This is a genomic window from Methylobacterium sp. D54C (assembly GCF_053345595.1).
The window spans coordinates 111,202-220,760 of the sequence record NZ_JBKFAK010000003.1 but is presented as its reverse complement, the minus strand read 5'-3'; the positions used below and the strand labels follow the sequence as shown (position 1 = coordinate 220,760).

The 109,559-nt window shown below is 71.5% G+C and carries 116 protein-coding genes and 1 pseudogene (2 of these 117 only partly in view); 71 read left to right on the top strand and 46 right to left on the bottom strand.

All coding sequences use genetic code 11. From position 1 onward, the window contains the following. Positions 1-1,169, top strand: the 3' portion of a protein-coding gene (locus ACLBYB_RS10160; RefSeq protein WP_020092024.1) for an efflux RND transporter permease subunit. It extends 1,897 nt beyond the left edge of the window; only the last 1,169 of its 3,066 coding nucleotides appear in the window; the start codon falls outside the window, past its left edge; it ends in the stop codon at positions 1,167-1,169. Between the two features lie 178 nt (positions 1,170-1,347). Then, positions 1,348-1,569 (top strand): hypothetical protein, encoded by a 222-nt coding sequence (locus ACLBYB_RS10155; protein ID WP_012319732.1) that lies wholly within the window; start codon positions 1,348-1,350, stop codon positions 1,567-1,569. Between the two features lie 15 nt (positions 1,570-1,584). On the opposite strand, the gene ACLBYB_RS10150 is transcribed toward ACLBYB_RS10155, so the two are convergent. After that, positions 1,585-1,962, bottom strand: coding sequence for a 4a-hydroxytetrahydrobiopterin dehydratase (locus tag ACLBYB_RS10150; RefSeq protein ID WP_020092026.1), 378 nt, complete (start codon positions 1,960-1,962; stop codon positions 1,585-1,587). A 184-nt stretch (positions 1,963-2,146) separates the two neighbouring features. On the opposite strand from ACLBYB_RS10150, the gene ACLBYB_RS10145 reads away from it, so the two are divergent. From ACLBYB_RS10145 to ACLBYB_RS10120, 6 genes and pseudogenes are all read left to right on the top strand, one after another. Continuing rightward, the gene (locus ACLBYB_RS10145) at positions 2,147-3,127 is read left to right on the top strand and encodes an ABC transporter substrate-binding protein (RefSeq protein WP_447698686.1); all 981 of its coding nucleotides are present in this window, start codon (positions 2,147-2,149) and stop codon (positions 3,125-3,127) included. Positions 3,128-3,187: 60 nt separating this feature from the next. Beyond that, a complete protein-coding gene (locus tag ACLBYB_RS10140) occupies positions 3,188-3,925 on the top strand; it encodes an ABC transporter permease (protein ID WP_056528723.1) in 738 nt (245 codons plus the stop codon). After that, the gene (locus tag ACLBYB_RS10135; protein ID WP_447698685.1) at positions 3,906-4,640 is read left to right on the top strand and encodes an ABC transporter ATP-binding protein; all 735 of its coding nucleotides are present in this window, start codon (positions 3,906-3,908) and stop codon (positions 4,638-4,640) included. The genes ACLBYB_RS10140 and ACLBYB_RS10135 overlap by 20 nt, the downstream gene beginning before the upstream one ends. A gap of 174 nt (positions 4,641-4,814) precedes the next feature. Next, a pseudogene (locus ACLBYB_RS10130) lies at positions 4,815-4,911 on the top strand (isocitrate lyase/phosphoenolpyruvate mutase family protein); the annotation flags it as partial. A 302-nt stretch (positions 4,912-5,213) separates the two neighbouring features. After that, the gene (locus ACLBYB_RS10125; protein ID WP_447698684.1) at positions 5,214-6,431 is read left to right on the top strand and encodes an MFS transporter; all 1,218 of its coding nucleotides are present in this window, start codon (positions 5,214-5,216) and stop codon (positions 6,429-6,431) included. A 34-nt stretch (positions 6,432-6,465) separates the two neighbouring features. Beyond that, positions 6,466-7,353: a LysR substrate-binding domain-containing protein gene (locus ACLBYB_RS10120; RefSeq protein ID WP_447698683.1), complete on the top strand. Its 888-nt coding sequence runs from the start codon at positions 6,466-6,468 to the stop codon at positions 7,351-7,353. 9 nt (positions 7,354-7,362) lie between these two features. Here ACLBYB_RS10120 and ACLBYB_RS10115 read toward each other — a convergent pair whose 3' ends face one another. The 5 genes from ACLBYB_RS10115 to ACLBYB_RS10095 form a co-directional block, all read right to left on the bottom strand. Next, positions 7,363-7,695 (bottom strand): cytochrome c, encoded by a 333-nt coding sequence (locus ACLBYB_RS10115; RefSeq protein ID WP_447698682.1) that lies wholly within the window; start codon positions 7,693-7,695, stop codon positions 7,363-7,365. Positions 7,696-7,706: 11 nt separating this feature from the next. Then, positions 7,707-8,924 (bottom strand): molybdopterin-dependent oxidoreductase, encoded by a 1,218-nt coding sequence (locus ACLBYB_RS10110; protein ID WP_447698681.1) that lies wholly within the window; start codon positions 8,922-8,924, stop codon positions 7,707-7,709. 494 nt (positions 8,925-9,418) lie between these two features. Next, entirely contained in the window at positions 9,419-9,934 is a 516-nt protein-coding gene (locus ACLBYB_RS10105; RefSeq protein ID WP_447698680.1) for a DUF2165 family protein, read from the bottom strand. A 71-nt stretch (positions 9,935-10,005) separates the two neighbouring features. Further along, complete coding sequence (locus ACLBYB_RS10100; protein WP_447698679.1) at positions 10,006-11,922, bottom strand: hypothetical protein; 1,917 nt, start codon at positions 11,920-11,922, stop codon at positions 10,006-10,008. Positions 11,923-12,067: 145 nt separating this feature from the next. Next, positions 12,068-12,394 carry a HesB/IscA family protein gene (locus ACLBYB_RS10095; RefSeq protein ID WP_012319723.1) on the bottom strand — a complete coding sequence of 109 codons (327 nt, stop codon included), beginning with the start codon at positions 12,392-12,394 and terminating at the stop codon, positions 12,068-12,070. A 153-nt stretch (positions 12,395-12,547) separates the two neighbouring features. Here ACLBYB_RS10095 and ACLBYB_RS10090 point away from each other — a divergent pair, with 153 nt between their 5' ends. Further along, positions 12,548-13,795 carry a deoxyguanosinetriphosphate triphosphohydrolase gene (locus ACLBYB_RS10090; protein WP_091676856.1) on the top strand — a complete coding sequence of 416 codons (1,248 nt, stop codon included), beginning with the start codon at positions 12,548-12,550 and terminating at the stop codon, positions 13,793-13,795. A gap of 25 nt (positions 13,796-13,820) precedes the next feature. Here the strand turns inward: ACLBYB_RS10090 and ACLBYB_RS10085 are convergent, their stop codons facing one another. Beyond that, a complete protein-coding gene (locus ACLBYB_RS10085; protein ID WP_447698678.1) occupies positions 13,821-14,258 on the bottom strand; it encodes a hypothetical protein in 438 nt (145 codons plus the stop codon). A 279-nt stretch (positions 14,259-14,537) separates the two neighbouring features. Here ACLBYB_RS10085 and argS point away from each other — a divergent pair, with 279 nt between their 5' ends. The 6 genes from argS to tatC all read left to right on the top strand — a co-directional run bounded on the left by argS (position 14,538) and on the right by tatC (position 20,914). Continuing rightward, positions 14,538-16,289, top strand: coding sequence for an arginine--tRNA ligase (gene argS, locus ACLBYB_RS10080; RefSeq protein ID WP_447698677.1), 1,752 nt, complete (start codon positions 14,538-14,540; stop codon positions 16,287-16,289). A 48-nt stretch (positions 16,290-16,337) separates the two neighbouring features. Beyond that, positions 16,338-17,717 carry an SPOR domain-containing protein gene (locus ACLBYB_RS10075; RefSeq protein ID WP_447698676.1) on the top strand — a complete coding sequence of 460 codons (1,380 nt, stop codon included), beginning with the start codon at positions 16,338-16,340 and terminating at the stop codon, positions 17,715-17,717. 262 nt (positions 17,718-17,979) lie between these two features. Next, the gene (gene nagZ / locus ACLBYB_RS10070; protein ID WP_447698675.1) at positions 17,980-18,984 is read left to right on the top strand and encodes a beta-N-acetylhexosaminidase; all 1,005 of its coding nucleotides are present in this window, start codon (positions 17,980-17,982) and stop codon (positions 18,982-18,984) included. Positions 18,985-19,141: 157 nt separating this feature from the next. Further along, positions 19,142-19,414, top strand: a complete 273-nt coding sequence (locus tag ACLBYB_RS10065) for a twin-arginine translocase TatA/TatE family subunit (RefSeq protein WP_020092042.1) — start codon at positions 19,142-19,144, stop codon at positions 19,412-19,414. 103 nt (positions 19,415-19,517) lie between these two features. Then, positions 19,518-20,117, top strand: coding sequence for a Sec-independent protein translocase protein TatB (tatB, locus tag ACLBYB_RS10060; RefSeq protein ID WP_447698674.1), 600 nt, complete (start codon positions 19,518-19,520; stop codon positions 20,115-20,117). After that, on the top strand, positions 20,114-20,914 hold the full coding sequence (tatC, locus tag ACLBYB_RS10055; protein ID WP_020092044.1) for a twin-arginine translocase subunit TatC: 801 nt from the start codon (positions 20,114-20,116) through the stop codon (positions 20,912-20,914). Before tatB ends, tatC begins: the two co-directional genes overlap by 4 nt. Before the next feature lie 15 nt (positions 20,915-20,929). On the opposite strand, the gene ACLBYB_RS10050 is transcribed toward tatC, so the two are convergent. After that, complete coding sequence (locus ACLBYB_RS10050; RefSeq protein WP_447681375.1) at positions 20,930-21,613, bottom strand: response regulator; 684 nt, start codon at positions 21,611-21,613, stop codon at positions 20,930-20,932. A gap of 32 nt (positions 21,614-21,645) precedes the next feature. Beyond that, on the bottom strand, positions 21,646-22,917 hold the full coding sequence (gene tyrS / locus ACLBYB_RS10045; protein ID WP_447698806.1) for a tyrosine--tRNA ligase: 1,272 nt from the start codon (positions 22,915-22,917) through the stop codon (positions 21,646-21,648). Positions 22,918-23,040: 123 nt separating this feature from the next. Between tyrS and ACLBYB_RS10040 the strand changes: the two genes are divergently transcribed. From ACLBYB_RS10040 to ribB, 4 genes are all read left to right on the top strand, one after another. Next, on the top strand, positions 23,041-24,174 hold the full coding sequence (locus ACLBYB_RS10040) for an anhydro-N-acetylmuramic acid kinase (protein WP_020092047.1): 1,134 nt from the start codon (positions 23,041-23,043) through the stop codon (positions 24,172-24,174). After that, the gene (locus tag ACLBYB_RS10035) at positions 24,171-24,788 is read left to right on the top strand and encodes a DUF3578 domain-containing protein (RefSeq protein ID WP_447698673.1); all 618 of its coding nucleotides are present in this window, start codon (positions 24,171-24,173) and stop codon (positions 24,786-24,788) included. Before ACLBYB_RS10040 ends, ACLBYB_RS10035 begins: the two co-directional genes overlap by 4 nt. A 103-nt stretch (positions 24,789-24,891) precedes the next feature. Continuing rightward, the gene (gene aroC, locus ACLBYB_RS10030) at positions 24,892-25,992 is read left to right on the top strand and encodes a chorismate synthase (protein ID WP_447698672.1); all 1,101 of its coding nucleotides are present in this window, start codon (positions 24,892-24,894) and stop codon (positions 25,990-25,992) included. 32 nt (positions 25,993-26,024) lie between these two features. Then, positions 26,025-27,101: a 3,4-dihydroxy-2-butanone-4-phosphate synthase gene (gene ribB / locus ACLBYB_RS10025; RefSeq protein ID WP_447698805.1), complete on the top strand. Its 1,077-nt coding sequence runs from the start codon at positions 26,025-26,027 to the stop codon at positions 27,099-27,101. A gap of 20 nt (positions 27,102-27,121) precedes the next feature. Here ribB and ACLBYB_RS10020 read toward each other — a convergent pair whose 3' ends face one another. Next, positions 27,122-27,739, bottom strand: a complete 618-nt coding sequence (locus ACLBYB_RS10020; RefSeq protein WP_447698671.1) for a LysE family translocator — start codon at positions 27,737-27,739, stop codon at positions 27,122-27,124. A gap of 132 nt (positions 27,740-27,871) precedes the next feature. Further along, the gene (locus ACLBYB_RS10015) at positions 27,872-28,801 is read right to left on the bottom strand and encodes a histone deacetylase family protein (RefSeq protein ID WP_447681379.1); all 930 of its coding nucleotides are present in this window, start codon (positions 28,799-28,801) and stop codon (positions 27,872-27,874) included. A gap of 190 nt (positions 28,802-28,991) precedes the next feature. Between ACLBYB_RS10015 and ACLBYB_RS10010 the strand changes: the two genes are divergently transcribed. The 10 genes from ACLBYB_RS10010 (at position 28,992) to ACLBYB_RS09965 (ending at position 35,606) form a co-directional block, all read left to right on the top strand. Then, a complete protein-coding gene (locus ACLBYB_RS10010) occupies positions 28,992-29,570 on the top strand; it encodes a L,D-transpeptidase (RefSeq protein ID WP_020092053.1) in 579 nt (192 codons plus the stop codon). Positions 29,571-29,732: 162 nt separating this feature from the next. Further along, positions 29,733-30,173: a hypothetical protein gene (locus ACLBYB_RS10005; RefSeq protein WP_020092054.1), complete on the top strand. Its 441-nt coding sequence runs from the start codon at positions 29,733-29,735 to the stop codon at positions 30,171-30,173. 100 nt (positions 30,174-30,273) lie between these two features. Continuing rightward, on the top strand, positions 30,274-32,277 hold the full coding sequence (locus ACLBYB_RS10000; RefSeq protein WP_447698670.1) for an acetyl-CoA carboxylase biotin carboxylase subunit: 2,004 nt from the start codon (positions 30,274-30,276) through the stop codon (positions 32,275-32,277). 58 nt (positions 32,278-32,335) lie between these two features. After that, the gene (locus ACLBYB_RS09995; RefSeq protein WP_447698669.1) at positions 32,336-32,536 is read left to right on the top strand and encodes a hypothetical protein; all 201 of its coding nucleotides are present in this window, start codon (positions 32,336-32,338) and stop codon (positions 32,534-32,536) included. Further along, entirely contained in the window at positions 32,533-32,655 is a 123-nt protein-coding gene (locus ACLBYB_RS09990; RefSeq protein WP_273564484.1) for a hypothetical protein, read from the top strand. The genes ACLBYB_RS09995 and ACLBYB_RS09990 overlap by 4 nt, the downstream gene beginning before the upstream one ends. A 17-nt stretch (positions 32,656-32,672) precedes the next feature. Further along, positions 32,673-33,104: a gamma-glutamylcyclotransferase family protein gene (locus ACLBYB_RS09985; protein WP_091676826.1), complete on the top strand. Its 432-nt coding sequence runs from the start codon at positions 32,673-32,675 to the stop codon at positions 33,102-33,104. Between the two features lie 146 nt (positions 33,105-33,250). Further along, a complete protein-coding gene (locus tag ACLBYB_RS09980) occupies positions 33,251-34,099 on the top strand; it encodes a formate/nitrite transporter family protein (RefSeq protein WP_020092058.1) in 849 nt (282 codons plus the stop codon). 55 nt (positions 34,100-34,154) lie between these two features. Further along, complete coding sequence (locus ACLBYB_RS09975) at positions 34,155-34,439, top strand: acylphosphatase (protein WP_447698668.1); 285 nt, start codon at positions 34,155-34,157, stop codon at positions 34,437-34,439. Between the two features lie 79 nt (positions 34,440-34,518). Next, positions 34,519-35,292 carry a DUF599 domain-containing protein gene (locus tag ACLBYB_RS09970; protein WP_020092060.1) on the top strand — a complete coding sequence of 258 codons (774 nt, stop codon included), beginning with the start codon at positions 34,519-34,521 and terminating at the stop codon, positions 35,290-35,292. Beyond that, positions 35,289-35,606, top strand: coding sequence for a DUF3253 domain-containing protein (locus tag ACLBYB_RS09965; protein WP_427508807.1), 318 nt, complete (start codon positions 35,289-35,291; stop codon positions 35,604-35,606). The genes ACLBYB_RS09970 and ACLBYB_RS09965 overlap by 4 nt, the downstream gene beginning before the upstream one ends. On the opposite strand, the gene ACLBYB_RS09960 is transcribed toward ACLBYB_RS09965, so the two are convergent. From ACLBYB_RS09960 to epmA, 5 genes are all read right to left on the bottom strand, one after another. Next, positions 35,534-36,370 carry a YdcF family protein gene (locus tag ACLBYB_RS09960; RefSeq protein ID WP_447698667.1) on the bottom strand — a complete coding sequence of 279 codons (837 nt, stop codon included), beginning with the start codon at positions 36,368-36,370 and terminating at the stop codon, positions 35,534-35,536. The genes ACLBYB_RS09965 and ACLBYB_RS09960 overlap by 73 nt on opposite strands. Positions 36,371-36,375: 5 nt before the next feature. Next, positions 36,376-37,026: an RraA family protein gene (locus ACLBYB_RS09955; protein ID WP_447698666.1), complete on the bottom strand. Its 651-nt coding sequence runs from the start codon at positions 37,024-37,026 to the stop codon at positions 36,376-36,378. Positions 37,027-37,126: 100 nt separating this feature from the next. Then, positions 37,127-37,738, bottom strand: coding sequence for a glutathione S-transferase family protein (locus ACLBYB_RS09950; protein WP_447681386.1), 612 nt, complete (start codon positions 37,736-37,738; stop codon positions 37,127-37,129). A 16-nt stretch (positions 37,739-37,754) separates the two neighbouring features. Next, a complete protein-coding gene (locus ACLBYB_RS09945) occupies positions 37,755-38,798 on the bottom strand; it encodes a lysine-2,3-aminomutase-like protein (protein ID WP_447698665.1) in 1,044 nt (347 codons plus the stop codon). Beyond that, the gene (epmA, locus tag ACLBYB_RS09940) at positions 38,795-39,850 is read right to left on the bottom strand and encodes an EF-P lysine aminoacylase EpmA (protein WP_447698664.1); all 1,056 of its coding nucleotides are present in this window, start codon (positions 39,848-39,850) and stop codon (positions 38,795-38,797) included. Before epmA ends, ACLBYB_RS09945 begins: the two co-directional genes overlap by 4 nt. Positions 39,851-40,041: 191 nt before the next feature. On the opposite strand from epmA, the gene efp reads away from it, so the two are divergent. Next, entirely contained in the window at positions 40,042-40,665 is a 624-nt protein-coding gene (gene efp, locus ACLBYB_RS09935; protein ID WP_199778764.1) for an elongation factor P, read from the top strand. A 45-nt stretch (positions 40,666-40,710) separates the two neighbouring features. Here efp and ACLBYB_RS09930 read toward each other — a convergent pair whose 3' ends face one another. Then, positions 40,711-41,730: a heparan-alpha-glucosaminide N-acetyltransferase gene (locus ACLBYB_RS09930; protein WP_447698663.1), complete on the bottom strand. Its 1,020-nt coding sequence runs from the start codon at positions 41,728-41,730 to the stop codon at positions 40,711-40,713. A gap of 353 nt (positions 41,731-42,083) precedes the next feature. Here ACLBYB_RS09930 and ACLBYB_RS09925 point away from each other — a divergent pair, with 353 nt between their 5' ends. The 8 genes from ACLBYB_RS09925 (at position 42,084) to ACLBYB_RS09890 (ending at position 47,302) form a co-directional block, all read left to right on the top strand. After that, a complete protein-coding gene (locus tag ACLBYB_RS09925; protein ID WP_042675506.1) occupies positions 42,084-42,689 on the top strand; it encodes a cold-shock protein in 606 nt (201 codons plus the stop codon). A 150-nt stretch (positions 42,690-42,839) separates the two neighbouring features. Continuing rightward, entirely contained in the window at positions 42,840-43,334 is a 495-nt protein-coding gene (locus ACLBYB_RS09920; protein ID WP_447698662.1) for a DUF192 domain-containing protein, read from the top strand. Between the two features lie 121 nt (positions 43,335-43,455). Beyond that, on the top strand, positions 43,456-43,860 hold the full coding sequence (locus ACLBYB_RS09915; RefSeq protein ID WP_020092071.1) for a hypothetical protein: 405 nt from the start codon (positions 43,456-43,458) through the stop codon (positions 43,858-43,860). A gap of 80 nt (positions 43,861-43,940) precedes the next feature. Beyond that, positions 43,941-44,813, top strand: coding sequence for a dienelactone hydrolase family protein (locus ACLBYB_RS09910; protein WP_020092072.1), 873 nt, complete (start codon positions 43,941-43,943; stop codon positions 44,811-44,813). 190 nt (positions 44,814-45,003) lie between these two features. Next, the gene (locus ACLBYB_RS09905) at positions 45,004-45,459 is read left to right on the top strand and encodes a response regulator (protein ID WP_042675510.1); all 456 of its coding nucleotides are present in this window, start codon (positions 45,004-45,006) and stop codon (positions 45,457-45,459) included. Between the two features lie 78 nt (positions 45,460-45,537). Further along, positions 45,538-45,738, top strand: a complete 201-nt coding sequence (locus ACLBYB_RS09900) for a hypothetical protein (protein ID WP_020092074.1) — start codon at positions 45,538-45,540, stop codon at positions 45,736-45,738. Positions 45,739-45,853: 115 nt separating this feature from the next. Further along, positions 45,854-47,029 carry an alpha/beta hydrolase gene (locus ACLBYB_RS09895; RefSeq protein ID WP_447698661.1) on the top strand — a complete coding sequence of 392 codons (1,176 nt, stop codon included), beginning with the start codon at positions 45,854-45,856 and terminating at the stop codon, positions 47,027-47,029. Between the two features lie 72 nt (positions 47,030-47,101). Next, the gene (locus tag ACLBYB_RS09890; protein WP_020092076.1) at positions 47,102-47,302 is read left to right on the top strand and encodes a hypothetical protein; all 201 of its coding nucleotides are present in this window, start codon (positions 47,102-47,104) and stop codon (positions 47,300-47,302) included. 3 nt (positions 47,303-47,305) lie between these two features. Here the strand turns inward: ACLBYB_RS09890 and ACLBYB_RS09885 are convergent, their stop codons facing one another. Genes ACLBYB_RS09885 through ACLBYB_RS09855 form a run of 7 tightly spaced genes read right to left on the bottom strand, consistent with a single transcriptional unit; the run spans position 47,306 to position 52,793 of the window. Continuing rightward, positions 47,306-48,262 (bottom strand): YncE family protein, encoded by a 957-nt coding sequence (locus tag ACLBYB_RS09885; RefSeq protein ID WP_447698660.1) that lies wholly within the window; start codon positions 48,260-48,262, stop codon positions 47,306-47,308. Further along, positions 48,259-48,792 (bottom strand): SRPBCC family protein, encoded by a 534-nt coding sequence (locus ACLBYB_RS09880; RefSeq protein WP_056528820.1) that lies wholly within the window; start codon positions 48,790-48,792, stop codon positions 48,259-48,261. The genes ACLBYB_RS09885 and ACLBYB_RS09880 overlap by 4 nt, the downstream gene beginning before the upstream one ends. A gap of 21 nt (positions 48,793-48,813) precedes the next feature. Further along, the gene (locus ACLBYB_RS09875) at positions 48,814-49,404 is read right to left on the bottom strand and encodes a DUF447 domain-containing protein (RefSeq protein WP_447698659.1); all 591 of its coding nucleotides are present in this window, start codon (positions 49,402-49,404) and stop codon (positions 48,814-48,816) included. 4 nt (positions 49,405-49,408) lie between these two features. Then, the gene (locus ACLBYB_RS09870) at positions 49,409-50,971 is read right to left on the bottom strand and encodes a DUF6513 domain-containing protein (RefSeq protein ID WP_447698658.1); all 1,563 of its coding nucleotides are present in this window, start codon (positions 50,969-50,971) and stop codon (positions 49,409-49,411) included. Next, complete coding sequence (locus tag ACLBYB_RS09865; protein ID WP_447698657.1) at positions 50,968-51,543, bottom strand: amino acid kinase family protein; 576 nt, start codon at positions 51,541-51,543, stop codon at positions 50,968-50,970. The genes ACLBYB_RS09870 and ACLBYB_RS09865 overlap by 4 nt, the downstream gene beginning before the upstream one ends. After that, entirely contained in the window at positions 51,540-52,241 is a 702-nt protein-coding gene (locus tag ACLBYB_RS09860; RefSeq protein WP_447698656.1) for a (5-formylfuran-3-yl)methyl phosphate synthase, read from the bottom strand. The genes ACLBYB_RS09865 and ACLBYB_RS09860 overlap by 4 nt, the downstream gene beginning before the upstream one ends. 27 nt (positions 52,242-52,268) lie before the next feature. Next, positions 52,269-52,793 (bottom strand): DUF3280 domain-containing protein, encoded by a 525-nt coding sequence (locus tag ACLBYB_RS09855; protein ID WP_427508820.1) that lies wholly within the window; start codon positions 52,791-52,793, stop codon positions 52,269-52,271. Between the two features lie 186 nt (positions 52,794-52,979). Between ACLBYB_RS09855 and ACLBYB_RS09850 the strand changes: the two genes are divergently transcribed. The 9 genes from ACLBYB_RS09850 (at position 52,980) to ACLBYB_RS09810 (ending at position 61,776) form a co-directional block, all read left to right on the top strand. Next, positions 52,980-54,251, top strand: coding sequence for an ABC transporter substrate-binding protein (locus ACLBYB_RS09850; protein WP_447698655.1), 1,272 nt, complete (start codon positions 52,980-52,982; stop codon positions 54,249-54,251). Between the two features lie 121 nt (positions 54,252-54,372). Further along, positions 54,373-55,359: a YVTN family beta-propeller repeat protein gene (locus tag ACLBYB_RS09845; RefSeq protein WP_447698654.1), complete on the top strand. Its 987-nt coding sequence runs from the start codon at positions 54,373-54,375 to the stop codon at positions 55,357-55,359. Between the two features lie 67 nt (positions 55,360-55,426). Then, the gene (locus ACLBYB_RS09840; RefSeq protein ID WP_447698653.1) at positions 55,427-55,861 is read left to right on the top strand and encodes a hypothetical protein; all 435 of its coding nucleotides are present in this window, start codon (positions 55,427-55,429) and stop codon (positions 55,859-55,861) included. Continuing rightward, positions 55,861-56,103 (top strand): hypothetical protein, encoded by a 243-nt coding sequence (locus tag ACLBYB_RS09835; RefSeq protein ID WP_447698652.1) that lies wholly within the window; start codon positions 55,861-55,863, stop codon positions 56,101-56,103. Before ACLBYB_RS09840 ends, ACLBYB_RS09835 begins: the two co-directional genes overlap by 1 nt. Beyond that, on the top strand, positions 56,100-56,849 hold the full coding sequence (locus tag ACLBYB_RS09830; protein WP_091926704.1) for an ABC transporter ATP-binding protein: 750 nt from the start codon (positions 56,100-56,102) through the stop codon (positions 56,847-56,849). Before ACLBYB_RS09835 ends, ACLBYB_RS09830 begins: the two co-directional genes overlap by 4 nt. Then, entirely contained in the window at positions 56,846-57,739 is an 894-nt protein-coding gene (locus tag ACLBYB_RS09825; protein WP_020092089.1) for an ABC transporter permease, read from the top strand. The genes ACLBYB_RS09830 and ACLBYB_RS09825 overlap by 4 nt, the downstream gene beginning before the upstream one ends. A gap of 13 nt (positions 57,740-57,752) precedes the next feature. After that, positions 57,753-58,391: a hypothetical protein gene (locus ACLBYB_RS09820; protein WP_091676777.1), complete on the top strand. Its 639-nt coding sequence runs from the start codon at positions 57,753-57,755 to the stop codon at positions 58,389-58,391. Positions 58,392-58,638: 247 nt separating this feature from the next. Next, positions 58,639-61,209, top strand: a complete 2,571-nt coding sequence (locus tag ACLBYB_RS09815) for a TonB-dependent receptor (protein WP_447698651.1) — start codon at positions 58,639-58,641, stop codon at positions 61,207-61,209. A 213-nt stretch (positions 61,210-61,422) separates the two neighbouring features. Further along, positions 61,423-61,776: a hypothetical protein gene (locus tag ACLBYB_RS09810; protein ID WP_132366675.1), complete on the top strand. Its 354-nt coding sequence runs from the start codon at positions 61,423-61,425 to the stop codon at positions 61,774-61,776. 41 nt (positions 61,777-61,817) lie between these two features. On the opposite strand, the gene ACLBYB_RS09805 is transcribed toward ACLBYB_RS09810, so the two are convergent. The 4 genes from ACLBYB_RS09805 to ACLBYB_RS09790 all read right to left on the bottom strand — a co-directional run bounded on the left by ACLBYB_RS09805 (position 61,818) and on the right by ACLBYB_RS09790 (position 66,758). Next, positions 61,818-63,335 (bottom strand): undecaprenyl-phosphate glucose phosphotransferase, encoded by a 1,518-nt coding sequence (locus tag ACLBYB_RS09805; protein WP_447698650.1) that lies wholly within the window; start codon positions 63,333-63,335, stop codon positions 61,818-61,820. 144 nt (positions 63,336-63,479) lie between these two features. After that, the gene (locus tag ACLBYB_RS09800) at positions 63,480-64,679 is read right to left on the bottom strand and encodes a glycosyltransferase family 4 protein (protein WP_447698649.1); all 1,200 of its coding nucleotides are present in this window, start codon (positions 64,677-64,679) and stop codon (positions 63,480-63,482) included. Positions 64,680-64,820: 141 nt separating this feature from the next. Further along, positions 64,821-65,504, bottom strand: coding sequence for a PAQR family membrane homeostasis protein TrhA (trhA, locus tag ACLBYB_RS09795; protein ID WP_447698648.1), 684 nt, complete (start codon positions 65,502-65,504; stop codon positions 64,821-64,823). Between the two features lie 150 nt (positions 65,505-65,654). Then, a complete protein-coding gene (locus ACLBYB_RS09790; RefSeq protein WP_447698647.1) occupies positions 65,655-66,758 on the bottom strand; it encodes a COX15/CtaA family protein in 1,104 nt (367 codons plus the stop codon). A 210-nt stretch (positions 66,759-66,968) separates the two neighbouring features. Here ACLBYB_RS09790 and ACLBYB_RS09785 point away from each other — a divergent pair, with 210 nt between their 5' ends. Together ACLBYB_RS09785 and ACLBYB_RS09780 are read left to right on the top strand one after the other, a co-directional pair. Then, positions 66,969-67,175, top strand: a complete 207-nt coding sequence (locus ACLBYB_RS09785) for a DUF2842 domain-containing protein (RefSeq protein ID WP_012319661.1) — start codon at positions 66,969-66,971, stop codon at positions 67,173-67,175. Positions 67,176-67,241: 66 nt separating this feature from the next. Further along, a complete protein-coding gene (locus ACLBYB_RS09780; RefSeq protein ID WP_020092097.1) occupies positions 67,242-67,607 on the top strand; it encodes a hypothetical protein in 366 nt (121 codons plus the stop codon). Between the two features lie 24 nt (positions 67,608-67,631). Here the strand turns inward: ACLBYB_RS09780 and aat are convergent, their stop codons facing one another. The 4 genes from aat to ACLBYB_RS09760 all read right to left on the bottom strand — a co-directional run bounded on the left by aat (position 67,632) and on the right by ACLBYB_RS09760 (position 71,267). Continuing rightward, positions 67,632-68,315 carry a leucyl/phenylalanyl-tRNA--protein transferase gene (gene aat / locus ACLBYB_RS09775; protein WP_020092098.1) on the bottom strand — a complete coding sequence of 228 codons (684 nt, stop codon included), beginning with the start codon at positions 68,313-68,315 and terminating at the stop codon, positions 67,632-67,634. 79 nt (positions 68,316-68,394) lie between these two features. Beyond that, a complete protein-coding gene (gene accC, locus ACLBYB_RS09770; protein ID WP_447698646.1) occupies positions 68,395-69,747 on the bottom strand; it encodes an acetyl-CoA carboxylase biotin carboxylase subunit in 1,353 nt (450 codons plus the stop codon). A 104-nt stretch (positions 69,748-69,851) separates the two neighbouring features. Beyond that, complete coding sequence (gene accB, locus ACLBYB_RS09765) at positions 69,852-70,328, bottom strand: acetyl-CoA carboxylase biotin carboxyl carrier protein (protein ID WP_427508824.1); 477 nt, start codon at positions 70,326-70,328, stop codon at positions 69,852-69,854. A gap of 156 nt (positions 70,329-70,484) precedes the next feature. After that, positions 70,485-71,267: a DsbA family protein gene (locus tag ACLBYB_RS09760; RefSeq protein WP_447698645.1), complete on the bottom strand. Its 783-nt coding sequence runs from the start codon at positions 71,265-71,267 to the stop codon at positions 70,485-70,487. Between the two features lie 182 nt (positions 71,268-71,449). Here ACLBYB_RS09760 and ACLBYB_RS09755 point away from each other — a divergent pair, with 182 nt between their 5' ends. After that, positions 71,450-72,604, top strand: coding sequence for a pyridoxal phosphate-dependent aminotransferase (locus ACLBYB_RS09755; RefSeq protein ID WP_447698644.1), 1,155 nt, complete (start codon positions 71,450-71,452; stop codon positions 72,602-72,604). A gap of 4 nt (positions 72,605-72,608) precedes the next feature. Here the strand turns inward: ACLBYB_RS09755 and gph are convergent, their stop codons facing one another. Then, positions 72,609-73,301: a phosphoglycolate phosphatase gene (gene gph / locus ACLBYB_RS09750; protein ID WP_091976445.1), complete on the bottom strand. Its 693-nt coding sequence runs from the start codon at positions 73,299-73,301 to the stop codon at positions 72,609-72,611. A 172-nt stretch (positions 73,302-73,473) separates the two neighbouring features. Between gph and ACLBYB_RS09745 the strand changes: the two genes are divergently transcribed. The 7 genes from ACLBYB_RS09745 to ACLBYB_RS09715 all read left to right on the top strand — a co-directional run bounded on the left by ACLBYB_RS09745 (position 73,474) and on the right by ACLBYB_RS09715 (position 79,944). Further along, positions 73,474-73,938, top strand: a complete 465-nt coding sequence (locus ACLBYB_RS09745) for a hypothetical protein (RefSeq protein ID WP_020092104.1) — start codon at positions 73,474-73,476, stop codon at positions 73,936-73,938. A gap of 129 nt (positions 73,939-74,067) precedes the next feature. Continuing rightward, complete coding sequence (gene rpiA / locus ACLBYB_RS09740; RefSeq protein WP_020092105.1) at positions 74,068-74,781, top strand: ribose-5-phosphate isomerase RpiA; 714 nt, start codon at positions 74,068-74,070, stop codon at positions 74,779-74,781. A gap of 44 nt (positions 74,782-74,825) precedes the next feature. After that, on the top strand, positions 74,826-75,419 hold the full coding sequence (locus tag ACLBYB_RS09735; RefSeq protein ID WP_020092106.1) for a DUF2059 domain-containing protein: 594 nt from the start codon (positions 74,826-74,828) through the stop codon (positions 75,417-75,419). Between the two features lie 42 nt (positions 75,420-75,461). Further along, positions 75,462-76,682, top strand: a complete 1,221-nt coding sequence (locus ACLBYB_RS09730) for an O-antigen ligase family protein (RefSeq protein ID WP_447698643.1) — start codon at positions 75,462-75,464, stop codon at positions 76,680-76,682. Further along, positions 76,679-78,061, top strand: a complete 1,383-nt coding sequence (gene gor, locus ACLBYB_RS09725) for a glutathione-disulfide reductase (protein WP_447698642.1) — start codon at positions 76,679-76,681, stop codon at positions 78,059-78,061. Before ACLBYB_RS09730 ends, gor begins: the two co-directional genes overlap by 4 nt. Positions 78,062-78,116: 55 nt before the next feature. Then, positions 78,117-78,434, top strand: coding sequence for an RNA polymerase sigma factor region1.1 domain-containing protein (locus ACLBYB_RS09720; protein WP_020092109.1), 318 nt, complete (start codon positions 78,117-78,119; stop codon positions 78,432-78,434). Positions 78,435-78,561: 127 nt separating this feature from the next. Continuing rightward, positions 78,562-79,944: a class II 3-deoxy-7-phosphoheptulonate synthase gene (locus ACLBYB_RS09715; RefSeq protein WP_020092110.1), complete on the top strand. Its 1,383-nt coding sequence runs from the start codon at positions 78,562-78,564 to the stop codon at positions 79,942-79,944. An 87-nt stretch (positions 79,945-80,031) separates the two neighbouring features. Here ACLBYB_RS09715 and ACLBYB_RS09710 read toward each other — a convergent pair whose 3' ends face one another. From ACLBYB_RS09710 to ACLBYB_RS09700, 3 genes are all read right to left on the bottom strand, one after another. Continuing rightward, entirely contained in the window at positions 80,032-82,914 is a 2,883-nt protein-coding gene (locus ACLBYB_RS09710; RefSeq protein ID WP_447698641.1) for an EAL domain-containing protein, read from the bottom strand. Between the two features lie 395 nt (positions 82,915-83,309). After that, positions 83,310-84,584, bottom strand: a complete 1,275-nt coding sequence (locus ACLBYB_RS09705; protein WP_447698640.1) for an efflux RND transporter periplasmic adaptor subunit — start codon at positions 84,582-84,584, stop codon at positions 83,310-83,312. Positions 84,585-84,685: 101 nt separating this feature from the next. Further along, a complete protein-coding gene (locus ACLBYB_RS09700; RefSeq protein WP_091676735.1) occupies positions 84,686-85,387 on the bottom strand; it encodes a sulfate transporter family protein in 702 nt (233 codons plus the stop codon). A 134-nt stretch (positions 85,388-85,521) separates the two neighbouring features. Between ACLBYB_RS09700 and ACLBYB_RS09695 the strand changes: the two genes are divergently transcribed. Both ACLBYB_RS09695 and ACLBYB_RS09690 read left to right on the top strand, forming a co-directional pair. Then, positions 85,522-86,877, top strand: coding sequence for a flavin monoamine oxidase family protein (locus tag ACLBYB_RS09695; protein WP_447698804.1), 1,356 nt, complete (start codon positions 85,522-85,524; stop codon positions 86,875-86,877). Positions 86,878-86,964: 87 nt separating this feature from the next. Beyond that, entirely contained in the window at positions 86,965-87,591 is a 627-nt protein-coding gene (locus tag ACLBYB_RS09690) for a Crp/Fnr family transcriptional regulator (protein WP_447681413.1), read from the top strand. A gap of 46 nt (positions 87,592-87,637) precedes the next feature. Here ACLBYB_RS09690 and ACLBYB_RS09685 read toward each other — a convergent pair whose 3' ends face one another. Next, complete coding sequence (locus ACLBYB_RS09685; RefSeq protein ID WP_012319641.1) at positions 87,638-88,636, bottom strand: 2-hydroxyacid dehydrogenase; 999 nt, start codon at positions 88,634-88,636, stop codon at positions 87,638-87,640. Positions 88,637-88,905: 269 nt separating this feature from the next. On the opposite strand from ACLBYB_RS09685, the gene ACLBYB_RS09680 reads away from it, so the two are divergent. Then, on the top strand, positions 88,906-89,469 hold the full coding sequence (locus ACLBYB_RS09680; protein ID WP_020092117.1) for an SH3 domain-containing protein: 564 nt from the start codon (positions 88,906-88,908) through the stop codon (positions 89,467-89,469). 145 nt (positions 89,470-89,614) lie between these two features. Here the strand turns inward: ACLBYB_RS09680 and irr are convergent, their stop codons facing one another. Further along, complete coding sequence (gene irr, locus ACLBYB_RS09675; protein ID WP_012319639.1) at positions 89,615-90,130, bottom strand: Fur family transcriptional regulator Irr; 516 nt, start codon at positions 90,128-90,130, stop codon at positions 89,615-89,617. 215 nt (positions 90,131-90,345) lie between these two features. Between irr and fabA the strand changes: the two genes are divergently transcribed. From fabA to fabI, 3 genes are all read left to right on the top strand, one after another. Continuing rightward, positions 90,346-90,882, top strand: coding sequence for a 3-hydroxyacyl-[acyl-carrier-protein] dehydratase FabA (fabA, locus tag ACLBYB_RS09670; protein ID WP_020092118.1), 537 nt, complete (start codon positions 90,346-90,348; stop codon positions 90,880-90,882). Between the two features lie 140 nt (positions 90,883-91,022). Continuing rightward, the gene (fabB, locus tag ACLBYB_RS09665) at positions 91,023-92,249 is read left to right on the top strand and encodes a beta-ketoacyl-ACP synthase I (RefSeq protein ID WP_056528916.1); all 1,227 of its coding nucleotides are present in this window, start codon (positions 91,023-91,025) and stop codon (positions 92,247-92,249) included. Between the two features lie 368 nt (positions 92,250-92,617). Next, positions 92,618-93,448, top strand: coding sequence for an enoyl-ACP reductase FabI (gene fabI, locus ACLBYB_RS09660; protein ID WP_091926719.1), 831 nt, complete (start codon positions 92,618-92,620; stop codon positions 93,446-93,448). Positions 93,449-93,454: 6 nt separating this feature from the next. On the opposite strand, the gene ACLBYB_RS09655 is transcribed toward fabI, so the two are convergent. Further along, a complete protein-coding gene (locus tag ACLBYB_RS09655; protein ID WP_042672450.1) occupies positions 93,455-93,706 on the bottom strand; it encodes a hypothetical protein in 252 nt (83 codons plus the stop codon). A gap of 137 nt (positions 93,707-93,843) precedes the next feature. Between ACLBYB_RS09655 and ACLBYB_RS09650 the strand changes: the two genes are divergently transcribed. Together ACLBYB_RS09650 and ACLBYB_RS09645 are read left to right on the top strand one after the other, a co-directional pair. Beyond that, positions 93,844-94,083: a hypothetical protein gene (locus tag ACLBYB_RS09650; protein ID WP_020092122.1), complete on the top strand. Its 240-nt coding sequence runs from the start codon at positions 93,844-93,846 to the stop codon at positions 94,081-94,083. Between the two features lie 52 nt (positions 94,084-94,135). Continuing rightward, positions 94,136-95,647: a DUF6880 family protein gene (locus ACLBYB_RS09645; RefSeq protein ID WP_447698639.1), complete on the top strand. Its 1,512-nt coding sequence runs from the start codon at positions 94,136-94,138 to the stop codon at positions 95,645-95,647. An 18-nt stretch (positions 95,648-95,665) separates the two neighbouring features. On the opposite strand, the gene ACLBYB_RS09640 is transcribed toward ACLBYB_RS09645, so the two are convergent. Both ACLBYB_RS09640 and ACLBYB_RS09635 read right to left on the bottom strand, forming a co-directional pair. Continuing rightward, positions 95,666-96,028, bottom strand: a complete 363-nt coding sequence (locus tag ACLBYB_RS09640; RefSeq protein ID WP_020092124.1) for a DUF427 domain-containing protein — start codon at positions 96,026-96,028, stop codon at positions 95,666-95,668. Next, complete coding sequence (locus ACLBYB_RS09635; protein WP_056528928.1) at positions 96,025-96,915, bottom strand: methyltransferase domain-containing protein; 891 nt, start codon at positions 96,913-96,915, stop codon at positions 96,025-96,027. Before ACLBYB_RS09635 ends, ACLBYB_RS09640 begins: the two co-directional genes overlap by 4 nt. A gap of 149 nt (positions 96,916-97,064) precedes the next feature. On the opposite strand from ACLBYB_RS09635, the gene ACLBYB_RS09630 reads away from it, so the two are divergent. Both ACLBYB_RS09630 and ACLBYB_RS09625 read left to right on the top strand, forming a co-directional pair. Then, positions 97,065-97,310 (top strand): hypothetical protein, encoded by a 246-nt coding sequence (locus tag ACLBYB_RS09630; protein WP_020092126.1) that lies wholly within the window; start codon positions 97,065-97,067, stop codon positions 97,308-97,310. A 28-nt stretch (positions 97,311-97,338) separates the two neighbouring features. Continuing rightward, a complete protein-coding gene (locus tag ACLBYB_RS09625; protein ID WP_020092127.1) occupies positions 97,339-98,100 on the top strand; it encodes a ComF family protein in 762 nt (253 codons plus the stop codon). A gap of 9 nt (positions 98,101-98,109) precedes the next feature. Here ACLBYB_RS09625 and ACLBYB_RS09620 read toward each other — a convergent pair whose 3' ends face one another. After that, on the bottom strand, positions 98,110-98,703 hold the full coding sequence (locus ACLBYB_RS09620) for a GNAT family N-acetyltransferase (protein WP_020092128.1): 594 nt from the start codon (positions 98,701-98,703) through the stop codon (positions 98,110-98,112). Between the two features lie 374 nt (positions 98,704-99,077). Between ACLBYB_RS09620 and zapE the strand changes: the two genes are divergently transcribed. Next, complete coding sequence (zapE, locus tag ACLBYB_RS09615) at positions 99,078-100,310, top strand: cell division protein ZapE (RefSeq protein ID WP_447698638.1); 1,233 nt, start codon at positions 99,078-99,080, stop codon at positions 100,308-100,310. Continuing rightward, positions 100,307-103,282 (top strand): response regulator, encoded by a 2,976-nt coding sequence (locus ACLBYB_RS09610; protein ID WP_447698637.1) that lies wholly within the window; start codon positions 100,307-100,309, stop codon positions 103,280-103,282. Before zapE ends, ACLBYB_RS09610 begins: the two co-directional genes overlap by 4 nt. A gap of 51 nt (positions 103,283-103,333) precedes the next feature. Here ACLBYB_RS09610 and ubiB read toward each other — a convergent pair whose 3' ends face one another. From ubiB to ACLBYB_RS09590, 4 genes are all read right to left on the bottom strand, one after another. Then, positions 103,334-104,896: a 2-polyprenylphenol 6-hydroxylase gene (ubiB, locus tag ACLBYB_RS09605; RefSeq protein WP_132366688.1), complete on the bottom strand. Its 1,563-nt coding sequence runs from the start codon at positions 104,894-104,896 to the stop codon at positions 103,334-103,336. Positions 104,897-104,927: 31 nt separating this feature from the next. Further along, complete coding sequence (ubiE, locus tag ACLBYB_RS09600; protein ID WP_447698636.1) at positions 104,928-105,713, bottom strand: bifunctional demethylmenaquinone methyltransferase/2-methoxy-6-polyprenyl-1,4-benzoquinol methylase UbiE; 786 nt, start codon at positions 105,711-105,713, stop codon at positions 104,928-104,930. 113 nt (positions 105,714-105,826) lie between these two features. Next, on the bottom strand, positions 105,827-106,936 hold the full coding sequence (leuB, locus tag ACLBYB_RS09595) for a 3-isopropylmalate dehydrogenase (RefSeq protein WP_447698635.1): 1,110 nt from the start codon (positions 106,934-106,936) through the stop codon (positions 105,827-105,829). Positions 106,937-107,051: 115 nt separating this feature from the next. Beyond that, complete coding sequence (locus ACLBYB_RS09590) at positions 107,052-107,768, bottom strand: carbonic anhydrase (protein ID WP_447698634.1); 717 nt, start codon at positions 107,766-107,768, stop codon at positions 107,052-107,054. A gap of 194 nt (positions 107,769-107,962) precedes the next feature. Here ACLBYB_RS09590 and ACLBYB_RS09585 point away from each other — a divergent pair, with 194 nt between their 5' ends. After that, on the top strand, positions 107,963-108,904 hold the full coding sequence (locus ACLBYB_RS09585; protein WP_447698633.1) for a hypothetical protein: 942 nt from the start codon (positions 107,963-107,965) through the stop codon (positions 108,902-108,904). 269 nt (positions 108,905-109,173) lie between these two features. Further along, positions 109,174-109,559, top strand: partial view of a 2-isopropylmalate synthase gene (locus ACLBYB_RS09580; protein ID WP_447698632.1) — the 5' portion only. 1,180 nt of this gene lie beyond the right edge of the window; only the first 386 of its 1,566 coding nucleotides appear in the window; it begins with the start codon at positions 109,174-109,176; the stop codon falls past the right edge of the window.

Genomic DNA, 109,559 nt, shown 5'->3' with positions numbered 1-109,559 from the left:
GCCTGCAGACGATCGGCCTGCGCGACTTCGTCGGCACCGACGTGCTGGTGCAGCCCCTGAGCCTCGGGCCGCCCGTGGGCCGGCCGGTGCAGTACCGCCTCAGCGGCCCGAACATGGAGACGGTGCGCCGCCTGTCGCTCGACCTCGCCAACGTGGTGGCGGCCGACAAGCGCCTCGACGTGCCGACCTTCGACTGGAACGAGCCCGGCAAGGTGCTGCGCGTCGAGATTCTCCAGGACAAGGCGCGCCAGCTCGGCGTGACCAGCCAGGACGTCGCCGGCATCCTGAACGGGATCGAGGGCGGGCAGGCGATCACGCAGGTCCGGGACTCGATCTACCTCGTCAACGTCGTCGGCCGCGCCCGCGCCGCCGAGCGGTCGTCGCTGGACACCCTGCAGTCGCTGCAGGTCGGTCTCGCCAACGGCACGGTGGTGCCGGTGCTCGCCTTCGCGCGGATCGGCTACGATCTCGAGCAGCCGATCGTCTGGCGCCGGGACCGCCTCCCGACCGTGACGGTGCGCGCCACGATCCACGACGCGACCCAGCCGGCCACCATCGTGGCCGCCCTGCAGCCCGGTCTCGACGCCTTCATCAAGGCGCTCCCGGAGGGCTACACGGTCCAGACCGGCGGCGCCGTCGAGGAATCCGCCAAGGGCCAGGGCCCGATCGCGGCCGTGGTCCCGGTCATGCTGCTGGCCATGGCGTTCCTGCTGATGATGCAGCTCCAGAGCTTCGGCCGGATGCTCCTCGTCTTCACCGTGGCGCCGCTCGGCCTGATCGGCGTGGTGCCGGCGCTGCTCCTGTTCGACAAGCCGATGGGCTTCGTCGCCATCCTGGGCATCCTGGCGCTAATCGGGATCATCATCCGCAACGCGGTGATCCTGGTGAGCCAGATCGAGGAGTTCCGGGCCGAGGGGATGGCGCCCTGGCAGGCGGTCTTCGAGGCGACCCACCACCGCATGCGGCCGATCCTCCTGACCGCCGCCGCGGCGAGCCTGGGCCTGATCCCCATCGCCCGCGAGGTGTTCTGGGGGCCGATGGCCTTCGCGATGATCGGCGGGATCCTGGCGGCGACCTTCCTGACGCTCCTGTTCCTGCCCGCGCTCTACGTCGGCTGCTACCGTATCCGCCCGGAGACGGGCGGCGCGCCGGCGGCCCACGCCGGCTGATCGGCCGGCTCACGCGATCGCGGCGCCCGCGGGCGCTGCGAGAAACGGTCGGCCCGCCCCTCCGCCCCCTCAGGGCGGGCCGACCGTGACGATATTTCACGCGAGCGGGGCCACACCGCCGGAAACCCGACGGTGTTCCGGCGCGTAGGGTGCGACGGAAACGAGGACCGTCTTGCCCATGAACGCCTTCATCGCCGTCGTCCTGGTCTGTGCCAACGGGATCGCCCAGGATTCCTGCACGGACGCCCAGGCGCTCGAGGTCCGCAAGGTCCGGGTCGCCAACGAACTCGGCTGCGCCACCGGCTGGCAGGAGATCATCGCCCGCACCGAGCTGCGCGAGGAGATCGGCAAGACCGCCTACCTGAAGACGGAGTGCCGCCGGGTGAAGGAGCCGCGGTGACGCACGCGGCGACCGCTACTTCTCGTACTTGATGTAGGCGAAGCGCGGATCGGTCGGGGTGCCCTCGAGCCCCTGTCCCTCCAGGCCCGGCTGCCAGGAGACGACCTCCTCGATCTTCCGGGCGAGGGCGAAATCCTTGTCGGTGATGCCTTTGGCCGCGTGGTTCATCAGCCGGACCTCGACCCAGGCGTAGGAGGCCGTGATGTCCGGATGGTGCCACGCCGCCTCAGCGAGGTGGCCGACCGTGTTGATCACCATCAGGGTGCTCTTCCAGCCGGACGTCTTGTAGGTGCGCCGGATCCACCCGTCCTCCAGCCGCCAGGCGGGCAGCTCGGCCTTCAGCCGCGCCTCCACGGTCGCGTCGTCCAGTGCGCCCTCGCGTCGCTCGCTCATGATCCATCTCCGATGAAACCGTCGCGGCCGAGGGTGCCGCCGCGGCCGGTTGCGCGCAAGCGTGTTTGCCATGGTGGACGGAAACCGGTGTGAGCCCTATGACCTTTTGGCAATGGCGTCCGGCTCGATCGGCACTCCAGTCTGCCGCCGCTGAAGACTGCGCAATACGATGGGAGAAGGCGTGATGCTGTCACGGCGCGCGATGCTCGCCGGGGGCCTGCTCGGCGGCCTCGGCCTGCGGGCGGCGCGCGCCGACGTGCCGACGATCCGCCTCGGCAGCCTGCCCTTCGGCACGTCCACCTGGGAGGCGGCCGTGATCAAGGCCCGCGGCCTCGACACGGCCAACGGTTTCGAGCTGGACGCGGTCAAGCTCGCCGGCAACGACGCGGCCCGGATCAGCTTCATCGGCGGGCAGGTCGACACGATCATCGGCGACCTGCTCTGGGCTGCCCGCCTCGGCAACGACGGCCAGGCGGTCCGCTTCATCCCGTACTCGACCTCCGAGGGCGGCGTGATGGTGCCGGGCGGCAGCCCGGTGAAGAGCCTCAAGGATCTCGCGGGCAAGCGCCTCGGGGTGGCGGGCGGCCCCCTGGACAAGAACTGGCTCCTCCTCCGGGCACAGGCCAAGGACGCGGCCGGCATCGACCTCGAGCAGGCCGCCGAGATCGCCTACGGCGCCCCGCCTCTGATCACGCTGAAGCTGGAGCAGGGCGCCCTCGACGCGGCGCTGACCTACTGGACCTACTGCGCCCGCCTGAAGGCCAAGGGCTATCGGCAGCTGGTCGGGGCCGAGGACATCATGCACGCCCTCGGGGTCCCGGGCGACGTGGCGCTGATCGGCTACCTGTTCCAGGACGCCACCGTGAAGGAGAAGCCCGCGGCCGTGGCGGCCTTCGCCCGGGCCTCGCGGGCCGCAAAGGACATGCTCGCCTCCGACCCCAGCACGTGGGAGATCGTGCGCCCGCTGATGGCGGCGGAGGACGAGGCGACCTTCGAGGCCCTGAAGCACGATTTCCTGGCCGGCATTCCGCGCCGCTCCATCGCGGAGGAGCGCGCCGACGCCGAGAAGCTCTACGCGGTGATGGCGCGGCTCGGCGGCGCCCGCCTCGTCGGAAAGGGCAGCGCGCTCCCGCCGGACCTCTACTACACCGGCCGCAATGGTTGAGGCGGCCGCCCGGCGGGCGCGCGTGTCGACCGTCAAGACTATCAGGATCATCGGGACCGCATGGGCGCGCTGACCCGTATCGCGTCCCTGGCCGTGCTCCTCGCCGCCTGGCAGTTCGCCGCGATGGAGGCGGGCTCCCGCCTGCTGCCGGCGCCCCTCGCGGTGCTGCGCTTCATCGTTCAGGAGGCGGAGCGCGGCGACCTCGCGCACAACGTGGGCATGACGCTGCTCCGCGTGGCGATCTCCTTCACCGTGGCGATGGTCCTCGGCGTCCTCCTCGGCGTCGCGCTCGGACGGTCCAAGGCCGCCGACCTCACCCTCGACACGCCGCTGCTCGTCCTCCTGAACACGCCCGCCTTGGTGATCACGGTCCTGGCTTATGTCTGGGTCGGCCTCACCGAGACCGCCGCGATCCTGGCGGTGGTGCTCAACAAGCTGCCGAACGTCGCGGTGATCGTGCGCGAGGGCGCGCGGAATCTCGATCCCGGGCTCGACGAGATGGCCCGCGCCTACCGACTCGACCGGCGCAGCTGGGCCCGCGACATCCTGATCCCGCAGCTCCAGCCCTACATGGTCACGGCGGCGCGGTCGGGCCTCTCGCTCGCCTGGAAGATCGTGCTGGTCGTGGAGCTGCTCGGGCGCCCGGACGGGGTCGGCTTCGCGATCAACTACTACTTCGTCCAGAGCACCGACGTGGCGGCCATCATCGGCTACAGCCTCGTCTTCATGGCCGTGATGATCGGCATCGACGTCCTCCTCCTCCAGCGGCTCGAAGCCTATGTCCGTCGCTGGCGCTGAGCCCGTCCTCCAGGTCGCGATCGCGTCGAAATGGTACCGGCCCGCCCGGGCCGAGGCGGTCGAGGCCGTCCGGAACCTGACCTTCGGCGTCGGCGCCGGGGAGATCGTCTGCCTGATCGGGCCGTCGGGCGCCGGCAAGACCACCACCCTGCGGATCCTGCTCGGCCTCGACACCGCGTTCGAGGGCCGCGTCTCCGGCGCGGACCGGGCGGGCATCGTGTTCCAGGAGCCGCGGCTCCTGCCCTGGCGCAGCGTCGAGCACAACGTCCGCCTCGGCCTGCCCCGGGCACGGCGCGGGCGCGATCTCGACGATCTGTTCGCGCGGCTCGGCCTGACGGCGTGGCGGACGCGCTACCCGAAGGCGCTGTCGCTGGGCATGCAGCGGCGCGTGGCGCTGGCGCGCGCCCTGGCCGACGGCCCGCGCGTCCTCGTCCTCGACGAACCGTTCGTGTCCCTCGACGACGCCGCCGCCGCGGAGCTGCGCGGCCTCGTGGTGGACACGGTGGACCGGGCCGGCATGAGCGTGCTGATGGTGACGCACAACGTCGCCGAGGCGATCGGGATCGCAGACCGGCTGCTCCTCGTGTCGCGGCGCCCGGCCAGTCTCATCGCCGACGTCCGCCTCGACCGGCCGCGCCGGGAACGCGACCGCGCCTGGGCCGAGGCGACGCGGGCGAACCTCTCCGCGCAGCATCCGGAGATCATCGCGCAGTGACGCGTGTCGCGCCGGCCGTTCGGCCGATGCCATCGGTCCAGGTCGGCCACTGCGTTCAGCGCGCCTCCCGAACGGATCGTTGAACCTCCCTCCATCTCAACCTCGGACGATCCCCGGCCAGGCAGGCCATCCCCCCGCGGGACCCGATTGGCGTAGGGGCGCCCGAGGGAGGTGCGGATCAGTATCGGCGGGTGGTTCGCGCGGGCGGTCCTCGGCGGTCTCGCGCACGCGGCGCGGGAGGTGCTGGAACGCGGCACCTTCAGCGACGCGGCGGAGGCCGTGTCGGGCGGTGGGGCGAAAGCCTACAGGGCTGAAGAGCCGCGGCAGGCGCGACCGCTCGGGATCGCTGCCGCACGGCGGGCGATCCTGTGGAGAGCGGGCGCCGATCGACCCGGATGCGCGAATTGCGGCGAAGGACCGGGCGGCACGGTTTGTCATCGCGTCGCGATACGGACGAGAACGCCGCCGCTATACCGGTGCCCTCGTCGCACCGGCCCACCCGAAGTCGGCCCCGCGCCGCGATGAACGCCGGACCGGCCGGCCGCGGAGCCTTGTCGAATCCAGAGCGTCCCGATGTCCCGCACGTCCCCCTCGGCCATCGACCGCGCCCCCGTTGCCGACCTGTCGGGGACCGGCAATGTGGTCAGGCTGGCCGTCGCGCAGGCCCTCGCCGGCGCGAACTCGACCGTCGTGTTCGCGACAGGCGCGGTCGTCGGCAACATGCTCGCGCCGAGCAAGGTTCTGGCCACATTGCCGATCTCGATCTTCGTGGTCGGGATGGCCGCCTGCGCCCTTCCGACCGGCAGCATCGCCAGGCGCCACGGGCGCCGCACCGTCTTCATGGTCGGCACCGGGTGCGGCGTGCTCGTCGGCCTGCTCTCGGCCTGGGCGATCGTCGCGGCCAGTTTCTGGCTGTTCTGCGCGGCGATGTTCCTCGGGGGCGCCTACGCGGCCGTGGTCTTCTCGTTCCGCTTCGCCGCCGCGGACTGCGTTCCGGCCGACCGCCGCCCGCGGGCGCTGTCGGCCGTCATGGCCGGCGGCGTCTTCGGCGGGGTGATCGGGCCGCAGCTCGTCACCCACACCATGGACCTGTGGCCACCCTACCTGTTCGCCGCCACCTTCCTGGCCCAGGCCGCCGTCGCCGCCGCGGCCGCCCTGATCCTGGCGGGCGTTCGCCTGCCGCGGCCGTCCGCCGAGTCCGTCTCGGGCGGACGACCGCTGGCCGTCATTCTCGCGCAGCCGCGCTTCGTGATCGCGGTGATCTGCGGGGCCGTGTCCTACCTGCTGATGAACTTCGTCATGACGGCCGCCCCGCTGGCCATGCGCCTGTGCGGCCACGCGCAGGAGGATGCCAATCTGGGCCTGCAGTGGCACGTCATCGCCATGTACGGCCCGAGCTTCTTCACCGGGCGACTGATCACGCGCTTCGGCGCGTCCCGCGTGGTGGCGACCGGCCTCACCTTGACGGGGGCGGCCGCGCTCGTCGGACTCGCGGGCGCGGACGTCGGGCATTTCTGGCTGTCCCTCATCCTCCTCGGCGTCGGCTGGAATTTCGGCTTCGTCGGCGCCTCCGCGATGGTGCTGGACTGTCATCGCCCGGAGGAGCGGACGCGGGTGCAGTCGATCAACGACTTCATCGTGTTCGGAATGGTGGCGGTCGGTTCGTTCTCGTCGGGGGGCCTGCTGACGAGCTACGGCTGGGACACGGTTCTCTGGGTGTCCTTCGCGCCCTTGGCGCTGGCCGCGACGGCGCTCGCGCTCACGACAGGGCGCGGCGCGAAGGCGTGGTAGCCTGGATCGTCCCTCGCGGTCGCAGAGCCCGTCGATGACCCTCGATCAGTTGCGCATCTTCGTGGCGGTCGCAGAGCGTCAGCACGTCACCCGCGCGGCCGAGGCCTTGAACATCGTGCAGTCCGCGGTCAGCGCCGCGGTGTCCGGGCTGGAAGAGCGCCACGCGGTGAAGCTGTTCCACCGGGTCGGCCGCGGGATCGAGCTGACCGATGCCGGTCGCGTCTTCCTCGAAGAGGCCCGTGCGGTCCTCGCCCGCGCCGAGGCGGCCGAGCGGGTCTTGGCCGACCTGAGCGGCCTGCGGCGGGGAAGCCTGCGCGTTCACGCGAGCCAGACCATCGCCAGCCACTGGCTGCCCCGCCATCTCGTCGCGTTCCGGGCCGCCCATCCGGACATCACGATCCGGCTTGCCGTGGGCAACACCGCGGAGGTGGCGCGGGCGGTCGCCGATGGTTCGGCCGAACTCGGCTTCGTCGAGGGCGAGGTCGAGGATCCGGTTCTGGCGAGCGCGGCGGTCGCGCAGGATCGGCTCGTGCTCGTCGTGCCGGCCGGCCACCCCTTCTCGGCCCGGGAGACCCTGACGGCCGCCGATCTCGCGGGCCACCCGTGGGTGCTGCGCGAGGCGGGTTCCGGAACGCGCTCCGCCTTCGAGGCGGCGCTCGCGGCGGCGGGGCTGGCGCTCACGGATGTGACGGTGTCGCTCGAGCTGCCCTCCAACGAGGCCGTGCTCGCCGCGATCGAGGCCGGGGCCGGTGCCAGCGTCCTGTCGGAGGCGGTCGTGGCGGGCAAGCTGGCCGCCGGCGCGCTCGTCGCGCCGCCGTTCCCGTTGCCGGCACGGACCTTCTGGATGCTGCGCCACAGGGAGCGGTACCGGAGCCGCGCCGCGGACGCCCTGCTCGGCCTGATCCGGGACGGGGCGCCGTGAGCGGCGCAGTCAGGGCCGCGGCTTCAGCGCGGCGAGATAGTCGATGATGGCCTGCCGGTCGGCGGGATCCACGCTGGCCTTGTAGCTGTGAATCATCTTGTCGACGATCCCGCTCCACTGCGCCTTCGACAGGGGGGGCTGCGTGAGGATCATCCCGGCCGAGTGACAGGCGAGGCAGGTGTTGCTGATCGCCTCGGCGCCCGGTCCCGCCGGGAAGACCTGATCGGACGTGGGCCATTCGACCTGCTGCGACGTGAAGCGCATCGGTTCCGGCGCGGCGGCCGCGGAAACGGGGATCAGGGCGAGCGCGGCCAGGCAGCGCGCTGTTGGCGGCAGGGACATGAAACTCCTCCTCAGGCGACCTGGAGCGTCACGGTCTCGACGCCGGTCTGCATGAAGCCCGCGCCGTTCCAGACCGGGTCCATCGGCTGCGCGAGTCCGTTCGTGTTGGTGCAGCGGACCTTGACGGCGCGGGTGCCGGTCGCGAGGGCCGGCAAGCCGACGTCGAAGCGGCGGAAACTGTAGGCGCCCGCGTCGGCCCCGAGCCGCGTCGGCGCCCAAGACGCGCCGCCGTCGGTCGAGATCTCCACGGACCTGACCCCGCAATCGCCCCCGAAGGCGATGCCGCGAACGGCCACCGGCGCGCCGGCCGCGACCCGGGCGCCGTCCTGCAGGTTCGTCACGAAGGCGCGCGGCACCATGCGGTCGATCGGCACCGTCTTGAAGCCGGTCTGGCCGGGCCGGACGTTGGCTCCCGGCACGTCCGGGATGCGGTAGGCCGTCTCCATCCAGTACTGATCGTCGGGCCTGTCCAGAACCTCGATGTCCGACAGCATCTTGACCCAGTAGGTCGAGTACCGGCCCGGAACGACGAGGCGCAGCGGGAAGCCGTTCAGCAGCGGCAATTGCGCGCCATTCATCGCGTAGGCGATCATCACCTCGCCGTCGCGGGCATGGTCCAGGGCGAGGGATTTCCGGAAGTGCGGCGCGTCGCTCACGACCGGCTCGTCGAGGCCGGCGAAGCGCACCTGCACGGCGCCGGCCCTCACGCCCGCGCGGTCGAGCACGTCCTTCAGGCGCACGCCGGTCCAGAGGGCGTTCCCCATCGCGCCGTTGGCCCACTGCGCGCCGGGGACCCGCGGCACGAACAGGCCCCGCGAATTGCCCGAGCACTGGTTGACCGCCGCGATCTCGAATCGCGGCATGTCGGCGAGTGCGTCGAGGGACAGCGACAGGGCCGTCTCGACGTGACCGCGCACTGTCAGTCGGAAGGACGGCACGTCGATCGCGGTCGGGATCTCGGCCCAGTGCCAGCGAACGTAGAAGCGGTCGTTGGGGGTGAACACGCCCTCGTCGAACACCGCGAAGGGTGTCTCCAGCAGCGGCGGCCGGGTGCGCTGCAGGATCATCGCGCCCTTCCCGGGGAAGGCGGTCGTGACCGCGCGCTGCTCGGGACCGCCGGGCAGGGGGAGTCTGACCGTGCCGGCGGCCCAAGCCGGGGCGGCCGCAGCGAGGCCTCCGAGGCCGAGGCCGGCCAGCACGGCACGGCGGGGAAGGGCGGATTGGCTCACGGCGGTGTCTCCTCAACAGCGTGGGGTAACTCGATGACCGTTGCTCTGCGGTTTGCAGATCGCGGTTCCGCGGTCCGATTTCTGTCCTGACGCTCCTCGAACCGGGCTTGGGCATCGCGCGATGTCGGAAGGTGGATCAGGTGTAGGCTGATGGCGGTGAGCGCGGCGAGCGAGGGTGTGGGTCCGGGACTCGGCCGACGATCGCGGCCTCGACCGCCTCGGGCCAACGGCTCCGAGGCTGACCGCGAGGCGGGAGCCAAGCCTGGCTACCGAACCGCGGATGCGGCACGCGATCGAAAGAGGGTTGGTCCTGCGCGACACGGCTAGGCTCCGGAACAGGGAGCCACCATCCCTCTCACCGAGCGTTCAATCCAACAGAACTTATCGAATGAACTGATCGCGATTCCCGATCGCTCCGGGTAGCGGTGCGGCGAGCTCCGAGAACGCGGTCGGCACGACAGCCCCCGCGTCGGGACAGTGCCGGCCGCGCGATCTCAGCCTCTGCGGCCCGCCTCCGGATCCTCGGCCTCGGGCAGGGCGATGTAGATCATCACGCCGAGGACCGTCATGGCGAAGCGGAAGGCGGATTGCTGGCCGTTCCAGACCTTCGACATCCACATGCCGAACCACTCGGCGCCGATGCCCAGGAAGCCCGCCTGCCAGACCAGGAAGCCGACGCTCAGGCCGGCGATCGCCCAGGTCTTGGCCCGGTCGAAGTCGCCGCGCGGGGCCCGCAGCCGCGCCAGCATTAGCGCGACGCCGATCCAGAGCAGGAGCGCCGTGACAGCCTCCGCGGCGACGATCATCGCGAAGGCGCCGCGCTGCAGTGCCGGATCGGTGATCGCGCGGTCGGCGATGCCCGAATCCGGTAGGATCGTGTCCATCGACAGCACGTGCTGCACGAAGGCGAGGTTCACCGCCGGCTCCGTGACGTTGCCGTACACGACCACCGTGCAGGTCAGGGCCAGGGCGCCGACGAGGGCGGCCTTCGAGAGGCGGACGGCGAGCATGGGCGGCCCTTCCAGATATGCGGGCGTCGCCATCGGAGCCGGGCCACGGCCTCGGCCGATCGCGGCGTCCCTCAGTTCGCTTTCGCCTCGACCTCGAGCCGGTCGAGGACGGCGGCCGGTGAGCGCGCCGCGCCCAGGTCGATGAAGCCGATCCCCGCCGGCTCCTTGGACTTGGCGTGCACCACGAGCTTGCCGGGTTTCATCACGAACTGGCCCATGGCGGCGCCGATCCCCTTGGCGGCCGCGCTGTTGCCCAGGATGATCGGCACGCCGAGCAGGCTGGCGGTGACGTATTCCTTGCGCAGCTCGTCCGGCTTGAGGCTGAGATCCTTCGACTGCGCGGCCAGGAAGCGCTCGAACAGGCCGGCATTCTCGACCGTAAGGTTCAGGGTCTTGGCGCTGCCCGAGAACATCACCATGGTCGCCGCCGGCAGGGTGCCGGAGAACAGTTCGGGCCCGATGCCTCCGAGCGTGCCGGACAGGCGGACGGTGCCGATGTCCCGCCCGGAGATCGTGACCTCGCGCAGGGCGAGGTCACGGGCCTTCTCGTCCAGGCTCGCGTCGGCCACGAGGTCGAGGTCGAGGTCCCGGTAGCCGTAGGCCGGCAGCAGGCCGAGGAGCGGCGCGCCCGCGAGCAGGTCGGCGGGCAGGCTCAGGCCGGTGAGGCTGATGCGGGTCGCGCTGGGCACGCCATCGGTCAGCGGGCCGAAGGCCAGGGCCGCCTCGCGCAGCGCGACGCGGGGGGACGGCCGCGGCGACACCGTGACCGCCAGGGGATCCGCGGTCCTGTCGGCCGGCCTGGGCTCGGGTGTCCGCGCCGACCGGCCCGGCTCGGGCAGGGCGCCGCGGGCCGGGGGCCGGACGTCGCGGGGAGGCGCCCGCTCGACCTCCGCCTCGGGCGGCAGGTCGATCGACAGGTCGGTGAGGGTGAGCGTGCCGAGCTTCGGCGTCAGGCGACGCATCTCGACGTCGGAGAAGCCGGCGCCGCCCGTCGGCTCCGCGGCGATGCCCTGGAGGGTCGCGACGGTCGGCGCCAGGGAGGTCCCCAGCGCGGCCACGCGGCCGACATGGATCCGCAGCGCGCCGCGGGTCATCGACAGGTTGTCCAGGGTGGTGCCGCCCTCGGAGCCCGAGGAGGTGTAGGCGGCCCGGCCGATCTCGAACAGCACCGGCCCCTTCGGATCGGTGTCGCTGACGCTCAGGCCCTGCATCTCCAGGCTGCCGACCGAGGTGGCGTCGATGAGATCGGCGGCGGCGGCGGCCAGCGGTCGGCGGTCGCTGGCGCCGTCGAAGCCGTTCGCCACGATGGCGAAGGCGCCGCTCCAGCCGTCCGGGACCTGCCGGCCGCCGAGATCGCGGCCGTCGAGGCGGGCGATCTTCACGGTGGTGCCGCGCGCGTCCGAGTAGGTGACGTCCGAGACCTGGATGGTCCCGTAGACGCGCTGGACCGGTCCCTTGCCGTCGCCGGGCACCGTGTAGAGCCGGCTGAGCGCGGCGAGATCCAGGTCCGTGGCGCGCACCTGACCGTAGGTCCCGGACCCGCGGTTCGGCCCCGCGACGGAGCTGACCGTCGCGCCGGCCGCCGTCAGCTCGCCGACGCGGCCGGCTCGGATGTCGCGGGCGACCACGTCGCGGTAGGTGACGTTCTGCCGGTTCTCGCCGGGACCCGCGTTCTCGGAGACGAGGACCGGGACGGTCAGGCTGCCGGCGTCGAGCCGGGCGAGGCGCTGCTCCCAGGGCACGTTGGAATCCGGGCGCAGGATCGCCGCGAGATCCTCCTTGGAGAGGCGGGTGCCGCTGGCCGTCAGCTTCGGAGCCTTCAGCAGCGTGCCGCCCAGCGGGATCACCACGTCGTTGACCGTCACGTCCTGTACGGCGGCGGCGCCCTCCTGCGCGGCGAGCGGCGCGGGCGCGAGGCCGAGAAGGGCCAGCGTGACGGCCGCCGCCCAGGCCGACCGGAGGCGGAGACGGGCCTTCGGGTGGTTCATGGCAGCGTCCGGACCAGGGCTCTCGCGGGGATGCCCTAGCCGTGCCGTGTTTTGCCGGGCGAGGCAATCGCGCGCGCCGGCCCGGGCGATCGAGCCGGGAAAGGTGTCGTACGGACGCAACGGCGCGGCGGCGCCGGGCCGGGCGCTACAACGAGAAGGAGGTGCCGCAGCCGCAGGAGGCGGTGGCGAGCGGGTTCTCGATCTTGAAGGACTGCCCGATCAGGTCGTTCACGAAATCGATGGTCGAGCCGCTCATGTACTCGAGCGAGACCGGATCGACGATCACGGTGGCGCCGTCGCGCTCGATCGCGACATCCTGCGCCTCGCGGGCGCGGGTGATGTCGAAGGCGTAGGAGAAGCCCGAGCAGCCGCCGCCGTTGACGCTGATCCGCAGCGACGAGCCGGCCGGCTCCGACACCATGATCTCGTTGATGCGCTTGGCCGCGCGGGCGGTCAGGGTGATCTCAGCCATCGGTCTCTGGCCACGCATTCGTTCGGTGGACGGCGCGCCCGGCCCGTTGCCGAGGGCGCCTCGACCCACAAGATATGAGCCGCAAGCCCGCGCCGCAACGCGCCGGGCGGGGAGCCGTCATGAGCAGGGTGCGTGAGTTTCAGAGCGGATGCCGTGCGACCGAACGGTGAGCGCTGGCGCGCGCCCTACGCCACCGACCCGGCCCGCACCCGGGGCCGCCTGATCCCGGAGGCCGGCTCGCCGACCCGCAGCGACTTCCAGCGCGACCGGGACCGGATCATCCACTCGACGGCGTTCCGGCGCCTGAAGCACAAGACGCAGGTCTTCGTGCATCACGAGGGCGACCATTACCGCACCCGCCTGACCCACACGCTGGAGGTGAGCCAGATCGGCCGGGCGCTCGCCCGCGCCCTCGGGCTCGACGAGGACCTCGCGGAGGCGCTGGCCCTCAGCCACGACCTCGGCCACACCTGCTTCGGCCATACCGGCGAGGACGCCCTCGACGCCTGCATGGCGCGCCACGGCGGCTTCGACCACAACGCCCAGGCGCTGCGGATCGTCACCCGGCTGGAGCGGCGCTACGCCGGCTTCGATGGGCTGAACCTCGCCTGGGAGACACTGGAGGGCCTCGTCAAGCACAACGGTCCGCTGCTCACCGCGGACGGCCACCCGACGCCCCGCTACGCCGCCCGCGGCATCCCGGCGGCGATCCTGGAATACGACGCGCTGAATCCCCTCGACCTGTGGAGCCAGGCCGGCCCCGAGGCCCAGGCCGCCTCGCTGGCGGACGACATCGCCTACGCCGCCCACGACCTCGACGACGGGCTGCGCGCCGGCCTGTTCGAGATCCCGGAGCTGCGGGCGGTCCCCTTCCTGGCCGGGCTGCTCGACGAGATCGACCGGCTGCATCCGGGCCTGGAGCCGTCGCGGATGATCCACGAGCTCGCCCGCCGGGTGATCACCCGCTTCGTCGAGGACGTCATCCGCGAGGGCGGCCGCCGCATCGCCGCCCTGGATCCGCAGCGCGTCGAGGACATCCGCAACGCGGATCAGCCGGTCATCGTGTTCTCGCCGGAGATCGCGGCGGCCGACGCCGAGATCATGCGCTTCCTGTGGGAGCGGATGTATCGGCATCCCGGCGTGGTGGCCGTGCGGAAGAAGGCCGACGCCATCGTCAACGACCTGTTCGCCGCGTTCACCGCGGCGCCGGCCCGGATGCCGGAGGAGTGGAGCGCCGGTCTCGACGGGGCCACCGAGGCCCGGGTCGCCCGCCGGGTCGCCGACTACATCGCCGGCATGACCGACACCTACGCGGTCCTGGCGCACCGCAAGCTCTACGCGACGACGCCGGACCTCCATTGGGAGCTGCCCAGCCGGGGCCTGCCCCTCGCCGAGCCCTGAGGGCCCGGCGCGGGTCCGCCTCTGGTCAGCAGCCGCAGCCGCAGGTGAAGCTGCCGTAGCACCCGCCGTAGCCGTAGCCACCGTAGGCGGCGGGGTAGCCGTAACCGTAGCCGTAACCGCCGTAGGCGGCCGGGTAGCCGTAACCGTAGCCGCCATAACCGTAGCCGCCGTAGACGCTGCCGGCGGCGAGCCCGAGCCCGAGGCCGATCCCCGCGCCGGCCAGCCCGTAGCCGAGGGCCCGACCGTAGCCGCCACGATACCCGTAACCGTAGCCGCGCCCGTAGAAGCCGCGGGCCACGTAGCCGCCGCGGTAGCCGTAGCCGCCGCGGTAACCGCCCCGGAATCCGCCGCCGTGGAATCCACCACCATGGAATCCGCCGCCGCGGAAACCGCCCGCCTCGGCACTCGGCGCGGCCAGGATGAGCGCGCAGAGCGCCGTGCCCGCAATCGTCAAGGTCTTCATCAGTAACTCCGCGATCGGCCTACTCACGATCGCCGACGATGACACCGTGTCGTCTCGTTCGAGACAAGACGGACACTGGGCGATCGGTATTCGTCGCGCGGGATAACCCGTCGGCGACGCGCACGTGGTTACCGGAGCGATGCCGCGACCGCGGATTCCGCGGGCTCGGTGCGCGGCCCGGCGCCGTGACACCCTCCCGCCCCCTTGCTAGACCGCCGGGGCGGGCGCAGGCCGGACGGGCCGGGCGACGAGACCCCCGCGCGAGCGAGATCGAGACCCATGAACATCTTCGCCCTGTTCGAGGCGCGCGTGCGCGAGGCCGTGGAGGCGCTGACCCGCGCCGGCCACCTGCCCGAGGGCCTCGACCTGGGCCGCGTGGTCGTCGAGCCGCCCCGCGACGCGTCGCACGGCGATCTCGCCACGAACGCCGCCCTGGTGCTCGCCAAGGAGGCGCGGACCAACCCGAAGGCGCTCGGCGAGGCCCTGGCGGAGGAACTCCGCGCGGACCCGCGGATCGTCGAGGCGAGCGTCGCCGGGCCGGGCTTCATCAACCTGCGGCTCGACCCCGCGATCTTCCACGCGGTCGTGCGCGACGCGCTGACGGCGCCGAAGGTGTTCGGCCGCGCGCGGCTGCCCGGCGGCCCGATCAACGTCGAGTACGTGTCGGCGAACCCGACGGGGCCGATGCATGTCGGGCACGGCCGCGGCGCGGTGTTCGGCGACGCCCTGTGCAACCTGCTCGTCGCCGCCGGCCGGCAGGTGACGCGGGAATACTACATCAACGACGCCGGCGTTCAGGTCGACGTGCTGGCCCGCTCGGCCTTCCAGCGCTACCGCGAGGCCCTGGGCGAGCCCTTCGCGATCGCCGAGGGCCTCTACCCGGGCGACTACCTGAAGCCCGTGGGCGCCGCGCTGGCCGAGACCCACGGCCGCGCGCTCCTCGACAAGCCGGAGGCGGAGTGGCTGCCCGCGGTGCGCGAGACCGCGCTCGGCATGATGATGGACATGATCCGGGCCGACCTGGCGGCGATCGGCATCCGCCACGACGTGTTCTTCTCCGAGCGCACGCTCCAGGAGAGCGGGGCCGTGAAGTCCCTGCTCGCGGAGCTGCGCGCCAAGGGCCTCGTCTACGAGGGGCGTCTGCCGCCGCCCAAGGGTCAGCTGCCGGAAGATTGGGAGGATCGCGAGCAGACGCTGTTCCGCACCCGGGAATTCGGCGACGACAGCGACCGCCCGCTGCTGAAGTCGGACGGCTCGTACACGTACTTCGCCTCCGACATCGCCTACCACCGGGCCAAGTACCTCGCCGGGGCGACCGAGCTGATCGACGTCCTGGGCGCCGATCACGGCGGCTACGTGAAGCGCATGCAGGCTGCCGTGAAGGCGGTCAGCGACGGCAAGGCCACGCTCGACGTCAAGCTCTGCCAGCTCGTGCGGCTGTTGCGCGCAGGCGAGCCGGTCAAGATGTCCAAGCGGGCCGGCGAGTTCGTGACCCTGCGCGACGTGATCGACGAGGTCGGCCGCGACGCGATCCGGTTCATGATGCTCTACCGGAAGAACGACGCGACCCTGGATTTCGACCTCGCCAAGGTCGTGGAGCAAACGAAGGACAACCCGGTCTTCTACGTCCAGTACGCCCATGCCCGCGTCCGCTCGGTGCAGCGGCAGGCGCGCGAGGCCTTCCCGGACGCCGACTTCTCGGCCGCGGCGCTGGCCCGCGAGGCGGATTTCTCCGTGCTGAGCGACCCGGGCGAGATCGAGATGATGCGCCTCATCGCGCAGTACCCGCGGGTCCTCGAATCCGCGGCGCTGGCGCACGAGCCGCACAGAATCGCCTTCCACCTCTATGAACTGGCCTCCGCGCTGCATAGTTTCTGGAACAAGGGCAAAGACTTGCCGCAATTACGGTTTGTTAATGCAACCGACCGAAAGTCGACGTGGGCCCGGCTGGCGCTCGTCGAAGCTCTGCGGAGCACGCTGGCGGCCGGCCTTGCGATTCTCGGTGTGACCGCGCCGGACGAGATGCGATAGGCCCGGGTGCATCGGGCCGGTCTTCGGCGTTGATGTGAGGATGCTGCCATGACGAACGCTTCGCGCGCTCAGGTCGATTTGGACGCCCTCGCGCGCGATCTGCGTCAGGAGAAGGGCCAGGCGCCGCAGGCGTCCGGCAAGGGCGACCCGCTGGCGGAACTCGCCCGCATCGTCGGCCAGGACGACCCGTTCCGGGCGCTGCTCGCGGCCCGCGACGAGATGCGCGCTGTCGCGCCCGCCGCGCCGCAGCAGGCCGCCTGGAATGCCCGGGTCGAGCCGAGCTTCGCCCCGGAACCCGCCAAGGCCACGCCGGCCGACGCGTTCGACCAGTATCTCGCCTCGGTAGAGCAGGACACGCACCGCGAGGGCGCCGGCTACGCTCCGGAGAGCGGCCCGACCTCGACCGGCGACGAGGAGACCTACGCGGACAGCCGCGCGCTCCGGCGCGCCAATCCGCGGCGGCGGCTCGTCTCGGTGGGTGCCGGCGTCGCCGTGGTGGCGCTCGCCGTCACCGGGGCGCTCACCTACAAGGGCCTGAGCAATTCGGGCCACGGCGGCGTTCCGGTGGTCCAGGCCGATTCCACGCCCCTCAAGGTCGCCCCGAAGGTCGCCGACGGCGTCGAGATCCCGGATCAGAACCGGCAGATCTACGACCCGAAGGGCAAGAAGGACGGCCAGATCAAGATCGTGAACCGCGAGGAGCAGCCCCTCGACGTGGCCGAGGCCGCCCGGGCGGCCCAGGGCCCGTCGCAGCCGAGCGGCGCCCAGGGCGGCACGACGCCGGGCAGCGGCCCGTTCGAGGCGTTCGGGGAGCCGCGCCGCGTCCGCACCGTCGCGGTCAAGCCCGAGGCACCGCCCGCGCCGCCGCCGCGCGAGCAGCAGGCCGCCGATGCCGGGCCGGCCCCGATCCCCACCATGGTCCTGCCGAGCGACGAGCCGCCCGCCCCGCCGGCCCCGAAGTCCAGGCCCGTCCGCCAGACCGCCGCAGCCATGCCGGCGACCACGGCCACGCCCGTCGACGCGCAGCCGGAAGCCGCGGTCGAGCAGCCGGCGCCCAAGCCGGTGGCCGTGAAGCCGCCGCCGAAGGCCGCCCAGCGCATCGCCGCCGTCGCTCCGGCCGGGGCGGCCGTGCCCGACACCACCGCCAGCACCACGACGGACGACGACGCCGTGAAGTCCGGCCCGGTCAGCGGCTTCTCGGTCCAGCTCGGGGTGCGCAGCTCCGCCGCCGAGGCCAAGGCCGCGTTCCACCAGTTGCAGGCCAAGTACGCGCAGCTCGCCGGCAAGCCCGAGCTGATCCGGCAGGCCGAGGTCAACGGCAAGACGATCTACCGCGTCCGCGTCGGACCGCTGGAGAAGGCCCAGGCCGCGAGCCTGTGCAGCGCCCTGCAGGGCGCGGGCGGCCAGTGCTTCGTGGCCAAGAACTGAGGCCCTGACCGGAGGCCGCGCACGGGACAGCACCCCGTCCGCGGCCTTCCGCGTCTGGCCTCCGCGTCGGGCGTCCGACCGAGTCCCGGCGGCAACAGGCGCGGCCCCATCGCGCCGTCCCTGGTCCCGGGCCGCGGTTTGGTCTTGCCGGCTCCCCGTTCCCGCCCGACTCTGTCGCCATCGATTCGCGCCGTCCGGCGGTTCCGCCGCCGTTCTCGCGCCGTCTTCGCGCCGCAACCGAGCTGTCCCCGAGTCGTTCCAGATGACCTCCCGCGCCCTGATTCTCGGCTGCACCGGCCCGTCGCTCACGGCGGAGGAGAGGGCCTTCTTCCGGGACGTGAAGCCCTGGGGCTTCATCCTGTTCAAGCGCAACATCGGGACGCCCGACGAGGTCCGCGCCCTCACCGGGGCACTCCGGGACTGCGTCGGGTCCGACCGGGCGCCGATCCTGATCGATCAGGAAGGCGGCCGGGTCCAGCGGATGGGCCCGCCCCACTGGCCGGCCTATCCGGCCGGCGGCCGCTACGGCCGCCTGAACGGCAGCGCCGCGACCGTCGCCCGGCTCGGCGCGCGCCTCATGGCGCACGACCTCGCCGAGGTCGGCATCAACGTCGACTGCGCCCCCGTCCTCGACGTGCCGGCGCCGGGCTCGCACGACATCATCGGCGACCGGGCCTACGGGACGAGCCCGGAGCGGGTCGCCGAGATCGGACGCGCCGTCGCCGAGGGCCTGATGGCCGGCGGCGTCCTGCCGGTGATGAAGCACATCCCCGGGCACGGGCGCGCCACCTGCGACAGCCACCACGGCCTCCCGGTGGTCGACGCGACCCGCGCGGATCTCTCCGGGCAGGATTTCCGCACCTTCCGCGCCCTCGCGGACCTGCCGATGGCGATGAGCGCGCACGTCGTCTTCACCGCCATCGATCCCGACCGGCCGGCGACCCAGTCGGACACCGTCATCCGCGACATCATCCGCGGCGCCATCGGCTTCGACGGCCTGCTGATGACCGACGACCTGTCCATGCACGCGCTGACCGGCACGTTCCGCGACCGGACGGAGCGCGCCTTCGCGGCGGGGATCGACATCGGCCTCCACTGCAACGGCGCGCGCGACGAGATGCAGGCTGTGGCCGAGGCGGCGCCCGAACTGACCGGCGAGGCCGCACGGCGCGCCGCCGCCGCGCTGGCGCGGCTCGACCCCGCCGGCGACGGGCTCGACGTCGCGGAAGCCCGCGACCGCTTCGCCGCGGCCCTCGCCGCCGCCTGACCTGAGACACCGCGCGGCGATCCATCGCGGCCTTCCACCGGCCGTGGCATCGCCTCTGCTTGTGTTCGGGCGGCGCGATCCCTAGGTTCGCCCCGAAATCCTCAACCGGACGTGGCGTCACGCTCCCGCTTCTTCGGGGCGCCCGCAGGAGGTTGCCATGGGCAGCATGAGTATCTGGCACTGGGTCATCGTCGCGGTCATCGTGATGCTGCTCTTCGGACGCGGCAAGGTGTCCGACCTGATGGGCGACGTCGCCAAGGGCATCAAGGCCTTCAAGAAGGGCATGGCCGAGGACGAGACCCCGCCGGCGGCCCAGGCCGCGCCGCCGCCGGCCGAGCCGGTTCGCACCATCCCGCACACCGCCGAGACGAGCCCCGGCACCGCGATCCCGGCGAGTCATATCCCCGGCGGCGAGCGCAAGCCGGTCTGACGGCGAGCTTGACTGTAGGACTGTCAGAGCGCGCGCGCTCGTGTAGAGCCTGACGGGGTCCGGCCGCCGTGCCGGATCTCGGGGCAGCAGGACCGTCGACGACATGCTGGACATGAGCTGGGGCGAGGTGATGCTGATCGGCGGCGTCGCCCTCATCGTCATCGGGCCGAAGGATCTGCCGAAGGCGCTGCGCACCGTCGGGCAGATCACCACGAAGCTGCGCCGCATGGCCGGCGAGTTTCAGATGCAGTTCAACGAGGCGATCCGCGAGGCCGAGCTCGACGACGTCCGACGCGAGGTCGACGGCATCCGCAACACCGTCCGCACGGCGGGCTCGACCTTCAATCCGGTGCAGACGATCCGCGACGAACTGAAGGGCGCCGTCGAGGGCCGGGCCAAGATGGGTCCGGAGAAGATGGGACCGGAGATGCCCGGCCCCGAGACGACCCCGGTCGAGACCCGGTCGCTGGCCGACGCCACGGCGCAGCTGAAGGCCGAGCAGGAAGCCGCGGCGGCACCTCACGCCGCCGATACGCATCCGGTGACGCCCGCCGGCGCGTCGGACCATGGTGCGACGACCGAGGTCGCGGAGGCGCCCCTGCCCGTGCCCGGCTCAGTGGACGATCCGTTCGGCCCACCGCTCGACCCGCCCGCCGCGCATCCCGCCACCGAAGAGTCTAAGAACGGCACGGCTGCCCGATGATCAGCGAGGCGGACGAGGCCGAGATCGAGGCGTCCCGGGCGCCCCTGCTCGAACACCTGATCGAATTGCGGTCGCGGCTGATCAAGTCGCTCATCGCCTTCGTGCTGATGTTCTTCGCGTGCTTCTTCTTCTCGCGCGATATCTACAACGTGCTGGTCTATCCCTACGTCTCCATCGTGGGTGCGCAGAACGCCGAGCTGATCGCCACGCACTTCCTCGAGCAGGTCTTCACCAACATCAAGCTCAGCGTCTTCGGCGCGGCCTTCCTCGCCTTCCCGGTGATCGCGACGCAGATCTACGCCTTCGTGGCACCCGGCCTCTACCGCAACGAGCGCAAGGCGTTCCTGCCCTACCTCGTGGCCACCCCGATCTTCTTCCTGCTCGGCGCGCTCGTGGTGTTCTTCCTGGCGATGCCGCTGCTGATCAAATTCTCGGTGTCGCTCCAGCAGGTGGGCGTCGCCGGGGAGCCGACGATCAAGCTGCTCCCGAAGGTCGACGAGTACCTGTCGCTGATCATGACGCTGATCTTCGCGTTCGGCATCGCCTTCCAGCTGCCGGTGATCCTGACACTGCTCGGCCAGATCGGGATCATCGACGCGGCGTTCCTGCGCGAGAAGCGCCGCTACGCGATCGTGCTGGTCTTCGTCGCCGCCGCCATCCTGACCCCGCCGGACGTCATCTCGCAGCTCTCCCTCGCGATCCCGATGCTGCTCCTCTACGAGGCCTCGGTGTTCTCGGTGGCGCGGGTCGAGAAGCTGCGCGCCGCGCGGCGCGTCGAGGAGGGGCTGGAGCCCTGAGCCGGCGCGCCGGGCTCAGTCCGGCGCGCGCAGGCGGTAGCCGACGCCGGTCTCGGTGAGCAGGTAGCGCGGGCGCTCGGGATCGGGCTCGAGCTTCTGGCGCAGCTGCCGGATGTAGACGCGCAGGTACTGCGGGTCCGACGAAGCCGGCGCGTGGCGCATGAGCTGCGCGTGGGTGAGCACCTTGCCGGCGTGCTGCACCAGCACGCGCAGGAACTCGTATTCCCGCGGCGACAGCTTCACCTCGCGCTCGCCGACGCGGACGATGCGGCGGACGAGGTCGACCGAGAGGTCCTCGACCCGGAAGACCGGCCGCTCCCCCTGCATGGCGAGGCGATGGCGCAGGGCCGCGCGGATGCGCGCCAGCAACTCGTTCATGCCGAAGGGCTTGGTGACGTAGTCGTCGGCGCCGAGATCGAGAGCCTCGACCTTGCCGCGCTCGTCGTCGCGGCTCGACAGGATCACGACCGGCAGGTCGGGCCAGCGCTCGCGGATCGCCGCCAGGAGGGCGTGGCCGGCCATGTCGGGCAGGCCGAGGTCGAGGATCGCGAGATCCACCCCGCCGGTCTCCAGGGCGGCGAGGGCCGCGGCCCCGTCGGCCGCCTCGACGACCGCGTAGTCCTGCGTCCCGAGACCGGTGCGGAGCAGCCGGCGGATCGGCGGCTCGTCGTCGATCACCAGGATGCGGGCTATGCTCACGCGTTCCGTCCCTCGTGGCGGTCTCGGGCGGCCTATTCGGGCCGCAACAGCACGTGCCGCTTCTTGCCGAAGGAGAGCTTGATCACCCCGTCCGCGGTCACGTCGCCGCGGCCGAGGACGGCCTTCTCGTCCGTGACCGCCACGTCGTTGACCCGCAGGCCGCCGCCCTTGATCTGACGGCGCGCCTCGCTGGTGGACGGCACGAGCTTGGCGACCTCCGGCCCGAAGGCGGTGAGCACGCCGAGGCCCGCCTCCAGGGCGGCGGACGGCACGGTGACGCTCGGGAGGTCGGCGGCCAGCGTCCCCTCGACGAAGGTCTTGCGGGCGGTCTCGGCGGCGGCCTCGGCGGCCTCGCGGCCGTGCATCAGCGCGGTCGCCTCCGTGGCCAGCACCATCTTGGCCGCGTTGATCTCGGAGCCGGCGAGGGCGGAGAGGCGCGCGATCTCCTCCATGGGCAGCAGGGTGAACAGCTTGAGGAAGCGGGCCACGTCCGCGTCCTCGGTGTTCCGCCAGAACTGCCAGTAATCGTAGGGCTTCAGCATGTCCGGGTTGAGCCAGACGGCGCCGGCCGCGGTCTTGCCCATCTTGGCGCCGGACGACGTGGTCAGCAGCGGGCAGGTCAGGGCGTAGAGCTGCGGCGTGCCCATGCGGCGGCCGAGATCGATGCCGTTGACGATGTTGCCCCACTGGTCCGATCCGCCCATCTGCATGACGCAGCCGTAGCGGCGATTCAGCTCCACGAAGTCGTAGGACTGGAGGATCATGTAGTTGAACTCGAGGAACGACAGCTCCTGGTCGCGCTCCAGGCGCAGGCGCACGCTGTCCATCGACAGCATGCGGTTCACCGAGAAATGGCGGCCGACGTCGCGCAGCATCTCGATGTAGTTGAGCTTGGTCAGCCACTCGGCGTTATCGACCATCACGGCGTCGCCGGCCGCGTCGCCGAAACGCAGGAACCGGTCGAAGGTCTTGCGGATCTCGGCCTTGTTGGCGTCGATCTGCTCGACGGTGAGGATCTTGCGGGTCTCGTCGCGGCCGGACGGGTCGCCGACCCGGGTCGTGCCGCCGCCCATCAGGGCGATGGGCCTGCCCCCAGTGGCCTGCAGCCAGTGCAGCATCATGATCGACAGGAGGTGCCCGACATGGAGCGAGGGCGCCGTGCAGTCGTAGCCGACATAGGTGGTCAGTCGGCCCTCGAGGGCCGCGGCGTCGATGCCGGCGAGGTCCGAGGTCTGGTGGATATAGCCGCGCTCGGTCAGGATCCGCAGGAAGTCGGATTTCGGCGCGAAGCTCTCGGCGGTCATGGATGCCATCTCGGGTCGCGCGCTGGCGCGACAGGCCGAGGCCCCGCATGCTAGCTCGCGCTGGGTTCAGGATACGGCGCGCTCTTAGCAGGGCGTTGGCCGAAAGGCACGGGGCAGCACGGCATGGCGATGATGCGCGCGATCGGACTGATGAGCGGCACCTCGCTGGACGGCGTCGACATCGCGCTGATCGAGACCGACGGCGAGCGCGTCCACGTGGTCAAGGGCCACAACAACTTCCTCGAGCCGCTGGGCCCCACCGGCTACCGCGGCTACGCCGACGACGAGAAGGCGCTGCTGCGCGCGGCCACCAAGGACGCCGAATCCGTCCTCCATCCCGCCGACCGGCCGGGGCGTCTGCCGGAGGCCGAGGCCTTCGTCACCCTCGCCCATGCCGAGGCCGTGGAGCGCTTCCTGGAGGAGCACGGCCTGAATGCCTCCGAGATCGACGTGATCGGCTTCCACGGCCAGACCGTGATCCACCGCCCGGACCAGCGGATCTCGATCCAGATCGGCGACGGGCAGGCGCTGGCGACCCGGCTCGGCATCCCGGTCGTCTCGGACCTGCGCCGGGCCGATATCGAGGCGGGCGGGCAGGGGGCGCCGCTGGTGCCGGTCTTCCACAAGGCGCTCGCCGAGGCGTCGGGCTTCGACGGGCCCTTCGGCATCCTCAACATCGGCGGCGTCGCCAACGCGACGCTGATCGACTCGAAGGGCGGCGTCATCGCCTTCGACACCGGTCCCGGCAACGCCCTGATCGACGAGTGGATGCAGGAGCGCGAGGGCAAGAACCTCGACGATGGCGGCCGCACCGCCGCCCGCGGCCGCCCGGACGAGCAGCTGCTCGCCTGGCTCCTGACGCACCCGTTCTTCTTCCGCAAACCGCCGAAGTCGCTGGACCGGAACTGGTTCTCGCACAAGCTCGCCGGACAACTCTCGACCGAGGACGGCGCCGCGACGCTCACGGCCTTCACAGCCCGGGCCGTGGCCCGCGCCCTCGATCACGCCCCTGAGGTCCCGACCCGCTGGATCGTGGCCGGCGGCGGCGCCCGCAACGGCGAGCTGGTGCGGCTCCTGAACTACCACCTGCGCGCCGAGATCACGACCGCGGACGCGATCGGCTGGTCCTCCGCCTATCTGGAGGCGCAGGCCTTCGCGTACCTCGCGGTGCGCTCGCTCAAGGGCCTGCCGATCACCTTCCCGGCGACCACAGGCGTACGCGAGGCCATCACCGGCGGGGTGCTGGCGCGGCCGTGAGCCTCGGCTACGCGCTCCGGCGGATCGTCGAGGAATACCCGCTCGCCCGGCTCGACCCGCCGGCCGGCCACCCGCTCGCCGCCGTCATCCGCAGGGGTGCGCCGGACGAGCTGCGCGCCGCCCTGGAGCCGATCGACGGGCCGTTCCTGGTGAAGGGCAGCCCGGGGCGCGGGAGCCGCTGGGCCGCGATCCCCTGGATCGCCGTGTTCGATCCCGCCGTCACCACCAGCGCCACGCGGGGCTACTACCTCGTCTACCTGTTCCCGGCGCACCGCGAGGCGGTGCATCTGTCGCTGGCGCAGGGAACGGTGGCGGCGATCCGCAGCCACGGTCCGGCGGCGGCCGGTGCCCATCTTCGCGCCAGCGGCGCCGCGCTCAGGACGCGGCTGTCGGACTTCGCCGAAGCGCTGCCGAACGCGACGATCGCCCTCGGCAGCGCGGGCGAGTTGCCGGAGGGCTACGAGGCCGCCCACATCCTCGGCCTCACCTACGCCCTCGCCGGTCTCGGCGACGAGCGCCGGCTGCACCGGGATCTCGCGGCGGCGGTCGCGGCGTACCGGGCGCTCAAGGCGCGGGGCGGGCTCGATCTGCCCGGTTCGCCGAAGGCCCGGTGAGGCTGCCGGGCGCTCCGACCCGTCACCGCGTGCGGGTCTGCCCGGCCGCCCTGCACGGGCCGCGTTTGTGCCCCCGCCGCTCCCGCGCTAAGGCAGCCGCGCCATGTCGCACAACACCTTCGGCCACCTGTTCCGCGTCACGACCTTCGGCGAGAGCCACGGGATCGCGCTCGGCTGCGTCGTCGACGGCTGCCCGCCCGGCCTGTCCCTGGAGGCCGAGGAGATCCAGGCCGAGCTGGATCGCCGGAAGCCCGGCCAGTCGCGCTTCACGACGCAGCGCCGCGAACCCGATCAGGTCAAGATCCTGTCCGGCGTCTTCGCGGACGACCGCACCGGCGGCCGCCAGCTCACCACCGGCACCCCGATCGCGCTGATGATCGAGAACACGGATCAGCGCTCGAAAGACTACTCGGAGATCCGCGACAGCTACCGCCCCGGCCACGCCGACTATACCTACGACGTGAAGTACGGCATCCGCGACTACCGCGGCGGCGGCCGGTCCTCGGCGCGGGAGACCGCCGCGCGGGTCGCGGCCGGCGCGGTGGCGCGCAAGGTCATCCCGGGCGTGACCATTCGGGCGGCCCTCGTGCAGATGGGCCCGCACGCCATCGACCGGTCCCGCTGGGACTGGGACGCGGTCGGCAACAACCCGTTCTTCTGCCCCGATGCCGAGACGGCGTCCTTCTACGAGACCTATCTCGACGGGCTCCGGAAGGACGGCTCGTCGGTCGGCGCCGTCATCGAGGTCGTCGCCGAGGGCGTGCCGCCCGGTCTCGGCGCACCGGTCTACGGCAAGCTGGACGCGGACCTGGCCGCCGCGATGATGTCGATCAACGCCGTGAAGGGCGTCGAGATCGGCGACGGGTTCGCGGCGGCGGCCCTGCGCGGCGAGGACAACGCGGACGAGATGCGGGCTGGCAACGGCGGCCGGCCGCGCTTCCTGGCGAACCACGCGGGCGGCATCCTGGGCGGCATCTCCAACGGCGAGCCGGTCGTGGTGCGGTTCGCCGTGAAGCCAACCTCCTCGATCCTGACCCCGCGCCGCTCCGTCACCCGCGACGGCGGCGAGGTCGATCTCGTCACCAAGGGCCGGCACGATCCCTGTGTCGGCATCCGCGCCGTGCCGGTCGCGGAGGCCATGATGGCCTGCGTGCTGGCCGATCACTATCTGCGCCATCGCGGACAGGTCGGATCCCGGCCCTGATCCGGGTCCGTCCCAACGATTCGAGAATGCCCGTGCCCCACTGCACCGTCACAGAGGCCATCGCGGCCTTCGCCCGCGGCGAGATCGTGGTCGTCACCGACGACGACGACCGCGAGAACGAGGGCGACCTCGTCGTCGCCGCCTCGCTCTGCACGCCGGAGAAGATGGCGTTCATCATCCGCAACACCTGCGGCATCGTCTGCGCGCCGATCACCCAGAGCGAGGCGCGGCGCCTGCACCTCGCCCCGATGGTCGCCTCGAACGACGCGCCGCTGGGCACGGCCTTCACGGTCACGGTCGACGTCAAGCACGGGCTGACGACCGGCATCTCGGCGGAGCAGCGCTGCAACACCGTGCGGGCGCTGGCCAACGGCAACATGGGCGCCGGCGACTTCGTGCGGCCCGGCCACGTCTTCCCGCTGATCGCCCGCGACGGCGGCGTGCTCATGCGCTCGGGCCACACCGAGGCCGCCGTCGACCTGTGCCGCCTCACCGAGCTGCCGCCCGTGGGCGTGATCTGCGAGCTCGCCAACGACGACGGCACCGTCATGAAGGGGCCGCAGATCGAGACCTTCGCCGAGACGCACGGCCTCAAGCAGGTCTCGGTGGCTGACCTGATCGCCTATCGGCAGGCCCGCGATCGTCTGGTGGAGCGGGTCGGACACTTCCCGGTGCGCTCGAACCACGGCGACCTGAACGCTTACGTCTTCTCGACGCCCTTCGAGTCGATCCAGCAATTCGCGTTCGTGATGGGCGAGATCGGCGACGGCCGCGACGTGCTGGTGCGCCTGCACCGCTCCAACGTCGCTGCCGACGTGATCGGCGGCGGCAAGCAGATCGACGCCGTGCTCAAGCGCTTCGCGGCGGCCGGGCGCGGCGTGCTGGTCTATCTCCGCGACGGCACCGCGGGTGTCCCGGTCAAGAGCGTCACCGACGAGGGTACGGAGGCGCTCCGGGCGCGGCAGTGGCGCGAGGTCGGGCTCGGCGCCCAGATCCTGCGCGATCTCGGCGTGATCTCGATCCGCAACCTCGCCACCTCGTCCCGCTCCTATGTCGGCCTCTCGGGCTTCGGTATCGAGCTCCTGGGCGACGAGCCCCTGGAGGGCTGAGGCCCGGAAGAGCGCCCCGGTCAGGCGCGGCGCAGGACGGTCCAGACCGCGGCGCCGGCCATGATCGCTGCGGCGCCGCGGTTCAGCCGCGCGCGAAAGGCCGGCCGCCGGAGAGACTCGCGCGCCCGCGCCGCCAGCGCCGCGTAGGGCGTCATCACGGTGAAGAGGACCGCGGCCGTGATGACGACGAGGCTGACGAAATCCGCCGCCGTCACGCCGCGCAGATCGACGAGCGTTGGCAGGATCGCGAGGTAGAAGACGATCGTCTTCGAATTGCCCAAAGTGATGGTCAGCCCGGCGACGAAGCTGGTCCACGGCCGGTCCCGCGATTCCCCCTCGACCCGGGCTGCGGCTCCGGCCGCGCGCCAGAGCCGGAACGCCAGGTAGGCCAGGTAGAGCGCCGCGCCGTAGCGGACGACGACGAAGACCGCCCCGAGCGCCTCCGCGATCAGCGACAGGCCGAAGATCGCGGCGGCGAGATAGGTCAGATCGCCGAGGATCAGGCCGAGCGAGAAGGCCATCGCGGCGCCGAAACCGGCGCCCAGGGCCCGGGCGACGAGGGCGACGACGCCTGGCCCGGGGATCGCGGCAGCGACCCCGAGGGCCAGCGCGTAGGTCAGGAAGCCCGCGAGCGTCATCGAGCGGTGCCCGCGGCCGGGACGGGAATGCTCCGCAGGGGTGGGCGCAGACGGCTCCGTGGCGGCATGGCGGCGATCTCCTCCGAGACGCCGATTATCGCGTGCTGCCGGACGACCGCAACGCAGCCGCCGTCAGCGGCCCATCAGCGCGTCGACGTGGGCGGCCACCGACTTGCCGAGGCCCTCGAGGCTGTAGCCGCCCTCGAGGATCGAGACGACCCGGCCGCCCGCGCAGCGCTCGGCCAGGTCCATCAGGCGGCGGGTCGCCCATCCGAAATCCTCGGCCTCCAGCCGCAGGTTGGCGAGCGGGTCCAGCCGGTGCGCGTCGAAGCCGGCGGAGATCACGATCACGTCCGGCCGGAACGCCTCCAGGCGGGAGAGGATGCCGGTCTCGAACGCCTCGCGGAACACCTCGCCGTCGTCGTTCGGCCGCAGCGGCACGTTGACGATCGTGTCCTTCTCGCCCCGCTCGGACGGCGATCCGGTCCCGGGATAGAGCGGCATCTGGTGGGTCGAGCAGTAGAGCACCGAGGCGTCGTTCCAGAAGATGTCCTGGCTGCCGTTGCCGTGGTGGACGTCCCAGTCCACGAGCGCCACCCGCTCGGCGCCGTGCTTCTTTCGGGCGTGCAGGGCCGCGATGGCGGCGTGGTTGAACAGGCAGAAGCCCATCGCGCGGGTCCGCTCGGCGTGGTGGCCGGGCGGGCGCATGGCCACGAAGGCGTTGCGGCACTCGCCGCCGACGACGGCGTCGACGGCGTGCATCCCGCCGCCCACGGCCCGCAGCGTCGCCTCGAGGCTGCCCGCCGACAGGATCGTGTCGGAATCGATGCCGACCATCCCGTGCTCGGGCACCGCCGCCACCAGCGCGTCCACGTACGCGCGCGGGTGCGCGAGGGTGACGGCCTCGATCTCGCCCCGGGGCGCCGTGGCCCGCACGAGGCCCGCGAAGCGCTCGTCCTCCAGGGCCCGCTCCACCGCGCGCATCCGGGCCGGTCGCTCCGGATGCCCCTCGGGGACCTCGTGATCGAAGCTGGCGGGATGGCTCACGTAGAGGGTGGTCACGAGGGTCGCTCCCGGGATGCTCGCCTGTCGCGCACCGGCAACAGGAGCCGGCAATGTGCCACGGGCCCAACGCGCGGACTACGGCGGGGTGCCGTTGCCCCCTTATGGTTGCGTGATTCTTCCACGGGACGGACCGGATCGGCGATCCGCGCGCCCCGTCCGCGGCCGCGACGACCTTCGAGGCGGGGATATGCGCATCATCTCGGGACTCGGCTGCGCCCTGCTGCTGGCGGGCTGCACCTTCAAGGGCGTGCCCGATCCGGCGCTCTCGGCCCGCGACGCCGAGTACATGGCCCTGGTGCCCGAGGCCGAGTTCGATCCGCACTTCGCCCGCTACGAGATCGCCGACCCGACCCGGGAAGCGCCCGGCACGATCGTCGTCGAGACCAAGGAGCGCCAGCTCTACCTCGTCCTGCCGAACGGCCGGGCGATGCGCTACGGCGTGTCGGTGGGCGACGAGGCGTATGGCTGGACCGGCACGGCCCGGATCGACCGCAAGGCGGAGTGGCCGGCCTGGAACCCGCCGGCCGAGATGATCCGGCGCTGGCCGCACGTCCACGCCATGCAGGGCGGCCCGATGAACCCGCTCGGCGCCCGCGCCCTGTACCTGTCGGATCGCGGTCGGGACACGCTCTACCGGATCCACGGCACGAACGAGCCCGAGAAGATCGGCCAGGCGGTCTCGTCGGGATGCATCCGGATGCGCAACATCGACGTGGTCGACCTCTACAACCGGGTGCCCGTGGGAGCCACGGTCATCGTCCGGTAACGCAACCGGTCAACGTCCCAATAAGCCTGCTTGCTCGGGGGGTGTTTACCTGAACTTCCGTTCAGATCTCGCCATTAACCTCTGGAAGGGGAGCGGTCCCGTAAGTTGAAGACACACAGGGACTAGAGCCGACCGCAACAAAGGTCGGGGAGGCAGGCGATCATGACCACCATTTCCGTTCAACAGTTCTGCAACCATGCTGTCTCGGCCGGCACGATCAGCGACGAGGACCTGCTCGTCCTGAAGCGCGAGGTCCTCCCGGACGGCCTCATGAACCGCGAGGAGGCCGACCTCCTGATCGCCCTCGAGCGGGCGGTGATCGGTTCCGACGCCTTCGCCGACTTCCTGGTCGCCTCGGTCGTCGACTTCGCCGTTTGGGGCTCGCGCCCGACCGGCTACATCGACCGCGACGTCGCCGCGTGGCTCGCCGCCTCGCTCAGCGGCCGCGACGGTCCGAGCGCGGTGGGTGCCCGGATCGCCATGGAAGTCGTCCGCGAGGCCGAGAGCAGCGCCGAATCACTGGTGGCCTTCGCCCTCGAGGCCAACCGTCGCGCCCGCGACACGGTCCAGGCCCCGCGCATGACCTTCGCCCTGGCCGCCTGAGCCTCAGACCAAGGCGCAGCTTCCGTCCGCGGCGCAACTGATCTATCGGGACAGTCAAGCCGGTGCGCAATCCGGCGATCTCGAAAGCAGTGCGCCAGCGATGTTCGACAAGATCCTGATTGCCAACCGGGGTGAGATCGCCTGCCGGGTGATCAAGACGGCCCGGAGGATGGGCATCAAGACCGTAGCGGTCTACTCGGATGCCGATCGCGACGCCGTGCACGTCGCCATGGCCGACGAGGCCGTGCAAATCGGGCCCGCTGCCGCCTCCGAATCGTACCTCGTGATCGAGAAGATCGTCGAGGCCTGCAAGAAGACCGGCGCCCAGGCCGTCCATCCGGGATACGGGTTCCTCTCCGAGCGCGAGGCCTTCCCGAAGGCGCTCGAGGCCGCCGGCATCGTGTTCATCGGCCCCAACCCGGGGGCCATCGCCGCGATGGGCGACAAGATCGAGTCGAAGAAGGCGGCCGCCGCCGCCGAGGTCTCGACGGTTCCAGGCTTCCTCGGCGTGATCGAATCACCCGAGCACGCCAGGAAGATCGCCGACGAGATCGGCTACCCGGTGATGATCAAGGCCTCCGCGGGCGGCGGCGGCAAGGGGATGCGCATCGCCTACTCGGGCGAGGAAGTGGCGGAGGGCTTCGCCCGCGCCAAGTCGGAGGCGGCCTCCTCCTTCGGCGACGACCGCGTCTTCATCGAGAAGTTCATCACCGACCCGCGCCACATCGAGATCCAGCTGATCGGCGACAAGCACGGCAACGTCGTCTACCTCGGCGAGCGGGAGTGCTCGATCCAGCGCCGTAACCAGAAAGTGATCGAGGAGGCGCCGTCGCCGCTCCTCGACAAGAAGACCCGCCGCAAGATGGGCGAGCAGGCCGTCGCGCTCGCCAAGGCGGTGAACTACGATTCGGCCGGCACGGTCGAGTTCGTCGCCGGGCAGGACAAGTCCTTCTACTTCCTGGAGATGAACACCCGTCTGCAGGTCGAGCATCCGGTCACCGAGATGATCACCGGCCTCGACCTCGTCGAGCTGATGATCCGCGTCGCGGCCGGCGAGAAGCTGCCGATCACCCAGGACGACGTGAAGCTGAACGGCTGGGCGGTCGAGAGCCGGGTCTACGCCGAGGACCCGACCCGCAACTTCCTGCCCTCGATCGGCCGGCTGACCACCTACCGTCCGCCGGAGGAGGGCCAGCAGGGCACGGCGATCATCCGCAACGATACCGGCGTGGAGGAGGGCGGCGAGATCGCCATCCACTACGACCCGATGATCGCCAAGCTGGTCTCCTGGGCGCCCACCCGGGCCGAGGCGATCGCCGCGCAGGGCGAGGCCCTCGACGCCTTCGCCATCGACGGCATCCGCCACAACATCCCGTTCCTCTCGGCGCTGATGGCCCATCCGCGCTGGCAGGAGGGTCGGCTGTCCACAGGCTTCATCGCCGAGGAGTTCCCCGAGGGTTTCTCGGCTCCGGAGCCCGCCGGCCCGGTGGCGATCCGCATGATGGCGGCGGCGGCGGCGATCGACCACAAGCTCAACCAGCGCAAGCGCGGCATCTCCGGGCAGATGCGCGCGCCCGGCCTCTTCGCCTTCGAGCGTGAGCGCGTGGTGATCCTGGCGGGTCACTCCTTCCCGGTGACGGTCGAGCCGGAGGGCGAGGACATCCTCGTCACCCGCGACGACGGCACGGCGCTCACGGTGGCGAGCGCCTGGCGCCCGGGCGAGCCGGTCTGGATCGGCACGATCGGCTCGGAGCGCGTGGCGATCCAGGTGCGCAGCTTGCTCAACGGCGTGTTCCTGCAGCACGCCGGCGCGGCCGCCGAGGCCCGGGTCTACACCCGCCGCGAGGCGCAGCTCGCCGCCCTGATGCCGGTGAAGGAGCAGGCCGGCTCGGGCAAGCAGGTGCTCTGCCCGATGCCCGGCCTCGTGAAGCAGATCCTCGTCACCGAGGGCCAGGAGGTGAAGAACGGCGAGCCGATCGCGGTCGTCGAGGCCATGAAGATGGAGAACGTCCTCCGCGCCGAGCGCGACGCGACGGTGGGGAAGATCCACGCCAAGGAGGGCGACAGCCTCGCGGTCGACGCGGTGATCCTGGAATTCGCCTGATCGCGGGGCACGCGTCGCGCTCGCGGCCGTGACTGCGGTTCACAACGAGCAGACCAAGTTGCTGGCGACGGCGCTGAACAACATCGCGGTTGCCTACGTCGTCATCGGCTTCGTCACGCCGATGACGGCCGCGAGCTTCGGTGTGCCGAGCGCACCGGCGCTGCGCGTCGAGAACGCGATCTTCACGCTCGTTTGGCTGGGGACCGGCTGCGCACTACATCACGGCGCGAGGCGTGCCCTCCGGAGCCTGAAGCCGTGAACTACGACTGGATCTTCGTAACGTTCGGCATTCCGGCGATCACGCTGGCGATCGCCTACGCGGCCGTGCGCGCGAACGAGCGGGCCGCGCGGCGCCTCGATCCTCCCGCGGGCGAGTAGGCTCTTACAGCTCCGGCATGCCCCTCTATTTCGCCTACGGCGCCAACATGGATGCCGCCGCGATGGCGCTGCGCTGCCCGGTTTCGCGGCTGATCGGCGGCGGACATCTGCCGAACCACCGCTTCATCATCATGCGAGAGGGCTACGCGTCCGTCGTGCCCGATCGAAGGCGCACCGTCTGGGGCGTCCTGTGGGAACTCGCTCCCGACGACATCCCGGCCCTCGACCGCTACGAGGGCGTCGCCGGGGGGCTCTACACCAAGGCGGCCCTGCCGGTCCGCACAGGGGAGGGCGTCAAGCGCGCCCTGATCTATCGCGGATGCTCGACCGCGCCCGGCCGTCCGAGGCCCGGGTACCTGGAGGCGGTCGTCGCGGCGGCGCGCGCGGCGCAGCTGCCGCCCGCCTATCTACGGGAACTCGGCACCTGGGCCCGCGGCCTGCCCGCCTGAGCGTCGCGCAGTTGGTACGCGACATGCTTGCCCACGAGCGAGCTGGAGGGCGAGCGGCAGCACCGCGCCCGTCCGGCCATCCGTGATTGCGCGGCGCGCCCGTCGGTCAACGACGATCGGCGTGCGTTCGCGAGGGAGAGTTGTGCATGTCGTATCTGGCGCCCGCCGATTTCGTGAAGAAGGCCGTCGATGCCGGTGAGGCGAAGGTCTTCATGGCTACCAAGGACACGTTCATCCGGGCCTACATGGCCGGCGCGATCCTGGCGCTCGCCGCCGCCTTCGCGGTGAGCGTCAACCAGGCGACCGGCCAGCCGCTGGTCGCGGCGCTGCTGTTCCCGGTCGGCTTCTCGATGCTGTACCTGCTCGGCTACGATCTGTTCACCGGCGTCTGCGTGCTCACGCCGCTCGCCCTCATCGACAAGCGCCCCGGCGTCACCGTGGCCGGCGTCGCCCGCAACTGGGTGCTGGTCTTCTTCGGCAACTTCGCGGGGGCCCTGACCACCGCGGTGATGATGTCGATCGTCTTCACCTTCGGCTTCGCCACCGAGCCGAACGCCGTCGGCAAGCTCATCGCCGGGATCGGCGAGGCGCGCACCCTCGGCTACGAGAAGTACGGCGCCTCGGGGATGCTGACGCTCTTCGTCCGCGCCATGCTGTGCAACTGGATGGTCTCGACCGGCGTCATCGGCGCCATGCTGTCGACCTCGGTGCCCGGCAAGGTCATCGCGATGTGGATGCCGATCACGGTGTTCTTCTTCATGACCTTCGAGCACTCGGTGGTGAACATGTTCCTGTTCCCGTCGGCGATCCTCATGGGCGGCCACCTCACGGTGATGGACTACCTGCTCTGGAACGAGATCCCGACGCTGATTGGGAACATCGTGGGCGGCATCGCCTTCACGGGCCTGATGCTCTACTCCACGCATGTCCGCACCGGCGCGACGCGGACCCCGGCCCTCGGCGCCGGCATGCGTCGCCCGATCGCGGCCGAGTGAGGCCATCCCGGCCCTCGCCGCCGGCGCGGGCCCATCCAGGCGAGACCGCGCCCGCATGAGCGAGACCCGGACGATCTCCGTCATCGTCACCGGTCGCGTCCAGGGCGTGTCCTACCGGGCCTGGACGCAGTCCGAGGCCCGCGCCCGCGGCCTCGCCGGCTCCGTGCGCAACCGCGACGACGGCACGGTCGAGGCGGTCTTCAGCGGCACGCCGGAGGCCGTGGCGGAGATGGCGGCCCTGTGCCGGTCGGGTCCGCCGGGTGCGCGCGTGACCGACGTGGCCGCGCGGGACGGCGGCGACGTGCCGCGCGGCGGCGAATTCCGGATCCTGCGCGACTGAGATCGCCGCCGCGGGTTCAGCGCGCGCCCGCGGACTGGTATGGCGGACGGCCCCTTCGCGTATCCGCCATCCGGAGACCATGACCGACCTGTCCGCCGGCAGCGCCGCCTTCTCGCATCTCGATCTCGCGGCGCTGCTCTACTTCGTCCTCGCCTGGATCGCCTACGGCCTGTCCGTCGGCCGGCTGCGCGGCAGGATGGTCTCCCTCAGCCAGATCATGAACGGCCACCGGGCCAACTGGGCGCGCCAGGTCATCGGCCGCGACAACCGGGTGGTCGACACGCAGATCAACGCGTCGCTGCAGAACGGCACGGCCTTCTTCGCCTCGACCTCGCTCATCGCGCTGGGTTCCGTCCTGACCCTGTCGCGCTCCGGGGACGACGTCCTGAACCTGTTCGCCACGCTGCCCTTCGGGACGGTGGCCAATCGCCTGACCTGGGAGTTGAAGGTCGCCGGCCTCGCGCTGATCTTCGTCTACGCGTTCTTCAAGTTCGCCTGGGCCTACAGGCTGTTCAATTACACGGCGATCCTGCTGGGCGCCGTGCCGCACAAGGGGTCCGGCACGAGCGACGTCGAGATGCTGCGGGCGGTGCGGCGGCTCGCGGCCATGAACGTCAGCGCCGGGCGACACTTCGCCCGCGGTCAGCGCGCGTTCTTCTTCGCGCTGGCCTATCTCGGCTGGTTCATCAGCCCCTACGTGCTGTTCGTCTCGACGACGGCCGTCGTGATCATCATGTGGCGCCGCCAGTTTGCCTCGGAGATCCGCAAGGCGCTCCTCGAAGCCGGGGAGGGGCCCCACGAGGGACCGCTCGAGGCGCCGCTCCTGTCGCCCGCCGAAGAGGCCCGCACATGACCGACCCACGACCCGACGACGCCGCGATCGAGACGGCGATGCTGCGCCTCGTGGCCGAGCGCGGCGCCGACAAGACCGTCTGCCCCTCGGAGGTCGCCCGCGCCCTCGGCGGCCCGCACCCGGACGGCTGGGGCCCGCTGATGCAGCCGGTGCGCCGGGTCGCGGTGCGGCTCGCCCATGCCGGGCGGATCGCGATCCTGCGGAAGGGGAAGCCCGTCGACCCGGACGATTTCCGCGGGATCTACCGCCTGTCGCTGCCCGCCTCCGGCGCGGCCCCGTCGGGATCCGGGCCCGGCAGCCAGTCCGGCGTGTAGCCGGACAGGCGGTAGGCGACGAGGCCGATCCACTCCTTCACGGCCAGGTCGAACTGGAGCAGCCCGTCCGACGCGAAGCCGTGGAAATGCGCGACGTCGCCCCAGCCGCGAGTCCGGTAATCCACCGGGAAGGCATCCACCGCGAATCCGGCCTGGCGGAAGCAGCCGACCGCCCGGGGCATGTGCCAGGCCGAGGTCACGAGCAGCCAGCGCTCGCCGGGCTTCGGCTGGACCAGGGCCGCCGAGAAGGCGGCGTTCTCGTGGGTATTGCGCGAGCGGTTCTCCAGGATGAGGCGCGTCCGCGGCACGCCGATCACGTCCGCCTGCCGGCTCACGATGTCGGCTTCGGCCATGCCGCCCGCGATGAAGCCGCTGCCGCCGGAGAAGACCAGCCGCGCCGCCGGGTAGCGCCGGGCGAGGTCGGCGAGATAGATCGGCCGCTCGCCGGCATCGTTGACGACGATCTGGCGACGCGCCTCCGAGAGGCCCGTCTCGATGCCGCCGCCCAGCACGATGATCCCGGCCGGGGCCGGCCCGTCTTCCGGATAGGCGGGGAAGCGCTGCTCGAGGGGGATCAGGGCCACGTCCGACAGGGGCGCCAGCCCGGCCGCGCCGAGCAGCAGGGTGCCGAGCAGCGCCAGGCCGAGGCCGACCCTCCGCCACCGCGTCACCGCCGCGACGGCGATCCCGAGCAGGATCGCGAAGATGCAGAAGTTCGACGGGGTGATCAGGAAGAAGATCACCTTCGAGACGGGGAAGAACACGGTGCTCAGGCCGGCTTCGTCTCGGCCTCGAACCGGGCGAGCGCCGCGGCGTCCGGCGGAAGGAGACTCGCGAGGTCGGCGCCGCGCTCGACCTCGCGCTGGATCCAGAGATCGAGGCGCTGCTGCTCGACGGCCTCCAGGGCGACCCGCTCGGCGAGCGCCGCCGGCACGGCGACGAGGCCGCTCAAGTCGCCGACCAGGATATCGCCGGGATGGATGGCGGCGCCGCCGCAGGCGACGCGCTCCTGCGTGCCGACCAGGGCCAGGCCCCCTGTGGCCGCGGCCGGCCGGCACCAGGCGGGGAGGCCGATCTCCTCGGGCAGGGCTGCGTCGGTGATCAGACCGACGGCGCCGCGCTGGGCGAGGCGTGCCGCCAGGATCGCTCCGAAGGGCAGGGCGAGGGCGGAGGCCGCGGCATCGATCACGACCACGGCGCCTTCGGGGACGGCATCGATGGCCGCGGCGAGATCGCCCGCGGCGTCGTCGCGGGCCGGGATCATCCGCATCGTGTAGGCGGGCCCGACCACGGTTCCGCTCCCCCGCGCCGAGAGCCCGTGCGGCGTGCAGGCCTTCACCCCGGCCCGCGCCAGGGCGCGGGCGAGGCTCGCCGGTGTCACGGCGGAGAGCGCGTCGCGCAGGGTCGGGTCGATCGCCATCGGGGGCTCCGTGAAAGGCCGGTCCCGGTCCGGGCGGCGCGGTCGGGGAAGGTGGATCGCGCGGGCGTGCCGGCAAGGCTCCGGGCGCCCGCGGCGGCCGTCAGGCGATGGGCTCACCGAGCGCCCGGGCGGCGCCGGGCCGGGCGGCGATCCGGTCGTACCAGCGCCGCAGCGCCGGGCGCTCGATCCGCTCGGCCGGAAGGTTCAGCCAGCGATGCGCCGCGCAGCCGAGGGCGATGTCGGCGATGCCGAAGCTGTCGCCGACCGCGTAGGTCCGGTCCGCGAGATGGCGGTCGAGGATCTCCGCCATGGCCTCGCTCTTCTTCAGCGATGCGGCGATCAGGCCGCGGTCCGGGTCGGCCGCGCGGTAGAGCTGCCAGAAGGCGTCGCGCATGGCCGGCGTGAAGCTCGTGGCCTGCCAGTCGAGCCACTGCTCCGCGTGGGCGCGCGCCCGGGGGTCAGCCGGCAGGGCCAGGGCCGGGCTCACCGCCGCCAGGTAGCGGAGGATCGCGTTGGATTCCCACAGGACGAAGCCGTCCTCCTCCAAGGTCGGGACGAGGCCGTTCGGGTTCATCGCGCGGTAGCCGGGGTCGTCGACGACCCCGTGGGCGCCGCCGGCCTCGACCCGCTCATACGACAGGCCCGTCTCGTCGAGTCCCCACACCGCCTTCTGCACGTTCACCGAGGTGAGGCGACCCCAAAGCCTGCGCATAATCGAAGAGTCTCCGTCACGCCTTCGGCGGGTAGGCGTGGTCCTGCCCGCCCGGATCGGTCACGCGCACCCCGTCGGTGGTGTCGCGCAGGTAGCCCGGTCCAATCGGCACCTTGCCGTGGCCGCCGGGAATGTCGAGCACGTAGGTCGGCTGGGCGAGGCCGGAGAGGCGGCCGCGCAGGGCGCGCATCAGCGCCTGCCCCTCGGGCACGTCCGTGCGCAGGTGGGCCGTCCCGGGGGCCAAGTCGCCGTGGTGGAGATAGTACGGTTTGATCCGGTTCTCGACGAGGACCCGCATCAGCGCCTCGAGGGTCGCGGCCTCGTCGTTGACGCCGCGCAGGAGCACCGACTGGCTGACCAGGGGAATGCCGGCATCGACCAGGCGGGCGCAGGCGGCGCTGGCGGCGGCGGTGAATTCCCGCGGATGGTTGGCGTGGACGGCGACGAAGACCGCGCGCCCGAACCGCTTGAGCGCTTCGACGAGGGCGTCGGAGACGAGATCGGGCTTCACCACGGGCACGCGCGTGTGGACCCGCATGACCCGGACATGGGGGATGGCGGCGAGGCGCTCCGCGATGGCGCCGAGGCGGCGCGGCGAGAGCGCGAACGGGTCGCCGCCGGTGAGCACCACCTCCCAGATCCGCGGATCCTGCGCAATGTAGGCGAGGGCGGCGTCGAGTTCGGTGTCGGTGAGGGTCCCGAGCCCGTCGGGTCCGACCATCTCCCGGCGGAAGCAGAAGCGGCAGTAGACCGGGCAGATGTGGAGCGGCTTCAGCAGCACGCGATCCGGGTAGCGGTGCACGATCCCCGTCACCGGGGCGTGGGCGGCGTCGCCGATCGGGTCGGCGCGCTCCTCCGGCGTCGCCACGGCTTCCGCGGCGCGGGGCACGAACTGGCGGCCGATCGGGTCGTCGGGGTCCTGCGGGTCGATCAGCTCGGCCATGTCGGACGTCACCGAGACCGCGTAGCGCGCGAGGACGGCGCCGAGGGCCTCGGCCTCCGCCCCCGAGATCAGGCCGGCGGTGAGGAGGTCGTTTGCGCTACGCAGGACCCGGTTCATGGCCGCGTCTCCGCCACGGGAGTCCAGATCACGTCCTCGACCCGGGTAGCCCCGCAGGCCAGCATCGCCAGGCGGTCGAAGCCCAGGGCGACTCCCGACGCCTCCGGCATGACGGCCAGCGCCGCGAGGAACTCGTCGTCGATCGGGTAGCGCTCGCCGTAGACCCGCTGCTTCTCGGCCATCTCGGCCTCGAACCGGCGGCGCTGCTCCGCCGGGTCGGTCAGCTCGCCGAACGCGTTGGCCAGCTCGACGCCGCAGGCGTAGAGCTCGAACCGTTCGGCCACCCGCGGGTCGTGCGGCGCCGGACGGGCGAGGGCGGCCTCGCTGATCGGGTACTCGCACAGGATGGTCGGGCGGCCGAGGCCGAGATGCGGCTCGATCCGCGCGACGAGGACGCGGGAGAACAGGTCGGCCCAGGTATCGTCCGGGGCGACCCGGAGGCCGGAGGCCGCGACGGCGGCGGCCAGAGTCTCGCGGTCCGTCTCGCCGCCCGGCGCGACGCTCGCCAGCAGGTCGATCCCGGCGAAGCGGTCGAAGGCCTCGGCCAGCGTCAGGCGCTCCGGCTCGGCGAAGGGGTCCGTCTCCCGGTCGCGGAAGGTGAAGCGGCGGGCGCCGGCGGTCTCGGCCGCGCCGGCGAGCAGGTCGGCGCAATCCGCCATCAGCGCCGTGTAGGGGGCGCCGGCCCGGTACCACTCGAGCATCGTGAACTCGGGATGGTGCAGCGGCCCGCGCTCGCGGTTTCGGAACACCCTGGCGACGCTGAACAGTCGTGGCTCGCCCGCCGCCAGCAGCTTCTTGCAGGCGAATTCCGGCGAGGTGTGCAGGTACAGGGGCGTCCGGGCGCCGCTCGCTCCGACGGCCTCGGTGGCGAAGGCGGACAGGTGCGCCTCGTTGCCGGGCGAGACCTGCAGGCAGGCGGCCTCGACCTCGACGAAGTCGCGGTCCGCGAACCATGCGCGGAACGCCGCGAGGACGCGGTTGCGCAGGAGCAGCGCCGGGCGCCGGTCGGCGTGGCGGCCGGCCGACCACCAGGGGGAAGCGGATCCGCTCACGACCGGTTTCCGCGCCGGGGCGGGATCGGCCGGCTCCGACGGGCACGCGTCGCGTTCTTAAGCACTCTCATCCTCGGCCCTGACTGGGTCCGGACCGCGGGGACGCGCCGCGGCCGATGCCGGTTGCCATCGACGGTCCGCGCCCGCCCGCTGGCAACCGCGGCGCAGATGCGATAGTGGCGGGGTCCGAGATGCAGCGCCCGCGCTTGGCGCGTGCCGGCCCCCATGTCAATGCAGGACGCAATTCCGTGAAGGTGATCGCCTCAACGCTCCGCAAGGGCAACGTCGTCGAGAAGGACGGCAAGCTCTACGTGATCCTGTTCGCCGAGAACATCCACCCCGGCAAGGGCACCCCGGTGACCCAGCTCGACATGCGCCGGATCACGGACGGCGTGAAGGTGTCCGAGCGCTACCGGACGACCGAGCAGGTCGAGCGCGCCTTCGTGGAGGATCGCGAGCACACCTTCCTCTACAGCGACGGCGAGGGGTTCCACTTCATGAACCCGGAGAACTACGAGCAGATCGCGGTGCCGCAGGACGTGGTCGGCGACGCCGCCCCGTACCTTCAGGAGGGCATGGCGGTGATGCTCTCCGTCCATAACGGCGTCCCGCTGACCATCGAGCTGCCCCAGCGTGTCACGCTCGAGGTCGCCGAGACCGAGCCGGTCCTGAAGGGCCAGACCGCCTCGTCGTCCTACAAGCCCGCGACCCTGTCGAACGGCGTGCGCACGACCGTGCCGCCCCACATCGCCGCCGGCACCCGCGTCGTCGTCATGACGGCCGACGGGTCCTACGTCGAGCGCGCCAAGGACTGATCCGGTCCGCGCCGGCGACCAACCCTGCGAGGTCGGTCGCCGCGTTCAGCGCGCGGATCGCGCGGCGGCCTCCAGGGTGGCGTAGCAGCCCTGCGAGATCGCCTGCGCGCGCAGGCGCTCCGTCCCGCTGAAGGGGCGACCATCCTCCCGGAACAGGTCCTCGCGGAGCAGCGCCTCCGAGGTGCAGCGGGCCGCGATGCGGCAGAGCGGCGGCTCGCCGCCGGTGCGCGCGCAGATCGTCACGTAATCGGCGCGGAACGCCCGCAGCCCGGCGCGCGGATTGGCGCCGACCACCGTGACGAGCCCGGTCAGCAGCGCCAGCAGCAGCGGCTGGTGGATGAGGTAGATCGCGAGGCTGTGCCGGCCCGCGAAGGTGGCGGCGCGGCCGAGCCGCGTGCGCGGCGCCCAGGCTCCCAGCCGCGACCGGGCGAGCCGCGGCAGGGCCAGACGACCCAGGACGATGCCGGCCAGCACCAGCCCGAACCAGGGAAAGAGCGGCACGTAGTCGTTCGTCCGCGGCACCACCGAGCCGAGGCCGAGGAAGAACAGGGCCGGCGCGTCGAGGACGGGCGCGTGCACCACGTGCGGCGCGGCGAGCACGGCCGCGGCCGCGACGGCGGTGACCGGGACCGGCAGGAACAGGAACGGCAGCCCGAGCAGGCTCGAGACGGCGATGCAGTGGAGCACGCCGAAGAACACGAAGGCGTCCGGGAACATGACCCAGGTGCCGAGGGTCACGAGGAGCGCCGCCCCGCCGATCCGCGCGAGCCGCAGCAGCGTCGGTCGAAACCGGACCCCGCGCCCGTTCATCAGCACGAGGCCGATGCCGACCAGGACGAGGAAGGTGCCGGCGATCGCCTCGGCGGCGTGCCGCCCCGTCGGCGTCAGCGCGTAGTTCTCCACGGTCAGCCGCAGGTGACCGAGATCCCAGAGCGTGTGGTAGCTCGCCATCGCCAGCAGGGCGGCCGCCCGCGCCGCGTCGATGACCGGCAGGCGGCGCCGCTGCGAGGCGGGCGCGACCGGGGCGGCGGCGACGGGACGGTCGAGGGTGACGTCAACGGACATGATGGTGCACCCAAACCATGTCGGGGCCGCCCTTTCCATCGCGCCGTGCGACGGACGCTCCGACCGAGCCCGAAGCGGGTGCGTCGGCTCTCGGAAACGTGAACGCCGACGCGGCGTGCGCGGGAGTGCCGGGAGGGAGAGCCGGCATCCGGAAAACCCCTCGGCAGCCCCGACGCTTAAACGCCAGTTTCGCCCGAGCCTGCGACCGATCGACTGTTGCGGCCCCGCCTCCTTGCGCCAAGATTGCAACTTGGCGTCACTGTTCTGCCGGCCAAATGGGCTTCCCGGACATCAGGACTTCGTTAATCTTGCTGGGAGAGCGCGCGGCGTGATTCGGTGTAGGTTGCTCGGCCATGTCTGACGAACGCGGATCCGGGCCGGAGAACCCCGAGCGGGGGATTGTCGCCCGAACCGGCGAACTGGGTCAGCACGAGGATGAGGCGCTCGACCTCGTCGAGGTGGCCGGCCGCATCAAGTGGTTCGACGTCTCCAAGGGTTTCGGATTCATCGTGCCCGACGACGGTGCGCCCGACATCCTGCTCCATGTCACGTGCCTGCGGCGCGACGGCTACCAGGCGGCCAGCGAGGGCGCCCGCATCGTCGTGGAGGCCGTCGAGCGGCCCCGCGGCTGGCAGGCCTTCCGGGTCATCTCCCTCGATCAGGCGACGGCGGTGCATCCCTCCGAGCTGCCGATGCCGCGCACGCACGTCACCGTGACGCCGACCAGCGGGCTCGAGACCGCCGTCGTGAAGTGGTTCAACCGCCTTCGCGGGTTCGGATTCCTGACCCGCGGCGACGGGACGCCGGACATCTTCGTGCACATGGAGACGCTGCGGCGCTACGGGATCGCCGAGCTGAAGCCCGGCGAGTCCGTCCTGGTGCGCTACGGCGATGGCTCGAAGGGCGTGATGGCGGCGGAGGTGCGGCTGATCGACGGGACGATGCCCGCGTCCCATTGAGGCCGCGTTTCCCCGGCCCGGCGTACCCCGTCCTATCTCCTTGTCGAAGCTCGGAAAATCCGGAGCCGGATTCCCCTTCGGCATGTCCTGGTCTATCACCGGGCGACGGGCCTCACGGTCCGCGCGCCATCCCACGAGAGGCATGAGCCTGTGAGATCCCTCCTTCGCACCGCCCGGGCGGCCGCCATCGCCTGCCTCGCCCTGACCGCGATCGCCCCGGCGCCCGCCGTCGTGGCGCAGGAGGCCGCCCGGGCCGCAGCGACCAAGTCGGAGCCGCTGACGATCGTCACGAAGGCCGGGCCGAAGCGCTTCGACGTAGAGGTGATGCGCGACGACGCCGCCCGCGCCCGCGGCCTCATGTTCCGTCGGCACATGGCGGCCGACCACGGCATGCTGTTCGACTTCGAGCAGAACCAGCCCGTCACGATGTGGATGAAGAACACCTACCTGCCGCTCGACATGGTGTTCATCCGGCCCGACGGGACGATCAGCCGGATCGCCGCCGACACCGAGCCGCTCTCCACGGCGATCATCCCGTCGGGCGGCCCGGTCGTGGCGGTGCTCGAGCTGAACGCCGGCACCGCGGCGAAGCTCGGGATCGCCCCGGGCGACCGGATCGAGCACGCCATGTTCAAGGCCCGCTGAGGCGCGCCCGCGCGATTCGCGAACGCACCGGGAACAAGCGCCTTGACCACCGCCGATTTCCGCTCCAGTGTTCTGGCAATGTTCCGGTGCGCCGGAAGGCTGGTTCAGGGCGGAGGACCCGATGGGCGACGCGGCTGAGGTCGAACTGTTCGGCAACGACGATTGGTCGGTGCAGGCGGACGGAATCGAGCACCGCCAGACCGGCTACTTCATCGCCCGCTCCGCGCTCGCGACGCGCCGGGCGGAGGGCCTGTGGGACTGGCCGCTGCAGATGGCCGAGAAGCGCTGGTGCCGGCCGAGCCTGTTCCGCGAGGCGTTCCTCGCCGCTCTCGACCGGTTCGGCATCCCGCGGGACGCCGAGCTGATCCGCTCCTTCGCGCTGGGCTACGGCATCCGCGCCGTGATCTCGCCGGCCGCCGAGACCTTCGTGAGCCTGGGCGACATGCTGAAGCCCCGCGAGATCGCCGAGCCGGCGCGCGCCGCCAGCCCGCGGCCCGTCCGGGCCCTGGCGGCCGCCGGCGCCTGAGGGCCCGGCGACGGCGGCCGATTTGACCCGGGCGGCCGCCCGCGGATAGCCCTCAGCCTCGGAACGAGGGAGAGAGCACGATGGCGGATCACGACCGGGCCGGACTCGACGGGTTGATCACGCCGCCCCTGTCGCGACGGGGCTTCGTGATGACGAGCCTGATGAGCGGGCTGACGCTCGCGACCACCCGCGTCGAGGCCCAGGTGATCCACACCGACAGTGCGGGCATCGAGGCCGGCGAGGTGAAGATCCCGGCCGCGGACGGGCCGATGCCGGCCTACCGCGCGGTTCCGGAGGGCGCCGGCCCGTTCCCGATCGTCCTGGTGATCGAGGAGATCTTCGGCGTCCACGACTACATCAAGGACATCTGCCGCAGGCTCGCGAAGGCCGGCTACTGCGCCGTGGCCCCCGAGCTCTACGCCCGCCAGGGCGACCTCTCGACCATGTCGGATCCGAAGCAGATCATCCGCGACGTCATCGCGAAGACGCCGGACGCGCAGTGGATCGGCGATCTCGACGCGACGGTGGCCTGGGCGGCCTCGGCGGCGAAAGGCGACCCGAACCGCCTCGGCGTCATGGGATGGTGCCGCGGCGGGCGCGCCACGTGGCTCTACGCGGCGCATCGTCGCGACCTGAAGGCGGCCGTCGCTTGGTACGGGCCGGTCGGTGGCGAGCGGACCGACATCCAGCCGCGCACCGCCGGCGACGTGGCGGCCGAGATCCACGCGCCGCTCCTCGCCCTCTACGGCGGGGCCGATACCGGCATCCCCGTGGCGGCGGTCGAGGAGGCGCGCGACCGCGCCAGGGCGGCCGGCAAGAGCGTCGAACTCGTGGTTTACCCGGACGCGCCGCACGGCTTCCACGCGGATTATCGTCCGAGCTACCGCCGCGAGGCGGCGGAGGACGGCTGGAAGCGCGCGCTGGCCTTCCTGAAATCGCACGGCGTCGGCTGAATAGTCGGCCCAGGACGCCCGATCGGGCGCGTTCCGTGGTGGCTGTGTTACCCAAGACACGGCCACAACTTCACAATCGTGCAAGGATCCAAGGAGGATCTGTGCCCGCGCGGGTCTGGCCCTTCGCGGCGCTCGGGCGTTGAACCGATCGAAGCGACCGCCGTTCAGCCCCTGTAGAGTGTCCTGGTCCATGAGCGATTCGGTACAGCCTGGCCAGAAGCCCGTGATCCTCGTCGTGGAGGACCAGCCCGACGAGCGCTTCCTCGCGGCCACGCTGCTGGAGGATACCGGCTTCACGGTGATCGAGGCCGAGACCGCCGATCGCGCCCTGGCGATCCTCAACGATCGCGCGGACGAGGTCAGTGTCGTCTTCTCGGACGTCCGCACGCCCGGACCGATCGGCGGCTTCGAGCTCGCGCGGATCATCGGCGTGACTTGGCCGCGCGTGCGAGTCCTGCTGACCTCGGGCGACGCGGGCGACCAGCCGAGCGACCTGCGCGTCTCGGCGACATTCATCCCGAAGCCGTGGCGCGCCGAAGACATCCTCGCCTGGGTGGAGCAGGCGGCCGGGCGACCCTCGGCCGGGTCGGGACCGTCCGTTATCGGACCGGGCGGCAAAATAATCCCGTCCGGCTTGGAAACCTGAGGCGGCCGCACAGTTGTACGCCACTCCGGAGCGCGCCGCGCCCGGACTTCCGCAGTACAACCGATCCCCGATGCCGCCATGAAGATTGTCGCAACCAACCACGCCGATTCACTCCGACGCCCCGGTTCGCGGGATTCGGCGGAATCCGCCGTTCTCGACACGGTCCGGGAGGGGCTGCTCAGTGTCTACGGCACGGCGGATCGCGACCTGCCGGCGGAATTGGCGGCGCTGGCGCGGCAGCTCGACCGTCCGGGTCCCGCGGGCTGCGGCCCGACCTAGCTTCTGCCGCGGAACCTTGACAGGAGACTGCGCCAGCGGGTCGCCAAGACGAGAGAATCTGCTATTCAGCGCATTCTGACCTGCCGACGCAGTGCGTCTCTCAGTCGAGTCCCGGATGCGTCTCACAGTTCTTCGCGGATCGCTCACCGCCGCCGCGATCATGACCCTGGCCTGTCTCGCGTGCGTTCAGGCGGCGACCCCGCCGGCCCAGCCCGCCGACGGCGCGGGCGGTGTGGGTGACCGCAAGGCGACGGTGACCAAGCGGCTGCTCGGGCGCGGCACGGCCTCGACCTACGCGTTCTACGCCGCGGGCGCGGCCCCCGAGACGGGCCGGCCGGTCGCGATCGTCCTGCACGGGTGGGGCGCGGTCAATCCGCAGAGCTACGGCGGCTGGATCGATCATCTCGCCCGCCAGGGCTGGCTCATCTTGTATCCGCGATTTCAGGAGGTGAACCGGACCCGCCCGGCCGACGCCCCGTCCATCGCGGAATCCCTCGTCAAGGCGGCCCTCACCGAGATCGCGATGGACGGCGAGGCGAAGCCCGACCTCGGCCGCGTCGCGATGATCGGCCACCTCGCCGGGGCTCCGCTCGCCATGGATCTGGCTGCCGCGGCCAAGGCCCAGGGCCTGCCGGTGCCGAAGCTGATCTTCGCGGTGATGCCCGGCGGCATCGCCAGCGGGCCAAAATCCCGCGGCATCGCCCTCACCGACCTGTCGGCGATCGATCCCGCGACGCTGATCGTGACCATGGTCGGCGACAAAGACACGCGGGCCGCCGATCTCGCGGCTAAGCGCCTCCTGCGCGAGGCGAGTGCCGTGCCGCTGGAGCGCAAACTCTTCGTGCGGGCCCTGTCGGACGATCACGGCTTTCCGGCCCTGACGGCGACACTCGCGTCCCCGGCGGGGGTGGACACGGCCTATGACGGCGGCGCCATCAAACCGGGACCGGAGCCGAAGGACGCGACCAAGGACGCGGCGAAGCCGCCGCCATTCCGCTGGTCCGCCGACATGGCGCTGTCCGGCGAGCAGCAGACCCTGGTCTCGCAGATCAACCTCGCCCGGGTCGACGCGCTCGATTATCTCGGTTTCTGGAAGACCTTCGACCTCGCCGCCGCGGCGGCCTTCGCCGGGTCGGATGCGGCGGCGCTGAAGAACAATCCGCGCCTCGCCGACATGGAGCGCTGGAGCGACGGCTGGCCGGTGAAGCGGCTCGCCGTCGAGACGCCGCGGCCCACACCGGCCGCTCAGGCCGGGACTCCGGCGCCCGCACCCACCGGACGCAAGCGCTGAGATCGACGCTGCGACAGCTTGGCCTTGGCGCGCGGCTTGCTAATCTCTCCCCGTTCGACACGGAGGGAGATCATGCCCGAGTTCGTCGCCAGCCTGCTCGCCGCCGCGGCCTTCTGCCTGACGTTGCTCGCGCTGAACGCGCTGACACGGCTGCTGATCCAGGCGCATATCGCCCCCTCGGATCTCGGCGAGACCGGCTTCCTGCAGGTCGGCGGCGCACTCCTGATGGCCCGGGCGGCCTACCGGCGCGCGCCCCAGCGCCGACCGGGCTGACGCTCAGCGCAGGAAAGCGCCGAACGAGCGCGGGCCGTTGCCCGTCGGGATGGTCTTCAGCACCTTGAGCGTCTTCGAATCGAGCACACTCAGCGTGTTGTCGCCCCAGTTGGCGACGTAGAGGCGTCCGTCGGGATCGGCGGCGATCCCCTCCGGGTGGTCGCCGACATCGACGTCGGCGATCGGCTTGAGCGTGGCGAGGTCGAACGCCGTGACGCTGCCGGCATACTGGTCCGTCACGAAGCCGCGCCCGCCGGCGAGGGCGATGACGTAGGGCCGGCGGCCGGTCGGGATGCGGCCGATCTCGCGCCCCGTCTTCAGATCCAGCACCGAGACGTCGTCGCCGGTCACGTTGGCTGTGTAGGCGCGCCCCGCCGCGGCATCGAGCGTGATTCCGAACGGATGCTGCCCCACCGGGATGACCTTGGTCTCCCGCCGGGTCGCGGCGTCCACGACCGAGACCGTGTCGCCCTCGCGATTGGCGACGTAGAGCGTCGCTCCGTCGGGGCTGACGGCGATCCCTGAGGGTGAGGCGCCGACCGCGATCACGCCGTCCGGCACCAGGGTGCCGTCGCGCTCGATCAGCACGAACAGGCGGTGCCCGTACCAATCGGCCACGTAGACCGTTCCGCCCCGCGGGTCGGAAGCGACGCCGAGCGGGCCGCCGGGCAGCGGCACCTCCGACAGGACCTTGCCGGCGTCGAGGTCGAGGATCGCGAGGCCGTGCCCCTCCGGGCGCGTGACGTAGGCCCGCCGGCGATCGGGCGACAGGGCGATCCCAGCCGGGGCCCCGTCGACGGGGATGCGGCGCACCACCGTCCCGGCGGCCAGATCGACGATCTCGACCGCGCCGCCGAGTTGGGCGGTGACGACGGCCTCCCGGGCCGGTTCGGCACGGGAGGCCGTCGCCACGAGGACGAGGCCGGCGGCGAGGGCCGCGCGGCCCCGGGCCGGGCTCACGAGCCCTTCTCGACCTTGGCCTTCAGGTTGGCGAGGCTCGCCTTGATCCAGTCGCCGACGCCCTTCTCGGAGGCCTCGTCGTTCAGATCCGGCGGCGGGTCGTTGTTCATGTAGCCGCGATAGAAGGCCGCCTTCCACTCAACCTTCGACTTGGCGTTGCCCTCGGGCTCGACCGTGATCGTCGCCGAGTAGTCGTTCGCCGGAAGATCCTTCACATCGACCTTGTCGATGTAGTAGGAGAACATCTTGTCCTCGGGCTTGTACTTGTTGCTGGTCTCGGAAATCTGATTGCCGTTCTTGAGCGTCAGCACGCGCTTGAACTTGCCGGCCGGGTCGCCGTTGAGTTCCGTCTTGGTGACGTTCTGCATCCAGTCGGCGTTCTTCAGGTCGCCGACCACGGCCCAGACCTTGTCGGCGGGGGCGTTGATCTCGATCGACTCGGTGATCTTGCGCCGGGTCGGGCCGTGGGCCTGCGCGGTCGCCGCCACCAGGGCCGCCGTGGCCGCCAGGGCCAGGGTGATTTTCTTCATCTTGTCCTTCTCCTCCCGCCCTCAGCGGTCGTCGCGATCGAGGACGCGCGCCTCGGGGCCGAGGGCCGCCGCGACCTTGTCCTCGATCCAACCCCAGGCCTCGCGCTCGCGCGGTCCCGCGGTCTTGCCAATGGCGATGGCGAGGTAGGCCATCTCCGTCAACACCTTCTCGGGCTCCAGCATGTGGAGCCGGGTCGAAAGAATGGCGGCCTCGAGGACCGCCGCCTGCGCGCGGTTGAAGCCGATGAACGGCGCGTGCGCGGCGCTGTGGACCATCCGGCCCCGGAAGCGCGGCCGGCTCTCGTGGGCTTCGACGGAGGCGACCGCGAATTCCGCGTGGCCGAAACTGTCGGCGAGGCGGCGGCCCTCGATCGCCGCGCACGGCAGCGTCGGCCACTCGCGCCGGCCCGTCACCGCGCCGGCGATCACGCGGATGTCGCGCGGGCTCGAGGCCGCGAAGCAGGGATTGGCCTCCAGGTTGACGATCGTCGGCGATGGCCGGAACGGCGCGAGGACGTAGCCCTCATCCTCGCCGATCAGCCCGAACGGGACGAGGTGCAGCTCGCCCGCCGGGGACAGGGTGGTGACGATGGTCTCGAGGATCAGCGGCATGGCCTCACGCCTTGTCGGCGGGGACGAGGCGCCCGCAGACCAGCTTCGACGGCGGATCCTGCGGGCGCTCGGGCGCGACCGCGGCGCGCGCCGCGGCCTCCGGGACGGTCTCGGGCTGGCTCGCGTCCGCTTCGGGCCCGGCCAGGCGCGCGTCGCGGGTCCCGGGCGGGGGCGCGTCGGGTCCGGAATGGCGGGTGTGGCCGGCCTTCTTGAAGGCGGTAGCATCCTCGACGTCGGCGTCGGCCGCGCAGCCCCAGTCGAGGGCCTCGTCCTGAACGTAGCGCTTGCCGAGGCGCCACGCCGTCTCGGCCTTGGCGAGTTCGGCGCCGAGATAGAAGGCGTGGGCGCCGTCGCTCGCCACGTCGAGGTCGGGGAAGAAGGCCATCGCGTCGGTGCCGACCCTGTGGATGTCGCGGTTGTAGAGGTGGATCCCGTCCTCGGCGATCACGATCCGGTAATTCGGGTCGCGCACCTCGGCGGCGGCCTGGGCGATCTCGTCGGCGGTCTGCACGAACGGGCGCTTGTCGTGAAGGGCGAGGAGCGCCCGGCCGTAGCCCTTCGGCAGCGCCGAATCGGCCTTGGCCGCGTACATGACCCGCCGGGCGGCGTCGTGCTCCTCGACGGTGCGGCGGGTGTGGTTGGAGACCTGCACGATCAGCACGTTGCGGATCGACAGCTCCGAGCACATCCCGACGAGCAGCGCCGTGACGCCCAGGGAATCGGCCTCGGTCAGCTCGGTGAGGTTGCCGGTACCCATCATCATGTCGATCTCGGGCCAGCGGGCGCGGGTGTCGCGGTAACGCGCGATCGAGTCGACGAAGCCGTGGTGGATCGGCTCGAGGATCGGGTCGGCCAGGAACGGCCGCCCCGCCTTGAGCATGCGCTCGATCGCACGATCGAGGGAGGGCAGGTCGTCCGGCCGCATCGGCACGAGGATCGGCATCGCGTCGGTCTCGAAGGCGAGATCGAGGGTCTCCTCGTTCAGGCTCAGCAGAAAGTCGGCGCCGGCGCCGGCGCCCCGGACCAGTTCCTCGCGGGAGAAGGAATCGACGCTGACCCTCAGGCCGGCGCCCTTCAGCGCCCGCACGGAATCCTCGAGGTGCGGGAACGGGGTATCGGGCAGGCCGCCGAGATCGATGACGTCCGCGCCGCGCCCGGCGAGATCGAGCCCCTTGGCGAGGATCTGGTCGACGCTCATCTTCGACGCGTCCACGATCTCCGAGAAGATCCGGAGGTCGTGCCGGGACAGGTCGACCTTGCGGGCGGTCAGGCCGAGCCAGGCCGGCAGGTCGACCACCTCGTCGGGTCCGCGCTCCACCGGGACGCCGAAATGCGCCGCGAGGTGCTCGGGATTGGCCCGGCACCGGCCCGGCAGGACGATCCGCGTGGCGCCCTCGGGCAGCACGACCCGCCGGCGGATGATCTCCTCGGTCATCAGCGCCGCGACCTTCACGCCGGCATCCGCGATGCTCCAGTGGAGGGTCGGCGGGAGCCCCGCCGCGACCTTCTCGAGCCGCGCCCGGGCGAGGCGGCCGGTGACGAAGACGATGTGCTCGGCGGTGCTCACGCGGCGGCCCTCGTCTCGACGGCGATGCGGCGGTGCGGTCCCCAGACCTCGATCGTCCCCCCGAAACCGGCCGCGAAGCCCGGGAAGGCAGCGTCCACGATCCGGTCCCGCGCCAGCGCGGCGGGGTCGAGGCCCGGCGGCGCGTCGACGGATTTCACCAGGACGCAGCGCTCCGCCCCGACCCGCGCCGCGAGCCAGAGGGCGAGGCTGTCCGAGGTTACGTCCCAGGTCTCCGAAATGTCCGGGTGACCGGCTCGGAGAGTGCGCGGGTTCCAAACCCGTATCCGCGCGGGCGCGGCCTCAGCCCAGGGCTCCAGGCTCTGCACCAGCCGCGGCTCGATCCCGCGGAAGATGCCGGCCGCGTCGCCCATGGCGTCGAGCGCCCGGCGATGGGCCTCGGCGTCGCCGAAGCGCTCCCGCGCCTGCGCGGCCCGGACGGCGTCCGCGAAGGCGCCGCCGCCCGGCACCACGATGCAGCGCCCGTGAGCGCCGTCGCCGATCGCCTCCAGCAGGGCGCGGCGGCGATGCGGATCCGCCTCAAGGCTGCCGCCGATCTTGATGACGCTCGTCACGCCGCGTCCTGCCGGCTCGGCCGCAGGGCGCGCAGGGCCTCGGTCACGCGCAGGGGATCGATGCCGTTGCGGCGGTCGAAGTCCCGGCACAGGCCGCCGCGGAAGCCGAGGTAATCCGGCCGGTGCGCGCAGAGGCCGGGGATGTCGATGACCCGCAGCGACCCAGCGAGGCCGCTCATCAGGCCGTTCGCCCGGCAGGCGGTGGTGAAGGCCGAGAGGTCCGAGGGCGCGGCGAGGTCGGGCAGGCGGGCGCCGGTCTTGCCGGCGGTGTCGATCATAGCGCCCGCGAAGCCAGCCGCCGCCAGGGCGGGCACATGCGGGGCCGCCGGCCCGTCCTCGGCGAACAGCACGGCGATCAGCCGGCCCGGCGCGGCCGCGACGCGATCGGCCAGCGTCGCCGCGTCCCGGATCTCGGCAGGACGTAGACCGACCTTCACCCAGTCGACGCCGGTCCGGGCCAGGGCGGCGACGGATCCGGCCGCCGGATCGGCCACCGCGCTCGTCGCGGCACCGCCGGACACGCGGGCGACGATCTCCCGCACGACGTCCTCGTCCAGGGCGCCGAGCGCCCCGCGCTCCGGGTCCTTGGCGTCGATCAGGTCGGCGCCGGCGAGGCGGGCTGCCTCGGCCTCGGCCGGATCGCGAACGCTGACGAGGAGCCGGGGCAGGGGGTCTTGCTGGATGGTGGACGCGGGCACGAAACACTCGAACTTGAACGGGCCGTCTCAGGACTTCCCGGGCAGCGGCTCGGCGAGCAGGCGGTTCTTGACCACCCAACGCATCGCGTGCGCCCAGGTATCGTCGGTGTCGGCCCGGATCGTCACCTGCCCGCCGCGCACCACCTTGCCGGTATCGGCTTCGGCGATCGCGACGCTCAGGTTGAAGATCTGGCCGGACCCCTTCTCCACATAACCGGTCACGACGAGATCCGCACCCAGGCTCTTGGCGATGTCGGCAGCGCAGCCGTTGCATTTGTAGAGCGGCCCCTCCTTGGCCACGACGTCGGCCTTGGGCGCGGTATCGACGATCTCCAGACCGGCCTTGTCGCGCAGGGCATTGCGCAACTCGTCGGTGACGAGGGCGAGCTTCCGGGCGTCCACCGGCCGCGTCCGGGATCCGTAGGCGGCACCGGGATCGAACAGCTCGACCGGGAAGACGGCGGCCTTCTCGGCGGCGCCGGCCGCACCGGGCAGGGCGGTCCACAGGACGACGCCGCAGGCAAGCGCGGCGCGGAGAGACGTGTGGCGCATCGGCGGGAGCTTCCTCTCGAGGCGTGCGACCGCCCGAGGCGGCGGCATCGTTCCCGCCATAGGTCGGGCGAAGGGACAATTTGGCAATGTACTTCCGCGCCCGCCTAACCCACGACGGTAACGTGAACGTCGGGACGAGACGCCGCGGTTGAGCGGCCTGAGCGGAAGCTGATAGAGGCCGCGCGCATGCACCATCCTGCACCCGACACGGCCCTCCGGCGCAAGACGCGCCCGTCCTGGCTGCGCGCGGCCGCCGTCGCGCTCGCCATGGCCCCGGCGGCGGCGCGGGCCGAGGACCCGGTGCCGGCCGCGGCGGCGCAGCCGGCCCAGGCCGCCGCTCCGCAGGCGCTCGAGACCCATGTCGGCCTGATCTACCGGCTGCAGCCTGCCCCGTCCTCGTATGATGCCGAGGCGGCGCCGGAGGACGAGGGCCTGGCCGGTGCCAAGATGGGCATCGCCGACAACAACACCACCGGCCGCTTCACCAAGCAGACCTACGTCCTGGACGAAGTCGCCCTGACCGACGACAAGCCGGACGCCGTGGCGGCGGCCAAGGAGCTGATCGGCAAGGGCGTGCGCTACCTGGTCCTGGCGCTCCCCGCCGACGCGGTTCTGGCCGTGGCCGACGCCGTCAAGGACACGGGCGCGGTCGTGCTCAACGCGGGGGCGCCCGACGATCGTCTGCGCGGAGCCGAGTGCCGGGTCAACGTGTTCCACATCCTGCCGTCGCGGGCGATGCTCACCGACGCGCTGGCGCAGTACCTGACCGTGATGCGCTGGCGGAAGCTCTTCCTGATCGTCGGCCCGACCGACGCCGACAAGGCCTACGCCGACGCGATGCGCAACTCGGCGCGGAAGTTCGCGCTGAAGATCACCGCCGAGAAGCCCTGGACCTTCGGCCCCCTCGCCAAGGCGCGCGGCGACACGCCGACCCGCGCCGAGGCGATGGTCTTCACCCGGGGCCTCGACTACGACATGGCCATCGTGGCCGACGAGGAGGGCGACTGGGGCGACTACGTGCCCTACCGCACGGTCGATCCGCGCCCCGTCGGCGGCACGCAGGCGCTGACGCCGACGACCTGGTCCCCCGTGCTGGAGACCTGGGGCGCCGCGCAGGCCCAGAACCGGTTCCGGCGGCTCGCCTCCCGGCTGATGCGCCCGCTGGACTATCAGGTCTGGGCCGCGGTGCGGACGGTGGGCGAGGCCGTGACGGCCAAGAAGACCAACGACCCGGCCGTGATCGCCCCGTACCTCGTCGAGCCCGCCTTCACGCTGCCGGCCTACAAGGGCGTGCCGCTGAGCTTCCGGCCCTGGGACCACCAGCTCCGGCAGGCGATCATCGTGGTACAGCCGAAGGCGCTGGTCTCCGTCGCGCCCGAGCAGGGTTTCCTGCACCAGCGCACGCCCCTCGACACGCTGGGCGTCGACCTCCCCGAGACCACCTGCAAGTTCAAGTGAACCCGCGGCCTGCGGCGATGGCGAGCGGCCAAGGCCCTCGCAACGCGCGGAAATCGCACTACAAACGTCCCCCGAGAACGTCCGCCCAGGGCGCCGGGCCGTCACAAGGGAAGGAAACCGTATGAGCCGCCGCGTCGTCGAGGCATGTCTGCGTGGGGTCGCCCTCGGTGCGTGGTTCGCCCTGTGCGGGCCGGCCGCCGCCTTCACCGCCTACGTGACGAACGAGAAGGGCAACTCGGTCAGCGTCATCGACACCAACACGATGGCGGTGACGGCGACGTGGAAGGTCGGGCGGCGCCCGCGCGGTGTGACCGTCTCCAAGGATGGCAAGGAGCTGTTCGTCTGCGCGAGCGACGACGACCGGATCGACGTGCTCGACACCAGTTCCGGAAAGGTGGTGCGCTCGCTGCGCTCCGGGCCGGATCCGGAGCAGTTCATCCTCGACGCCTCCGGGAACCCGCTCTACGTGGCCAACGAGGACGACAGCCAGGTCACGATCATCGACATCGAGAAGAACAAGGTGCTCGCCGAGGTACCGGTGGGCGTCGAGCCGGAGGGGATGGGCCTGTCGCCGGACGGGAAGATCCTCGTCAACACCTCCGAGACGACCAACATGGCCCACTTCATCGATACGAAGACATTCCAGGTCATCGACAACGTGCTGGTCGACGCCCGGCCGCGCTTCGCCGAGTTCACCGCCGACGGCAAGTTCCTGTGGGTCTCGGCGGAGGTCGGCGGCACGGTGAGCGTGATTGACGTCGCCCAGCGCCGCGTGATCAGGAAGATCACCTTCAAGATCCCGGGCGTGAACGACGAGGCGATCCAGCCGGTGGGCATCCGGATCACCAAGGACGGATCCAAGGCCTTCGTGGCCCTCGGGCCGGCGAACCGCGTCGCCGTGATCGACGCCAAGACCTACGCGGTCGAGAAGTACCTGCCGGTCGGCCAGCGGGTCTGGCAGCTCGCCTTCACGCCTGACCAGAAGCAGCTCTTCACCACGAACGGCACCTCCAACGACGTCTCGGTGATCGACGTGGCCGCCGAGAAGGTGGTGAAGAGCATCCCGGTCGGGCTCCTGCCTTGGGGCGTGGCGATCTCGCCGAACTAATCCGCGCGACCTCCGGGCGCCGAGCGAGGACGGCCGCGCGCGACGCGGCCCTAGGGTGGAACACGACATGACACGCATGTTTCGAACGGCGGCCCTCAGCCTGGCAGGGCTGCTCGCCGCGGCACCGGCCAGTGCCCTCGACCTGACCAAGAAGCGGGAGAACCTGCCCGACCTCGTCCTGGGCGACGATCAGGGCAACGACTTCGTGGTCGAGAACAAGGACATCACGCTGGAATCCGGCAAGGCCTACCGGCTACGGATCGTCGCCAAGGGGCGCCAGGAATACAAATTCTACGCGCCGGAGTTCTTCCGCTACATCTGGTTCAACCAGATCGTGATCGAGCACAAGGAGATCCACGGCGGCGGCCCACCCGATCACCTGGAGTTCGACGATCCCGGCGAGATCGCCATCGAGTTCGTCGCGATCAAGCCCGGCACCTACTTGTGGTCGGTGCACGGCCTGGAGTCCAAGGGCATGACCGGCACGCTGACGGTGAAGTGATGCGCCTCCTCCTCCTCTCCGCCTGCCTCCTCGCCGCCGGCCCGGCCCTCGCGGCCGACGACGCCGCGTCCTGCGCCGAGGGCATCACGATGATCCGCGATGCCCTCGCCCTAAACCCGCCCGAGACGGCGGTGCCGAAGCTCAAGAAGGCCCTGCGGGTGGCCGAGCGGGAGCAGAAGGAGGGCGAGTTCGACGAGTGCCTCGACGCCGTCTCCGACGCCCGGAAGGTCCTGGGCCGATGAGCGCGACCGAGCCGGCGGCCCTCCTGATCGAGCATGTCGGCCACAAGTTCGGCGCCCGCGCCGCGCTGGACGACGTCTCGATCACGGTGGAGCGTGGCCACTTCGCCGCGCTGCTGGGGCCGAACGGCGCCGGCAAGACGACGCTGTTCTCGGTCATCACCCGGCTCTACAACAACCAGACCGGGCGGGTCTCGATCTTCGGCCACGCCCTGGATCGCGAGCCGTCCCGGGCGCTGGCGCGGCTCGGCGTCGTGTTCCAGGCCCGCACCCTCGACACCGACCTGACGGTCGAGCAGAACCTCCTCTACCACGCGAGCCTGCACGGCATCGCCCGTGGCGCCGCCAAGGTCCGTGTGGGCGAGCTGCTCGACCGCGTCGGACTCGCGGACCGGCGCCACGACAAGGTGCGCACACTCTCGGGTGGCCAGTCGCGCCGGATCGAGATCGCCCGCTCCCTGATCCACCGCCCCGACCTGCTGCTCCTCGACGAGCCCACCGTCGGCCTCGACCTAGAATCCCGGGCCGACATCGTGGCGATCGTCCGCGCCCTGGTGCGCGAGGAGGGGTTGTCGGTGCTCTGGGCGACCCACATCTTCGAGGAGATCGCGGACGACGACGACGCCGTGGTGCTGCACCGGGGCCGGATCGTCGCCCGGGGCCGGGCCGGCGGGATCGGAAGGCCCGGCGAGGCGCTCGCCGACGCGTTCCGCCGCCTGGTCGCCGAGCCGGGGAGGGCGGCGGCATGACGAACCCGACACCGCTCGCCACCCGGATCGGCACCGCCCCGCCGCGCGGCCAGGCCGCGCGGATCGGCCGCCTCGACGCGGTCGGCTACCTGATCTGCCTCGGCGGCATCGTCCGCCGCGAGCTGCTGCGCTTCTTCAATCAGAAGGAGCGGTTCTTCTCGGCGCTGGTCCGGCCGCTGGTCTGGCTGTTCATCTTCGCGGCCGGCTTCCGCAACACGCTCGGCGTGTCCATCGAGCCGCCCTACCAGACCTACGTGCTCTACGAGGTCTACGTGGTCCCGGGCCTCGCCGTGATGATCCAGCTGTTCAACGGCATGCAATCGTCGCTGTCGATGGTCTACGACCGCGAGGTCGGCTCGATGAAGGTGCTGCTCACCTCGCCCTATCCGCGGTGGCTGCTCCTGCTCGCCAAGCTGATCGCCGGCGTCGCCGTGTCGATCGTGCAGGCCTACGCGTTCCTGGCCGTGGCGTATTTCTGGGAGAGCGACATCCCGTGGCTGGGCTACCTCGCGGCCCTGCCGGCCTTCCTGGCCACGGGGCTGATGCTGGGGGCGATCGGGCTGTTCCTGTCCTCGCTGGTCCGCCAGCTCGAGAACTTCGCCAGCGTGATGAACTTCGTGATCTTCCCGATGTTCTTCGCCTCGTCGGCCCTGTACCCCCTGTGGCGGATCCGGGAATCCTCCGAGACCCTCTACTGGATCTGCGAGCTGAACCCATTCAGCCACGCGGTCCAGCTCGTCCGCTACGCCCTCTACCTCCAGTTCGAGCCGGTCGCCTGCGCCGTGGTGCTGGGCGTGGGGCTCGCCTTCTTCGGCATGGCGGTGGTCGCCTACGACCCCGGCCGCGGCATCATGGCCCGGCGCGGCGGCCCGGCCGGCGACAACACCTGATGGAGTCCGCCCAATGAACGTCCTCCTGACCCGCATCGTCGGCCCGGCGCTGGGGCTCGCGATCCTCGCCGGTCCAGCCCTGGCGCAGCCGAAACAGGATCCGGATTGGCCCTGCGTCCAGCGCAAGGTCGCCACACTCAGTCCCGGCCAGTTCTGGACCGGTCCCGACGTGGAGGCCGCCGGCGACTGGGGCAGCGACAACGACGCCGCCGTCCTGGCGCAGAAGATCGCGTCGCGCCGCACCGACCTCTCGCAGGTCGGCCCGCTCCTCGACACGTTCGCGGAGAAGTTCGGCTCCGACAAGGACGCGAAGGACAAGGCCCTGACCCGCGTCTACGCCGGCGTGTTCGAGGTGCTGAACGGCGAGCGCAACAAGGTGGTGGGTGGCATCGCGCGCTACGCGCAGGGCCAGCGACGGATGGCCGAGCGAATCCGCGACGAGGCCGACAAGATCAGTCAGGTGAAGGACGCGCCGAGCGCCTCCGACGCCACGGAACTCCCGAAGGACCAGTCCGAGCTGGAGACGAAGTTCGCCTGGGATCGCCGGATCTTTCAGGAGCGAAGCCAGTCGCTGACCTATGTCTGCGAGGTTCCGCAGTTGCTCGAGCAGCGGCTCGGTGAGATCGCGCGCCTGATTCAGGCACGGCTCTGACCACGCGCCAGCGATCATTGCCAAACTATCCCGGGCAGATTGCCGAAATATCCTTAAGTGGCTGAAATCTTTACCGAAACTGTTGCTGTTTAACCACGTGGCGGCGGCTTCGGTCGGCGCGGGCCGGAAATGAGGCCGAAACGCGTCTCACGTGTTCTTGAACCAATTGTGCGCGTTCCCGGCACCCTCCAAGAAAGACCCAAGCTCGGCAGTCACGAGCACGTGTTTGGGTTTGAGGGGGTTGGGGATGTCACTTCGGGCGCTTCGGAGCAGCCTGGTCGCGTCGGCATCGGTGCTCGCCGGGACGGTTCTCCCGGCAGCGGTGCAGGCTCAGCAATCGGTCACGCTCGGCGAGATCAGCGTCGTCTCGACGTCGCCGGTCGGGTCCGGCGGCGGAAATTCGAGCCAGGCGCAGATCTTCAACGGTCCCGGACCGGTGCCGCCGGCCGGCTCCCTGGGACCGAGCACCGGCGTGCGGCTGCGCGGCTCCGAGCAGCCGCTCTACAAGATCCCCAGCACCGTCGAATCGGTCACGGCGAGCGATATCACGATCGATCGCGCCAGCGACAACCTGACCACAACGCTGGCCCGCCGCACGCCCGGCATCAACATCTCGGACTCGCAGGGCAACAACAACCGCGTCGACATCACCTACCGCGGCTTCACGGCCTCGCCCGTGCAGGGCGTGCCGCAGGGCCTCGCCGTGTATCAGAACGGCGTGCGCATCAACGAGGCCTTCGGCGACATCGTCAACTTCGACCTGATCCCGCCGCAGGCAATCCAGCGCATCGACGTGGTCACCGGCAACCCGGTCTTCGGCCTCAACGCGCTCGGCGGCGCGGTCAACATCCAGATGAAGAACGGCTTCACCTGGCAGGGCACCGAGATCTCGGCCTGGGGCGGCTCGGACGCGCGCACCGCCGGCTATCTCGAGTACGGCAAGGTCTCCGGCCCGTGGAGCGTCTACTTCACCGGCGACGGCCTGAACGACCGCGGCTGGCGCTACGAGAGCCCGAGCACGATCGGCCGTCTCTACGGTGACATCGGCTACCGCTCGCAGGATGCGGAGTTCCACCTGATCGGGCTCGCCGCCCGCAGCTTCTTCGGCGCGGCCGCGGCCACGCCGGTGGACTTCACCCACCGCGACCCGCGGGCGATCTTCACCTTCCCGCAGACCACCACCACCGAGGTCGGCACGCTCCAGCTGACCGGCCGGGTCGACATCTCGCCGACCTGGGACCTCGCCGGCAACGCCTATTTCCGCCGCTTCAGCCAGACCTACGTCGACGGCAACGACGGCAACTTCGAGAACTGCAGCACACGCTCCAGCTTCCGCGGCAACCTCTGCTTCGAGGATGACGGGTTCAGCCCGGCGGCCGGACAGTCGCAGCTCGCCTTCCGCAACCAGTTCCTGATCCTGGGGCAGCAGAACCAGCGCATCCCGTTCCGGGCGGGCATCCCGTACGGCACGCTGGACACGACCCGGACGGAAGCTACAGGCTTCGGCGGCTCGCTCCAGGCCGCCAACCGCGACCGGATCTTCGGCTTGTCCAACACCTTCGTGGTCGGCGGCAGCATCGACGCGGCCAATTACGGCTTCAAGTCGTCCAGCACGCTCGGCGTCATCAACCCGGATCTGTCGATCACAACCAACCCGAGCAACCCGTTCTACGGCAACGTCCCGGGCCTCGGCACGCCGCAGCTACGGACCGCCGGCGCGCTCGGCATCGCGCCGAGCTCGGTCAACGGCTCCAACCTCTACATGGGTCTCTACACCCTCGACACGCTCGACGTGACCGACCGGCTGTCGCTGACCGCCGGCGCCCGGCTCAACTTCGCGCGCATCCAGAGCGAGGACCTGACCGGCTTCTCGCCGGACGTGACCGGCACGCACTACTTCAACAAGATCAACCCGGTCGCCGGCCTGACCTACCGGTTCTTCGACGCGCTGAACCTCTACGGCAGCTACTCGGAGTCGAACCGCGCCCCGACCCCGCTGGAGCTGGCCTGCGCCAACCCGGACCGGCCGTGCCTGCTGCCGAACTCGCTGGTGGCCGACCCGCCGCTCAAGCAGGTCACCGGACGGACCTACGAGGTCGGCTTCCGCGGCCAGCTGCCGAACACCTATGACGGCGGCATCATCACCTACAAGATTGGCGCCTTCCGCACCGATCTCGCCAACGACATCCTGTCGCTGGCCACCCCCGGCAACACCGCCCGCGCCTACTTCGTCAACGTGCCGTCGACGCAGCGGCAGGGCATCGAGGTCGGCGGCGAGTACACGGCCGATTACCTGCGGGTCTACGCCAACTACGCGCTGGTCGACGCGACCTTCCAGTTCAACGGCACCCTGTCGTCGCCCAACAACCCGCTCGCGGATGACGGCGCGATCCAGGTCCGCAAGGGCAACGTCGTGCCGCTGGTGCCGACCCACCAGATCAAGGCCGGGTTCGACTACTTCGTCACGCCCAACTGGCAGTTCGGCCTCTACCTCCAGGCCTTCTCCTCGTCCTATTTCCGCGGCGACGAGTCGAACCTGAACCGCAAGCTGCCGCCGTACTACGTTCTGAACTTCCAGACGAAGTATCAGGTGACGAAGAACCTCGAGGTCTTCGGCCTCATCACCAACCTGACCAACAACCGCTACACCACGTTCGGCACCTACGCCGAGCCGGGCGCGGTGGCGGGCAACCTGCGGATCAGCGATCCGCGGACCACGACCCTGGCGCAGCCCTTCTCGGTCTACGCCGGCATCCGCTACGCCTTCGGCGCCGATCCGGTGCCGATGTCGCCGGAGCCGATCATCCGGAAGTACTGATCCGTCAGCGGCGTCGAGAGGCGGGCGCCTCCCGCGGCCAGAAGGCCGCGCGGGGCGCCCGTCGCGTTTCCGCGCTACCGCATGCGGCCTCCTGTCTCGGGAACGGGCCCGTTCGCCCGGCGTCTCCCCGGTAGCCGCACCGGCGCATCACCGTCCGCTCATGCATGAGGGGTCGGCGCCGGCCGCATCCCGACACCGTGGAGCCTCGTCCCGATGATCATGCGTTTCGCCGTTGCAGCCCTGGCCCTGGCGGCCGCCACGCCGGCCCTGGCGACCCCGTGCGCCGACGAGGTCGACACGCTGCAGCGGCGGCTGGACAGCGCCGGCGCGGCCTCGGTGACCGGCACGACGCCGCCCGGCGGCACCACGTCCTCGAACTCGCCCAAGGCGCTCGACACGCCGCCGGCGCTCACCAAGTCGGACGCCGCCGTGAAGCCCACCGCCGCGGGCGTCGAGGAAGCCAAGAAGCTGGTCGCGCAGGCGCGCCAGCAGGACAAGGGCGGCGACGCCCAGGGCTGCCGCGACACGATCCTGAAGGCCAAGGAGAAGGCCGGCGCGCTGCCGTAGCGCGCTTCCGGCCGGCACCGCTCCGGTGCCGGCCCTTCCGCTCAGTAGGCGTTCTCGGTCTTGAACAGCGCGAACGGCGTGGTCAGCAAGATCTGCAGGTCGAGCAGCACCGACCAGTTCTCAATGTAGTAGAGGTCGTGCTCGACGCGCCGCTGCAGCTTCTCTGAGGTGTCGGTCTCGCCGCGCCAGCCATTGACCTGCGCCCATCCGGTGATGCCGGGCTTCACTTTGTGGCGCGCGAAGTAGCCGTCGACCACTTGGTCGTAGAGCGTGTTGGCGGCTTTGGCCTGCAACGCGTGCGGGCGCGGGCCGACCAGCGACAGGTCGCCCTTGAGCACGTTGAACAGCTGCGGCAGCTCGTCGAGCGAGGTCTTCCGGATGAAGCGCCCGACCGGCGTGACCCGGGGATCGCCCCGTGTCACCATCTTGGCCGCGCCGGCGTCGCACTGATCCACGTACATCGAGCGGAACTTGTAGACCTCGATCAGCTCGTTGTTAAACCCGTGGCGCTTCTGCCGGAACAGCACCGGCCCGCGCGATGTCAGCCGGACCGCGAGGGCGATGACCAGCATGAGCGGCGATAGCGCTAGCAGCATCATCAGGCCGACGCAGCGGTCGAACAGCGCCTTCACCACGACGTCCCAGTCGGCGATCGGACGGTCGAACACGTCCAGCACCGGGACGGAGCCCAGATACGAGTAGCTGCGCGGGCGCAGGCGCAGCTTTGCGGCGTGCGCCGAGAGACGGATGTCGATCGGCAGGACCCAGAGCTTGGCGAGCATCTGGAGGATCCGGGCCTCCGCGGTGATCGGGATCGTGAAGACGATCAGGTCGAGCCGGGCGTGCCGCGCGTAGGCGACGAGGTCGTCGACGTTGCCGAGCTTCGGGTGCCCCGCCACCACGTCCGAGGAGCGATCGGCGTTGCGGTCGTCGAACACCCCGACGATGCGGATGCCGCTCTCGGTCTGCGTCTCCAGGGCGGCGATCAGGTCCTCCGCGGGCTGTCCGCCGCCCACGATCGCGGTGCGCCGGTCGAACCGTCCCGCCCGGGTCTGGGCATCGATGATGCGGAACAGGACGAAGCGGCCGACCAGCAGCATCGCGAGGCCGGTGCCGAAGAAGGTCGCGAGCCAGAGGCGCGAGTAGTGGTCGGCGACCTTGGCCAGCACGAGGCCGGCGGCGACCATCAGGAACGTCATCGACCACGCCGCGATCAGCCGGACGGCGGTCTTGAAGAAGCTCCGGAAGGCGGCGACCCGGTAGCCGCCGGACGCCTGGATCAGCGTCACGGTGATCACCGCGATCATGCCGATCGCGCCCGCGTAGGTCAGCCCGAACGGGACGCGGCCGCGGAGCATCAGCACGTGCAGCAATGCGCCCAAGCCGAAGATGAGCGCGCATTCCAGCCCGCGCACCAGACCGGCCACCACGACGGGCGAGATCGCCGTCGGGCCGGGGACGGCGGCCTCGGCGAGGGGGACGCTGCCCTTGGCCGGGGTCGAGGACGCCTCCATCGGGACGGCGGCCTCGAGAAGATCGCGAATGTCGAACGCGCTCATCGATCGGCTCCCCCCGAGCCTTACGGTCGCTGCCTCGGCGAAACCCTGGCACGGGGCGTTGTGGGAACATTTAAGAGCGCGGGCGCCGCCGCCTTTTCCACCGCGGCGCACAGGCCCCCGTTCCTCTTGCTGCTGGTCTCGTCGTCAGGCGGTCCGGGCCCCGGCGATCGCGCGCGGTGCGGGATCGCGGCGCTCCGCGCGGGCCTCGAAGGCCGCGGCGTAGCCGGAGATCACCTCGCTGCCCATGCGTTCCAGGGAGAAGCGCTGCCGGATCGAGGCGCTCAGACTCTGCGTCCGCTCGGCCAGGGCCTCCGGCGCGGCGTCGAGGACCCGTCGGATCCCCTCCACGAGCGCCGCCGGGTCGCGCGACGGCACGAGGTCGCGCGCGGCCGCGCCGAAGATCTCCGGGATTCCGCCGACCCGGGTGGCGACCAGGGGCTGCGCCGCCGCGGCAGCTTCCAGCACGACGTAGGGCAGCGACTCCGCGAGCGACGGGACGACGAGGATCCGCCCGCGGGCGAGCACGGAGCGGATCGCCTGCGGCGGCTCGAACGCCACCGCGTCGGCGAGGCCGAGCCGCGCCACGGTGTCGCGAAGGATCTCGGCATCCGGTCCCGACCCAACGAGGAGCAGGCGCAGCGCCCGGCCCTCGGCCCGCAGCCGGACCAGGGCCTCAAGCAGGTAGGGCAGGCCCTTAGCCTCCCGCAGCTCGCCGACGTAGAGCAGGTCGAAGGGCTCGGCGACGCGGTCCAGCGGCGCGAACTCGGCCTCGGCGATGCCGTTGTGCACGATCCGCGTCACCCGCTCAGGACCGCCGACGAAGCTCCGATGGCGGCCGGCGACGTACTCGCTCTCGAACAGGAACGCGTCGGTGCGGCGGGCGAGCACCGCCTCGGCACCCATGTAGAGGCGGTGCAGCGGGCTGCCCGGCCGGTAATTGTAGCTGCCGCCGTGCGGCGTGTAGGCGCGGATCGCCGGACCCGCCGCGGCGAGCCGGGCATAGGCGCCGCCCTTGGCGCCGTGTCCGTGCAGGACCTCCGCGCCGACCTCCGCGGCCCTCTGCGCCACGGCCCGGAGGCAGGACCAGTCCGACGGATGCGGATTGCGGCGCATCGTCAGCCGGACAAGGCCGAGGTCCAGGCAGGGCACCAGGTCCGCCAGGGCGCCCGCAGCGCGGTCGCCGCCGGTGCTGGAATCACAGACGAGACCGACATGGTGCCCCGCGGCCGCCTGAAGGCGAGCGAGATCCATCACGTGCCGGAACAAGCCGCCCACCGGCGCGCGGAACACGTGCAGGATCCTATAACGCTGAGCGATGCCAGAGTCGTTCGTCTTCGGGACCACGTTCCAGCTCCCGGGAATATCAGTCCCTAGGTTGTGGTGCACCCGTGGTCGCAGGAAACTTAATGCAGGTCGCCGCGTCTCGACCTTTCCATCAGGACGGTAACCGGAATTTTACGCGCACGGTCGCAATCGATCCCAACGCTACGTCATCGGCGAGCCGTTCAGGCTGGCCCAGATCGTCCCGTAGTGGCAGGCCGTGGCGGCGAGGACGAAGCCGTGCCAGATCGCGTTCTGGAAGGGCAGGGTCCGCCAGATGTGGAACACGACGCCGATCGAATAGAGCGCTCCGCCCATTCCCAAGAGCCACAGGGCGGTCGGCTGAAGCGCCGCGATCACTGATTCGTAGGCGAACAACCCGCTCCAGCCGAGCAACAGGTAGAGCCCGATCGAGAGGCGATCGAACCGGCCCGGCAGAAACAGCTTCACGGCGATCCCGATGAGGGCCACGACCCAGATCATCGCAAGGAGCGCGTAGGCCCGCGGGCCCGACCCGACGAGGGCCACCAGCGGCGTGTAGGTCCCGGCGATCATCAGGTAGATCAGCGCGTGATCGGCGCGGCGCAGGAGCCATTTGCGCGGGCTCACAGGGTAGAGATTGTAGACGGCCGAGACGCCGAGCATCAGGACGAGGGCCGTGGCGTACACGACAACGGCCGCACGTTCGCCGATCCCGAGATGCGCCGTGACCGCGGTCGCCACCAGGGCAACGGCACCGGCGAGGCCGAGCACCACGCCGAGACCGTGGATCACGCCATCCGCCATGATCTCCCGCGGCGTGTAGTGCCAGGTCAGGGAGAGCGGTCGACCATCCTCCGCGAGAGACATCTTGAAGCCTCCTGCAACGCGTGCAGCTTAAAGCTTGAGAAGTCTTAGTCGTTCCATGTGCAGATTGCTGATGGGGAGTTATCCCAAGGTTCCACTGAAAGCGGTAAAAGTCTCGTGCGGCGCAGCAAGACCGCTGCACCGCACGAGAGCCTAGATGCGGCCGGCGGCGAGCCCCTCGAAGCCCAGCGGCGGCTCGGCGGCTGCGGGCTCGACCAGGCCGGATCCCCGGCCGAGGCGGGCATGGACGGTGGCCATCGTGAGCACCGCCATGGCGAGCACCTGATGCGCGAGCGCCGCCCAGAGCGGCACGGCGAGGAGCAGCGTCGCGATCCCAAGCGCCATCTGGGCGAGGACGAGGATGACGACCCCCGTGGCCCGCCCAGCCGCGCTCTTCGGGCCGGTGAGCCGGGCGTCGACGGCGTGCAGCACCGCCACGACGAAGACGAGGTAGGCCGTCACCCGGTGGTCGAACTGAACGAGGGCGTGGTTGTCGATGAAATTCTCGATCCACGGCCGGATCGCGAACAGGCTGTCCAGCGGCGGGACGAGGTGGCCGTCCATGGTCGGCCATGTGTTGTAGACGAGGCCGGCATGCGAGCCGGCGACGAGGCCACCGAGGAAGATCTGCACCAGGACCAGGATTGGCAGCAGCAAGGCCGTGGCCCGCAGGCGCGCCGGGGCGGGCGCCAGGACGCCGGGGCGCTGGCCCGCGGCCAGCCAGACCAGCCCGGCCAGGATCAGGCTCGCGGTGGTGAGGTGCAGGGCGAGCTTGAGCGGCGCCACGGCCGTCATGCCCGGCTGGAGGCCCGAGGCGACCATGATCCAGCCGATGGCGCCCTGGAGGCCGCCGAGCGCGCCGAGACCGAGCAGGCCGAGGCCGAGCCGCCGGCCGATCCGGCCCTGCCACCAGAACACGATCAGCGGCAGGAAGAACACGAGGCCAATCACCCGGCCGAGCAGGCGATGGCCCCATTCCCAGCCGTACAGCACCTTGAAGGCGGACAATCCCATCCCCTGGTTGAGGATGTTGTATTGCGGCGTGTCCCTGTACTTGGCGAACTCGGCCGCCCAGTCTGCCTCCGTCAGCGGCGGGATCGCGCCCGTGACGGGGCGCCACTCGGTGATCGACAGGCCGGACCCGGTCAGCCGCGTCGCACCGCCGACCGCCACCATGGCGACCACCAGGGCCGCGACCACGTAGAGCCAGGTTCGCACCGCCCCCGACCGCCGGTCGCCCGCGCCGCTCATGTCCATACACGTCCCTTCCGCGGAGACCGGGATGCTCCCCGCGGTGTCCGGGTTAGGGGATGTCCGGTCGCCCATCAACGGCGCCGGCGCCGCAGCCCGCGTCAGCGGGCGCGTTGCCAACCGGGTTCCGGGACGGTAGCCGTCGCCCGTCCGAGCCCGCAGCGCCCTCCGCGGGGCCGGGGGCACAGTCCGAAGGCACGGTCCAGGAACACAGCAATGCGCCGCCGCACCCGGACCCTGATCGGCACTCTCGCCATCCTGGTCTTCGTCTGCCTCTACGGGCCGCTGGCGATGACCCTGGCCGATAGCCGCATCTCGGAGACGCCGGCGGCGGTGCAGGCGGTGATCTACTCGATCCTCGGCATCGCGTGGATCTTCCCGCTGATGCCGCTGATCCGGTGGATGGAGCGACCCGATCGCTGAGGCCAACCCTCGATTTTGCCGCACTCGGGGATCACAAGCCTGCCGTCGTCGCTCGAGACCCCCTCCGTGCACCGCCCGACTCTCTGCCTCAAGCCACTGGCCGCTCTCGTCGTGCTGCTCGCGCCCCTGCCGGCCCTGGCGCAGGGGACACCGCGCTCCATCGGTGAATGCGAGCGTCTCAAGAACGACCTCGCCTACAACCAGTGTCTCGCGATGTTCGGACCGGCGGCCAAGAACGTCGCCGGGGGCTACGCCTCGGCCGATACGGCGGTCGCCATGGCGGCGACGCCCGCGGCGGCCATGGCCGAGCCGATCCCGCAGGTGGAGGAGACGGTCGAGGCCAGCACCAGCCGGCGTCGACGCTACCGGTCCGTGCGCGGCCGTCAATACGCCTCGTTCTCGACCGGCTACCGCCACCGGCGTCGGCGCTAGCGGCCACCGGCGCGGGTCGCTGCCCTAGCGGCGATCCGGAGCTTCGAGCGCCTCGAGGACCCGCGTACCCGGAACCGAACCGTCGCCGGGCCAGACGTTCCAGTCGGCGACCTGATCGAGGGCCTCGGCGAGGCGGCGCTTGTAGACGTGGCGCGGCACCTCCTCGGCACCGAACTGCGACAGGTGGTCGGTGACGAACTGGGTATCGGCGAGCCGGTAGCGCCCGGCGCGCAGGCGGGCCATCAGGTGGACGAGGGCGACCTTCGAGGCGTCGCGGACCTCGTGGAACATGCTCTCGCCGAAGAAGGCCGCCCCCAGCGAGACGCCGTACAGGCCGCCGACGAGCCGGCCGTCCGCGCCCGCGTAGACCTCGACCGTGTGGACGTGGCCGATGTCGAACAGGGCGCCGTAGAGCTCGCGGATCCGCCCGTTGATCCAGGTGCGCTCGCTGTCCCGCCGGGGCGCCGCGCAGCCGTCGATCACCCCGTCGAAATCGGTGTCGCAGCGGACCACGAACTGGTCGGACCGCACCGTCCGGGCGAGGCGCCGGGGAACGCGGAACGTGTCGAGGGGCAGAACGCCGCGCGCCTTGGGTTCGACCCAGTAGAGCGTGGGATCGTCGGCATCCTCCGCCATCGGGAAGATGCCCGCCGCGTAGGCCTTCAGCAGGATCTCAGGGGTGATGTCCACGCGGGCGGTGTCGTGCATGCCGTGAATGTCGCGCGCGGACGGCGCGAAGACCAGATCCCGCGCGCGCCGCGCTCGCCGCAGCCCCGCCCAGGTCCGGTCAGGCTTTCATGCCGCCGTCTTCCAGGAAATGCTCCAGCCAGTGAATGTCGTAAAGGCCGTTCTGCACGTCCGGGTTGCGGACCAGCGTCCGGAACAGCGGCAGCGTCGTGTCGATCCCGTCGATGACGAACTCGTCCAGGGCGCGCCGCAGCCGCATGAGGCACTCGTTGCGGGTCCGGCCGTGGACGATCAGCTTGCCGATCAGCGAATCGTAGGTCGGCGGGATCCGATAGCCCTGGAACGCGGCCGAATCGACGCGGACGCCGAGGCCGCCGGGGGTGTGGTAGTGGGTGATCTCACCGGGCGACGGCCGGAAGGTCTCCGGGTGCTCGGCGTTGATCCGGCACTCGATGGCGTGGCCCTCGACCTTGATGTCCGCCTGGCTCACCGACAGCGGGCCGCCCGAGGCGACCTGGATCTGCTCGATCACGAGGTCGATCCCGGTGATCATCTCGGTCACCGGATGCTCGACCTGGATGCGGGTGTTCATCTCGATGAAGTAGAACCGCCCGTCCTCGTAGAGGAACTCGATCGTCCCGGCGCCGAGGTAGCCGAGCTCCTTCATGGCGTTGGCGCAGATGCCGCCGATCTCGGCGCGCATCGACTCGTTGAGGGCCGGCGAACCGCCTTCCTCCCAGACCTTCTGGTGTCGGCGCTGGAGGGAGCAGTCGCGCTCGGCGAGGTGCACGGCGCCGCCGCGGCCGTCGCCGAGCACCTGCACCTCGATGTGCCGGGGCTTCTCCAGGTATTTCTCGAGATAGACCGCGTCGTCGCCGAAGGCGGCCTTGGCCTCGGACTTGGCCATGCCGATCGCCTGCTCGAGCTCGGCCTCGGAGCGCGCGACCTTCATGCCGCGGCCGCCGCCGCCAGCCGCCGCCTTGACGAGCACCGGGTAGCCGATCTCGGCGGCCACGCGCTTGGCGGTGTCGGCATCCTCGACGCCGCCCTCGGAGCCCGGCACGCAGGGAATGCCGAGCTTCAGCGCCGTACGCTTGGCCTCGATCTTGTCGCCCATGGTGCGGATGTGCTGCGCCTTGGGTCCGATGAAGCCGATCTGGTGATGGGCCAGAACCTCGGCGAAGCGGGCATTCTCCGACAGGAAGCCGTAGCCGGGATGCACGGCATCGGCCCCGGTGATCTCGCAGGCCGCGATGATCGACGGGATGTTGAGGTAGCTGTCGCGGGCGGCCGGCGGCCCGATGCAGACGCTCTCGTCGGCGAGGCGCACGTGCATCGCGTCCGCGTCGGCGGTGGAGTGGACCGCCACGGTAGCGATCCCGAGCTCCTTCGCCGCCCGCAGGATGCGCAGGGCGATCTCGCCGCGGTTCGCGATCAGGATCTTGTCGAACATCGGACCCGTTAGGGCGTCCTGGCGATCCCGGACCGCGCAGGATGCTCTATCCTCTCGTGTTGCGGCGTCGTCCGGGACTGGGCGGCGGGCGCCCGGCGGACGTCCTAGGTGATGACGAGCAGGGCCTCGCCGAACTCGACCGGCTGACCGTCCTCGACGAAGATGGCGCTGATCGTGCCGGCGCGGGGCGCCACGATCTCGTTGAAGGTCTTCATCGCCTCGATCAGCAGCAGCTTGTCGCCGACCGCGACCGTCGAGCCGACATCCACGAAGGCCTTGGCGTCGGGCGAGGGGCGGAGATAGGCGGTCCCGACCATCGGCGAGGGCACGGTGCCGGGCTGCGCGCGGGCCGGCTCGGCCGGGGCGAGGGGAGACGACGCGGCAGGCGCGGGCACCGGAGGCGGGGCGACGGCCGCGAGCGGCGCGGGCGCCGCGACCTGCACGCTCACGGGCTCGAGCCGCCGCGCCACGCGGATGCGCAGGTCGCCCTTCTCGACCTCGATCTCGGACAGGCCGGTCTCGGTCACGAGGTTGGCGAGCTCGCGCACGAGCTCGGGATCGATGGCGTCGTTCTTTGGCATCCGGCCTACTTCGTCTCGCGGCACGTCGGTGCGTCCATCCGGGCTCGGCCCTGGACCCCACCGCGGCCCTGCGGCTGGCGGCTCTTAGACGAAGGCGCCCCGGCGCGACAAGGCTGCGCGGACCGCCTTCGGGGTTCCTCGGCCCGATCCGTCAGCTCAGCAGGAGGCGTGGCCGCACTGACGCACGTCGGCGATGGTCTTGCGCATCGGCTCGACGCCGACGGCGCCCGGGATCACCTCGTCGCCGATGATGAAAGCCGGCGTGCCCGACAGGCCCAGGCGGTCGCCGAGGCCGCGGTTCTCGCTGAGCGCGGCCTTCACCTCGGGGGAGGCCATGTCCTTCTGCAGCTTGGCCGTGTCGACGCCCATGTCCTTGGCGACCTGGATCGCGCGGGCGCCGTTCACCCGGCCCTTGGTCTCCAGAAGCTTCTGATGAAACTCGAACAGCTTGTCGCCCTTCAGCTGCTGGCGCACCGCGACGGCGACCTGGCTGGCCTCCAGCGATTCCGGGCCGAGGACCGGGAAGTCCTTGATGACCACCCGCAGCTTCGGGTCGGATTTGATCAGCGCCTGGATGTCGCCCAGGGCCTTGCGGCAGTAGCCGCAATTGTAATCGAAGAACTCGACCAGCGTGACGTCGCCCGACGGGTTGCCGGCAACGACGTCGTGGGGACCGTTGTGGAGAGCCTCGCGCGACTCCTTGAGGGCGGCGGCCTGGGCCAGGCGCTGCGTCTCGGCCTGCTGCTTCTCGGCCTCGGCGAGGGCCTCTTGGAGCACCTCGGGATGCTTGATCAGGTAGTCCTTGACGATCGCCTCGATGCCGGCGCGCTGCGCGTCGGTGAACGGCGCGGCGGGGGGCGTCACGGTCTGCGCGAGGGCCGGGACGGCGACGAGGCCGAGCGCCAGGACCAGCGCGGGCAGGGGGCGGATGAAGGGCATAGATCCTCGCTTGCGCGGCGGGGCGGCCCGCGCGTGGCGCGAGCGGTAGGGGCTGGGTTAGGCGTTTTCGCGGCGTCCGGTCAATTCCCGCGGCGAGGGCGGCGTGCGCGCCGGCTTGAGGCGGGAAGGGGGAGCGTCTAACCCCCGGAGGCTCCAGCGTCGTCCGGCTCAGAGCAGACCCCATGATCCCGATCTCCCGGCGCGCCGCCGCCGTCCAGCCGTTCCTCGCGATGGATGTCATGGCCGCCGCCGCCGCCAAGGCGCGGGCCGGCAGCGACGTGGTGCGGATGGAGGTCGGCCAGCCGTCGGCACCGGCGCCCCGGGCAGTCATCGCGGCCGCGCAGGGGGCGCTCGCGACCGGCCGCGTGCCCTACACCGAGGCCCTGGGCCTGCCGTCTCTGCGCGCCCGCATCGCCCGGGACTACGCGGAGCGGCACGGCGTCGCGGTGAGCCCGGAGCGCGTGGTGATCACCACCGGATCCTCGGCCGGCTTCATCCTCGCATTCATGAGCCTGTTCGACGCCGGCGCCCGGGTCGCCGTCCCGCAGCCGGGCTATCCCGCCTATCGCAGCATCCTGGCCGCCCTCGACCTCTTGCCGGCGCCGATGGTGCTGCGCGCCGATGACCGCTTCGCGCCGACCGCCGCCCTGCTGCGCGAGACCCACGCCCGCGCGCCGGTCTCCGGGGCACTGGTGATGAGCCCGGCGAACCCCTCCGGCACAGTCATCACGGAGGGCGCCCTGCAGGATCTCTGCGCGGCGGCGCGCGGCCTCGGCCTGCCGCTGATCTCCGACGAGATCTATCACGGCCTCAGCTACGGCGAGCCCACCGTCACGGCCCTGCGCTTCGACCCCGACGCAGTCGTGATCAACTCGTTCTCGAAGTACCACTGCATGACCGGCTGGCGCGTCGGCTGGATGGTCGTGCCGGAGGCGCTGGTCCGCCCGATCGAGCGGCTGGCCCAGAACCTCTACATCTCGGCGCCGTACCTGTCGCAGGTCGGCGCCCTGGCGGCCTTCGACGCGACGGACGAACTCGACGCCGTTCGCGACGGCTACGCACGCAACCGCGCGATCCTCCTGGACGCGCTGCCGGCCCTCGGCCTCGGCCGCGTCCACCCGGCCGACGGCGCCTTCTACCTCTACGCGGACGTCTCGAACCTCACCAACGACGCTTCGGACTTCTGCCGGCGCATGCTTGACGAGGCGCACGTCGCGGCGACGCCGGGCCTCGATTTCGATCCGGACGTGGGCAACCACCACGTCCGCTTCTCCTTCGCGGGCTCGGAGACCGAGTGCCGCGAGGCGGCGCGGCGCCTGAAGGCGTGGCTGCGCTGACAGGTCAGGCAGCCGGCACGAGGGCGCCGACCGCCTCGACCAGCTCAGAGAAGTGCTCGATCACCCGGTCGGGCCCGAGCTCGGCGACCGGGCGGTCGGTGTAGCCGAAGGTGACCGCCACCACCGGGATCCCGGCGGCCTTGGCGGTGTCGATGTCGGTGCGGGAATCGCCTACCATCACCGCGCGGGCCGGATCGCCGTCGGCGCGGGCGATGGTGCCGGTCAGGTGGCGCGGGTCGGGCTTCGACTGCGGGAAGGTGTCCCGACCGCAGATCGCCGCGAAGCGGTGGCCGATGCCGAGGAGGCGCAGCAGCTCGACCGACTGCCCCTCGTACTTGTTGGTGCAGACCGCGAGCCGGAAACCCGCCGCCTCGAGGGCGTCGAGCGCCTCGACAACGCCCGGGAAGAGGTGGGACGTGTCGGCGAGGTGCGCCCCGTAATGGGCGATGAAGGCGTCGAACAGCCGGTCGTGGTCCTCCGGCGAGAGTGGCCGGCCCTCGGCCTCGAAACCCCGCCGGATCAGCGCCCGGGCGCCGGCGCCGATCAGCCCGCGCGCCTGCGAGAGGGGCAGCTCGGCCAATCCCTCGCGCTTCATCAGCACGTTGAGGGTGCCGATAAGGTCGCCCGCGGTCTCAGCGAGCGTCCCGTCCAGGTCGAACACGGCGATCGGGGGCTTGCGCGTCGATTCGGTAGACATGCCTGGGCGGTTCCGTGCTCGGCGGGATCTCGAACGGCGTCGCTATCGGGACCGGGCACCCGGGGCAAGCCGACCGGCGCGGCACGGCGGATGCGCGGATCGTCTCACCGGGCGCCCCAGACTCGCCCGAAAGCGCAGCGAAACGCAGCGCGTACCAGCCCCGGGACCCGCGATGAAACTCTTCCTGCCCCTCCTGGCCGCCTGCGCCGCGCTGCAAGCCCTGCCGGCGGCGGCGACCTCCTTCGAGTTCGTGCCCGCCCCGCAGACCGACCTGAACCGGATGTACCGGGTCGACAAGGTGACCGGCGAGGTGACCTCCTGCCAGTACGGCCTCCAGGAATCGGCGGGCGGCATCGGCCAGACGGTCTGCTTCGGATCGGGAGAGGGCGCCGGGCCGCAGACCCCGTCCGAATACGGGCTGGTGGCGAGCCGGCATACCCGCGAGGCCGGCGTCTTCCGGGTGAACTATCGCACCGGCGAGATGAGCATCTGCTTCGTGCTGGTGAAGAAGGAGCAGGTCGTCTGCACGCAGCAGGGCAAGCCGGGCGCCGAGGGCGCGTCCGACGCGCCGCTGACCGGTCCGGCCCCGGGTCGCGCGGGCGCCAGCGCCACCCCGACCCAGGGCGGCCGTCCGTGACGCGGCCGTGCGGGCGGGGCGTTCCGGTCGGCCCGGTCCCGTGCTAGGGGCCGCCCGACGCCCACGGAAAGACCGGCTGCCCATGACCCGCGCTCCCTCGCTCCCCCTCGCCGACCGGGCCGTGTCCCGGTGAGTGGGCCGGACCTGAGGCGGGCCGCGGCCGCCCGCGCCCTCGACCTCGTCGAACCGGGCATGCGGCTCGGCCTCGGCACGGGCTCCACGGCGGCGGCCTTCGTGGCGCTCCTCGGCGAGCGCGTCCGCGCCGGCCTCGACATCGTCGGCGTCCCGACCTCCGAGGCCACGCGCGCGCAGGCCGAGGGCCTGGGCATCCGCCTCGCGACCCTGGACGAGCAGCCCGAGCTCGACCTGACCATCGACGGCGCCGACGAGGTCGACGACCGGCTGCGCCTGATCAAGGGCGGCGGCGCGGCACTCCTGCGCGAGAAGATCGTCGCCTGCGCGAGCCATCGCATGGTGGTGATCGCCGACGCGGCCAAGCACGTGGCGCGGCTGGGCGCCTTCCCGCTCCCGATCGAGGTCAATCCCTTCGGCCTCAAGGCCACGCACCGGGCCGTCGAGGCCGCAATCGCCGGGACCGGCTGCTCCGGCGAGGTCCGGCTGCGCGCCCTGACGGATGGCAAGCCCCTGGTCACCGACGGAGGCCATTACATCCTCGACGCGCGCCTCGGAGCGATTCCTGATCCGGAGGCCCTCGGCGCCGCCCTCTGGGCCGTGCCGGGCGTCGTCGAGCACGGTCTGTTCCTCGGCATCGCCGACGCCGCGATCCTGGCGGCGGCGCGGGACGGGCAGGCCGAGGTCACCGTTCTCGGCAGCCTCACCTGAGGCGCCGCCCTCCATCGCCGGCCATCCTCGCAAGAAAGTCCAGCATGTCCCGTCGCCTCACCGCCGTGCCAGGCCTCGCGCTCAGCCTCGCGCTCGGCCTCGCGCTCCCGGCGCTCCCCCACGCGGCGGTCGCGCAGCCGCAGAAGGCCGCGCAGGCCAAGCCGGCGGCGCAGCCGGCCGCCGGCGCCCCCGCGGCCAACAGCCCGGCCGCGGCCACCTACACGCCGGCCCACCTCGCCCTGGCCCGCGAGGTGATGCTCAGCTCCGGCATCGCCCGGTCGTTCGACTCGGTGCTGCCGGCCTTCGCCGACCAGATCCGCAAGCAGGCGGTCACCCGTCCCGAGCTGTCCAAGGACCTCGAGGAGGTCCTGGCCTCGCTGCAGCCGGAGATGGAACTGCAGAAGCAGCGCATGATCGACATCGCGGCGCGCACCTACGCGTCGAAGTTCTCGGAAACCGAGTTGAAGGAGATCGCGACCTTCTTCCGCTCGCCCGCCGGCAAGCACTACGTCGAGGCGCAGCCGCAGCTCCTCGACGAGATGGTGCAGGAGATGCAGGACTGGACGCAGGACGTCTCCGAATACGTCATGGTCCGCGTCCGCGCCGAGATGGGCAAGCGCGGACACCAGATGCAGTGAGGGCAGCCGCTCCCGGGGGCGGATCGCCGTGAGAGGTCGTCCATGAGAGCGGCCGGCCGCATGTACGCGGCGGGCGGCGCGCTCCTCGCGGCCATGCCGCTCGCCATGGTGCTGGCCAACCGGTCGAGCCCGCTGGTCGTCGGGCTGGCGGCGCTCGCCTTCCTGGCCGGACGATGGGCGGAGGACGCGTCCGCCCTGCGCCGCGCGCTCCTGTCCCCGCTGCGGACGCCGCTGGCCGGGGCGGCGCTCGCCTTCCTGGCCTGGGCGCTGGTCTCGCTGGCCTGGAGCCCGTTCCCGGCGGCCTCCCTGCGGGTGCTGGGCGAGTTCCTCCCGACGCTGCTTGCCGCATACCTGCTGGCCTGCCTCGCGCCCGGCCGGATCCCGGCCTTCGCGCCGCGGCTCGGCGCGATCGCGGTCGCGCTGGCGGGACTCCTGATCGCCGTGGATCTCGCCTCGGATCTGGCCCTGGAGCGGGCCCTCGGGCGCCGGGTCGCAGCCTTCGTGCACAACCGGCCGGCCCTGACCCTCGACCTCGTGGCCGGCCCGCTGGCCCTCGTCCTCTGGAATGACCGCGCCCGCGGCCTCGCCGCCGCGACGCTCGCCTTCGCGAGCCTCGGCGTGGTCCGCTCGATCAGCGGCGCCGCCCAGCTCGGTCTCCTGGCGGGCGCCGCGATGGCGACCCTCGCGCTTTCGCTGCCCAGGCGGGTCGGCATAGGCCTCGCCGGACTCGGTCTCGGCCTCGCGCTGATCCTCGCCCCGGTCGAGGGCGACCTCCTCGCCCGCGCCATGCCGGAGGCCGCCCACGAACGCCTCGTTCAGTCCTCGTCCCGGGCCCGGGTCGCGATCGCGCGCAGCTTCGGGGCCGCGGTGGCGGCCGATCCCTGGCGCGGCGCGGGCGTCGGCACCAGCGCGCGCTTCGCCGAGACGCCCGTCGCGCAGACGGTGCCGCCGGAGATGCGCGTCCTCCTCGGGGTCGGGCACCCGCACAACAGCTTCCTGCAGGTCTGGGCCGAACTCGGCCTGCCCGGCGCGATCCTCGCTGCGCTGACCGCGATGCTGATGCTCGCCCGGATCGCGCGGCTGCCGCGGCCGGACCGCGCGGCGGCGCTCGGCCTCGTGGCCTGCGCGGCTTCGATCGCCTTCGTCGAGCACAACGGCTGGGCCGCGTGGTGGACGGCGGGGCTCGGCGCTGCCATCACCTGGATGCGCGCGGCCCCTCAGAGCGGCGCGATCGTGAGATCCGAGCGGGACGGTCCGGCATGAGCGCGTTCGACGTCGACCTCTTCGTCATCGGCGGCGGGTCCGGTGGTGTCCGCGCGGCGCGGATCGCGGCCGGGTACGGCGCGCGGGTGATGCTGGCCGAGGAGTACCGGGTGGGCGGAACCTGCGTGATCCGCGGCTGCGTCCCGAAGAAGCTGATGGTCTATGCCGGCCGCTTCGCCGACGAGTTCGAGGACGCCGCGGGCTTCGGGTGGACGGTGGAGAAGCCCCGCTTCGACTGGGGCACGCTCAAGACGCGGCGCGACGCGGAGGTGACCCGGCTCGAAGGCATCTACGACACCAACCTGATCCGCGCCGGCGTCGAGATCGTGCCCGAGCGGGCGGTGATCGAGGATCCCCACACGATCCGCCTCGTCGCGTCCGGCCGCACCATCCGGGCCGAGCGGATCCTGGTGGCGGTCGGCGCGCACCCCGTGAAGGAGCCGGCGGTGCCGGGCATCGACCTGGCGATCACCTCCAACGAGGTGTTCGAGCTGGAGCGCCTGCCGGACCGTATCCTGGTGATCGGCGGCGGCTACATCGCGGTGGAGTTCGCAGGCGTCTTCGCGGCGCTCGGTAGCCGCACGACGCTGCTGCACCGGGGCGACAGGTTGCTGCGCGGGTTCGACGACGAGATCCGCGACGCCCTGGCCGAAGCCTACGCCCAGCGCATGGACCTGCGGCTCGGGCGCACGCTGCAGCGCATCGAGCGCCGGGACGGCGGCCTCTGCGCGCAGCTCGACGACGGCGGCGAGATCCTGGTGGACGAGGTGCTCGTCGCCACGGGGCGGCGGCCGAACGTCGAGGGCCTCGGCCTCGACCGGGTCGGCATAGAGACCGACGCCGCCGGCGCGATCCCGGTCGACGCCTACTCGCAGACCAAGGTGCCGTCGATCTACGCGGTGGGCGACGTGACCAACCGCGCCAACCTGACGCCGGTGGCGATCCGCGAGGGTCACGCCTTCGCCGACACGGTCTACGGCGGCAAGCCGGCCTGCGTCGACCATCGCCTGATCCCGACCGCGGTGTTCTCGACCCCCGAGATCGGCGTCGTCGGCCACAACGAGGCGGCCGCCCGGGCGATCTACGGCAAGATCGACGCCTACAAGGCGCGCTTCCGCCCGATGAAGGCGACCCTGTCCGGCCGCGAGGAGCGGATCTTCATGAAGGTGCTGGTCGACTGCGCCAGCGACCGCGTGGTCGGCGTCCACATCTTCGGCCACGATGCCGGGGAGGTGATCCAGGCGGTGGGCATCGCCGTGACCATGGGCGCCACGAAGGCTGATTTCGACCGGACCATCGCGGTCCACCCGACAGCCGCCGAGGAGCTGGTGACCATGCGCGTCCCGGAGGTCACAAAGCACCCGGTCGGCGTCGGCTGAGACCTCCGCCGCGGCCGGGGCTCGACGCGGTGCGCGACCGAGCCATATCAGGGTCATGGGCAAGCAGGGCACCGGCAAGGGACGACGCGAGGACGACGCGCACGCGCGGCGGCAGGCGATCATCGACGGCCTGCTGGAGGACGCCCTGCGGCCGGCCTTCCACCGGCCGCCGAGCCACGAGGCCCTCTCCCCCGACATCCGGCATGCGATCGACCGCCTCCTCGCCAAAGCTGAGGCGCAGCGCAGCCGCAACCTGACCTACGACGACCTGGAGGAGGCGCTGCCGCCCCGGGACGTCTCGGCCGAGGATCTGGAGGCGATCTTCTGGATTCTGGCCGAGCACGGGATCGAGGTCGAGGACGGCGAGGCCTGACCCGAGACCTGAATCCGGGACGCGCCTGCCCCCCGGTTCACGGCACTCGCCAGTGTAGAGGAACCTCTCTATAAGCCGCGCTTCGCGCGTAGGCGCGATCGCACGAAGAGGTGCGCGGAGAGAGACCATGGGCGAGCGTTGGACACCGAAGAGCTGGAGACATCTGCCGATCGAGCAGGTCCCCACCTATCCGGACGCCGCCAGCCTCGGTGCCGTCGAGTCGCAGATCGCGAGCTTTCCGCCGCTGGTCTTTGCCGGTGAGGCCCGCAAGCTGAAGGCCGCGCTCGGGCGCGTCGCCGCGGGCCAGGCCTTCCTGCTCCAGGGCGGCGACTGCGCCGAGAGCTTCGACGAGCACTCTGCCGACAACATCCGCGACTTCTTCCGGGTGTTCCTGCAGATGGCGATGGTGCTGACCTTCGCGGGCGGTTCGCCCGTGGTGAAGGTCGGGCGCATCGCCGGGCAGTTCGCCAAGCCGCGCTCGTCGCCGACCGAGACCCTCGAGGGCGTGAGCCTGCCGAGCTACCGGGGCGACATTATCAACGGCATCGGCTTCACCGAGGAGTCGCGGGTGCCGGATCCGCGCCGCCAGCTCGAGGCGTACCGGCAATCGGCCGCGACGCTGAACCTGCTGCGCGCCTTCGCAACCGGCGGTTACGCGAACCTCGAGAATGCGCATCGCTGGATGCTGGGCTTCGTGAAGGATTCGCCGCAATCCTCGCGTTACCAGGACGTGGCCGGCCGCATGACCGACGCGCTCGACTTCATGCGGGCGATCGGCATCAATCCGGAGACCCATCCGGAGGTGCGGACCACCGACTTCTACACCAGTCACGAGGCCCTGCTGCTCGGCTACGAGGAGGCGCTGACCCGCGTCGATTCGACGACCGGCGACTGGTACGCGACCTCCGGCCACATGCTGTGGATCGGCGACCGGACCCGGCAGCCGGACCACGCCCACGTCGAGTACGCCCGCGGCATCAAGAACCCGATCGGCCTCAAGTGCGGCCCGTCCATGAAGGCGGAGGGCCTGATCCGGCTCATCGACCTGCTCAACCCGGAGAACGAGCCGGGGCGCCTCAGCCTGATCTGCCGCTTCGGCGCCGACAAGGTCGGCGACCACCTGCCGGCGCTGATCCGGGCGGTCGAGCGGGAAGGGCGCTCGGTCGTGTGGATCTGCGATCCGATGCACGGCAACACGATCCCGGCCGGCCGCTACAAGACCCGGCCGTTCGAGCGGGTGATGCAGGAGATCGAGGGCTTCTTCGGCGTCCACCGCGCCGAGGGCACCTTCGCGGGCGGCATCCACCTGGAGATGACCGGCAAGGACGTGACCGAGTGCACGGGCGGCGCCCGGGCCCTGACGGCAGACGACCTGCAGGACCGCTACCACACCTACTGCGACCCGCGTCTCAACGCGGAGCAGGCGCTGGAGGTGGCGTTCCGCACGGCCGAGCTGGTCAAGGCCGAGCGCAGCCACATCGAGCGCCCGCGCCTCGACGCGGCCGAGTAGGGCGGATCTCCGACCGGTCATCCGACCGGCCAACGACGCGCGCTGTCCCCTCGCGGGGGCGGCGCGCACCGCCGGACACCGCGATGGTCAGGCGATCGCCCGGAGCGTGCCGTTCCAGCGGCGGATGACCGAGGCGACCTCCGAGACGGGGACGGCGCGGCTGAACAGGTAGCCCTGGACCTCGTCGCAGCCCTCGGCGCGCAGATGCGCGAGTTGTGCCTCCGTCTCGACGCCCTCGGCGGTCGTCGTCATGCCGAGGCTGGCACCGAGGCCGATCACCGCCCGAACGATGAAATCGGTCCCGTCCTTCACGCACAGGTCGCGCACGAAGGACTGGTCGATCTTGATCTTGTCGAACGGGAAGGAGCGCAGGTAGCTGAGCGACGAGTAGCCGGTGCCGAAATCGTCCATCGCCACGCGCACGCCCAGCGCGCGCAGGCTATGCAGGATCGCCGTCGTCGCACCGGGATTGGCCACCAGGACCGTCTCGGTGATCTCCAGCTCCAGGCGCCGGCCCGGCAACCCGGTCCGCCGCAGCGCCTCGCGCACGGCGGTGACGAGACTCGCCGAGGTGAACTGCACGGCCGAGACGTTGACGGCGACCTTGAGCTCGTCCGGCCAGCGAGCGGCCTCCTCGCAGGCGCGGCGCAGCACCCACTCGCCGAGCGGCACGATCAGCCCGAGCTCCTCGGCGATCGGGATGAATTCGGCCGGCGAGACGGAGCCGCGGACCGCGTGGTTCCAGCGCAGCAGCGCCTCGAAGCCGCAGATCCGGTCCGTCTCGAGGCTGTAGATCGGCTGGTAGTAGACCTCGAACGCCTCCCGGGCGAGGGCGTCACGCAGGTCGCGCTCCATGATCCGCCGGGCCATGAGGCGGGCATCCATGGCCGGTTCGAAGAAGCGGAACGCTCCGCGCGCCTCGGCCTTGCCCCGGTCGAGGGCGACTTCGGCGTTCTTCAGGAGCTTGTCCGCGTCGGACCCGTCGCTCGGCGCGAGGGTGATGCCGATGGTGAGCCCGACGCAGATCGTGTGATGGGTCAGGCTGTAGGGCGCGCCGACGACCTCGATGATGCGCCGGGCGAGGATGGCGGCGTCCTCGGGCCGGTCGACGCCGCGCTGGACCACGATGAACTCGTCGGCTCCGAGGCGCGCGACGCAGTCGATCTCGCGCACGCAGGCGGTGAGCCGATTCGCGACCGCGACGAGCAGCTCGTCGCCGATCCCGTGGCCCAGGGTCTCGTTGACCGGCCGGAAGTCGTCGAGGTCGATGGCGAAGACCGCGAAGCCCTGGTCGCGCCCGGCCTGCGCCACGGCCACGTCGATCTGCTGCCCCACCGCCACCCGGTTGGGCAGGCCGGTCAGCAGGTCGTGATGCGCCAGGAAGGCGATGCGAGCCTCGGCCCGGCGGCGCTCCGTGACGTCCTCGTAGGTGGCCACGAAGCCGCCATCGGCGGCCTCGCGCCGGTCGATGGCGACGATGCGGCCGTTGCTCAGCTCCTGGAAATGCGTCTGCCAAACGCCGTTGCTGAAGGCGTCCCGCTGCTGGCGCAGCAGCGCTTCGAGATCGCAGCCGGGATGGTTGCCGGCCGCGAGACTGGCGCTCAGGACCTCGAGGGCCGTCATGCCGGGTACGACCGTGCCGGGCGGCAGGCCGTAGATCTCGCCGTAGCGCCGGTTGACCACCATCAACCGATGCTGCGCGTCGTACAGGCAGAGCCCCTGGGACATGGTGTCGAGGGCCGCATCGAGGCGCAGGTTGGTCCGGGTCAGGAAATGCGCCTGCTCCTTGAGCAGGCTGATATCGCTGCACACCGCGATGAAGCCGCCCTGCCGGGTCGCGGTGCGGCTCACCCGCAGCCAGCGGCCGTCGGCCAACCGGACGTCGCCGTCCCGGGCCAGGGCTCCGAAGCGATCCTCCGGGACATCCGAGCGGTAGTCCTGCGGCTCGTGCGCAACCTTCGTCAGCGACAGACCGGCCTCGATGGCAGCGTCGAGCCCGTCGAAGAAGCGCAGGGCCTGCGCGTTGGCCAGGGTGATACGGCCGTCGGCATCGACCACGACGACGCCTTCCCGTGCTGTCTGCAGCGCGTCCGTCACCTGCGTCTCGGTGCCCCGGCGCTGGCTGCCCTCGCGGAGCGAGAGAGCCCGGATGGTCGACCGCATCGCCGCGACGGCGTTCAGCAGCCGGCTCAACCGGTCGCGGCCGCCGGTGGGGATCCGATCGTCGCGCTGGCTGCCCGCGATCCGTTCGGCCGCCTCGGCCGCCGCGCCGACCGATCCGCCGATGTGGCGGGTGAGCAGCCAGGCGATCAGCCCGCAGGCGATGATCACGAGGGCCGCCGCGATGGCGTGCCACCGGACGAAGCCCCGCACGCGCTGCCGCGCAGCCTGTCGGAAGGTGAAGCCGTCGCCGGCCATGACGTTGATCAGGAGATCGATCTGGCCTTCGATTGCGTCGGCCTGCCGTTCGAGAGCCGCCTTCTGATCCGGCCGAACCGTCACGGGATCGAAAGCGCGGCGCAGGCTCTCCCAGGACGCCACGCTGGTCTGGACGGCCTCGGCCGTCCGCGCCGCCCGCTCGGACTGGGCCCGCTCGGCCGCGATGGTGAGATCCTCGGCCAGGATCGCCGAGAGGTCGGTGATGTCCGCATCCCGCTTCGCCACCTCGGCAGCGTCGCCGGTCTGCATCCGCCGGACGAGGGCAGCGCGCATCTTCGCGAAATCGGCCGCCACCGCGCGGGCGAAGCTGATCGAGGTCAGGGATTCGTCGTAGGTCCGTGTGACGAGCGTCCCGACCTGCGTGATCGCCAAGCCAGCCGAGAGCGCGAGCGCGCCCAGGAGAAGACCGACACAGAGGAAGGCGACGCTGACCGCGGCGCGGATCGACGTGATACGGCCCGTCCGCGTCGCGGCCGCGCGGGTGTGCCCGGCTCGGTCCGCGCACGCCGTCGGTGTCTCGGGATCTCGCATCGCACAGGTCGCTGGGTCACACGTCCGGCCAGCGATAAATGTCACTTGTTAAGAGGCAATTAGCTGGCTTGTCTCAGATCACGGATCAGCTGCGCGCGACCGACACGGAGCAATCGGCGGATCGTGCACAGTCGACCGCACGATCGGTGAAATCTTCGGCACCGTGCTTGTGCCGGCGAGCGGATCCCGTCGATTGAACGCAACCTTTCATTACGAGTGGCGCGCATTTGAGCAACGGATCCGACCGGCGCGATGCTCATGTCGCCAGCTCGGCACCGATATACCGACCGGTTTCCGACAGCTCAGAGGCGGTATCCGCGCGCCGGCCGCGCCGTCGCGACGCGGTCCGCGGCCGGCGCGCCCGAATGATTCCCGCGGTCGAGTGTTTCCCGCGTTCACCGCTGCGCCGAGCGGAGCGGCCCGGGCGGAGGCGGTGACTTCAGGGGCTCGACGGACTGGCCGTCCCGCAGATCCGGGGCGGGGCTGTAGATGATCCGGCTGTCGGCGGGCAGCCCCGAGTCGAGCTCCAGCGTGCGCCCGAGATCGCGCCGGACGCGGATCGTCCGCCACGTCACCCGGTCGTCGTCGCTGAGGGTGGCGACCCTGAGGTCGTTGCCGTCGAACACCGTCGCCTCGGCGGGGATCGACACGCCGGGCTCGGCCCGGGGGATCTTGAGGGTGACGTAGGCGTACAGCCCGGCCCGCAGCGCCCGGTCGGCGTTGGGGACGTCCACCTGGGTGGTCAGCGTGCGCGACGCCGCGTTCAGCGCGACGGAGCTGCGCTCCACGTAGCCTTCGAAGCGCCGGCCCGGCATCTGCGGCACGGTGATCTCGGCACGGACGCCGGGCTTGACGCCGACGGCATCCTTCTGCGGCACGTTGACGGTGATGCGCAGCAGGCTGTCCTGATCCATGGTCAGCAGCGGCGTGCCCCCGTTGTCGGCGCGGACGAGGTCGCCGACATCGACGTTGCGCACGGTCACGACCCCGTCGAACGGCGCCACGACACGCTCGAAGGCGGTGAGCGCCTTCAGGCGGTCGACCACAGCCTCCTGCGCCTTGATGTTGGCGGTGGCGACCTTCACGCCGGCCTCGGCGGCGGCGAGCGCGGCGGCCTGGCTCAGCACGCCCGCCTTGGTGTTGTCGGCGTTCTGCCGCGAGGCCCAGCCCTGCACGGCCAGGGTGCTGGTGCGGTTGTTGGTGAGGTTGGCGAGGTTCACGTTCGCGCGGGCCTGCTCGACCTGCGCCTGCGCCTGGAGCAGCTGCGCCTTCAGCTGGCCGACCTGCGCCTCGGCCTGCGCGAGCTGCTGGTCGAGATCCGGTGCGGCGATGCGCAGAAGGAGGTCGCCCGCCTTGACCCGGGATCCGATATCGACCCGGCGCTCCGCGATGTAGCCGGTGGCGCGCGCGGCGATCGCCGCCGTGGTGAAGGCCTGGATCTCGCCGGGAAGCACGAGATCGAGGGGGCCCTCGGCCCGCTCGGCGGCCACGGTGCGCACCTGCGGCACGAGGGTCTTGATCCGCTCCAGCGTCGCGGTCGCCTCCACGTCGCGCTGCCAGTGACCGTAGGCACCCCAGGCGAGCAGGCCGAGTCCGGCGAGGCCGACCAGCAGGAACGGGGCCTTGCCGGGCGGCGGAGGGACTTCCGCGCCCGCGTCGTGCGCCTTCATCGATCGGCTCTCCGCCCCGGACATCCCGCAGGGCCACGGTGAGGGTAGCGCCCGGCGGGCCGGCCGGCCAGCGTGTGCATTGGCCGCATCGGCGCGCCGGCCTAACGCGCCGGCCCGGCCACCAGCAGTCGCCGGCTGAGGCGCTTGTGCAGGTGGACCATCAGGGCGATGCCGAAGAGGGGCGTCAGCAGGTTGAGGACCGGGACGATCATCAGGCCGGCCAGCAGGCACCCGGCGCCGAGCGTCCGGACCGAGAAGGCGCGGCGCATCTCGGCGGCCTCGGGGAGGGGCCGGAACCGGGCCGCCGCCATCTCGAAGTACTCGCGGGACAGCAGGTAGGCGTTGGCGGCGAAGAAAGCCGCGATCCCGATGACAGGGACGAAGAAGATCACCAGGGCCGCGAGGTTCACCAGCAGCGTCACACCGGCGAAGCGCAGGGCGTAGAGCATGGCGGTCCCGAATGGCATGGCGCGTCCGGGCGGCTCGTTCGGGAAATCGGTGCGCTCGACGATCTCGGCCGCGTCGTCGAGGAAGAAGCCCGCCACCAGGATCGAGACCGCCGGCATCAGGTAGGCGAGGGCCACGACCAGACCGAAACCCGCGAGGTAGTAGGCGAGGCTGTCGAGGATCGGGTACTGGGCGGAGATGTGGTGGCTCGCCTGGAAGGCCTGGATCAGCCGGGTCAGGCCGAGCCAGATCAGGAGCAGGAGCCCGACCGTCAGGCCGAGGGACTTCCACAGGATCGCGCGCAGCGGCGGCGAGAAGGTCTGGCGCAAAGCCGCCGCGGCGGACTCGACGAGCATCGGGCGAGAGTTCCGGCCTGCGCCGGAAGCGGCGCTGGCGCGTTGTGGAGCGGTGCGGCGACCGGTGCAAGATCGGGCTCCGTCGCAGGGGCGGCAGGGTGCGGGGAGCACGCGTGCAGGACACGACAGGACAGATCTCGGCGCCGCGGGCGCCCGATCACCCGTGGAGCGACCCGGTCGTCCGGCCCGCCTACAGGCCGCGCCTCGCGCCGCTGCCAGAGAGGCCGGAGGTGCTGGTAATCGGCGCGGGCGCCGCCGGCATCGGCGCGGCCCGCACCCTCGCGGCCCGGGGCGTGCCCGTCGCGGTTCTGGAGGCGCGGGACCGCGTCGGAGGCCGGGCCGTGACGGTGGCCCTCCGCGGCCACGCCCTCGATCTCGGTGCCCACTGGCTCCATGCCGGGCCGATCAATCCCCTGGTGGCGCTCGGCCGGGCGCGCGGCGAGCGGCTCCGCCGGGCCGCGCAGGAGAGCCATGTCTGGGTCGGGGGCCGGCCGGGCCGCGCCGACGCCGTCCGGGCCAACGCGCGCGCCTTCGACCGCGCGGACCGCGCCATGACCCGTGGCGCCGCGCAGCCCGGTCCCGACCGGCCGGCCGCCAGCGCGCTGCCGCCCGGGCTCGGTGCCTGGGGCGACCGGGTCGCGCAGGTCCACGGCCTCGTCTCGGGCCGGCCGCTGGAGGCGGTCTCGCTCCACGACTTCCCCAGCATGGAGTACGGCGACAACTACTTCCTGGCCGACGGCTACGGCAGCTACGTCGCCCGCCTGGCGGACGGCCTGCCGGTGGCGCTCGCGACGCCGGTGACGCGGATCGACTGGTCGGATGGCCGCGTCCGCGCGACAGGCGCCGACGGGACCGTCTACGCCGCCCGCGCGGTGATCGTGACGGTGCCGATGATGGTGCTCCGGGACGGGCCGACCTTCACGCCGCCGCTGCCGAACGCGGTCCGCGCCGCCATCGACGGCTTCACCACCGGCATCTACGAGCACGCGGTGCTGCACTGGCCATCGAGCCCGTTCCGCGGCCGCGACCGGCTGGCGGCGATCCACGGCGGGCGGCGCGCCCCGCCGGGCCTCCTCACCCGCATCGACGACACGCCGTTCCACTACTACGAGCTCGACCTGCACGAGGCGGCGGCGATCGACGCGGCAGGATCCGGTGCGGACGGCGTGCGCCGCCATGTCCGCGCGGTCCTGGGCGAGCATTTCGGCCGGGCGCGGCTGCGCGACCTGACGATCCCCGCTGTGAGCGCGTGGCGCCACGACCGGTGGTCGCGCGGCTCGTGGGCCGTGGTCCCGCCGGGCCACGCGCCGGCGCGACAGGCCCTCCGCGCCGCCGTCGCCGACACCGTCTGGTTCGCCGGCGAGGCGCTATCCCGGGAGCAGTGGGGCACGGTCGGGGGCGCCTACGCGGAGGGCGTCCGGGCCGCCGAGGCCGTGTCCGCCGTCGTACAGACGGGCGCCGGCGAGCGTATCCGGGCGGGCACAGGCTGAAGCGCGCGCGGCGCGGAACCTACCGGAACGCTTGCCGCAGCCGGACAAGACAGGCATCCCCCGGCCGAAACGCGACAGGGGGCGGCGATGGATTGGGTCGAGGGCATCGGCTATCTCGGGACGGCGCTGACCATCACGGCGACGGCCATGAGCACGATGATCCCGCTGCGGATCATCTCGCTCTGCGCGAGCTGCGCCGTGATCACCTACGGCATCATGATCGGCAGCATGCCGGTGGTGCTGACCGAATTGATCCAGATGCCGTTCAACGCCTACCGGCTCTGGCAGATGCTGCGCCTCGTCCGGGACGTGGAGACGGCCGCCGAGAACGACCTGTCCCTGGAATGGCTCCGACCCTTCGGCTCCCGACGCCCGTTCGGCATCGGCGAGGTGGTGTTCCGCAAGGGGGAACTCGCCACCGAGATGTACTACATCGAGAGCGGCGTGTTCCGGATCCCGGAGGTCGACCTCGAGGTCCGCCAGGGCGGGATCGTCGGCGAGCTCGGGCTCCTGTCGCCCGGCAACGCCCGCACCGCCTCGCTGGTCTGCGTCGAGGCGGGACACGCGCTGTGCGTGTCCTACTCGGACGTGAAGCAGCTCTACTACCAGAACCCCGAATTCGGGTTCTACTTCCTCAAGCTGACCAGCGAGCGGCTCTTCCAGGGTGTGCAGGGCATGTCCAAGCCCCAGGCGGTGGCCGGCGACGCCCTGTGAGGCGCCGCCGTCCGCTGCTCAGTGTCCGCCGCTCAGTGTCCGCCGCTCAGAGCATGCTCGGCAGGATGCGGTCCGGCGGCCGGTGTCCGTCCATGAAGGTCTTGATGTTGATGATGACCTTCTCGCCCATGTCGGTGCGGCTCTCGTAGGTCGCCGAGCCCATGTGGGGCAGGAGGACGACCTTGCCCTGGCGGGCGAGCTTGACGAGACGCGGGCTGACGGCGGGCTCCTGCTCGAACACGTCGAGGCCGGCCGCCGAGATCTCGCCGCCCTCGATCAGCCGCGCCAGGGCGTTCTCGTCGATCACCTCGCCGCGGGCCGTGTTGACCACGACCGCCTCGGGCTTGAGCAGCTTGAGGCGCCGCGCCGAGAGCAGATGGTACGTGGCGGGCGTGTGCGGGCAGTTCACCGACACGATGTCGACGCGCGCCAGCATCTGGTCGAGGGATTCCCAGTAGGTCGCGTCCAGCGCGCTCTCGATGGCGGCCGGCACCCGGCGGCGGTTGTGGTAGTGCACCTGCAGGCCGAAGGCGCGGGCGCGCTTGGCGAGCGCCTGGCCGATCCGGCCCATGCCGACGATGCCGAGGCGCTTGCCGGTGATGCGCCGGCCGAGCATCCAGGTCGGCGACCAGCCGGTGGTCCACTCGTCGTCCGGGATGATCCGCGCGCCCTCGGTGACCCGGCGGGCCACCGCGAGGATCAGCGCCATGGTCATGTCGGCGGTGTCCTCGGTCAGCACGCCGGGCGTGTTGGTGACCGTGATGCCGCGCTCCAGCGCCGCCGCCACGTCGATATGGTCGACGCCGTTGCCGAAATTGGCGATCAGGCGGAGGTTCGGGCCGGCCTGGGCGATCAGCCCGGCATCGATCTCGTCGGTCACGGTGGGGACGAGCACGTCGGCCTCGCGCAGGGCCGACGCCATGGCGTCCGGCGCCATCGGCGCGTCCTCGGAATTGAGCCGGACGTCGAACAGCTCGCGCATCCGCGTCTCGACGGCATCCGGCAGGCGCCGCGTCACGACCACCAGCGGCTTGCGCTTCGACACGTCTCTCTCCCCGTCAGCCCAGCGGCCTTGATCACGGCTCGCGCCCGGTGATTCCCGCCCGGACCGCGTCCCGCAAGCGTCCGTTAACCGAACTCGGCCAGACAGGATCGGTCACGGGCGCCGGTTCCGGAGCCTGTTCCGACCCATCGGCCTCTCTACCAGAGGTGGGCCGGAACACAATCGGATGCGGGCCGGTCCGCGTGTCGAACCGGCCCCGCTTTCGACATGTCCGGCGCCGAGCAACGCCACGTCTGGATAGGGAGACGACCATGCGCGTGTCATGCCTCAGCCTCGCCGTCGCGGCGGTGCTGGCCGGCGGCCTCGCGACCGGTGCCCGCGCGGCGCCGCCGACCGGCCCCGAGGCCGGGGTCGGGCCGGTGACCAAGCTGCCGCTGCCGCGCTACGCGAGCCTGAAGACCGATCGCGTCAACCTCCGCGAAGGCCCCTCGAAGGATCACCGGACGCTCTGGGTGTTCCAGCGGGCCGGCCTGCCGGTCGAGATCGTGGGCGAGTTCGAAACCTGGCGCAGGATCCGCGATTCGGAGGGCACCGAGGGCTGGGTGCTGCATTCGCTGCTGTCCGGGCGCCGCACCGCCATCGTGAATGCCGGCCCCGACAAGGGTGTCGAGAAGGCGGCCGTGTCGCTGCGGGCCAAGGCCGACGACGGCGCCGACGACGAGGCCAAGCTCCAGACCGGCGTGATCGGCAGCGTCAAGAGCTGCACCGGCACGTGGTGCCGCATGATCGTCGCGCTGCCCAACAAGCGGGACGTCGACGGCTACATTCGCCAGAATCGCCTGTGGGGCGTCTACCCGAACGAGGTCGTGGAATAGCGGTCCGGGCGCCCCGACGGCGCCCGTCCGTCATTCCGGGCGGCGGCGGCGCGCCAGCTCCCGGCACGCCGCCGCCGCCCGAAAAAACGAAGGCCCGGACGATGCCGGGCCTCGCGTCGCTTGCGTACTGCGTTGGACGCGGGCCTCAGCCCTGGCGGCGGCCCGCCGGACGGCTGCGGCGCAGGCGCACGATCACCTCGACCCCGGCGATCTCCATGCCCTCGGGCGCCTCGGGCAGCGAATCGACCGTGATGCCGCAATCCGGCATGTCGATCACCTGGCTCTCGTCCTCCAGGTAGAAATGGTGGTGCTCGGTCGGGTTCGTGTCGAAATAGGCCTTCGACCCGTCGAGCGCGAGCTGGCGCAGGAGCCCGGCCTCGGTGAACTGGTGCAGCGTGTTGTAGACGGTCGCCAGCGAGACCGGCACCTTGGCGCGCATCGCCTCGTCGTAAAGCATCTCCGCCGTCAGGTGGCGGTCGCCGCGGCCGAAGAGCAGCCAGCCCAGGGACAGGCGCTGCCGCGTCGGGCGCAGGCCGGCCCGACGCAAACGGTCGCGCAGGTCGGACAGCGGACAGCCGCGGCGCGGAGTCCCGTTGGCCTCCAACTGGGGGGCGGGGACCCGGCCGTTGAAGACGGCCTGGAATGGCACCGGTTCGGACATCGCTGGACTGAACGCTCGACGAGGGGCCTGAAGGAACGGATGTCTCCTCAGTATATTGAAGTGGTCGGACAGTCGCAACCCGAGCGTTGCCGCATACCCGCGGCTGCAGGCTTTGAAGGCGCGGCGCCCCGTGCTAACCCGCGCGCCAGCCGATGGGCCGAGTATAGTCGCCCGCGACGCGAAGATCGCGCACATCCGAGGAAACAGCCAACGCAATGCCGCCAGACGCCGAGACACAAGCGCAGGGTGCGAACCGCCGGTCGCACTATTCCTACGAGGATCTTCTGGCCTGCGGGCGCGGCGAACTCTTCGGATCCGGCAACGCGCAGTTGCCGCTGCCGCCGATGCTGATGTTCGACCGGATCACGTCCATCGGGACCGAGGGCGGCGCCCACGGCAAGGGGCACGTGACGGCCGAGCTCGACATCCGGCCGGACCTCTGGTTCTTCCCCTGCCATTTCCAGGGCGACCCGGTGATGCCGGGCTGCCTCGGCCTCGACGCCCTCTGGCAGATGCTGGGCTTCCATCTCGGCTGGCTCGGCTCGCCGGGCCGCGGGCGCGCCCTGGGCGTCGGCGAGGTGAAGCTCGCCGGCCAGGTGCTGCCGACGATCAAGAAGGTCGTCTACAATGTCGACGTGAAGCGGGTCCGTCAGGGCAAGCTCGTGCTCGGCATCGGCGACGGCTGGCTCGAGGCCGACGGCGAGCGCGTCTATCAGGTCCAGGACATGCGGGTCGGCCTGTTCCAGAGCTGAGCCGCAGCCGCCGCGCGTCCGGTTCGCGGCTTGGCCGCAACGCCGGACGGTCTCGGCGGTTGAGATTGTGTCCGCGTCACCTTAGCTGACCGTGACGCGGCCCGGGCGACCGGGACCGCGACGGAGGTAGTGTCACCATCATGCGCCGTGTCGTCATCACCGGGATGGGCATCGTCTCGTCCATCGGCAACAACACGCAGGAGGTGCTCGCCTCCCTGCGCGAGGCCCGCTCGGGCATCGCGCGCGACGCCAGCTACGCGGAGCACGGCTTCCGCAGCCAGGTCTCCGGCGCGCCCACCCTCGATCCCGAGGGCGTGGTGGACCGGCGCGCCATGCGCTTCCACGGCGGCGGGACCGCCTGGAATCACGTCGCCATGGATCAGGCGATCCAGGATGCCGGCCTGGATCAGGGCGACATCTCGAACGAGCGCACCGGCATCATCATGGGCTCGGGCGGTCCCTCGACCCGCGTGATCGTCGAGGCCGCCGGCATCGCGCGGGACAAGGGTCCCAAGCGCATCGGCCCGTTCGCCGTGCCGAAGGCGATGTCGTCGACCGCCTCGGCGACGCTCGCGACGTGGTTCAAGATCCGCGGCGTGAACTACTCGATCTCTTCCGCCTGCGCGACCTCGAATCACTGCATCGGCAACGCCGCCGAGATCATCCAGGGCGGCCGGCAGGACATCATCTTCGCGGGCGGCTGCGAGGATCTCGACTGGACGCTCTCGGTGCTGTTCGACGCCATGGGCGCCATGTCGTCGAAGTACAACGACACGCCGTCCCGTGCCTCCCGCGCCTACGACGCCAACCGCGACGGCTTCGTCATCGCGGGCGGCGCCGGCGTGCTGGTCCTCGAGGAGCTGGAGCACGCCAAGGCGCGCGGCGCCCGGATCTACGGCGAGGTCGCGGGCTACGGCGCCACCTCGGACGGCCACGACATGGTCGCGCCGTCGGGCGAGGGCGCCGTGCGCTGCATGCGCCAGGCGCTGGACGGGCTGAAGGGCGCGCGGATCGACTACATCAACCCGCACGCCACCTCGACGCCGGTCGGCGACGACAAGGAGATCGAGGCGATCCGCGAGGTGTTCGGCCGCGGCGAGGATTGCCCGCCGATCTCGGCCACCAAGTCGCTGACCGGCCATTCCCTGGGCGCCACCGGCGTGCAGGAGGCGATCTACAGCCTGCTGATGATGAACAACGGCTTCATCTGCGAGAGCGCGCACATCGACACGCTCGACCCGGCCTTCGCCGACATGCCGATCCTGCAGCAGCGCCGGGACAACGCGCAGCTCGGCCACGTGCTGACCAATTCCTTCGGCTTCGGCGGCACCAACGCCACCCTGGTCCTGAAGCACGTCGACGCCTGATCGCCCGGCGCGGAACCGCCGGCCGCGGGCCGGCGTTTACCCGCTGTTGAGATCTGGTGGTGGCGATGGGGACTTTCATCTTCGGAACATTGGGCGGCCTCATGATCGCCGGTGTCGCGGCGATCTACGCGAAGCAGGCCGCGCTGGAAGAAGCGGATTCCCACACGGACGGGCATTTCTGAGCCCGACCCACGACGCCACGAACGCCCCGCCCGCCGGCGGGGCTTTTTTTTGCCCGCCGTCTGCCGGTGTCGCGTTTGGATCGCGGCGCGAGCCGCGTTAAGGCAGCCTGCCGCGGTTCGCTGGTCGCGACCGCGATCCGGACCCGCTTCGCGGGTCCGGCGTGCTCGGTCAGGATGTGAGTCGGCATGACGGGTTTGATGGCGGGCAAGCGCGGCCTGATCATGGGCGTCGCGAACGATCACTCGATCGCCTGGGGAATCGCCAAGGCGCTGCACGCCCAGGGCGCGCGACTGGCCTTCACGTACCAGGGCGAGGCCCTGGGCCGCCGGGTGGCGCCCCTCGCCGCCAAGCTCGATTCGGACATCGTCCTGCCCTGCGACGTCGAGGATCTGGCCTCGGTCGACGCGACCTTCGAGGCCCTGGACGCTCGATTCGATGGCGGCCTCGACTTCGTGGTCCACGCCATCGGCTTCTCCGACAAGGCGCAGCTCAAGGGCCGCTACGTCGACGTGACGACGCGCGAGAATTTCGTGCGCACGATGACGATCTCGTGCTTCTCGTTCACCGAGATTGCGCAGCGCGCGGCCAAGCGGATGAACCAGGGCGGCTCGTTGCTGACCCTGACCTACGGCGGCGCGACTCGGGTCATGCCGAACTACAACGTCATGGGCGTCGCCAAGGCGGCGCTCGAGGCCTCGGTGCGCTACCTGGCGAGCGACCTGGGCCCGGACGGGATCCGGGTGAACGCGCTCTCCGCCGGCCCGATGCGGACGCTGGCGGGCGCCGGGATCGCCGACGCGCGGCTGATGTTCAACCACCAGCGGGCGCACGCGCCGCTGCGGCGCACGGTTAGCCTGGAGGATGTCGGCGGTTCGGCCCTCTACCTGCTGTCGCCGCTCTCGGGCGGCGTCACCGGCGAGGTCCACTTCGTGGATGCCGGCTACAACATCATCTCGATGCCGCGCCCGGACGTGCTGCAGGCGCAGGACGAGGCCGGCGTCGTCGGGGACGCCTGAGGCGCCTCACTCCTCCGGGATACGCCCCGGGGGCAGGGGACCGGCCGGCGAACCGCGCTCGCCGCGGACCGAGCGCCGCTCCCGGGCGGCGCGCGCCTCCTCCGCGGTCGGCGGCGCCGAGGGATAGTTCGACGCGAAGGGGTTGGGCGGCGCCCCGCGCCCGGAGCCGCCGAACAGCTTGTCGAGGAAGCCCTCCTCGGCGCTCGCGGGTCGGGCGACCAAGAGAAGGGCGAGGGCGAGGATCGGGCGAAGCTGCATCGTCGTCGTCTGCGTGCCGGGACCGTGCCGGGTTAGGGCCACTTTCCGGCGGATCGGAGGCCGAGTCCCCGTCGCCTGGAACCCCGGCGCGTCCGGCGGGTTCGCGGTCAACGATGAGGGCGCGTACAGGAGGCGTGATGTCCGAGGTAACCTATCGCATCGTCGAGCACGACGGCGGCTTCGCCTACAAGGTCGGCGACGTGTTCTCCGAGACGTTCCCGAGCCGCGAGGAGGCGCTGCAGGCGGCGCAGGCCGCGGCGGCGGAACAGCAGGTCCCCGGGTCGACCGAGGGGATCCGCTATCAGGATCAGGCCGGCGGCTGGCACGATGAGACCGCGCAGGGCAGCGACCGGCCCCGCGCCCGGGTCGTGGAGTAGCCGCGGCGGACGGGACGGACATGCGCGATCGTCCGCAACGGCGGGAAATCTCGTGGCGCGTGCGCGGCGCGTAACCCCGGCCGCGGCGCCGGCCGGTCGCAGGGCGCCCGCCCTGCCGAAGGGCGCGCGGCGGACGACCCCGTCGCCGGAGACGCTGGCGGCGCTCGGCCCGGACCGGCTGATCGCGCTGATCCTCGGCGAGACCGGGCGCAACCCGGCCTTCAAGAAGCTGGTGAGCGCCGCGCTCGCCTCGCTCCAGGGCCCCGAGGCCGTCGCGGCGATCGTCGACCGGCGGCTGACGGCCCTCGAGGGCGCCCAGGGCTACATCGACTGGCAGAAGCGCCGGACCTTCGCGGCCGATCTTAACACGACCGTGACGGTGATCCTCAACGAACTGCGGCCCCTCGATGCGGGGGCTGCGCTCGACCGGCTCCGGCGCTTTCTCGACGGCGCCGACGCGGTCCTGAACCGCGTGGACGACAGCACCGGCGCCGTGCAGGGCGTGTTCGACCGCGCCTCAGCAGCCTTCGTGGAGATCGCCGGCGCCCTGCCGCCGGAGGACGCCGCCCGGGTAGCGGCGCGCCTCGTCGAGCCGTTCGCGGCGGATCCGTTCGGCCCCCTCAGAACCGTCCTCGGCGAGATGATCCCGGCGCTGCCCGAGCCATCCCTCGCGGAGATCGACGACCGGCTCGCCGCCGCCGAGGCGGCCCTGCCGCAGGGTGGGGATCCCCGCCGCGACGCGACCCATCACCGGCAGGCGGCCCGGATCCAGATCCTGCGCCTGCGCCAAGCCGTCGCCGACCGGCGCGGCGACACCGACACCTTCATCGCCCTGGAGCGGGCGACCTTGCCGGGGCGGGAGAACCGCGTGGCGATCGCCCGGCTGCTCCTCGACGCCGGGCGCGCCACCGAGGCGCTGGACTGGATCCGACGCATGCAGGATCCGGGTCTGCGCATCGCCACCCGGGCCGACCTGATCGCCGGCTTCGACCTGCGCGGACCGGAACGGGAGCGGCAGGCGCTGGAGATCGAGATCCTCGACGCGCTCGGCCAGGGCGATGAGGCGCAGGCCCTGCGCTGGGGGCGGTTCGAGCGCGAACTCGACGCGCCGATGCTGCGCACCTTCCTCGCCAAGCTTCCGGATTTCGAGGACGAGGAGGCGCTCCGGCGCGCCCTCGACCACGCCGAGGCCTTCCCGCAGCCGCATCGGGCGCTCGCCTTCCTGGCGGCTTGGCCGGATCTGCGCCGTGCGGCCGCGCTGGTCGTCGCGCGGCCTGAGACCTGGCAGGGCGACCAGTACGCGGTGCTGGCGCCGGTCGCCGAGGCGCTGGCGCAGGATCACCCCCAGGCCGCGACGATCCTGTATCGCCGGCTCCTCGACTCGATCCTCGAGACCGGCCGCAGCGCCGCCTACCCGCACGGCGCGCGCTACCTCGCGGAGCTCGACGCCCTGGCGGGGCGCCTCGCGACCGGCGACGTCGATCCGGATCCGCAGGCCTACCGCGCTGCTCTGCGGCGGGCGCACGGCCGCAAGCACGGGTTCTGGAGCCTCGTGCGCGACTGAACCGGACGCGCGGCCGGCTCAGTCCTCCAGCACGATGGCGTCGACCCGGTCCGGGTAGAAAGCCACGTGGTCGCGGATTGCCGCGACGGCCGGGTACGGGTCGCCGTAGCTCCAGACCGCGTCGGGGCGCCGATCGCCGTCGACGACGAGGTCGAAATAGTGGGCGTCGCCCTTGTACGGGCAGTGGCTCGTCCGCGCCGAGGCGACGAAACAATCGGCGCGGATGTCGCTTCGCGGCACGTAGAAGACCGGTGGGTACCGAGCCTCCTGCAGCCGCAGGGCGTTCCGGGTCTCGGCGACCGCGGCGCCCGCCACGACGACGCGGACGCGGCGGGACTCGGGCTCGACGGTGATCGGGTGGTCCGGTCCGGGCAGCTTCATGGCGTGTTCCCTCCCTCGGGCTTCAACTCGACGGTCCCGAGCGCGTCGGCGAGGCGCGTCTTCGCGGTCCCGGGCCGCAGGGGCTTCTGCTGGGTCTCGTGCGGCGCCCAGCCCGAGAGCCACAGCACCTCGAAGGTCGCCCGCACGCGACCGTCCGGGTCCGAGAATCTCTCGGCGTAGATCTCGGCCATGCGCAGCAACGTCGCCCGCCGCAGCGGCGTCCGCCGCCGCTCGGTGAGCACGTTGGTCATGCCCATGGCCCGCAGGTCGCGCATCAGGCCGAACGGGTCGGCGTAGCGGACCGTCAGCGTGTCGGTATCGGCCACCGGCAGCGCGAAGCCCGCCCGCTGCAGCAGGCCGCCGGCCTCGCGCACCGCCGCGAAGGGCGCCACGCGGGGGCTGACCCCACCCTCGACCTCGCTCTCGGCCTGGGCGAAGCTCTGGCGCAGCTCCGTCAGCGTCGCGCCGCCGAGCAGGCAGCCGACGAACAGCCCATCCGGACGGAGGGCGCGGCGCAGCTGGATCAGCGTGCCGGGGAGGTCGTTCACGGCGTGGAGGGCCAGCAGCGACACGGCGAGGTCCAGGCTCCCGGTCGCCAGCGGCAGCGCTTCGGGATCTCCGACGATCAGGTCGCCGCCCGGCTCCGGCAGGGCCGCGAGGCGGACATGCCGCGCCGCCGGATAGCGGGCGGCGAGCAGCCGGGTCGCCACGGGACGCGGCGTGGCGAGGTCGAGAACAGAGACGAAGCTGCGCAGGACGGCGCCGAGCCGGTCGTCGAGATCCTCGGCGAGGCGGTCGAGGAGGAAGCCCGGGTAGCCGAGGCGCCCGGCACGGGCGAGGCGGCGGCGGGCGAGGCGCGTGTCGAACAGGGCGGCGGGAGCATCCATCGGGGGGCAGATGGCATCTGCGGTCGCGTCGCGCCACCGTCGCCGCGCACGGTCTCGTGAGCTGCGCTAGGATGCTGGAACGACTCGGGAGCGTCGCTGTTCCTGCTGCAACCGGCCCAACGGCCGAGATTCCTCAGGGAGCACACATCATGAAGCGCATGCTCGTCGGGGCCGCCGTGGCCCTCACCACCCTGGCCGCCGCGGGCGGCGCCGAGGCGAAGGGCTGCATCAAGGGCGCCATCGTCGGCGGCATCGCGGGTCACTACGCCGGCCATCACGGCCTCGTCGGCGCCGCGGCCGGCTGCGCCATCGGCCGCCACCGCGCCAACGCTCGCGACCGTCAGGTCGAGCGGCAGCAGATGGCGCCGCAGGCGCGCCCCGTCTCGGCCCAGTAAGCCGGGTCTGCGGGAGCGCGTCGCGCGCATGACGGCCTTCCAGGCCGTCGCCACGGCCCTGCGCGGTCTGCCGCGCGGGGTCGTCTCCCTGATCTACCCGCCCACCTGCGCGGGCTGCGGCGGCGCCACCGCCGATCCGGGCGCCCTCTGTCCGTCCTGCTGGTCGAGCCTGCGCCTGATCGAGGAACCGGTGTGCCAGCGCTACGGTACGCCCTTCGCGGTCGACCTCGGGGTCGGCCCGCTGGTGTCGCCCCGGGCCATCGCGGAACCGCCGGTCTTCGGCCGCGCCCGGGCGGTCGCCCTCTACGATTCCGTGGCGCGGCGGCTCGTCCATCGCCTGAAGTATGAGGACCGGCTCGATCTCGCCGGCGTGATGGCCCGGATGATGGCCGCGAGCGGCCGGACCCTGATCGCCGAGGCCGAGTGCCTCGTGCCGGTACCGCTCCATCGCGGACGCCTGTGGCGGCGGCGCTTCAACCAGTCCGCCCTGCTGGCGCGGGCGATCGCGGATGCGGCGGGGCGGCCGTGCGTCGCCACGGCCCTCGTGCGCGTGCGGGCCACGCGATCCCAGGTCGGCCTGAGCCGCGCGGCGCGGGCCGAGAACCTGAGCGGCGCCTTCCGGGTCGCTTCCGCCGAGCAGCACCGCGTCCGCGGGCGCCGGGTCCTTCTCGTGGACGACGTCATGACCACCGGCGCCACCGGCAACGCCGCCGCCCGCGCGCTCCTGCGCGGCGGGGCGACGTCCGTGGATCTCCTGACCTTCGCCCTCGTCGGCGACATCGCCGGCTGAAGCCTGCTTTCAGCGCCCGGCCTGCACCCGCTCCGGGAAGCCCGCCGCCAGGGTGAAGTCGAACGCCTCCGCGATCCCCTCGTACCAGAGCGAGAACGGCGTCGGACGCGCGAGGTGCAGGGCGCCCTCGGTCTCGCGCCCCTCGTGCTGGAGGGCCGCCCCGTGCTTGGCCGCGAGCCGCAGCATGGGCCCGTTTCCCGACAGGCAGCGGACGTGGAGATCCTTGACGCCGCGATGCCGCGCCGCGCGGGCGATCCGGGCGAACAGGGCGGCCCCGATCCCCTTGCGGCGGAAGGTCTGCTCGACCGCGAAGGCCGCCTCAGCGTGCGGCCCCAGGGCGTAGCGGGACGCCCCCGGCCCCATCGGCCGCAACTCGGCGAGACCGCGCAACACGCCGCCCACGAAGGCGCCGTACATCACGCCCTCCGCGGTCAGCGCCTGCGCGGCGTAGGCCCGGACTCCGGCCTCGCTGACATTGCCCATGAAGCGGCTCGCCCGGGTCTCCGGATCCAGCCGCAGGAAATAGTCGAGGACCGCAGCGCGGTCCGCCGGCCAGAGACGCCGGATGGTGTGGGTCGGCCCATCGAGGGCTTGTACCGCCATGATGAAGCTCCGGTTCGTGCGCGCTGCCGCGCGGGGTGATCCGGACGCTCCTCCCAAGAGACCGCCGGGATGTCGCATCCCCGAATTCATTGTGCAATGCAGCAGAGTGCGGGGCCGGCCGGCCGCGGGCCTGCCATGCGTGGGACCGATGGGAGGCTTCGATGGGACGCCTCGATGGGACGCTTCGATGGGACGCCTCGATGGGACGCCTCGATGGGACGCCTCGATGGGACGCTTGCCCGCGGCTGTTCGGCCGCGGGCTTGATTCAGGCCGAGCTTGCGCGGCACTGGAACAGGCCCCGGGTCGTTGACCGCCGATGCGGGTGCAGGGGGTGCCGAACCGGTACCGCGATCAGCAGCGAGGAACCGGCGGCGTGAACGACAGATCCGGCAAGCCCATCGCCCCGTCGCCGGCGGCGCTCGCCGGTGCGGTCTCGCCCGGCCCGGTCCACGAGCGCTACGAGGCGCTGGTCGCCACCGGCGCCATCGAGCGCGATCCCGCCCAGGCGCACCTCGTGCGCGCCCTCGACCGGCTGGTCGTCGACCTCCAGCGCCGCAAGCGGGCCAGCAAGACGAGCGCTCTGGGGTGGCTGTTCCGTCGCAAGGACGAGGCCGAGACGATCAAGGGCCTGTACATCTGGGGCTCGGTCGGGCGCGGGAAGACCATGCTGATGGACCTCTTCCACGAGGCGGCGCCGGAGCCGAAGCGGCGCGTCCATTTCCACGGTTTCCTGGCCGACGCGCACGAGCGGATCCACGCCTACCGTCAGGCGCTGAAGGCCGGCACCGTCAAGGGCGACGACCCGATCGGACCGGTGGCCGACCAGCTGGCCGACGAGGCGACCCTGCTGTGCTTCGACGAGTTCACCGTCACCGACATCGCCGACGCGATGATCCTGGGTCGCCTGTTCAACCATCTGTTCCGGCGCGGCGTCACCGTCGTCGCGACCTCGAACGTCGAGCCAGACCGACTCTACGAGGGCGGCCTCAATCGGGCGCTGTTCCTGCCCTTCGTGGCGAACCTCCAGGAACGCGTGACCGTCGTCCGGCTCGACTCCCGGACGGATTTCCGGCTCGAGAAGCTCGGCGGCGCGGCGGTCTACCATGTCCCCGCCGACGCGGCGGCGCGCGCGGCCCTCGACGCCGCCTTCAAGGCCCTGACCGGCAAGGCTCGCGGCCTCCCGGCGACGGTCACGGTCCACGGCCGGGCCGTGGCGGTTCCCGAGCAGGCGACCGGCGTGGCCCGGTTCGGCTTCGACGATCTCTGTCGCCAGCCCCTCGGCGCCTCCGACTACATGGCACTCGCCCGCGCCTACCACACGGTGATCCTCGACGGGATCCCAGTGATGGGCGAGGCGGAGCGGAACGAGGCCAAGCGCTTCATCACGCTGGTCGACACGCTCTACGACCGGCACGTGAAGCTCGTGGCCTCCGCGGCCGCCGAAGCGCAGGACCTCTACACCGCCCGGACCGGCCGCGAGGCCTTCGAGTTCGACCGGACCGTCTCGCGCCTCATCGAGATGCGGTCGCGGGAATATCTCGGCCAGCCGCACGGCCGGCCGGATTCCGAGGCGTCGGGCGCCACCACCGGGCTGGTGGAGACGTGAGCGCCCCGTCGCGCGCCGGATCGATCTTCGGCCTGCGCCGGCGCAATTGGCGCGGCGCCGGCCCGCTGGGCTGGCTCCTCGGCTCGCCCGTCGCCTTCATCCTGCTGATCGTCGCCCTGGGCAGCGGCACGGCCAATTACGTGACCGGCGAGACCGACCGGGCCGCGACCGCCCGTGCGAACGCGACGATCGCCGGGATCGAGCGCCTGATCTCCGAGGTCAAGGACCTGGAGACCGGGGAGCGCGGCTTCGTTCTGGTCGGCAGCGAGGATTACCTCCGACCCTACACGACCGCCCTCACCAAGATCGACACGGAGCTGACCGGCCTCGGCGCCGCCGCGCAGGAGTCGGTCCGGGCCGGCGGCCCGTCGCTCGCCGGGCTGATCGCGCAGAAGCGCGACTTCGCCGCCCGGGTGGTGGAGGCGCGGCGGAACCGGGGCTTCGACGCCGCCATCGACCTCGTCCGCACCGGCGAGGGCAAGCAGCTGATGGACGCGATCCGCGCCGAGTCGGCGGCCCGGCAGGCCGCGACCCTGGAGCAGCTCGCGACCATCCAGGCGCGCGAAGCGTGGCGCGGACTCCTTCTGTTCCTCCTCTCCGCGGCGGCGGCCCTCGGAGCGATCGTGCTGCTGGCGCGCCTCGCCCTGGTGCGACGGCAGGAATCCCTGCGGATGTCCCGCCTCCTCGACGGGGTGCTGGCCAACGCGCCGGTGGGGCTCGGCTTCCTCGACCGTGACCTGAAGATCCGGCACATGAACCGGGCGCTCGCCACCATGAGCGAGCGCGGCTTCGGGGCCGATCTCGGCGCGCCGATCTGGGCCATGCTCCCGACGCTGCGGGAGGAGCTGGCCCCGAAGCTGGCCGCGGCCCTAACGGAAGGCCTGGTCTCGCCGAACGTGCCGGTGGCGGTGCCGACCCCCTCGGCGCCGGGCGGCGTGCGGCATTTCTCGATGAGCTTCTATCCGCTCCGGGGCGAGGAGAGCGCGGCGGCCGACCAGAGCGTCGAGGGCGTCGGCCTCGTGGTGGTCGACGAGACCATCCGCCACCTCGCGGAGGCCCGGCTGCGCCGGAGCGAGGAGCGCTTCCGCTCGCTGATCGAGGCGAGCGCCGCCATCGTCTGGACCGCCAACCCGGAAGGGAGCCTCCATCGCCGCCAGACGGCCTGGACCCGCTTCACCGGCCAGGACGAGGCCGCCTACGCGGGACTCGGCTTCCTTGACGCGGTCCACCCGGAGGACCGTGCGCATACCCGCGCCGCGTGGACCCGCGCTGTCACCAGCCTGGAACCCTACGCCACCGAGCACCGGATCCGCGCCGCCTCCGGGACCTACCGGCACATGAGCGTGCGCGCCGTCCCGATCCTCGAACCCGACGGCACCCTGCGGGAGTGGGTCGGGACCCACACGGACATCACCGAGCGCAAGGAGGCCGAGGCCGCGATCGAGGCGGCGCGTGCGGCGGCCGAGGCCGCCAACGCGGCCAAGAGCCAGTTCCTGGCCAATATGAGCCACGAGCTGCGCACCCCGCTCTCGGCGGTGATCGGCTATTCCGAGATGGTGCAGGAGGAGCTGGAGGATATCGGCGAGGCCGATCTCGTCACCGACATGAAGAAGATCGAGACCAACGCCCGCCACCTCCTCGGCCTGATCAACGACGTGCTCGACATCTCGAAGATCGAGGCCGACCGGGTCGAGATCTACGCGGAGGATTTCGAGGTCGCCGCCGTGGTGCAGGAGGTCGCGGTCACGGTCGAGGGTCTCGTCGCCAAGAAGGGCAACACCCTGGCGCTGGAGCTGGAGCCGGGCCTGGGCAGCGCGCATACCGACGTGACCAAGCTGCGGCAGTGCCTGATCAATCTCCTGAGCAACGCCGCGAAGTTCACCGAGGATGGCCGGATCACCCTGGCGGTCGCCCGGGCGGACGGTGCGCTGCGCTTCTGCGTGGCCGACACCGGCATCGGCATGACGCGGGAGCAGGTCGGCAAGCTGTTCGAGCGGTTCACCCAGGCCGACGCCTCCACGACGCGCCGGTTCGGCGGCACCGGGCTCGGCCTCGCGATCACCCGGGCCTTCGCCGAGATGCTGGGCGGCTCGATCACCGTGGACAGCCGCGAGGGGCAGGGCACCACCTTCACGCTGACGCTGCCGGACCGTTTCGAGGCCGCCGCGGCCGAGGACGCGGACCCGGCCGCATCGGGAGGCGGCGACCGCGGGACGATCCTGGTGGTCGACGACGACGCCGCGACCCGCGATCTGCTGGCGCGCTTCCTGGAGCGCGAGGGCTTCTCGGTGACGGTCGCCGAGGACGGGCGGCGCGGGCTCGATCTCGCTCGCAGCCTGCATCCGCGGGCCGTGCTCCTCGACGTCACCATGCCGCAGATGGACGGATGGGCGGTGCTGCGGGCCATCCGGGCCGATCCCGAGATCGGCGCGACGCCGATCGTGATGGTAACGGTCCTGGACGAGCAGAACCTCGCCTTCTCCCTCGGCGCCACCGACTACCTGCAGAAGCCGATCGACTGGGGAAGCCTGCGCCAGATCGTCGACCGCTTCCGCCTCGCCTCGGGCGACGGCGCGATCCTCGTCGTCGAGGACGAGGCCGACGTCCGCGAGCACGTCTGCGCCTATCTCGCGCGCGAGGGCTTCCCGGTCCGCGAGGCCGAGAACGGCCTGCGTGCCCTGGCAGCCCTGGAGACGGAGCGTCCGTCCCTCATCCTGCTCGACCTGATGATGCCCGAGATGGACGGCTTCGCGTTCCTCCGGGCGCTGCGGGCCCGGCCTGACAGCCGCGACGTGCCGGTGGTGGTGCTCACCGCCAAGGACGTCACGGCCGAGGACCGGCGCCGTCTGGCCGGTCAGGCCGACCGGGTGCTCGCCAAGGGCTCGACCGGGCTCAAGGAGCTGGCCCGCGAGCTGCGTGCCCTGGTCCCCGCGACGGAGGACGCGCCCGCCCAGGGACCCGAGCCCGGCTGAGCGCCCGCGGACGACGCGCGGTCCCGGTCCCGGATCGGGGATGGTGCCGCGTCAGAGACCCCGGAACGCCAGTATCAGCGCGCCGACGGCGATGCCCCACAGGGCCAGCGTCGACCAGATCGCGCGGTAGCGTTCGTTGCGGGCGAAGCGCTCCAGCCGGCGGGCATCGCCGGTGCCGGCCTCGTCGAGGCGGACCAGCACGCGCTTCAACCGCATGGCAAGGTCCGGGATGTCGCCGACGACGTCGGAGACGACCTTGAGGGCGTCCAGGCCGCTCTGCGCCCGGCCGACCGGCCCCATGTTGCGGGCGATCCAGGCGCGCACGACCGGCTCGGCCGTGGTCCACATATCGAGGCGCGGGTCGAGGGAGCGGGCGACGCCCTCCACCACCACCATGGTCTTCTGGAGCATCACCAGCTCGGTGCGGGTGCTCATGTCGAACAGGGCCGTGACGTCGAACAGCAGGGTCAGGACCTTGGCCATCGAGATCTCGTCGGCCCGGCGCTGGTGGATCGGCTCGCCGATGGCGCGGATCGCCTGAGCGAAATCCTCCACGGAGTGGTGGGCCGGCACGTAGCCCGCCTCGAAATGGACCTTCGCCACCCGGCGGTAATCGCGCAGGATGAAGCCCAGCAGGATCTCGGCGAGAAACCGGCGCTCGTTCGGGCCGAGGCGGCCCATGATGCCGAAATCGACCGCGACCAGCCGGCCCTCGGCATCGACCAGCAGGTTCCCCTGGTGCATGTCCGCATGGAAGAAGCCGTCGCGGATCGCGTGCCGCAGGAAGCTCTGGATGACGGTCCGGCCGATTGTCTGCGGATCGTGCCCCCGGGCGGCGAGCTCCGCGGCGCTGTGCAGGCGGGTCCCCTCGATCCACTCGGCCGACAACACCTCGCGGGCGGTCAGCTCCCATTCCGGCCTCGGCACACGGAAGTCCGGATCGTCCTTGGTGTTCTCGGCGAGCTCGGAGGCGGCCGCCGCCTCCAGGCGGAAATCCATCTCCATCAGCACCGAGCGTGCGAGGATCTCCACCACCTCGCGCGGGCGCAGCCGCTCCGCCTGCGGCGACAGGGCGTTCACCACCCGCGCCATGAAGCGCATGACCTCGAGGTCGCGCATGAAGCGCTCGCGGACGCCAGGCCGCATCACCTTCACGGCGAGGGCGCGCTGCGTGCCGTCGGGATCCTGCACGATCGCCTTGTGGACCTGCGCGATCGAGGCGGCGGCGATCGGCTCGCTGAACGAGACGAACAGGGCGCTCACGGGCTTGCCGAGGGCGGCCTCGACGGTGCGAAGCGCGACCGCCTGCGGGAAGGGCGGCACCCGGTCCTGCAGTTTCTCCAAGTCGAAGGCCGCGCGCATGCCGACGATGTCGGGCCGCGTCGCCAGGAACTGGCCGAATTTCACGTAGGACGGGCCGAGGCGCGTCATCGCCGCAGAGAGCCGGGCCGCCCCGTCGTCGAGGCCGGGCCGCTCGAGGGAGCGGCCGATCCGCAGGGCGAGGCGCAGGTGCGGGGGCAGCTCGGAGGGGTCGACGAGGGCGAGGGCGCCCTCGCGGGCCAGCACGAAGCCGACCCGCGCGCCGCGGAACAAATTGACGGCGGCGCTGATCACCGGTGCTGGCTCCCGTCGCGCGCGGCGGCGGTCAAGAGACCTTCCAGCCCGAATGGATGGCCACGATCCCGCCCGTCAGCGCCCGGTCGGTGACGTGCCGGAAGCCCGCGCATTCGATCATGCCCGCGAAGGCGCCGCGCGTCGGGAACTTCCGGATCGACTCCACGAGGTAGCGGTAGGACTCGGCGTCCCCGGCCACCCGGGCGCCGATGCGCGGGATCACGTTGAACGAGTAGGCGTCGTAGATGCGGTCGAGCAGCGGGATGTCGACGGCCGAGAATTCCAGGCAGAGGAAGCGCCCACCGGGCTTCAGCACCCGCCGCGCCTCGGCCAGCGCCGTCTCGATCCGCGGCACGTTCCGGATGCCGAAGGCGATCGTGTAGGCGTCGAAGGACGCGTCCGGCAGCGGCAGCGCCTCGGCGTTGCCGGTCACGAAGGCGATCCGGTCGCCGGCCTCGTCGACCTTGCGCTCCCGCGCCCGCTCGGCGCCGACCCGCAGCATCGACTCGTTGATGTCGAGGACGGTGACTCGGGTGCGCGGACCGCCCGCGGCCAGCACCCGGAAGGCCACGTCGCCGGTGCCGCCGGCGACGTCGAGATGCGCGAAGGCGCGGTTCTGCGGCGGCCGCAGCATCGAGACGAGCTGCGCCTTCCAGGCCCGGTGCAGGCCCGCCGACATCAGGTCGTTCATGATGTCGTAGCGGCGGGCGACCGAGTGGAAGACGCTGTCGACGCGCCCCTGCTTCTCGTCGAGCGCCACGCGCTCGAAGCCGAAATCCGCGCTCGCGCGCTCAGACGCCCCGTTTCCGGCCTTCATGACGCTCCCAATCCTCGATGGGCGCGTCATAGCGAAGGTCGCGCCCGACCGCCATGCGTCGAAACACGCGGCTGGGGACCGACCCCGGTGCTGCGACGCGCCGAAGACGTGTCTCAGCCGACCCGGGTGCGGAGCGCGTCCGCCACCGCGCTGGCCATGGCGCGCGTGCCCATCGGGTTCGTGCCCTCGCCGGCGATGTCGGCGGTGCGCGCGCCGCCCGCGAGGGCGTCCGTGATGGCGCCGTCGAGGGCGTCGGCCGCGTCGCCGAGGCCGAAGGAGTAGCGCAGGCACATGGCGAGCGAGCCGATCATGGCGATCGGGTTGGCCTTGTCCTGGCCGGCGATGTCGGGCGCCGAGCCGTGGACCGGCTCGTAGAGCGCGCGGCGCAGGCCGCTCGCGTCGACCGCGCCGAGGGAGGCCGACGGCAGCATGCCCAGCGAGCCGGTAAGCATGGCGGCGATGTCGGAGAGCACGTCGCCGAACAGGTTGTCGGTCACCAGCACGTCGAACTGCTTGGGCCGGCGCACCAGCTGCATGGCGCAGTTGTCGGCGAGGATATGCTCGAGCTGCAGGTCGGCGTAGTGCTCGGCGTGCACTTTGGTGACGACCTCCTTCCAGAGAACGCCCGACTTCATCACGTTGTGCTTCTCGGCCGAAGCGACCCGGCCCGAGCGCTTGCCCGCGAGGTCGAAGGCCACGTGGGCGATCCGCTCGATCTCCGCCGTCGTGTAAACCTGGGTGTCGACTGCGCGCTTGGAGCCGTCCTCCAGCGCGGTGATCTCCTTCGGCTCGCCGAAATAGACGCCGCCGGTGAGCTCCCGCACGATCATGATGTCGAGCCCCTCGACCAGCTCGCGCTTCAAAGCCGAGGCCTCGGCCAGCGCCGGGTAGCAGATCGCCGGGCGCAGGTTGGCGAAGAGGTCGAGTTCCTTGCGCAGGCGCAGCAGGCCGGCCTCGGGGCGGTTCTCGTAGGCGACGCCGGCCCATTTGGGACCGCCGACCGCGCCGAGCAGGATGGCGTCCGCGTCCCTCGCGCGCTGCAGGGTCGCGTCCGCGAGCGGGACGCCGTGCGCGTCGAGGGCGCTGCCGCCGACGAGGTCCGTCTCGGTCTCGAAGGTCGCGAGACCGGTCTCCTTGAGGGTGTCGAGCACCACCTGCATACCGCCGGCGACCTCCGGGCCGATCCCGTCGCCGGGGAGGAGCAGGAGCTTGTAGCTGGCCATGACGGTCTCGCGGGTTCGGTCTCGACGTGCCGGCGGGCTTTATCGAGGCTGCACCGTCATTGGCAAGCTTCGGCAAAGCGCCGGCCCGGAGGCCGGGACGGATCGGGCACCGCGGTCAGAGGATCACGACCCGGCCGGTGCCGATGTCGTAGAAGCCGCCCACGACCTTCACCCGCTCGGCGGCGACGGCCTCCGCGATGATGGGGCCGGCCTGCTCGAGGCGCTGGACGCTGTGCCGGACATTCTGGGCGATGGCCTCTGCGAGGGGATCCTGCGCACGCGCCTTTTCGGCCAGATCCACCGCCGGGCGAATCGCCTCGATCAGCACGGGGAGATGACCGGGGAGCGACGCGTTGGTCTTCATGACGTCGATCGTCGCCTTCACGGCCCCGCAATCGGAATGGCCGAGGACGAGGATCAGCGGCGCGCCCAGGACCGACACGCCGTATTCGAGGCTGGCGAGACCGTCGGTGGTGACGAAGTTGCCGGCGACGCGGACGACGAACAGATCGCCCGGTCCCTGGTCGAAGATGAAATCCGGGGCGACCCGGGCATCGGCGCAGCCGACGATACACGCGATCGGATACTGCGCCGCGGCCCGCGCGGCGCGACCGGCCGAGAAGTCCCGGTTCGTCGACGTGTTGGCGACGTAGCGGCCGTTGCCGTCGCGCAGCCGCGTGAGGGCCGCCTCGGGCGTGATGGCGTTCGATCGCGCGCCGTCGGGGGCCGCCTCGGCCCGCCGGATCCCGGCGGAAGCCCCCATCACGGTACCGGCCGCGGCCGCGGCCAGCAGGCCGCGCCGGGAGAGAGAGGGTCGATGCAGATCGCACACGGTGGACGGTCCCCTTCGCATCTGACGCCGGCCAGGCCCGGCGGACCGCTCGCTCCGGCAGCGCTGAGACAAGCACTGCGAGTCGTATCCCGGCGCGTTCTTCACCACCGAGTCCAAACTTTGCAGGGAATCCTGGACCGAAGGCCGGGTGCGCGGCATCCCTTCGGCCGGGATCCAGCTGAGTCGGGGCGCGGATGTTGGACGATCATTTCCGGGCGCGGATCACTCTGCTTCGATCCGAGCGCGATTTCCGCCTGGCGGTCGCCGGTTACTGCCAGGGCATGATCGAACCGGCGCAGATTGTTTGGCCGAGCCACAAGCTGCTCAATCAGATCGGGCGCTACGTGGTCTCGTTCATGCTGATCCACAACGACTACGCGTGGCGCCAACACGGGGGCCCGCGTCCCACCCTGACGGTCCTCCAGGCGATGGTGGGATCGAGCCCGAGGCAGACGGCCGGCTTCGTGTCGGCCCTGAAGGCCGGGCGATTCGTCACCGCGGTGGCGGATCGGGGCGACGGGCGCGTGAAATGCCTGCAGGCGGCGCCGCCCCTGGTGACCGAGATCGCGCGGAGCGGGCGCCTGTTCGTCGCCGCCATGGACGCGGTGACCCGTCGCGACCCGGGCCACGCCGGGATGCTCGACGGCCCCGACCGGCTCGGGGAGTTGGTGCGCCTTTCGGCCGCCCACGTGCTGCGGCACGGCACGCTCATCGCGCCGTTCCCGCGGGTGCTCCATTTCGCCGGACGGGACTGCGGCTACCCGCTGCTCACGGCCCTGGTCGGGGCCCACTATGCCGCCACGGTGCCCGGCGCGCCGGCGGCGGTGTCGCTCAGCCTGCGCAGTCTCGCCGAGCGGCTGGACGTGTCGCGGGCCCATGTCGGCAACCTGCTCGGCGAGGCCGAGACCGCGGGATGGATCCGGATCGCCGGCGGCCACCTGACCGCCTTCGACCCGACGCTGCTGGCGGAGTTCGAGGTCTGGGCCGCCGGGCAGATGCTGTTCTACGACGATCTCGCGGCGGCGATCCTCGCGGAGGCGCCGGCCGCGCCCGCCCCGGTCCGCTCCTCCGAACGCGCCGGTCTCGCTTGTGTTCCGGTCGATCCGGGGATACCTACGGGCGGCACCGCGCCGTGAGAACGTCCCGCGCGGGTCGCCGACAGGAGAGACGAGCCTTGGCCAGCGCCGGCTCAGCGATCGAGACCGCCCGCGCCGCCTCTACGGCGCTTCGGTCCCGTGCGCGCCGCTCCGGGCTCCTTCTTCCGCTTCTGCTTACCCGCCCCTGAGGGCCGTCCGGGCGTGCGCCTGGGCCTTCAGGGGAGTTCTTTCATTCGCGAATCCGCCCGCGAGGGCACCACGCCGCGCCGCGCCATCACGTGCCGGGCGGCCCGCGACAGGGTAATGCCATGACTACGACCAGCACCGCTTCCGCCCGCGACCGGATCCTGATCTTCGACACGACGCTCCGCGACGGCGAGCAGTGCCCCGGCGCCACCATGACCTTCGACGAGAAGCTCGCGGTCGCCGAGTTACTCGACACGATGGGCGTCGACATCATCGAGGCCGGGTTCCCCATCGCGTCGAACGGCGATTTCGAGGCGGTCTCGGAGATCGCCCGGAGGACCAAGCGCGCGACCATCGCCGGACTCGCCCGCGCGATCCCCGCCGACATCGCCCGGGCCGGCGAGGCCGTGCGCCACGCCAAGCGCGCGCGGATCCACACCTTCGTGTCGACCTCGCCGATCCATCTCGCGCACCAGATGCGCAAGAGCCAGGACGAGGTCGTCGAGAT

Excerpts from the sequence above, each read along its gene's own strand:
- ACLBYB_RS10155 (WP_012319732.1), top strand. The coding sequence starts at position 1,348 with ATGAACGCCTTCATCGCCGTCGTCCTGGTCTGTGCCAACGGGATCGCC.
- ACLBYB_RS10150 (WP_020092026.1), bottom strand. The coding sequence starts at position 1,962 with ATGAGCGAGCGACGCGAGGGCGCACTGGACGACGCGACCGTGGAGGCG.
- ACLBYB_RS10145 (WP_447698686.1), top strand. The coding sequence starts at position 2,147 with ATGCTGTCACGGCGCGCGATGCTCGCCGGGGGCCTGCTCGGCGGCCTC.
- ACLBYB_RS10140 (WP_056528723.1), top strand. The coding sequence starts at position 3,188 with ATGGGCGCGCTGACCCGTATCGCGTCCCTGGCCGTGCTCCTCGCCGCC.
- ACLBYB_RS10135 (WP_447698685.1), top strand. The coding sequence starts at position 3,906 with ATGTCCGTCGCTGGCGCTGAGCCCGTCCTCCAGGTCGCGATCGCGTCG.
- ACLBYB_RS10125 (WP_447698684.1), top strand. The coding sequence starts at position 5,214 with ATGTCCCGCACGTCCCCCTCGGCCATCGACCGCGCCCCCGTTGCCGAC.
- ACLBYB_RS10120 (WP_447698683.1), top strand. The coding sequence starts at position 6,466 with ATGACCCTCGATCAGTTGCGCATCTTCGTGGCGGTCGCAGAGCGTCAG.
- ACLBYB_RS10115 (WP_447698682.1), bottom strand. The coding sequence starts at position 7,695 with ATGTCCCTGCCGCCAACAGCGCGCTGCCTGGCCGCGCTCGCCCTGATC.
- ACLBYB_RS10105 (WP_447698680.1), bottom strand. The coding sequence starts at position 9,934 with ATGCTCGCCGTCCGCCTCTCGAAGGCCGCCCTCGTCGGCGCCCTGGCC.
- ACLBYB_RS10100 (WP_447698679.1), bottom strand. The coding sequence starts at position 11,922 with ATGAACCACCCGAAGGCCCGTCTCCGCCTCCGGTCGGCCTGGGCGGCG.
- ACLBYB_RS10095 (WP_012319723.1), bottom strand. The coding sequence starts at position 12,394 with ATGGCTGAGATCACCCTGACCGCCCGCGCGGCCAAGCGCATCAACGAG.
- ACLBYB_RS10085 (WP_447698678.1), bottom strand. The coding sequence starts at position 14,258 with ATGAAGACCTTGACGATTGCGGGCACGGCGCTCTGCGCGCTCATCCTG.
- argS (WP_447698677.1), top strand. The coding sequence starts at position 14,538 with ATGAACATCTTCGCCCTGTTCGAGGCGCGCGTGCGCGAGGCCGTGGAG.
- ACLBYB_RS10075 (WP_447698676.1), top strand. The coding sequence starts at position 16,338 with ATGACGAACGCTTCGCGCGCTCAGGTCGATTTGGACGCCCTCGCGCGC.
- nagZ (WP_447698675.1), top strand. The coding sequence starts at position 17,980 with ATGACCTCCCGCGCCCTGATTCTCGGCTGCACCGGCCCGTCGCTCACG.
- ACLBYB_RS10065 (WP_020092042.1), top strand. The coding sequence starts at position 19,142 with ATGGGCAGCATGAGTATCTGGCACTGGGTCATCGTCGCGGTCATCGTG.
- tatB (WP_447698674.1), top strand. The coding sequence starts at position 19,518 with ATGCTGGACATGAGCTGGGGCGAGGTGATGCTGATCGGCGGCGTCGCC.
- tatC (WP_020092044.1), top strand. The coding sequence starts at position 20,114 with ATGATCAGCGAGGCGGACGAGGCCGAGATCGAGGCGTCCCGGGCGCCC.
- tyrS (WP_447698806.1), bottom strand. The coding sequence starts at position 22,917 with ATGACCGCCGAGAGCTTCGCGCCGAAATCCGACTTCCTGCGGATCCTG.
- ACLBYB_RS10040 (WP_020092047.1), top strand. The coding sequence starts at position 23,041 with ATGGCGATGATGCGCGCGATCGGACTGATGAGCGGCACCTCGCTGGAC.
- aroC (WP_447698672.1), top strand. The coding sequence starts at position 24,892 with ATGTCGCACAACACCTTCGGCCACCTGTTCCGCGTCACGACCTTCGGC.
- ACLBYB_RS10020 (WP_447698671.1), bottom strand. The coding sequence starts at position 27,739 with ATGACGCTCGCGGGCTTCCTGACCTACGCGCTGGCCCTCGGGGTCGCT.
- ACLBYB_RS10010 (WP_020092053.1), top strand. The coding sequence starts at position 28,992 with ATGCGCATCATCTCGGGACTCGGCTGCGCCCTGCTGCTGGCGGGCTGC.
- ACLBYB_RS10005 (WP_020092054.1), top strand. The coding sequence starts at position 29,733 with ATGACCACCATTTCCGTTCAACAGTTCTGCAACCATGCTGTCTCGGCC.
- ACLBYB_RS10000 (WP_447698670.1), top strand. The coding sequence starts at position 30,274 with ATGTTCGACAAGATCCTGATTGCCAACCGGGGTGAGATCGCCTGCCGG.
- ACLBYB_RS09985 (WP_091676826.1), top strand. The coding sequence starts at position 32,673 with ATGCCCCTCTATTTCGCCTACGGCGCCAACATGGATGCCGCCGCGATG.
- ACLBYB_RS09980 (WP_020092058.1), top strand. The coding sequence starts at position 33,251 with ATGTCGTATCTGGCGCCCGCCGATTTCGTGAAGAAGGCCGTCGATGCC.
- ACLBYB_RS09975 (WP_447698668.1), top strand. The coding sequence starts at position 34,155 with ATGAGCGAGACCCGGACGATCTCCGTCATCGTCACCGGTCGCGTCCAG.
- ACLBYB_RS09970 (WP_020092060.1), top strand. The coding sequence starts at position 34,519 with ATGACCGACCTGTCCGCCGGCAGCGCCGCCTTCTCGCATCTCGATCTC.
- ACLBYB_RS09965 (WP_427508807.1), top strand. The coding sequence starts at position 35,289 with ATGACCGACCCACGACCCGACGACGCCGCGATCGAGACGGCGATGCTG.
- ACLBYB_RS09955 (WP_447698666.1), bottom strand. The coding sequence starts at position 37,026 with ATGGCGATCGACCCGACCCTGCGCGACGCGCTCTCCGCCGTGACACCG.
- ACLBYB_RS09950 (WP_447681386.1), bottom strand. The coding sequence starts at position 37,738 with ATGCGCAGGCTTTGGGGTCGCCTCACCTCGGTGAACGTGCAGAAGGCG.
- ACLBYB_RS09945 (WP_447698665.1), bottom strand. The coding sequence starts at position 38,798 with ATGAACCGGGTCCTGCGTAGCGCAAACGACCTCCTCACCGCCGGCCTG.
- efp (WP_199778764.1), top strand. The coding sequence starts at position 40,042 with ATGCAGCGCCCGCGCTTGGCGCGTGCCGGCCCCCATGTCAATGCAGGA.
- ACLBYB_RS09930 (WP_447698663.1), bottom strand. The coding sequence starts at position 41,730 with ATGTCCGTTGACGTCACCCTCGACCGTCCCGTCGCCGCCGCCCCGGTC.
- ACLBYB_RS09925 (WP_042675506.1), top strand. The coding sequence starts at position 42,084 with ATGTCTGACGAACGCGGATCCGGGCCGGAGAACCCCGAGCGGGGGATT.
- ACLBYB_RS09915 (WP_020092071.1), top strand. The coding sequence starts at position 43,456 with ATGGGCGACGCGGCTGAGGTCGAACTGTTCGGCAACGACGATTGGTCG.
- ACLBYB_RS09910 (WP_020092072.1), top strand. The coding sequence starts at position 43,941 with ATGGCGGATCACGACCGGGCCGGACTCGACGGGTTGATCACGCCGCCC.
- ACLBYB_RS09905 (WP_042675510.1), top strand. The coding sequence starts at position 45,004 with ATGAGCGATTCGGTACAGCCTGGCCAGAAGCCCGTGATCCTCGTCGTG.
- ACLBYB_RS09900 (WP_020092074.1), top strand. The coding sequence starts at position 45,538 with ATGAAGATTGTCGCAACCAACCACGCCGATTCACTCCGACGCCCCGGT.
- ACLBYB_RS09895 (WP_447698661.1), top strand. The coding sequence starts at position 45,854 with ATGCGTCTCACAGTTCTTCGCGGATCGCTCACCGCCGCCGCGATCATG.
- ACLBYB_RS09890 (WP_020092076.1), top strand. The coding sequence starts at position 47,102 with ATGCCCGAGTTCGTCGCCAGCCTGCTCGCCGCCGCGGCCTTCTGCCTG.
- ACLBYB_RS09880 (WP_056528820.1), bottom strand. The coding sequence starts at position 48,792 with ATGAAGAAAATCACCCTGGCCCTGGCGGCCACGGCGGCCCTGGTGGCG.
- ACLBYB_RS09875 (WP_447698659.1), bottom strand. The coding sequence starts at position 49,404 with ATGCCGCTGATCCTCGAGACCATCGTCACCACCCTGTCCCCGGCGGGC.
- ACLBYB_RS09855 (WP_427508820.1), bottom strand. The coding sequence starts at position 52,793 with ATGCGCCACACGTCTCTCCGCGCCGCGCTTGCCTGCGGCGTCGTCCTG.
- ACLBYB_RS09850 (WP_447698655.1), top strand. The coding sequence starts at position 52,980 with ATGCACCATCCTGCACCCGACACGGCCCTCCGGCGCAAGACGCGCCCG.
- ACLBYB_RS09845 (WP_447698654.1), top strand. The coding sequence starts at position 54,373 with ATGAGCCGCCGCGTCGTCGAGGCATGTCTGCGTGGGGTCGCCCTCGGT.
- ACLBYB_RS09840 (WP_447698653.1), top strand. The coding sequence starts at position 55,427 with ATGACACGCATGTTTCGAACGGCGGCCCTCAGCCTGGCAGGGCTGCTC.
- ACLBYB_RS09835 (WP_447698652.1), top strand. The coding sequence starts at position 55,861 with ATGCGCCTCCTCCTCCTCTCCGCCTGCCTCCTCGCCGCCGGCCCGGCC.
- ACLBYB_RS09830 (WP_091926704.1), top strand. The coding sequence starts at position 56,100 with ATGAGCGCGACCGAGCCGGCGGCCCTCCTGATCGAGCATGTCGGCCAC.
- ACLBYB_RS09825 (WP_020092089.1), top strand. The coding sequence starts at position 56,846 with ATGACGAACCCGACACCGCTCGCCACCCGGATCGGCACCGCCCCGCCG.
- ACLBYB_RS09820 (WP_091676777.1), top strand. The coding sequence starts at position 57,753 with ATGAACGTCCTCCTGACCCGCATCGTCGGCCCGGCGCTGGGGCTCGCG.
- ACLBYB_RS09815 (WP_447698651.1), top strand. The coding sequence starts at position 58,639 with ATGTCACTTCGGGCGCTTCGGAGCAGCCTGGTCGCGTCGGCATCGGTG.
- ACLBYB_RS09810 (WP_132366675.1), top strand. The coding sequence starts at position 61,423 with ATGATCATGCGTTTCGCCGTTGCAGCCCTGGCCCTGGCGGCCGCCACG.
- ACLBYB_RS09805 (WP_447698650.1), bottom strand. The coding sequence starts at position 63,335 with ATGAGCGCGTTCGACATTCGCGATCTTCTCGAGGCCGCCGTCCCGATG.
- trhA (WP_447698648.1), bottom strand. The coding sequence starts at position 65,504 with ATGTCTCTCGCGGAGGATGGTCGACCGCTCTCCCTGACCTGGCACTAC.
- ACLBYB_RS09790 (WP_447698647.1), bottom strand. The coding sequence starts at position 66,758 with ATGGACATGAGCGGCGCGGGCGACCGGCGGTCGGGGGCGGTGCGAACC.
- ACLBYB_RS09785 (WP_012319661.1), top strand. The coding sequence starts at position 66,969 with ATGCGCCGCCGCACCCGGACCCTGATCGGCACTCTCGCCATCCTGGTC.
- aat (WP_020092098.1), bottom strand. The coding sequence starts at position 68,315 with ATGCACGACACCGCCCGCGTGGACATCACCCCTGAGATCCTGCTGAAG.
- accC (WP_447698646.1), bottom strand. The coding sequence starts at position 69,747 with ATGTTCGACAAGATCCTGATCGCGAACCGCGGCGAGATCGCCCTGCGC.
- accB (WP_427508824.1), bottom strand. The coding sequence starts at position 70,328 with ATGCCAAAGAACGACGCCATCGATCCCGAGCTCGTGCGCGAGCTCGCC.
- ACLBYB_RS09760 (WP_447698645.1), bottom strand. The coding sequence starts at position 71,267 with ATGCCCTTCATCCGCCCCCTGCCCGCGCTGGTCCTGGCGCTCGGCCTC.
- ACLBYB_RS09755 (WP_447698644.1), top strand. The coding sequence starts at position 71,450 with ATGATCCCGATCTCCCGGCGCGCCGCCGCCGTCCAGCCGTTCCTCGCG.
- gph (WP_091976445.1), bottom strand. The coding sequence starts at position 73,301 with ATGTCTACCGAATCGACGCGCAAGCCCCCGATCGCCGTGTTCGACCTG.
- ACLBYB_RS09745 (WP_020092104.1), top strand. The coding sequence starts at position 73,474 with ATGAAACTCTTCCTGCCCCTCCTGGCCGCCTGCGCCGCGCTGCAAGCC.
- ACLBYB_RS09735 (WP_020092106.1), top strand. The coding sequence starts at position 74,826 with ATGTCCCGTCGCCTCACCGCCGTGCCAGGCCTCGCGCTCAGCCTCGCG.
- ACLBYB_RS09730 (WP_447698643.1), top strand. The coding sequence starts at position 75,462 with ATGAGAGCGGCCGGCCGCATGTACGCGGCGGGCGGCGCGCTCCTCGCG.
- gor (WP_447698642.1), top strand. The coding sequence starts at position 76,679 with ATGAGCGCGTTCGACGTCGACCTCTTCGTCATCGGCGGCGGGTCCGGT.
- ACLBYB_RS09720 (WP_020092109.1), top strand. The coding sequence starts at position 78,117 with ATGGGCAAGCAGGGCACCGGCAAGGGACGACGCGAGGACGACGCGCAC.
- ACLBYB_RS09715 (WP_020092110.1), top strand. The coding sequence starts at position 78,562 with ATGGGCGAGCGTTGGACACCGAAGAGCTGGAGACATCTGCCGATCGAG.
- ACLBYB_RS09710 (WP_447698641.1), bottom strand. The coding sequence starts at position 82,914 with ATGCGAGATCCCGAGACACCGACGGCGTGCGCGGACCGAGCCGGGCAC.
- ACLBYB_RS09705 (WP_447698640.1), bottom strand. The coding sequence starts at position 84,584 with ATGAAGGCGCACGACGCGGGCGCGGAAGTCCCTCCGCCGCCCGGCAAG.
- ACLBYB_RS09700 (WP_091676735.1), bottom strand. The coding sequence starts at position 85,387 with ATGCTCGTCGAGTCCGCCGCGGCGGCTTTGCGCCAGACCTTCTCGCCG.
- ACLBYB_RS09690 (WP_447681413.1), top strand. The coding sequence starts at position 86,965 with ATGGATTGGGTCGAGGGCATCGGCTATCTCGGGACGGCGCTGACCATC.
- ACLBYB_RS09680 (WP_020092117.1), top strand. The coding sequence starts at position 88,906 with ATGCGCGTGTCATGCCTCAGCCTCGCCGTCGCGGCGGTGCTGGCCGGC.
- irr (WP_012319639.1), bottom strand. The coding sequence starts at position 90,130 with ATGTCCGAACCGGTGCCATTCCAGGCCGTCTTCAACGGCCGGGTCCCC.
- fabA (WP_020092118.1), top strand. The coding sequence starts at position 90,346 with ATGCCGCCAGACGCCGAGACACAAGCGCAGGGTGCGAACCGCCGGTCG.
- fabB (WP_056528916.1), top strand. The coding sequence starts at position 91,023 with ATGCGCCGTGTCGTCATCACCGGGATGGGCATCGTCTCGTCCATCGGC.
- fabI (WP_091926719.1), top strand. The coding sequence starts at position 92,618 with ATGACGGGTTTGATGGCGGGCAAGCGCGGCCTGATCATGGGCGTCGCG.
- ACLBYB_RS09655 (WP_042672450.1), bottom strand. The coding sequence starts at position 93,706 with ATGCAGCTTCGCCCGATCCTCGCCCTCGCCCTTCTCTTGGTCGCCCGA.
- ACLBYB_RS09650 (WP_020092122.1), top strand. The coding sequence starts at position 93,844 with ATGTCCGAGGTAACCTATCGCATCGTCGAGCACGACGGCGGCTTCGCC.
- ACLBYB_RS09640 (WP_020092124.1), bottom strand. The coding sequence starts at position 96,028 with ATGAAGCTGCCCGGACCGGACCACCCGATCACCGTCGAGCCCGAGTCC.
- ACLBYB_RS09635 (WP_056528928.1), bottom strand. The coding sequence starts at position 96,915 with ATGGATGCTCCCGCCGCCCTGTTCGACACGCGCCTCGCCCGCCGCCGC.
- ACLBYB_RS09630 (WP_020092126.1), top strand. The coding sequence starts at position 97,065 with ATGAAGCGCATGCTCGTCGGGGCCGCCGTGGCCCTCACCACCCTGGCC.
- ACLBYB_RS09625 (WP_020092127.1), top strand. The coding sequence starts at position 97,339 with ATGACGGCCTTCCAGGCCGTCGCCACGGCCCTGCGCGGTCTGCCGCGC.
- ACLBYB_RS09620 (WP_020092128.1), bottom strand. The coding sequence starts at position 98,703 with ATGGCGGTACAAGCCCTCGATGGGCCGACCCACACCATCCGGCGTCTC.
- ubiE (WP_447698636.1), bottom strand. The coding sequence starts at position 105,713 with ATGAAGGCCGGAAACGGGGCGTCTGAGCGCGCGAGCGCGGATTTCGGC.
- leuB (WP_447698635.1), bottom strand. The coding sequence starts at position 106,936 with ATGGCCAGCTACAAGCTCCTGCTCCTCCCCGGCGACGGGATCGGCCCG.
- ACLBYB_RS09585 (WP_447698633.1), top strand. The coding sequence starts at position 107,963 with ATGTTGGACGATCATTTCCGGGCGCGGATCACTCTGCTTCGATCCGAG.